Raw genomic sequence first — 111,972 nt, 5'->3', positions numbered from 1 at the left:
CGCCATCAACTCCACGACCACCGTCACTTCCTTGCCGGCCCGCGCCGCGGCCAGCAGGATCTTCATCAGTTCGGAGTCCTCGCCCGTGCGGTAGATGGTCTGCTTGATGGCCATCACGTCGGGGTCCAGCGCCGCGGCGGTCAGGAAGTCGATGACCGGCTGGAATGACTGGTAAGGGTGATGCAGCAGCCGGTCGCGCTCGGCCACCGCCTCGAAAAGCTCGGCAGGCTTGTCGCCCACCTTGTCGAAGGGGGCCGGAACGGGCGCGCGGTACTCGGGAAACAGCAGGTCCGGCCGGGCTGCCGAATTGCAGAGCTGCATCAGCCGCGACAGGTTCACCGGGCCGGGCACGCGGTAGGTGTCGTCCGGCTTGAGCGAGAATTCGCGCTGCAGGAAGTTTTCCAGCTCGACCGGCGTCAGCTTGTCGATTTCCAGCCGCACCGCCGCGCCGAAGTTGCGCTGCGACAATTCCCCCTGCAGCGCGTGGCGCAGGTTGGTGACTTCTTCCTCGTCCACGAAGAGGTCGCTGTTGCGCGTGACGCGCCACTGATAGCACCCCAGCATTTCCAGGCCCGGGAACAGTTCGCCAACGAAGGCCCGCAACAGGGAGGTGAGCAGGATGTAGCCTTCCGGCTGGCCGGAAAGCTCTTGGGGCATCTTGATCAGCCGCGGCAACGCGCGGGGCGCCTGGACGATCGCGATGGAGGCCTGGCGGCCGAAGGCGTCGGCCCCGGACAACGACACGATGAAATTCAGGCTCTTGTTGTAGACCCGGGGAAACGGGTGCGCGGGATCCAGCCCGATCGGGGTCAGGAGCGGCATCACGTCGCGGTGAAAGACCTCGCGCGCCCACTCCTGCTGCTGCGGATTCCACTCGGAAGCATGATGCAGGGTGATCCCCTCGGCATGCATGGCCGGCAGGATCTCGTCGTTGAGCAGGTTGTACTGGCGGCCGACCAGCTCGTGCACGGCCTGCTGCACGCAGTCGAATGCCTGGTCCGGCGTCATGCCGTCCGGGCCGACCAGGTTGGGCGACTGAAGCTGCTGTTCCTTGAGGCTGGAAATCCGGATTTCAAAGAATTCGTCCAGGTTGGAACTGACGATGCACACGTAGCGCAGCCTTTCCAGCAGCGGCGTCTTGGGGTTCTCCGCCATCGCCAGCACCCGTTCATTGAACTTGAGCAGCGACAATTCGCGATTCATGAGCAGAGGCTCGCCAGGCGGGCGTGAGGGCATACCGGATTCCATGGGAAAGAGGAGCGTGCAGTTTTACTGCAAAATCGTGACGCTTCCATGACAATGCAAATCGTTAGCGTACGCCAAATGCGGGACGTATGGCACACCACCGCAATGCTCCCAAACCCTTGTTACGTAAGCGAAAACGCTGAACCGAAGGCGTTGTCACATGGGATCTCTATAATCGGTCCACCTTACAGCCAATATTTACGAGCCGCATGGATCAACTTCTGGCCGCGGTGGACCTCGGGTCCAACAGCTTTCGCCTTTCCATCGGACGCATCGTTCAGCAGGACGGTACGCCCCAGATCTATCAAATCGACCGCCTCAAGGAAACCGTCCGACTCGCCGCCGGCCTGGACGCGGAAAAGCGGCTTGGCGACGACGCCATCGACCGCGCCATCGCCGTCCTGGAGCGGTTCGGCGAACGACTGCGCAGTTTCCATCCCAACCGCGTCCGCGCGGTGGCGACCAACACGTTCCGCGTCGCCCGCAATACGCGCGACTTCCTGCCCCGGGCGGAAGCGGCACTGGGCTTCCCGATCGAAGTCATTGCCGGACGCGAAGAGGCACGCCTGATCTTCACGGGCGTCGTTCACACCCTGCCCCCCTCCCCCAACAAGCGCCTGGTCATCGACATCGGCGGCGGTTCCACCGAAGTCATCATTGGCAAGGGCCATGAACCGGGCCTGATGTCCTCGCTTTACATGGGCTGCGTCAGCTACAGCCGCCAGTTCTTTTCGGACGGCGTGGTGGACGCGCACCAGATGAAGCAGGCCGAACTGGCCGCCCGCCGTGAAATCGAAGTCATCTCCAAGCAGTACCGCAAAACGGGCTGGAAAGAGGCATATGGCTCGTCGGGCACCGCCAAGGCGCTGTTTGCCATCCTGACCGAGGGCGGCTATTCCGACCGCGGCATCACGCGGGCGGGCCTGACCAAGCTGAAGGACCGTATCGTGCGTTCGGGCCGCGTCATTCCGTCCGAACTGCCCGGCATCAAGATCGAGCGGGCTGACGTGCTGCCTGGCGGCCTGGCCATCATGAGCGCGCTCTTTGACGAACTTGGCATCGACGTCATGCATACGGGCGACGGCGCGCTGCGCCTGGGCGTGCTGTACGACCTGCTGGGCCGCGACGACGAACATGACAAGCGCGATGAATCGGTTCGCCAGTTCATGAAGCGCTACCACGTCGATGTGAATCAGGCGCGCCGCGTGCGCAACGCCGCCCTGAACCTGTTCGACGCGATGTTCCCCGAGGGTCCGGAGCGTGCCGAACTGCGGCCCGCGCTGGGCTGGGCGGCCGACCTGCACGAAGTGGGCCTGTCGATCGCCCACAACGCGTATCACAAGCACACCGCCTACGTGCTGGAAAACGCCGACATGCCGGGTTTTTCGCGCGCCGACCAGCAATTGCTGGCCTTGCTGGCGCTGGGACACCAGGGCAAGCTCGGCAAGGTGGAGCCGCTGGTGCGCACGCGCCCGCAATGGAAAGCCATTCTTGCGCTGCGCCTGGCCGTGCTGCTGTTCCGGCGCCGTGGCGAAATCGAGCCCCTGCCGCTGACGGCCTCGGTGCGCGACAACTCCATCGTGGTGCGGGTCAACCGCGAATGGCTGGCCGAACACCCCTTGAGCGACTTCACGCTGCGCGCGGAAGAAGCCGAGTGGAACAAGGTCGGATTTTCGTTCGAACTGCTGGAGTTCTGAAAGGCCGGCGCGGCGCGGCCGCCCGGCCATTCAAAAGGGCGACAGATCGGTTTCGCGATCGAGCCGCCGCAGTTCCATGCGCAGCGGCCTGGTGGCCCGCCGTATCAGTCTGATCGTCATCCGGCGGAATAGGCGGCGCATGGTCTCTGGCTCTAACGCTGGGTATTCACGACGACCGGCTGGTCCAGGCCGAAATGGCGGCGGTAGCGCTCGTCCATGCGCTCCATCTTCAAGAGCACCGGGAAATCCGCGGCATTGAAGTCCGGATCCCATGCCGGTTCGCCGCAGACCTTGGCGCCCAGCTTCAGGTAGCCCTTGATCAAGGGCGGAACCCGCGCCGGCAAGGTGCTGTTGAGCTTTTCGACGGGGTAACGGTGCAAGGGCGTGACGCGCGGATCGTCGCCCTGCGGCATGTACTTGGCCACGGTGCGCCACACTTCGGCCGCCGTGACGCCGTCGTCGCGCAGGCTCACGCTGGCGCAACCGAGCACGTATTCGTGGCCGCCGCGGCGCAGGTATTCGGCCAGGCCGGACCACAGCAACATGATGACCGCGCCCCCGCGGTAGTCCGCGTGGGTGCACGAGCGGCCGACCTCGACGATTTCGTCGCGGATGGCGCCCAGGCCGGAAAGGTCGAACTCGGACTGCGAGTAATAGCCGCCCGCTTCGCGCGCTTTTTCCGGGGTCAGGATCCGGTAGGTGCCGACGACCCGGTCGGTTCCGATTTCCCGGACCATGAGATGTTCGCAAAAGGGATCGAAGCGGTCCTGTTCGATGCCATCGTGCGCGTCCGGGAAGACCGCGCCCATATCCTCGGTGAAGACGTCATAGCGCAGACGTTGTATCTGCTCTATCTCTTCTGTGGTGCGCGCCAGGCCGACCGCCAGGACCTTCGGGGCGCCCCCCGTCCAGGGTTCTGCGGCATTACGGCTCGGGTTGATGCGTGCTAGTTCCAGCATTGCGCGAAGCTCCTAGAGAGTCCAGCCAGTGTGGACGCCCTGTATGTCAAAGACTTGACCGATATGTTACGTGACTATGAAGCTTAGGGCGGACCGGAAATTTTCTAATTCCGCCGACGCAAGCCCGTCTCAACAAACAAATTCTGGACACCGCCAAAAACGAAGGCCACGCATCGTTAACGACGCGTGGCCCACATATTAAAACGAAAACTCAGGGTTTACCCCAGGCTTGCCGCAAGCTTCTCCGCGGAAACGTTCGCCAGGGCCTCATCCTCGGCTTCCACCATGAGGCGCAGCTTGGGTTCGGTGCCCGACGCGCGGATCAGGATCCGGCCCCGGCCATCCAGTTCGGCCTCGACGGACTGGCGCGCGGCGGTCAGCCCGGCGTGGGTCTTCCAGTCCAGGCCCGGCGTCAGCGGCACGTTGATCATCTTCTGCGGATACATGCGCAGGTCGCTGACCCAGTCGGCCAGCTTGACCGAATTGCGGCGCAGCGCCGTCAGCACCTGCAGGGCGGCCACGATGCCGTCGCCGGTGGAGTGGCAGTCCAGGCACAGCAGGTGGCCGGAGCTTTCGCCGCCGTACAGCCAGCCGCGGGATTGCATCTGTTCCAGCACGTAGCGGTCGCCCACGTTGGCGCGGTCAAAACCCACGCCCAGGCGCTTCATTTCGCGCTCGAAGCCGAAATTGGTCATCAGGGTGCCAACCACGCCTTCGACCTTGCCGCGCTGCATGCGCTCGCGCACGATGGCGTACATGAGCTCGTCGCCGTTGTAGATGCGGCCCTCGCCGTCCACCATCTGCAGGCGGTCGGCGTCGCCGTCCAGCGCGATGCCCAACTGGGCACCCCGGGCCTTCACTTCCTTGGCCAGCAGTTCCGGGTGCAGCGCGCCCACGCCCTTGTTGATGTTGAAGCCGTCGGGATGCACGCCGATCGCGTGGACCTCGGCGCCCAGTTCGCGGAAGACGTGCGGGGCGATGTTGTAGGCGGCGCCGTGGGCGGCGTCGACCACGATCGTCATGCCGTTCAGGTCCAGGTCGTTGGGGAACGTGCTCTTGCAGAACTCGATGTAACGGCCCTGGGCGTCGCCCATGCGGCGCGCGCGCCCCAGTCCTTCCGAGCTGACGCAGCCCAGGGGTTCGTCCAGCGCGGCCTCGATGTCGGCCTCGATGTCGTCGGGCAGCTTCATGCCCTGCGCCGAGAAGAACTTAATGCCGTTGTCCTGGTAGGGATTATGCGATGCGCTGATCACGATGCCGGCCACCAGGCGCAGGGCGCGCGTCAGGTACGCCACGGCAGGCGTGGGGATGGGGCCGGCCAGCAGCACGTCGATGCCGGCGGCGGACAGGCCCGCTTCCAGGGCGGATTCCAGCATGTAGCCGGAAATGCGGGTGTCCTTGCCGATGACGACCTGGGGACGGCTCGCGCCACGCACGGCGTGCTCGCGCGCCAGCACGCGGCCAGCCGCGTAGCCTAACCGCAGCGCGAACTCGGCGTTGATCACCGGGCCGCCGACTTCGCCGCGCACGCCATCGGTACCGAAATATTTACGTCGAATCATGAACTGATTGCTCCTTGTTCAGCCGCCTGCCATACCTTAAGCGCATCCACCGTGGCCGCAACATCGTGCACGCGCACGATGGAGGCGCCACGCGCGACGCAGGCAAGCGCGGCGGCAATGCTGCCGGGCAGCCGGTCGCCGACGGGCCGGCCGGTGGCCTGGCCGATCATGTTCTTGCGCGACAGGCCGATCAGCAATGGATAACCGGTGCTGCGCAGGCTGGACAGCCGGCGCAACAGTTGAAAGTTCTGGTCTGCCGTCTTGCCGAACCCGAAGCCCGGGTCCAGCACGATGCGGCGAGGATCGATCCAGGCCGCGCGCAGCTTTTGCGCGCGCGCCCCCAGGAACAGGCCGATTTCACCGATCAGGTCGGTGTACTCGGGCGGCGAGGCCTGCATGGTGCGGGGCTCGCCTTTCATGTGCATGACGCACAGGCCGCAGCGCGATTGCGACACGGCCTCGATGGCGCCGGGCTGCCTGAAGCCGTAGATGTCATTGATCATGTCCGCGCCGGCATCCAGCGTGGCCCGCATGACTTCGGGCTTGAAGGTGTCGATGGACAGCGGCACGCCGCAGTCGCGCAACGCCTCCACGACCGGCAGCAGGCGGTCCAATTCATCGGCGACGGAAACGGGGTCGGCCCCCGGCCGGGTGGATTCGCCCCCCAGATCCAGGATCTGGGCGCCTTCGCTGATCAACTGGCGCGCATGCGCCACGGCGGAATCGGTATCGTCGTGCTGGCCGCCATCGGAAAACGAATCCGGCGTGACATTGACGATACCCATGACAAGCGGGCGCTCGAGTTCGAACTCGAAGCGCCCGCAAAGGAAGTTATTTGCCATAAACCAGAACGACGAACCTCAGACTGCGGCTGCCGTGTTACCACCTGCAGCCAGGCCGGTCGGCGGCGTGTCGGACGTGTCCGACGGGCCTTGCGGCGTCTTCGGAGGACGCGGCGGGCGGCCTTCCATGATGTCGTTGATCTGGTCGGCGTCGATGGTTTCCCATTCGAGCAGCGCGGACGTCATGACTTCGACCTTGTCGCGATTGTCTTCCAGGATCTTGCGCGCAACACCGTACTGCTCATCGATGATGCGGCGGATCTCGGTGTCCACCTTCTGCATGGTGGCTTCGGACATGTGCGTGGTCTTGGTGACGCTGCGGCCCAGGAAGACCTCGCCTTCGTTCTCGGCGTAGACCATGGGGCCCAGTTCGTCGGTCATGCCGTAGCGCGTGACGATGTCGCGGGCGATGGCGGTGGCGCGTTCGAAGTCGTTCGAGGCGCCCGTCGTCATCTGGTCCATGAAGATTTCTTCCGCGATGCGACCGCCGAACAGCACGGCGATCGTGGACAGCAGACGGCCCTTGTCCATGCTGTAGCGGTCGGTTTCCGGCAACTGCATCGTCACGCCCAGCGCGCGGCCGCGCGGGATGATGGTGACCTTGTGGACCGGGTCGGTCTTGGGCAGCATGCGCGCGACGATCGCGTGGCCGGACTCGTGGTACGCGGTGTTCTTGCGTTCTTCTTCGGGCATCACGATGGAGCGGCGTTCCGCGCCCATGATGATCTTGTCCTTCGCCTTTTCGAAGTCGGACATATCCACCGTGCGGCCGTTGCGGCGCGCGGCGAACAGCGCGGCTTCGTTGACCAGGTTGGCGAGGTCAGCGCCGGAGAAGCCCGGGCAACCGCGCGCCAGGATGGTCGCGTCGACGTTGGGCGACAGCGGCACCTTGCGCATGTGGACCTTCAGGATCTGCTCGCGGCCGCGGATATCGGGCAGCGGCACGACCACTTGGCGATCGAAGCGGCCCGGACGCAGCAGCGCCGGATCCAGCACGTCGGGACGGTTGGTCGCGGCGATCACGATGACGCCCTGGCCGGATTCGAAGCCGTCCATTTCAACCAGCATCTGGTTCAGCGTCTGTTCGCGTTCGTCGTTGCCGCCGCCCAGACCGGCGCCGCGCTGGCGGCCGACCGCATCGATTTCGTCGATGAAGATGATGCAGGGGGCGTGCTTCTTGGCGTTTTCGAACATGTCGCGGACACGGGCTGCGCCCACGCCGACGAACATTTCAACGAAATCCGAGCCGGAGATGCTGAAGAACGGCACTTTGGCTTCGCCGGCGATGGCCTTGGCCAGCAGCGTCTTGCCGGTACCGGGCGAACCCACCATCAGCACGCCGCGCGGAATGCGGCCGCCCAGCTTCTGGAACTTGCTGGGGTCGCGCAGGAAGTCGACCAGTTCCTGGACGTCTTCCTTGGCTTCGTCGCAGCCCGCGACGTCGGCGAAGGTGATCTGGTTGGTGTTCTCGTCGAGCATCCGGGCGCGCGACTTGCCGAAGCTGAATGCGCCGCCCCTGCCCCCGCCCTGCATCTGGCGCATGAAGAACACCCAGACGCCGATCAGGAGCAGCATGGGGAACCACGACACGAAGATGCTCATCAGGAGCGACTGCTCTTCACGCGGCTTGCCCGAGACCTGCACGCCGTACTTCAGCAGATCGGAGACCATCCAGAGATCGCCGGGGGAAGTCAGCGTGTAGGCGCGACCCGCGTCAGGCGTGACGTACAGCACGTCGCCCTGGACGTCGACCTTGCGGATACGTCCCGCCTTGGCGTCGTCCATGAACTGGGTGTAGGTCACGCCGTCCTGCGTCTGGGCGCGTCCGTCGAACTGTTTGAAGACGGTGAACAGCACCAGGGCTATCACCATCCAGACAGCGACTTTGGAAAATGAATTGTTCAAGGTCGATCTCCTGCTTTCGATTCCGACCGGCGACTGTGCACCCGCGTATGGCACAGTCACAAGTATGTCAATAGCCCATTCTACCCTGACGGACGAGGTTGCGTCCTGGCAGCCGTGGGGCCCATTTAATTACATTTGATTCTTGAGTTTTCTGGTCGTTGTCTCGGCGGGACGGAGTTTTCTTGGCCGGGGCGCGCGCCCCGGATGTGGAATGCGGATGTCGTTACTTCAGATCGCGCGCCACCAGAAAGGTTTCTGAGGATTTATCCCGAGACGCCTTCGGTTTGCGTTCGACCACCCGCTTGAAGCGCTTCTTGAAGGATTCCACGATCTGCGAAAAGCCGGTGCCATGGAAAGCCTTGACGATCAGCGCCCCGTTGGGCTTCAAATGGGCGCAGGAAAATTCCATTGCCAGTTCGCAAACATGCTGGATGCGCGCGGAATCGGCAATACCCACGCCTGACAAGTTGGGGGCCATGTCGGAAATAACAAGGTCCACCGCGCGGGATCCGACCATGTCTTCCAATTGTTTCAGAACTTCTTCTTCGCGGAAGTCGCCCTGGATGAATTCCACCCCCGCCACCGGCTCCATGGGCAGGATGTCCAGCGCGATGATGCGGCCGTCCACGATGCCGCCTGGCCCCGCGAGCCGTTCGCGCGCCACCTGCGACCAGCTGCCCGGGGCGGACCCCAGGTCGACAACCAGATCCCCCCGACGCATCAGCTTTTCGGTGTCGAGAATCTCGATCAATTTGAAGGCGGCGCGGGCGCGGTAGCCCTTCTGTTGCGCCAGCTTCACATAGGGATCGTTGATGTGCTGGTGAATCCAGTCTTTAGAGAATTTATTCTTGGCCATTACCGTACAATTCCACGCATGCCTATATTAGAACTTACCTCTCGTGAGCGCAGCGACCTGCGGTCCGCCGCTCACCCTCTGCGCCCTGTCGTCCTGATTGGCGACAACGGCCTGACCGACGCCGTGCTCAAGGAAATCGACCTGGCGCTGACTTCGCATGGCCTGATCAAGGTGCGCGCCGGCGGCGACGACCGTGAAGCCCGCGACGCCATGCTGGCGACGATCTGCGACACGCTGTCCTGCGCCCCCGTGCATCACTTGGGCAAGACCCTGATTCTGTTCCGTCCGCTGCCTGGCAACATCAAGCCCGCCGCGCTGGCCGCCCAGGAACCCCAGCCGGCGCCCAAGCGCCGCGCTTCGGAGCCGTACACGCCCAAGAAGCTGGCCGCAGAGGGCCGCACCCTTGCCAAGCGTCCGCGCCGCTCCGAAACCGAAGAGCCCCAGCCCGCCAAGAAGCGTTACGTCCCCCAGGACGAACTCAACAAGAAGGGCAAGCCCATGCGCCCCTCCAACAAGCGCCCCGCTGCCGCAGGCTCCGGCATTCCGCGCCGTACTGGCAGCGCGCTCAGCCTGCGGGCCGGCGCTCGCAGCGGCACCAGCCGCAGGACGCCCAAAAGGTAGATCCAGGCACAAAAACGGGCGCTACGCGCGCCCGGTCCACCATAGCGATCCGCAATGTACCGCGGAATTCAGACGAACGTTGCGTCCGGGCCTAGGTGGTTTGACTTTTTACTGCTAGTGACGTTTGCGTCAGATGTAACGCACGCCCAGGACTTCATATTCGCGCACGCCAGCCGGGGCCATGACCTCGACGACGTCGCCTTCGCTCTTTCCGATCAGTGCGCGAGCCACGGGGCTGGACACGGAAATCAGGTTCGACTTGATATCGGCCTCGACGTCGCCGACGATCTGGTAGGTGACGCGGTCGCCCGAATCCAGGTCTTCGATGTCGACGGTCGCGCCAAACACAGCGCGGCCTTCGGCCTCTAGCGCCGACGGATCGATGATGTGAGCATTGGAAAGCGTGCCTTCAAGCTCGGCAATCCGGCCCTCGATAAAACCCTGGCGCTCGCGAGCTGCGTCGTATTCGGCATTTTCCGACAGATCACCCTGCGCGCGAGCTTCGGCGATTGCGTTAATCACGGCAGGACGTTCCACGGTTTTCAGCCGCTGGAGCTCTTCTTGCAAGCGCTCGGCCCCGCGCACGGTCAAAGGAATGGCAGACATGTCGTTTCCCAAACAAAAGTAGAAAAACGCCCCGAAGGAGCGTTCTCGGTGAAGGTCGCAGGACCGGCGCGCGTGCCGTCTGATACGTGAACAACGGGCAAGCGGCGCGGGCGACCAAAACAAAACCCCGGCTCGGGTCGGAACCGGGGCAATCAAGACCCTATTGTGGTCAAACTCAACGGGAATTGCAAGCCACCGGAGAAAACGGCCTTTTCGGCGGATTTCACCGCTGTAACCCGCGTAAACCCGTTATTTGGTCACGCGAAGGCGAAGCGGCGAAAACCCGGGCTTGCGCGCCGCTACGTCTTGCGGCGCAGGAGCGCGTACAGGATGATGGCGCCAAAGGTGGCGGTGCCGATGCCGCCCAGCGTGAAGTCGCCCAGCTTGACGGTGAAGTCTCCCGCGCCCAGCACCAGGGTGACCGCGGCCACGATGAGGTTGCGGTTGTCGGTGAAATCGACCTGGTTGACCACCCAGATGCGGGCGCCGGCGATGGCGATCAGGCCGAACACGACGACCGACATGCCGCCCAGCACGGGCCCGGGAATCGTCTGGATGAGCGCGCCAAACTTGGGCGAGAAGCCCAGGACGATGGCGATCAGGGCCGCAATCACGAAGACCAGCGTGGAGTAGATGCGCGTGACGGCCATCACGCCGATGTTCTCGGCATACGTGGTGACGCCCGTGCCGCCCACCGCGCCCGAGACCATCGTGGCGACGCCGTCGCCGACGAACGCCCGGCCCAGGTAGCGGTCCAGGTCCTGTCCCGTCATGGCGCTGACGGCTTTGACGTGGCCCAGGTTTTCGGCCACCAGGATGATGGCGACCGGCACGATCAGGCCCATGGCCTCGGCCTTGAACACCGGCGCGGAAAATTTCGGCAGGCCGAACCACGCGGCCGCGGAAACTGCCGAGAAGTCGATGGGCTTGCCCAGACCCAGCCCATTGGCGAGGACCGCGTACACGACGCAGGCGAGGATCAGGCCGACGAGGATCAGCAGGCGTTGCACCATGCCGCGCGTATAGACGGCAATGCCGCCGACGCACACGATCGTCACGATCGCCATGACACTGTCAAAGCCCGAGGCGCCCATGGCGCCCTTGGCGGCGATGGGCGCGAGGTTCAGGCCGATGACGGCGACGACCGCGCCCGTCACGACGGGGGGCATGAGGGTGTCGATCCAGTTGGCGCCGCCGCCCGCGCGGGCGTTGACGATCCAGACGATCACCCCGATCAGCGTGTAGGCCAGGCCGCAGGCGATGATGGCGCCCAGGGCTACCCCGATATTGGCATTCGCCCCCGCGCCGGCATAGCCGGTCACCGCGATGACGCCCCCGATGAACGCGAAGCTGGAACCCAGGTAGCTGGGCACGCGACCGCCGACGAAGAGAAAGAAGATCAGCGTGCCGATGCCCGACATGAGGATCGCGACGTTGGGGTCGAATCCCATGAGCAAGGGCGCCAGGACGGTCGAACCGAACATCGCGACGACGTGCTGGGCGCCCATGGCCACGTTCTTGGGCCAGGAAAGCCGTTCGTCGGGCGCGATGATGACGCCGGGCTCGGCATCATCTGCCAGGCGCCAGCGCGGAAAGTAGGAATTGGACATGGATTCCCCGGGGGATGGTACGGATTAGGGTTTCGGACTGCGAGCGGGCGCCAGTGTAAAGGGGGCCATCGAGACCGGGCAACGTTTAAGTTTCGGGCTCCGATTGCCGTATTAATGGAAAACCCGAAATCCCGACGCAACAGGAGCAGTCATGGCGATCAACAGCATCAGCGGCACGTCCCGGATCGGCAGCCTTGCCGACCTGTGGGCCGAGAAGATCCAGGCCAACAAGGAAGCCAAGAACGCGTCCGGCCAGGACGCCGTGTCCGTGACCGATGAGGGCAAGATCCGCGTCAACAACCCGGGCGCCGCCAAGGTCGCCAACGCGCAGGCGACCGAAGAAACCGACAACGAAGACGAATACACCCGCCAGATCAAGGAGTTGCAGAAGCAGCTCAAACGCATCATGGATCAGATCGCCAAGGTCCAGGCGAGCGGCATGTCGGCCGAGATGAAGGCGCAGCAGGTCATGGCACTCAATGCCCAGGCGGTGCAGATCCAGGGCCAGATCACGAAGGTCCTGGCGCAGCAGGCGCGCGCGGCCCAGGGCGGCGTGTCCGCCACTGCCTGACCGGGACCCGCACGGCGGCGCCATCCCTGATGGCGCGCATCAAAATTTCTGATTGGACGCTGGTGGGACCAGCCGGTACTGTCTCCAGACAAATCTAAAACCACGGAGACAAACCATGCACGCTATGCGCACAGCCCTGGCCGGGGCGCTGCTGGCCGCCTGCACGGCGCCGGCCCTGGCCGGCACCGTCACGGTGATCACGTCGTTCCCCAAGGATCTGACCCAGGCCTACAAGACCGCGTTCGAGAAAGCCAACCCGGGCATCACCCTGGAAATCCTGAACAAGAACACGGTGTCGGGCATCGCCTACGTGCGCGAAACGCCGGCCGGGCAGCGCCCCGAGGTGTTCTGGGCCAGCGCGCCGGATGCGTTCGAAGTGCTGGGCCGCGACAAGCTGCTGGCCAGGTCGGCCGACGTGGCGAACAAGGACGTGCCGGACAAGATCGGCAGCTACCCCATCAACGACCCGGGCGGCATGTACCTGGGCCAGGCGCTGGCGGGCTACGGCATCATCTACAACACCCGCTACATCGCGGCGCACAAGATCCCGGCGCCCGCCGAATGGAAGGATCTGCTGTCGCCAAAGTGGTTCGGCCACGTCGGCATCACATCGCCGTCGCGCTCGGGCACGATGCACCTGACGGTCGAGACCATCCTGCAGGGCGAAGGCTGGGATGAGGGCTGGCGCACGCTGCTGCGCATGTCCGGCAACAGCAGCGCCGTGACCGAGCGGTCTTTCGGCGTGCCCGACGGCGTGAACAATGGCCAGTTCGGCGCGGGCCCGGTGATCGACTTCTTTGGCCTGTCGAGCAAGTATTCCAAGTTCCCGGTCGAGTTCGTCTACCCGTCCGAGACGGCCATCGTCCCGGCCAACATTGCGCTGATCGAGGGCGCGAAGAACACCGAGGAAGGCAAGAAGTTCATTGCCTTCACCCTGAGCCAGGCCGGCCAGGAGCTGCTGCTGGAGCCGAAGATCTCGCGCCTGCCGGTGCTGCCGTATTCGGCGCTGGCCGGCAAGATCCCGCCGGGCTATCCCGATCCGGCGGAAATCGCCAAGCGCAGCAAGGTGCATTTCGATGCCGACCTGTCGCAGTCGCGCTATTACGTCGTGCAGTCCCTGTATGACCAGACCGTCACGTTCCGGCTGAAGGAATTGCAGGCGGCCACCAAGGCCATCTACGATGCCGAGGCCAAGCTGGGCGACAAGGCCAAGACCGGCAAGGCGGCCGAACTGCTGGACCAGGCGCGCAAGCTGGCCTGGGCGCCGCTGATCGACAGCAAGAGGGCGGCCGACCCCGCCTTCCTGGCGATCTTCGCCGGCAACAAGAAGGACGCTGCCGTCAACCAGCAGATCACGCAGCTCGAAGGCGAGTGGAATGGCCGCGCGCGCGCCAACTACGAAGAAGCCGTAAAGCTCGCACGGCAGGCCGCCGCGCTCTGATCGGCTGCGTGGAACGCGGCGGGCGGGCCTGACCTGCCCGCCGCGTTCCGCGCCGCTTTCCTGGCAAACGATTTCGGGAATCTCGATGAATCATTCGGGCCACTCGCGCCTGCCCGCCGGCCCCGTCGTGGCGGCGCTGCTGGTGTTGGGCTTTCTGCTGCTGTTTCTGCTCGTGCCCGTGGGCACGGTGTTTCACAGCGCCTTCGTCAACGCCGACGGCAGTTTCACCACCGGCCACTTCGGGGCTTTCTTCAACCAGCCGCTGATGCGGGAAGCGTTCTTCAACAGCCTGTACGTGGCGGGCTGGTCCGCGCTGCTGGCGTCGCTGATCGCGGTGCCGCTGGCGTACTTCACGGTGCGCTTCGACTTTCGCGGGGCGCTGCTGATCCAGACGCTCGGGGTGCTGCCGCTCATCATGCCGCCCTTCGTCGGCGCGGTGGCGATGCAGCTCATCTTCGGCCGCTCGGGCAGCGTGAACCTGCTGCTCAACGACTGGTTCGGCTTCACGATCCCGTTCATGGAGGGCCTGAACGGCGTGATCTTCGTGGAGGCCATCCACTATTTCCCCTTCATCCTGATGAACCTGGTGGTGGCCTTGCGCAACATCGACGGGGCGATGGAGGAAGCGGCGTTCAACCTGGGCTCGCGCGGGTTCCGGCTGTTCCGCCGCGTGATCTTTCCGCTGGCCCTGCCCGGCTACGTGGCCGGCGCGTCCCTGGTCTTCGTAAAGGTCTTCGACGACCTGGGCACGCCCCTGGTGCTGGGCACGACCAACATGCTGGCCCCGCAGGCGTACCTGCGCATCACGCAGGTCGGGCTGGAGGATCCGCTGGGCTATGTGATCAGCGTGATCATGGTGGGCTTCTCGATCCTTGCGCTGTGGCTGTCGGCGCGGGTGCTCAAGGGGCGCGACTACTCCACCCTGCAAAAGGGCGGCAATTCGATTCAGAAGCGCAAGCTGGGGCCGATGGAAAGCGTGCTGGCGTATGGCTGGATCATCCTGGTGCTGCTGCTGGTGCTGTCGCCGCACATCGGCGTGCTGCTGCTGTCGCTGGCCAGCGTCTGGAGCTATGCCCCGCTGCCCGACGGGTACACGCTGGCGCACTACGCGGCGGTGTTCTCCGAATCGCAGGGCATGATCGCCAACACGCTGCTGTACTGCGGCCTGGCGGCCGGCATCGACGTGATCGTGGGCACCGCCATCGCCTACCTGATGCTGCGCACCCGGTTGCCCGCGCGCCAGTGGCTGGACTTCCTGGCGTCCGCCGCGCTGGCGATACCGGGCATCGTGCTGGCCATCGGCTTTCTGCGCACGTTCCGCGGCATCGAACTGCCGGGCACGGGCACCCTGCTGACCTCGTCGTGGATCATCATCATGCTGGCGTACTCGGTGCGCCGGCTGCCGTATGCGCTGCGCTCGTGCGTGGCGGCGCTGCAGCAGATCCATGTGTCGCTCGAGGAAGCGGCCCAATCCCTGGGCGCCCCGCGCATGAGCACGATACGCCGCGTGGTCGTGCCGCTGATGGCCGGCGGCATGCTGGCGGGGTTTGTGACCAGCTTCGTCACCGCCGCCGTGGAGCTGTCCGCCACCATCATGCTCGTCACCAAAGACAGCCAGGCGCCCATGAGCTACGGCATCTACCTGTACATGCAGAGCGCCGCGGGCCGCGGGCCGGGCGCCGCGCTCGGCGTGCTGGCGGTGGTCGCCGTGGGGATCGGCACGTACATCTCGCACCTGCTGGTGGATCGCGCCTCGGCGCGTCAGCGGCCGGCGCGCAATGAAGGGGAATCCGCATGAAGAAAGTCAGCGTCGAATGCCGCAACATCCAGCTTTCCTACGGCAAGACCGAAGTGCTCAAGGACGTCAGCATCAGCGTCGAGCCGGGCGAGTTCTTTGCGCTGCTCGGGCCGTCCGGATCGGGAAAATCCACGCTCCTGCGGCTGATCGCGGGCTTTAACCGGCACAATGCGGGCCAGTTGCTGGTGGACGGCAAGGACATCAGCGGCACGCCGCCCTGGCATCGCAACATCGGCATGGTGTTCCAGAACTACGCGCTGTGGCCGCACATGACGGTGTGGGACAACGTGGCGTTCGGGCTGGTCGAGCGCAAGCTGCCGCGCGCCGAGATCCGCGCCAAGGTCGAGGCCGCGCTCGATCTGGTGGGGCTGTCGCAGTATGCCAAGCGGCGTCCCAACCAATTGTCGGGCGGGCAGCAGCAGCGCGTGGCGCTGGCGCGCACCATCGTCATCGAACCGCAGGTGCTGCTTCTGGACGAGCCGCTGTCCAACCTGGATAAGAAGCTGCGCGTGCAGATGCGCCAGGATCTGCTGAGCCTGCAACGGCGCCTGGGCATCACGACGATCTTCGTGACGCACGACCAGGAAGAAGCCATGACCACGGCCGACCGCATGGCGGTGCTGGACCACGGTGTGGTGCAACAGATCGGCGCGCCCAGCACGCTGTTCGACTACCCGGTGAACCGCTTCGTGGCGAATTTCGTGGGCACGATGAATGTGCTGGAGGGCAACGTGCGCGAGCGCACCAGCAGCAGCCTGACGCTGGCGGTGGACGGCGTGGGCGACCTGCAGCTGCCGCTGACGGGCGACGCGCCCGCGGCCTCGCGGCTGGCGGCGAGTTTCCGGCCGCACACGGTGCAGATCGAAATGGCGGACGGGCTGGGCGACGCGCGCTACGTGTGGCTGCCGGGCATCGTGGAAAGCAGCGAATTCCTGGGCGAGTTCACGCGCTATCAGGTGCAGGTGGGCGAACAGCGCTTGACGGCGGACCAGGCGCACCTGGCCGGTCTGTCGCCGTTTCCGGCGGGCGCGCCGGTGTCGGTCGGGCTGGAACCCACCCAGGTGCGGCTGCTGGCGGCCTGACCTACACTGCCGGCCATGGAAATCTATCAGATCCGCGCGTTCGTCACGGTCGCCCGGCTGGGCAACCTGACGAAGGCGGCCGAAGCGCTGTCGCTGACACAGCCCGCGGTGACCGCGCAGATCAAGGCGCTGGAGCAGAGCCTGGGCGTGGCGCTGTTCGACCGCAACGGCGGCCGGCTGGCGCTGGCCAAGGCGGGCGAAGTGCTCCTGCCCACGGCCGAATCGTTGCTGGTCCTGGGCGCGCAATTCAAGTCCGAGGCCCGGCAGTTGCAAGGCAATCTGCATGGCGTCGTGGAACTGGGCGTTCCCAGTGAAAAGCCCGATTTCCTGCGATTGGGGGAATTGGCTTCCGCAGTCACGCAGCGCCTGCCGCTGGTGGAATTGAAGACCCAGACGCAGCCCGCCGCGGCGCTGGCCGAACAGGTCAGCACCGGGCGGCTGCCGGCCGCCCTGACCATCGCGGCCAACGCGCCGCGCGGCGTGCTGTGGCAGCCGCTGCGCAGCGTGCGCTACCGCATCGCGATGCCCGCTGAACATGCCGCCGTGCTCAAGCGCGGCGGCTGGCGGGAGGTGGCGCAGTTGCCATGGCTGGACGGACCTTCCGGCAGCCACACCCACCTGTTGCTGCGCGACATGTTCGAACGCCATGGCCTGTCGCCGCGCGTGGTGATGCAGAACGACGACCAGGCCAACCTGGACGCGTTGGTGCGGGCGGGCGCCGGTTGCGCGCTGCTGCGCGAGGAAACCGCGCTGGCGGGCGCGGCCTCCAGCGACTTCATCGTGTGGGGCCAGGCGCGGGTCGACGCCGTGCTGGGCTTCATGCTGCCCTACGAACGCGCTAGCGAGCCCGCGCTGGTCGCGTTAAGCTCGATCATTCAAGCCATCTGGAAGCCGCGTGCGCCCATCGCGTCCGCCCAGGCATGAGGCTCAATCTCCGCAACAAGTATTGCAATGACTGAAATCTGGTTCATCCGCCACGGCGAAACCGACTGGAATCGCCAGCGGCGCCTGCAAGGCTGGCAAGACATCCCCCTGAACGAATTCGGCGTCAACCAGGCCAGCCTGCTGGCCGCGCGCCTGCGCGAAGAGGCCCGGCATACGCCCATCCATGCCATCTACAGCAGCGACCTGCAACGCGCGCATGCGACCGCCGTGCCCGTGTCCGAGCAATTGGGCCTGCGCGTGCGGGTGGAACCCGGCATCCGCGAACGCGGTTTCGGCGTGCTGGAAGGCCTGGACCACGAGCGCATCGACATCCTGGCGCCCGAGGCCGCCGCGGCCTGGAAGAGCCGTGATCCGCTGCGGCCGCTGGACGGCGGCGAGGCGCTGGGCCAGTTCCAGTCGCGCGTGATTTCCACGGTCGACGATATCGCCAGCCGCCACGAAGGCGAGCGGATCCTGTTGTTCACCCACGGCGGCGTGCTCGACATCATCTGGCGCCACGCATCGGGCGTGCCGCTGAACGCGCCGCGCGACGCGGCGCTGCTCAATGTCAGCATCAACCGGGTCGGCGTTGAAGGCCGCAAGTGGGAAGTGCTGGACTGGGGCGACGTGACGCACATTGCCGCTGAAGTGGGCGACGACGTGGTGCCTTGAGGTACTGACCGCGGTCCCGGTGTCTGACACCGGCGGATCTACCCCGTCTTGCGCGGCTTGCGCGGCGCGTTGCGCGCCAGCCGGTCGTAGACGGCGTCGGGCAGCAGGCGCATCAGCTTGGCGACCACGCCCATCTGCCATGGAATCACCGTGTAGCTCGTGCCCCGGTCGATCGCCGCCCGCGCGCGCTGGGCGAAGGCGTCCGCTTCCATCAGGAAGGGCATTGAATACGGGTTGTGGGCCGTCATGGCCGTCTTGATGTAGCCGGGCGCGATCGTCACGACACGGATGCCTTGCGCGGCCAGTTCCAGCCGCAGGCTTTCGCAATAGGTCACCACGGCGGACTTGGAGGCGCTGTAGGCGCCCGCGCCGGGCAGCCCGCGCACGCCCGCCACGCTGGCGATGCCGACGAGCCGGCCCGCGCCCGCCGCGCGCATCGGCGCGATGAAGGGTTCGAAGGTGGACACGGTGGCCAACAGGTTGGTGTCCACGATGGCCTTGAAGACGTCGAAGTCCTCGCCATGGTCCGTGAGCGTGCCCGCGCTGATGCCCGCGCTGGCGATGACCACATCCACCCTGCCCTGACAGAATCCGATGAAGTCCTGCGCAGCGGCATGCAGCGCCTGGCGGTCGCGCACGTCCACGGCATAGCAGCGGTGCGCGCCGGGCAGGCTTGCCGCCAGTTCGCGCAGCGCGTCCTCGCGCCGGCCCAACAGGCCCAGCGTCGCGCCCGAGGCCGCGTACTGCTGCGCCAGGGCGCGTCCCAGGCCGCTGCTGGCCCCGGTGATGAAGACTCTGTCCATGATTGCCCGAAGCGGTTGTGGCGTTGCAAAGAATTAGGGCACGCTCTCGCGTGCCCTAACGTCGACTTGCGGCTTAGCCGTGCAGGGAAGCGTGAAGCTCTTGCAGCGGGTAGACCTGCAGGCCGAGGCCCTGGCGCAGGTATTGCATGCCTTCGACCGCGGCGCGGGCGCCGGCGATGGTGGTGAAGAAGGTCACGCGGGCGGCCAGCGCCTGGGTGCGGATGGTGCGCGAGTCGGCGATGGCGTTGCGGCGCTCTTCGACGGTGTTGATGACCAGCGAGATCTCGCCGTTCTTGACCATGTCGACGATGTGCGGACGGCCTTCGTTGACCTTGTTGACCACCTGCACCGGGATGCCGGCGGCTTCGATCTCAGCGGCCGTGCCGCGCGTGGCGACCAGCTTGAAGCCCAGGGTGTGCAGGCCGCGCGCCACTTCGACGGCGCGGGGCTTGTCCTGGTTCTTCACGCTGATGAACACCGTGCCAGATTCCGGCAGGCGCACGCTGGCGGCCAGCTGCGACTTGACGAAGGCTTCGCCGAAGCTCATGCCCACGCCCATCACTTCGCCGGTCGACTTCATTTCCGGGCCGAGGATGGTGTCCACGCCCGGGAACTTCACGAACGGGAACACGGCTTCTTTGACCGAGAAGTAAGGCGGCACGACTTCCTTCGTGATGCCTTGCGCGGCCAGGGTCTGGCCGGCCATGGCGCGCGCGGCGATCTTGGCCAGTTGCAGGCCGGTGGCCTTGGACACGTAGGGCACCGTGCGCGAGGCGCGCGGGTTCACTTCCAGCACGTAGACGTCGCCGCCCTGGATGGCGAACTGCACGTTCATCAGGCCGCTGACGTTCAGGGCCTTGGCCATCATGGTGGTCTGGCGCTTGATCTCGGCGATGACATCCGCCGACAGCGAGTACGGCGGCAGGCTGCACGCCGAGTCGCCCGAGTGCACGCCGGCCTGCTCGATGTGTTCCATGACGCCGCCGATGAAGACGGTTTCGCCGTCGGACAGGCAGTCCACGTCGACTTCGGTAGCGTTGTTCAGGAAGCGGTCCAGCAGCACGGGCGAGTCATTGCTGACCTTCACGGCCTCGCGCATGTAGCGTTCGAGGTCTTGCTGCTCGTGGACGATTTCCATGGCGCGGCCGCCCAGCACGTAGCTGGGACGCACGACCAGCGGATAGCCGATCTCGGCGGCGTGGGCCAGGGCCTCGCCTTCGGTGCGCGCGGTGCGGTTGGGCGGCTGGCGCAGGCCGAGCTTGTTGAGCAGCTTCTGGAAGCGCTCGCGGTCTTCGGCGACGTCGATGGATTCCGGGCTGGTGCCGATGATGGGCACGCCGTTGGCTTCCAGGGCGCGCGCCAGCTTCAGCGGGGTCTGGCCGCCGTACTGGACGATCATGCCGACCGGGTTTTCCTTGTGGACGATTTCCAGCACGTCTTCGAGCGTCAGCGGCTCGAAGTAGAGACGGTCGGACGTGTCGTAGTCGGTGGAGACGGTTTCCGGGTTGCAGTTGACCATGATGGTCTCGTACCCGTCGTCACGCAGCGCCAGCGCGGCATGCACGCAGCAGTAGTCGAATTCGATGCCCTGGCCAATCCGGTTCGGGCCGCCGCCCAGCACCACGATCTTCTTGCGATCGGTGGGGGCGGCTTCGCACTCTTCTTCGTACGTGGAGTACATGTAGGCGGTGCGGGTGGCGAATTCGGCGGCGCAGGTGTCCACGCGCTTGTAAACCGGACGCACGTTCAACTGGTGACGCAGCTTGCGCACTTCGGATTCCGAGGAATCCAGCAGGAAAGCCAGGCGGCGGTCGGAGAAACCGCGGCGCTTCAGTTCAAACAGCGTGGCGTAGTCCAGGTCGGCCAGCGTCTTTTGCTCGAGCGCCAGTTCGATGTCGACGATTTCCTTGATCTGCGACAGGAACCACGGGTCGATGTGCGTGATGTTGTGCACTTCGTCCAGCGTGAAGCCTTGTGCGAAGGCGTCGCCCACGTACCAGATGCGTTCCGGACCGGGTTCGCCCAGCTCGACCTGCAGCTTTTCGCGGTCGGTGGTCTTCTGGTTCAGGCCGTCGACGCCGACTTCCAGGCCGCGCAGGGCCTTCTGGAACGATTCCTGGAAGGTGCGGCCGATGGCCATGACTTCACCCACGGACTTCATCTGGGTGGTCAGGCGCGCGTCGGCGGTGGGGAATTTTTCGAACGCGAAACGCGGCACCTTGGTGACGACGTAGTCGATCGAGGGTTCGAACGAGGCGGGCGTGGCGCCGCCGGTGATTTCGTTCTTGAGCTCGTCCAGCGTGTAGCCCACGGCCAGGCGCGCGGCGACCTTGGCGATGGGAAAGCCGGTGGCCTTGGATGCCAGCGCCGACGAACGCGACACGCGCGGGTTCATCTCGATGACGATCATGCGGCCGTTCTTGGGATTGACGGCGAACTGCACGTTCGAGCCGCCCGTATCCACGCCGATCTCGCGCAACACCGCGATCGATGCGTTACGCATGATCTGGTATTCCTTGTCGGTCAGCGTTTGCGCCGGCGCCACGGTGATGGAGTCGCCCGTGTGCACGCCCATCGGGTCCAGGTTTTCGATGGAGCAGACGATGATGCAGTTGTCCGCCTTGTCGCGGACCACTTCCATCTCGAATTCCTTCCAGCCCAGGAGCGACTCTTCGATCAGGAGTTCGCTGGTGGGCGAGGCTTCCAGGCCGCGGCGGCAGATGGTTTCGAATTCTTCGGCGTTGTAGGCGATGCCGCCGCCCGAACCGCCCATCGTGAAGCTGGGGCGGATCACGGCGGGGAAGCCGGACGTGCCGACTTCAGCCGCGATGCGGCGCTGGACTTCCCAGGCTTCGTCCATGCTGTGGGCAACGCCCGACTTGGCCGATTCCAGGCCGATGTCGGTCATGGCCTGCTTGAACTTCTGGCGGTCTTCGGCCTTTTCGATGGCGTGCTCGTTGGCGCCGATGAGTTCCACGTTGTGCTTTTTCAGCACGCCGTGGTGGGCCAGGTCCAGCGCGCAGTTCAGCGCGGTCTGGCCGCCCATGGTGGGCAAGAGCGCATCGGGCTTTTCACGCTCGATGATCTTTTCGACGGCTTGCCAGGTGATGGGCTCGATGTAGGTGACGTCGGCCGTTTCCGGGTCCGTCATGATCGTGGCCGGGTTGCTGTTCACCAGGATGGTGCGGAAGCCCTCGGCCTTGAGCGCCTTGCACGCCTGCGCGCCGGAGTAGTCGAATTCGCAGGCCTGCCCGATGATGATGGGGCCGGCGCCGATGATGAGAATGCTTTTTAGGTCTGTACGCTTGGGCATGATGCAATCTTTACTTTTGGCCGGACATCAGGCTGATGAACTTGTCGAACAGCTCCAGGATGTCGTGCGGACCCGGGCTGGCTTCAGGGTGGCCCTGGAAGCAGAAGGCCGGGCGGTCGGTGAGCTCGAAGCCTTGCAGCGTGCCGTCGAACAGCGAGACGTGCGTCACGCGCGCATTGGCAGGCAGGCTGGCTGCGTCGACCGCGAAACCGTGGTTCTGGCTGGTGATGAACACGCGCTTGGACTGCAGGTCCTGCACGGGGTGGTTGGCGCCGTGATGGCCGGTCTTCATCTTGACGGTCTTGCCGCCCACCGCCAGGCCCATGATCTGGTGGCCCAGGCAGATGCCGAACACCGGCAGCTTCTTGTCCAGGAACGCGCGCGTGGCGTCGATGGCGTAGTCGCAGGGCTCGGGGTCGCCGGGGCCGTTGGACAGGAACACGCCATCGGGGTTGAGCTTGAAGACGTCTTCGGCGCTGGTCTGGGCCGGCACCAGCGTGATGCGGCAGCCGCGGTCGGCCAGGAGGCGCAGGATGTTGCTCTTGACGCCATAGTCGTAGGCGACCACGTGGAACTTGGACTGGTCGGGCGACGTGTAGCCTTCTCCGAGTTGCCAGGTGCCTTGGGTCCAGCCGGTGCTTTCCTTGATGGACACGACCTTGGCCAGGTCCTGGCCGGTCATGCCGGGAAAGCCGCGGGCCAGTTCAACGGCGCGCTCGGCGTCGGAACCCACGAAGATGCACGCGCCCTGGGCGCCCTTTTCACGCAGGATGCGCGTGAGCTTGCGGGTGTCGATGCCGGAAATGGCAACGATGCCCTGCTCGGACAGGTACTCGGGCAAGGATTGCGTGGAACGGAAGTTCGACACGCGGGCGGGACAGTCGCGGACCACCAGGCCGGCGGCATAGACGCGGTTCGCTTCCACGTCTTCGGCGTTGACGCCGGTGTTGCCGATGTGCGGATAGGTCAACGTAACGATCTGACCGCTGTAGCTCGGATCGGTGAGAATTTCCTGGTACCCGGTCATCGCGGTGTTGAACACCACTTCGGCAACGGTATGGCCAGGCGCACCGATCGACACGCCTCGAAAAATGGTACCGTCCGCCAGAGCCAGAATTGCAGGAGGGAAGCGGTTGATCCCCTCGGGAAAAAGTTGCGGCAGCACAGTAAACCCCGGTTTTAGAATCGATAATCAAACCTTCGGATTATACCTTGACCGGCCGTTTTTCCCGGGGAACCGCGCCAAATAAGGCCAAAACCGGGATTTTGGCGGTTTCGGCCGCGCCGTTGCGCCCCTTTGTGGCGACGGCCTCGCCCTTGCGGCCGACAGCGTCGTGGCGGCGTCGGTGATACGCTAGCAGCACCTTCAACCCTAGCCAGTTGCGAGTCGTATCAGTCCATGCCCAGCCAACTTGACGCCCTGCGTGACCACACCACCGTTGTCGCCGACACCGGCGACTTCGAAGCCATGAAGGCCTTGCGTCCGACGGACGCCACGACCAACCCGTCCCTTATTCTTAAGGCCGTCCAGCAGGACGCCTATCGTCCGCTTCTGGAAAAGACCGCGCGCGAGCACCGCGGCGCGTCCACCCCCGAACTGATGGACCGCCTGCTGGTCGCCTTCGGCCGCGCGATCCTGGACATCGTGCCGGGCCGCGTGTCGACCGAGGTGGACGCCCGCCTGTCGTTCGACACCCGCGCCACCATCGAGCGCGCCCGCGGCCTGATTGCCCTGTACGAGGCCGCCGGCATCCCGCGCGAACGGGTGCTGATCAAGATTGCCTCCACCTGGGAAGGCATCCAGGCCGCCCGGGCGCTGCAGTCCGAAGGCATCCGCTGCAACCTGACGCTGCTGTTCTCGCTGCCCCAGGCGGTCGCCTGCGCGGATGCGCGCGTGCAGCTCATCTCGCCGTTCGTCGGCCGGATCTACGACTGGTACAAGAAATCGGCCGGCGCGGCCTGGGTGGAAGACGACAATGCCGGCGCGCGGGATCCCGGCGTGCAATCCGTCACCGCGATCTACCGCTACTACAAGCACTTCGACATTCCCACCGAAATCATGGGCGCGAGCTTTCGCAATGTCGGCCAGATCCTTGCGTTGTCGGGCTGCGACCTGCTGACGATCAGTCCGGAACTGCTGAACAAACTGGCCGCCACCGAGGGCGACGCCCCCGCGCAGCTTCGCGCCAGCGACGCCGCGGGCGACGTTGCGCGCCTGGGCGCGGATGAAGTGACGTTCCGCACGCTGCTCAACGATGACGCGATGGCCAGCGAGAAGCTTTCCGAGGGCATCCGCCTCTTCGTGGCCGACGCCATCAAGCTGGACGCGCTGATCGAGGCGCAACGAGGCTGAAGCCGGCCGGCGCGGCGACGCTCGCCGCGCCGCCGGGCCCCGCCGGGCCGCCTGGTCAGCGGCTATCGTGGGAGTGCACCTGCAGCGCTTCCAGAAAGCGCGATACCATGTTGTAGGCCGCCACCGTCGCCGTGAGTTCGACGACCAGTTTTTCCGACCCCATGGCTGCCCGCGCGGCCTCAAACACCGCATCGGGCACTTGCACCTGGCGCGTCATGGCGTCGGTGTAGGCCAGGACCGCCCGCTCGCGTTCGCTGAACAGCCCGGAACCTTCCCAGGCGTCCAGCGCATCGAGCTTTTCCTGAGACACGCCTTCCTTCAGGGCGATCGGCGCATGCTGGTCGGCCTCGTAGGGCGCGCCATTGATGGCCGCCACGCGCATGATCACCAGCTCCCGGAGATCCCCGGGCAGGCTGCTGAGCTGCCGGATGGACGTCAGGTAGTTCAGCCAGCCGCCGGCCACGGCGGGACTGTGCAGCAGCATCTGATACAGGTGCAGCACGCTGCCGCGTTCCGCGACGATGCGATCGACCAGAGGCCGTGCTTCAGGATGAGTCAAATCAGCGTAGGACAGGCGGGCCATGCGAACTCCTGACATATTGAAGGGCAGCAAATGCACACATTCTCACAATATCTTTGACATAATGGCAGCAACCCTGCGCGTCTACGGTACCTCGCACGAATGAATGCGCCGACCACATCCTACCCTCCATTCACTCTCGCGAACTGCGACAGCGAACCGATACATATTCCGGGCGCCATCCAACCGTTGGGGGCGCTGCTCGCATTCGACTCGGATGGCACGCTGCGCTATGCCAGCGAAAACGCCGCACGCATCCTGGACACCTGCCTGACGCTGGATCAACCCTGCCCGCACGAAACGTTGCCGCCGGGCCTGGCCCACTGCCTGTCTTCCTGGGTGGGCAACCCCGACCCCATTTTCGATCCTCTGACCATCACGCAGGACCGCGCGACCTATGACGTGATCGGCCACCGCAACAGCGACGGACTGACCATCGTCGAGCTGGAACGCCGGGGCGACGGCGTCGGCATTGCCGCGCCGGAGCGCATCTACCGCAGCATCGAGCGGGTACGCCGCCAACGCGACATCCCGGGACTGCTGGACAGCATGGTGCGCGAAGTGCAGCGCGCCACGGGCTTTGATCGCGTGATGGCGTATCGCTTCCATCCGGACGACAGCGGCGAGATCGTGGCGGAACAGCGCCGCGACGACCTGGACGACTGGGTGGGCCGGCGCTACCCCGCGGGCGATATTCCCGCGCAGGCGCGCCGCCTGTACACGGTCAACACCCTGCGCCTGATCGCCGACGCCACCTATCAACCGGTGCGCGTCCTGAGCGCGCCCTCGCCCGATCCCCGCCCGCTGGACATGAGCTTTTCCGTCCTGCGCAGCGTGTCCCCCATCCACCTCGAATACATGGCGAACATGGGCGTGCGCGCGTCGATGAGCCTGTCGCTGGTGATCGGGGGCCGACTGTGGGGCATGATCGCCTGTCATCACCACTCGCCGCGGGCCGTTCCCTATCCCGCCCGCCTGGCGTGCGAAGCGATGGCCCAGGTGGTGTCCGCCACCGTGTCCGGCATCGAAGCCAACGAGCGCGCGGAGCAGTCCCGCAAGAGCGCCGCGCTGGTCAGCTACCTTGCCGAACGCGTGTCGTCGACCGAAAACGTGCACCAGGCCCTCTCGCGCGGCGACCAGACCCCGGCATCGCTCGTGCCGAACGACGCCGCGCTCTGTCTGTGGGGCAACAGCGTGACTGTGTTCGGCGGCATCGCGCCGCGCGGCGAACTGGCCGGCATCCTGTGCGCGCTGGATCAAAGCGGCCAGCGCCTGGTCCACACCACCAACATCGCGCGCGATTTCCCCGAGCTGCAGACCGACCTGGTGCCGTACTCGGGCCTGCTGGCCTGCAAGTTCGACCCCATGAACAACGGCTGGCTGATCTGGCTGCGCAAGGAACAGATCGAAACCCTGGTCTGGGGCGGCCGACCCGAGAAGCAATACGCCGTGGGCAGCCTGGGCCCGCGCCTGACGCCGCGCGGCTCGTTCGAGGCGTGGCGCGAAGTGGTGCGCGGGGTCAGCACGTCCTGGCTGCCTTCCGAGCTGGAGGCCGCGGACGGCCTGCGCGACGAGCTTTCCCACATCTCGACCAGCCGCGCCGCCGACGTGGACCGCGCGCGCACCGCCCTCTTGGCCATGCTGGGCCATGACCTGCGGGACCCTCTGCAGTCCATTTCCATGGCCGCCACCCTGCTGTCCAGGACGGACACGGGCGCGCGCATGGGCGAGCGCATCCGCTATTCCAGCGGCCGCATGCAGCGCCTGATTTCGCAGGTGCTGGACCTGTCGCGCCTGCAAGGCGGGCTGGGCCTGGGAATCGAAAAGCGGCCGTGCGATCTGTCGGCCCTGGTGAACGGCCTGATCGAGGAAAAGCGCCAGGCCTACCCGGGACTGCGCATCGAACCCGACCTGCCCGCCGGCCTCACCCTCATGGCCGACACCGACCGCATCGCGCAGGTCGTGACCAACCTCATGAGCAACGCGCGCCAGCATGGCGCGCCGCGCCAGCCCATCCTGGTCAAGGCCGAGGTTTCCGACGACCTCATCACGCTAAGCGTCACGAACTACGGCGAGCCGATCCCCGATGACGTGCTCGCACACCTGTTTTCGCCGTTCAAGCCGGAATCGGTGGGCCAGTCGCGCAACCGCTCCGGCCTGGGGCTTGGCCTGTACATCGCCGAGCAGGTCGTACGCGACCACGGGGGCGACATCGCGGTCGAGTGCCGCGACGGGCTTATCATTTTCACGGTAACGCTGCCGCGCGGCATGCCCGACACCAAACACGCTTGAACCTGGGAGACACAACTTGAACGAAGTGCGCGCCATGCGCGTCCTGCTGGTGGACGACAACGAAATGGGATCGGAACTGCTGGCCGAGTTCCTGGCGCTTTTCAATCTGGAGACGCGGTGCGCCGCCACCGGAGGCGAAGCCCTGGAGCTGGTCGACACGTTCGCGCCCGATGCCGTGCTGCTGGACATCCTGCTGCCCGACATGGACGGCTACGAGCTGGCCAAGCGGCTGCGCGAGCGTCCCAACCCGCCCCGCATCTACGCCCTGAGCGGCCTGGCGCGGCACGAGCGGCAGGACGCCATCAACAACATCTTCACCGGATGGATCGAAAAGCCCGCGGATCCCGACGCGCTGCTGGCCATTCTGCACGAGGCCAACTGACGGTTTTTTCATGACGCAATCCGACACCCTTGGCCTGCTGGCCGTGAAGGGCGTGCAGCTCAAGGTGTTCTGCCAGATCTTTCCCGTGCTGCGCCACGAAGTCCTGGGCCCGCTGTCCAGCGCCTCGCTCGCCGCCGCCATGCTGCGGCAGGCGCCCGAAGGCGCCAGCAATGAAGCCGTCCAGCAACGCTGCGAACGGCTTGCCGGCGATCTTGCCGAGATGCTCGAAGAAAGCGTGGGCGTGGTGCGCGAGCTGGAGGGATGGCTGAGCGACGCCGGCGCCACGACCCCCTGCGGCGATCTGCTGCAGGAATGCCGCAAGCTGATGTTCTCGCATCTGCTGCTGTCACGTCACGGCATCCGCTGGCCCGAGCAGGTCGTCCATGCCGACGTGCCGGTCTTCAGCACCCGGTACCTGGTGCTGGCGTGGCTGCTGTGCCTGTTGCCGATGGTGCCTGCCGACGCGCATCTTGAACTGGATGCGTCGGAGCCCGGCGTATGGCGCGCGCGGCTGCCCGAAGGCGGCGGCGCCGAGCAGCCGATGGCCTTCAACCCCCAGGAGGTCGAGCTTCTTGCCACCGCGGCGGGCTGGCGGCTGGAACGCCAGGACCGCTGCTGGTCCCTGCACTTGCCGGCCGCCTCTTCCGCCTAGCGAGCCGACCGCATGATCTCTCCCGTTCACCAGGTGCTGCGCGAGGGCACCCGCGATCGCCACGAGACGCTGGACCAGGGCCTGGCGCTGGCCGAAAGCCATGTCGACCGCGACGACTACCTGACCTACCTGCGCGCCCTTCTGGGCTGGCTGGAACCGCTGGAACAGCGGCTCTGGCAACTGGACTGGCCCGAAGCCCTGCGCGCATCGGAGCGCGCCGGCAAGAGTGCCTGGCTGTACGAAGATCTGAAGATGGCCGGCGATGTCACGCCCGTCCTGCATTGCGCGCATCCGCCCGCGGTAGCGGCGCCGGATGCCTATGCGCTGGGCGTGGCCTACGTGGTGGAAGGATCGCAACTGGGCGGGCGGTTCCTGGCCAAGCGGCTGCAAGAAGTGGCACCCGACCTGCCCCAGCGCTATCTGCACGGTTATGGCGAGCAGCTCGGACCGTTGTGGAAGGCTTTTTTGCTGCACCTGGACAGCGAGGCGGGCGCGCTGGGCCACGAGCCGCAGGCGCTGCAAGGCGCCCGCGACGCCTTCGACAGTCTGACTGGCTGGCTGCGCAGCCAGCGCGCGCTGCGGGCCTGAGGCCGGCAGCGCGGCGCAAAGTCCGCTACAGCTTTTCGGTTTCGCCCGACTTGGGCTGCCACTTCATCAGGCGCTTTTCGCCCACCCCGACGATGGTGTCCAGGACCAGCGCGAAGGCCGTCAGCACGATGATGCCGGCAAACACGGTATTCACGTCGAACGTGCCTTCCGCCTGCAGGATCAGGTAGCCCACGCCGCTTGCCGACCCCAGGTATTCGCCCACGACCGCGCCCACGAAAGCCAGGCCCACGGACGTGTGCAGGCTGGAAAACACCCAGCTCGTGGCCGATGGCAGGTAGACGTGGCGCAGCAACTGGCGCTTGCGCGCGCCCAGCATGCGGGCGTTGTCCAGCAAGGTGGGGCTGACTTCCCGCACGCCCTGGTAGACGTTGAAGAAGACGATGAAGAACACCAGCGTGACCGCCAGCGCCACCTTGGACCAGATGCCCAGGCCGAACCACATGCCGAAGATGGGCGCCAGGATGACGCGCGGCATCGAATTCGCCGCCTTGATGTAGGGATCGAGGATCGCGCTGGCGCGCGGCGACAGTCCCAGCCACAGCCCGAAGGCCAGTCCCGCGATGGTGCCGATGAAAAACGCCAGCACGGTCTCGGTCAGCGTCACGGCCAGGTGGCCGTAGATATCGGCATTGGTGACGAACCAGGCCCAAATGCGCCCCCAGACCTTCAGCGGTTCGCCGAAGAAGAAGGCAACCTTGGGATCGCGCGACGCGAAATGCCAGACGCCCAGGATGATGACAAGGAGCAGCAATTGCCAGACGCGCAGGCTGCCGGAACCGGATTTGATCAGTTTGGGCATGGCTCAGGCTCGCTTCTGTTGGGCATAGCCCTTGAGCACTTCCTCGCGCAGCACGCCCCAGATGGCGGCGTGCAGTTCGACAAAGCGCGGGTCGATGCGCACTTCGGCCACGTCGCGCGGACGCGGCAGATCGATTGCAAATTCTCCGATGGGATGGGTGCCCGGACCCGCCGACAGCACGATCACGCGGTCGCTCATCGCGATGGCTTCGTCCAGGTCGTGGGTGATGAAAAGCACGGCCTTGCGCTTGGCCATCCACAGGTCCAGGACCTCGTTCTCCATGAGCTGGCGCGTCTGGATGTCCAGCGCGGAGAACGGCTCGTCCATCAGGATGATGTCGGGATCGCGGATCAGCGTCTGCGCCAGCATGGCGCGCTTGCGCATGCCGCCTGACATCTGGTGCGGATAGCGGCCTTCGAAGCCGCCCAGCCCGACGCGGCGCATCCATTCGCGCCCGCGCTCCAGGGCCTCGGCGCGTGGCACGTTGGCGAACTCCAGGCCGGCGATGACGTTGTCCAGCGCGCTGCGCCAAGGCAGCAGCGCCTCGCCCTGGAACATGTAGCCCGCGCGTTCGTTGATGCCGGCCAGGGGCTGGCCGAAGACCTTCACCTGCCCCGAGGACGGCGCCAGGAGGCCTGCGCTGACGTTGAGCAACGTGGACTTGCCGCAACCGGTCGGGCCCACCACCGACACGAACTCCCCTGGCGCGATGGCCAGGGTCGTGTCGCTGACGGCGGTGTAGCGCTGCGAACGGTCATCACGCGAGACAAAGGTGCAACTTATGTTTTCCAGCGACAGTGCAGCTTCAGCCATTGGCGTACTTCTCGTTGGCGCGGCGCGCAAAATCGTTGGTCCACACCTTCGAGGGGTCGACCTTCGAGGCGTTGAATTCAGCCTGGTAGGCCGCCAGCGCCTTGAGCGCGGTCGCGGCGCCGTCTTCGGGGATCATGCCGTCGGGCGACAGGCCTTCCATGCTCTTGGCAAGCGCCGCCTTGTAAACCGCCGGGTCGCCCAGCAGGTAGGCTTCCGGGACGACCTTGGCGATTTCTTCGGGGCCGGCCTTCTGGATCCACTTGTCCGCGCGCACGATGGCGTTGGTCAGCGCCTGCGTGGTGTTGGGGTTGGCGTCGATGAAGGCCTGCGGCGCATACAGGCTGCCCGCCGGCATGTTGCCGCCGAAGATGTCCTGCGTGTCCTTGAGCGTGCGGGTGTCGACGATGATCTGGATCTCGCCGGGCATTTCCAGCATCGAGACCACCGGGTCGGTGTTGGAGATGGCGTCGATCTGGCCGCTGCGCAGCGCGGTGACCGCGCCGGCGCCGGCGCCCACGCCAATGAACGAAACGTCGGAAGCCTTCAGGCCATGCTTGGCCAGGAAGAAGCTGACCACCATGTTGGTGGACGAACCCGGCGCGGTCACGCCGATCTTCTTGCCCTTCAGGTCGGCCGCGCTCTTGTAGCCGGGCAGGTTCTTCTTGGAGACGCCCACGCCGATCATCGGCGCGCGGCCCTGCAGCACGAAGGCGCGATAGGCCTGGCCCTTGGAATGCATGGACAGCGTGTGCTCGAACGCGCCGGACACCACGTCCGCGCTGCCGCCCACGACCGCCTGCAAGGCCTTGGAACCGCCGGCGAAGTCGGCGATGCTGACGTCCAGCCCTTCGTCCTTGAAGTAGCCGCGCACTTCCGCGATAGTGAGCGGAAGGTAATAGATCAGCGGCTTGCCGCCGACGGCGATCTGGACCTTGGTCTTTTCGAGCTTCTGCGCGCGCACGATGGCGGGGGCCATGCCCATGACGCCGGCAGCGCCGGCCATCTTGAGCAGTTCACGGCGGGTGACTGTCATTGGTTTGTCTCCTGGTTGTCGGGTTTGCCGATAGCGCCGGTCTTCGCCAGCTCGTCGATAGCCGCTGAATCATACCCCAGCGATTTCAGGACTTCCTCGGTATGTTCCCCTAATATCGGGCCCACCCAGCGCGTCTGGCCGGGCGTTTCGGACAGCTTGGGCACCACGGCGGGCAGCTTGACGGGGCTGCCATCGGCAAGGCGGTGCTGCTCGATCATGCGGCGCGCAAGGAACTGCGGATCGCTGAACATGTCGGCCACGCTGTAGATCTTGCCCACCGGCACGTCGGCGCGCTTGAGCGCATCCAGCGCCGCATCGATGCCGCGCCCGTCGCACCATTGCTGGATGGCGCCGTCGATCTCGTCGACGCGCCGCGCGCGGCCGTCGTTGCGCACCAGCTCCGGGTCCTTGGCGAGATCGTCGCGGCCGATCGCCCGCATCAGGCGATGGAAGATCGCGTCGCCGTTGCCCGCGATGACGATGTTCTGTCCGTCGCGGGTGGTGTAGGTATTGGAGGGCACGATGCCGGGCAGCGCGCCGCCCGTGCGTTCGCGCACCACGCCGGCCACGTCGTACTCGGGGACCAGGCTTTCCATCATGTTGAACACGGCTTCGTACAGCGCCACGTCCACCATCTGCCCCTGCCCTGCCTGGCAGTCGTCGCCCGTCTTGCCGTTCCAGCGGCCGCCGGTGGCATCGCGATGGCGCAGCGCCATCATCGCGCCAATCACGCCATGCAGGGCCGCGATGGAGTCGCCGATGGAAATGCCGACGCGCAGCGGCGGGCGGTCCGGGTGGCCGGACACGTAGCGCAGGCCGCCCATCGATTCGCCGATGGCGCCAAAGCCTGGCTGGTCCTTCATGGGGCCCGTCTGTCCATAGCCGGACAGGCGCACCATGATGAGGGCGGGGTTGATGGCGCGCAGCTGTTCGTAGCCCAGGCCCCACTTCTCCAGCACGCCGGGCCGGTAGTTTTCGACCACCACGTCGGCGTCCAGCGCCAGCTTGCGGGCGATCTCCTGGGCGCGCGGGTCTTTCAGGTTGAGCGCGATGGATTGCTTGTTGCGGGCCTGCACCGTCCACCACAGGGAATTGCCCTCGTGCAGATGGCGCCAACTGCGGATGGGGTCGCCGCCGCCCGTGCCGTCAGGGCCGTGCGGGGTTTCCACCTTGATGACGTCGGCGCCGAATTCGCCGAAGATGCGCGCGGCGAACGGACCGGCGATGAGCGTGCCGAGTTCCAGGACCTTCAGTCCGGTCAGCGCTGACATGGCTTGTCTTCCTCACATTTCTGGCCCTGGCGATACGTAGCCGCAGGGCGTTCTGATACCGCGAGCGTCAGGTGGTCTTGCGCTCCATCAGGGCCCAGGCGATGGTGCCCGCGTCGACGTATTCCAGTTCGCTGCCGGCGGGCACGCCGCGCGCCAGGCGCGTGACCCGCAGGCCGCGCTCGCCCAGCGCTTCGCCCAGGAAATGGGCCGTGGTCTCACCTTCCGCGGTGAAGTTCGTGGCGAGGATGACCTCCTGCACCACACCGTCGGTCGCGCGCTTGATCACGCGATCGAAATCCAGTTCGCGCGGACCGATGCCTTCCAGCGGCGCCACCCGGCCCATCAGCACGTAGTACAGGCCGCGGTAGCCGTGGCTGGACTCGATCATGTTCTGGTCGGCTGGCGTTTCCACGATGCACAGCAGCGTGGGATCGCGCTTGGCGCTGGAGCAGGTGGCGCAGACCTCGTCTTCCGAGAAGCTGTTGCAGCGCGCGCAGTGCTTGAGGTCCCGCACCGCGCCCGCGAGCGCCCGCCCCAGCATGTCCGCGCCTTGCGGGTCATGCTGCAACAGGTGATAGGCCATGCGTCTGGCCGAGCGCACGCCCACGCCAGGCAGCCGCCGCAGCGCTTCGATCAGCGTGACGAGCGGCTCGGGTTCAGGCAGCAAGGGATCCATCTCAGCCTACGGCAGCGGCAATCAGAAGGGCAGCTTCATGCCCGGGGGCAGCGGCATGCCGGCGGTCACCGAGGCCATCTTTTCCTGGGACGTGGCTTCGGCCTTGCGCAGCGCGTCGTTGAACGCGGCGGCGACCAGGTCTTCCAGCATGTCCTTGTCGTCGGCCAGCAGCGACGGGTCGATCTCGACGCGCTTGACGTCGTGACGGCAGCTCATGGTGACCTTCACCAGGCCGCCGCCCGAGGCGCCTTCCACCTGGATGTCGGCCAGCGCGTCCTGCGCCTTCTTCATGTTTTCCTGCATCTGCTGCGCTTGGCGCATCAGGCCGGCGAGTTGTCCTTTCATCATGATGGGAGCTTCCTTGAACGAGGGGAATGAGGGGGGCCGCCGCCCTAGGCGGCGGCCGGGGAATCTACGTGGCGGATCGAGCCGGGCACGACATGACCGCCGAAATCCGCCAACAGCGCCTGCACGAAGGGATCTTCGGCCACGGCGTTTTCGGCGGCCAACTGGCGCGCCGCGGTCTCGGCCTTGGCCACGGCATGGGCCGTGGCGTCGCCGGTGACGCCGACCTGCACGTCCAGCCGTATGCCTTGCCCGAAATGTTCGCACAGGACGGTTTGCAGGCGCACGCGGCTTTCGCTTTCGGCCAGGGTCTTGACCGCCACGCGCAGCACGATCGCATCGCCCTGCACACCGGCCCATTCGCTCTGGCGCGCCAGTTCGGCGGCCAGGCCGGTCACGGGGAGGCGGGCGGCCAGCTCGGGCCATGACGCCGAATCCATGTCGGACAGGCGGGCGCGCGACGCGCGCTTGCGGCCAGGCGCCGGGCCTGCACGCCGGGGGGCTGGCGCCACCGGCGCCGTCGAGGGCGTGGTGGCCAGCGTTTCGAAATCGTCGTCCGGATCGGAGGTGAAGCCGCCGTCGGGCACGAACCCGCCTTCGGCTTCAAAGGGTATTTCTTCGTCGACCCAGGCCGGCGGACCATCGGCGTCGTCCATGGCCGGCGACGCCGCGATGGCTGCCGCGGCGGACGTCACCGCCAGCGCGGCCGAGCCCTGTGCCTTGGCAGCCGCGGCGCCGGTGGGCGCATCGGAAGCGTCAGCGGGCAAGTCCTCCCATGGGGGAACGCCGTGGTTGCCGGCCGGTTGCGGGCTGGGCGCGGAGGTGGCCGGCGCTTGCGCCTGCGGGACGCCGGCAGGATCGGCCGGTGAACGGGACGCGAGGCTGGCAGCCGCTGGGTCGGGCGCAACGCCGGCAGTGGCCGGGGTGCTGGCGACCTGGGGTTCGGCTGCCGGAGCGGCGGACGCGGGGGCGACGGGCGCGGTTGTGGGTTCGGCTGCGGGTGCGGCGGTAGCTGTGGCTGCGGTAGCTGTGGCTGTGGCTGTGGCTGCGGCTGCGGCTGCGGCTGCGGGCACCATGGGAGCGGACGTGGCCGCATCGGCTCGGGCGTCATGCGCTGCCTCGCCCTCGCTGGGCGCAGCCGCATCGCCTGCTGCAGCCTGGTTGGCCGCCGCATTGCCCGACGCGGCGTGGCTTGGGGCGCCATTGTCCGCGGACGCGTGGGAGGACGGCGCGGCGATTGCCGGGGCGCGCGTTGCCCCATCCGCGTCAGCCCCCGCCTCAGCCCCCGTCGCAGCGTTGGCGTGCGAGGCGGCGGCCACGGCCGGTTCGGCTGCTGCCTGACGGGCGGGCGCGGCGGGCGCTTCCAGCGCGGTCTGCGGCCCGGCATCGCCGTTGAGCGACAGCATGCGCAGGCACGCCATGATGAAGCCTGCGTACTCGTCCGGCGCCAGGGTCAATTCGCCGCGGCTATGCACCGCGACGGAGTAGAACAGTTGCACGGCGTCTGGATGCAACGCCTGCGCGAGACGCGCGATGTCGGCCGCCAGCGGGTCTTCAGCCGCGGTGACGCCAGTCACGCGCTGCTCGATGGCGACGCGCGACAGCAGCACGGCCAGATCCGCCAGCGCGCCGGCATAGGACAACCCGCGGATCGCGAGCTCGTCGGCCACGGCCAGCACGCCCTTGGCGTCGCCCGTTGACAGGGCGTCCAGCAGGCGGACGAGATGGCGCTGGTCGATGGTGCCGAGCATGCCGCGCACGGCGTCCTCGGTCAGGTTGCCCGCGCTGTAGGCGATGGCCTGGTCGGTAAGCGACAAGGCGTCGCGCATCGAACCCGACGCGGCCTGGCCGATCAGGCGCAGGGCCGGCACTTCAAAACCGACCTCTTCCTGGCCCAGCACGGCCTGCAGGTGGCCGACGATGGAGTCGGCCGGCATCTGCTTCAGGTTGAATTGCAGGCAGCGCGACAGGACCGTCACCGGGATCTTCTGCGGGTCGGTGGTGGCCAGGATGAATTTGACGTGCGGCGGCGGCTCTTCCAGCGTCTTGAGCATGGCGTTGAACGCATGCCCGGTCAGCATGTGGACTTCGTCGATCATGTAGACCTTGAAGCGCCCCGCGCCCGGCGCGTAGACCGCCTGCTCCAGGAGCTGGGTCATCTCTTCGACACCGCGGTTGGACGCGGCGTCCAGCTCGAGGTAGTCGACAAAGCGCCCGGCATCGATTTCGGTGCAGGCGCGGCAGACGCCGCAAGGCTTGGAGGTGATGCCGGTTTCGCAGTTGAGCGATTTGGCCAGGATGCGCGAGAGCGTGGTCTTGCCTACGCCCCGGGTGCCGGTGAACAACCAGGCGTGATGCAGGCGTTGCGTGTCGAGCGCATGGGTGAGCGCGCGCACCACGTGATCCTGTCCCACCAGGGTATCGAACGATCGCGGCCGCCACTTGCGGGCCAATACCAGATAAGTCATGGCTGGATTGTAGAGCCTGATTGTTGAACCCGTTGATCGAGCGGGCTGGAATGCAAAGGGGACGGGCTTATTCCCGTGGATTGAATCCTTGGAAAATAACCCCGTCCCCTTTGAAAGCGATGTAGCAAACGCTACCTGCCTTGAAGAATCCGGTTGGCGAGCCTTACTCCGGCACTGACCCTAAACGACTATGGCTGCTTCGTTCCCGACCTGACCAGGTTCACCGTCGAACCATGCGAAGGGGCCCGCCAGTCGAGATTCTAGCAGAGCTGCGCTTCGCGCGCTCGCTCGAATCTCGACTGGCGGGCCCCGAGGGGCAGTATGTGGGCCCCCTCCCCGGCCCTCCCCCCGAGGGGGAGGGGGTGGGGGCTTCGCTTCGCTGGCCCCTTCGGCTCGCTTCGCTTTGCCTGGCTTTGGGGGTGGGCGGCTTGGCTCGGGGAGGGCTTCGCTTCGCTGGCCCGTTTGGCTCGCTTCGCTTTGCCTGGCGTCGGGGACGGGCGGCTTAACTCGGGGAGGGCCTCCCTTCGCTGGCCCATTTGGCTCGCTTCGCTTTGCCTAGCTTTCGGGATGGCGGCTTAGTGCGGGGGCTTGGCTTATTTTGTTTGGCTTAACTCACTTTGGGTTGCTTCACTCATTAGGGCAGATCTATCCATGCTTTTGCGCGGGGGAAGTACAGGGCGGCGCGGGCGCGGCGGCCGTCCAGGGCGGAGACTTGGGTGCAGTAGCGTTGCAGTTGTTCGCCGTGGCGTTGGCGCATGCGGGTGGCGAAGGCGTTGGGGGATTCGCCGGGATGGGGGCGGCCGGTTTTGTAGTCGACGATCAGCCAGCCGTCTTCGGTGCTGAGGGCTAGGTCGATGACCGAGACCTTGCCTGCGGCGTCGATGAGGGGCCATTCACGGCGGGCGCCGGATTGGGACAGGAGCCATAGGCCGCGCTCGTCGGCGAGCGTGGCTTGCAGGGTGTCGAGGACGGCTTCGGCGGCTGCGTCTGCCTGGCTGGCGGGGATGCCTGCGCGGGTGAGCTGGCGGCGCATGGCGGGTAGGCGCGGGGCCAGGGCATCGGCGGGCCATGCCTGGATGCCGTCCTGGCCGATGCGGGCGAGCCAGGCGTGGGCCAGTGTGCCGATGGCGGCGTCGTAGCCCGCTTCGAGTTGCCAGGCGGGATGTTCAGCGGCTTCGCCCCAGGCGCCGCGGGCGGCGGTGGCGAAGCCCGCGCTCATGGTGACCTGGGATTGGCGTTGCAGGTGCGCCAGGCCGGCGCCGTCGATGCGCCGCAGGGGCTCGCCCTGCCATTCGGGGGCATCGTCCTGCGCCTGCGTGGTGTCTTCGTTCAAAGACGGCGGCACGGGCGGCGTCAGGCAGGGCCAGAGGCGGCCGAGCAGGCTGGCTGCGGGCGGTGTCTTGGCCTGGCCGGTGGCGTCGTCGATCGACACGTGGCCCACCAGATGCAGCCGTTTGCGCGCGCGCGTGGCGGCCACGTAGAGCAGGCGGTCGATTTCGTAGGAAGCGCGGCGGGCTTCGCGCGCGCCCAGGTAGCGCGAGACCGGGTCGGCTTCGGTTTCGGCGCGCGGCTTGACGGGACCGAACAGGACGCGGCCGCCGCTTTGTTCGAAGCGCACCAGCGGCGCCTGGTCGCCGCGGGGAGCGCGGTGCAGGCCGTAGAGGATCACGGTTTCGAACTGCAGGCCCTTGGACTTGTGCATGGTCATGATTTCGACCGCGCCTTCATCCTCGTCGGCGGCGTCCGGCGCGGCGAAGAGGCGCGCGATCCCGGCGTCCAGCGCGGATACGTCGATGTTGCCGTGCGGCGCCAAGCGCTCGACGAGCTGGAACAGGCTTTCCGCGTCATTGGCGACCGATAGCCCCGCATACAGGCCGGATCCGCCCAGGCGGCGCCACAGCGACTCGACCCACGCGGCGAACGGGATCGCGCCTGAGGCGTTGCGCTTGTCAAGCAGGACTGCCGCCACCTGGCGCAGGCGGGCGAATTCGTCGGCGCTGAGCAAAGCCTGGGCCGACGGCGCGTCGGGCTCTGCGGCGGGCGCGTCGAACAGCGACCCCTGCGGCGCCGCGGCCGACGCACCTGTCTCCAGGACAGGCTGCGGCGTCATGCGTAGCGCGCGTTCCAGCAGGACCGGCACCGGCGTGACGTGGTCGTCGCCGAACAGGCGTTGCAGCGATGTCAGCGTCAAGCCGCAATACGGCGCGCGCAGCACCGACAGCCACGCCAACCGGTCGGCCGGATGCGACAGGGCGCGCACGAGCTGCACCAGGTCGGCCACCACCGGGCGCAGGGCCAGCGGCACCAGATCCACCGCGCGGCATCGGATGCCTTCCTGTGCCAGCCGGCGGGTCAGATTGCCCAGGTGGCTGCGCGCGCGCACCAGGATCGCCACCGGATGCTTGGCGCCCTTGTGCTCGATCAGGGCCTGGCGCACCAGGCCCACCGCGATATCCTCGGCCTGCGCTTCGGCGGGCGCCGCGCCCTCTCGCGACCAGGCCGGATGAAAGCGCACGGCGGGATCGGGCAAGGCCGGATGGAAGGCGGTGGACGGGCTGTAGGCGATGGCGCCTGCCGCGGCGTCGCTGCGTTGGGGCAGCAGCGACACGAACGACTTGTTCACCCAATCCACGATGCCGGCCTGGGAGCGGAAGTTGTCCGTCAGGTTCAGGAAGTCGGGCTTGACCTCGCCGACGCCCTGGTCCGCCACCTCCAGGAAGAGGCCCACCTCCGCCTTACGGAAGCGGTAGATCGATTGCATGGGATCGCCCACCAGGAACAGGCTGCGGCCGTCGCCGGACTGCCAGCCCGAGGTCAGCGTGCGCAGCAGGTCGAGCTGCGTCTGACTGGTGTCCTGGAACTCGTCGATGAGCAGATGCCGGATCGAGGCGTCCAGCTTGAGCAGCAGTTCGCCAGGATCGTCGGCGCTGCCTAACGCGGCGGCGGCGCGCTGGGCGATTTCGATGAAGTCGACTTCTCCCTGGTCGGCGAACCGCAGCCGCAATTGCGCCACGGCGAGCGCCAGCGTCATGAGCTGGGCGCCCAGCACTTCCCATTGCGCATCCGTGAAATACGGCGCCGGGATATCGCGCACGGCATGCAGGCGTCTCACCCACGCGGCCTGCGCGTCCGCGCCTTCCAGCCATGCCACGAACGGTTCCTTGTGCGCGCACTTGGGCGGAAATCCCAGGTTCTTGGTGACGGTCTTGCGCAGAGACCCCGTGCTGGTCAGCAGCAGATGCGCGACCGCGCGCCACGCGTCCAGCAGCTCGGCGTCTGGCTGCAGGTCTTCGGTCCAGTCCAGCAACGCCGCAAGCTTGTTGTCCCCATCGCCGTCCTGCAGGTGGGCGGCGGCCAGGCGCGCCGGGCCGCAAAGCGCCTCGGACCAGCCGTAGGGCATGGCCGCGCACAGCGCGTCGAGGTCTTCGCCGATGGCTTCGGCCAGCGTGGCCTCCAGGGCCTCGCGATCGGAGCCGTGCCGCAGCAGCGGCAGCCACTGGTCGCGCTGCCCCAGCATGTCGGCGATCGCGTCTTTTGCCGCCTGCACGTCGACATCCAGGTGCCTGAGCAGAATGCGCACGGCCTCGTATTCATCGGCCAGATCCAGCGTGGCGCGGGCGGCGGCCTCGTAGTGGGTACGCGCGTCGTCCGTGATGTCGGGCATGCCGCCCAGCTCGGACAGCCACGGCATGCTGCGCACCAACCCCGCGCAGAACGAGTCGATGGTGCGGATGGCCAGGCGCGCGGGATGCTCGAGCAGATGCCAGCCCAATTCGGCGTTGCGCACCAGCGCCGCGCGGGCCAGGTCCCAGCTCCGGCGTTCGTGCGCGGCCTCGGGCGGCGCGTCCAGCCCGCGCCGCAACTTGCTGAGCACGCGCGCGTGCATCTCGGACGCCGCCTTGCGCGTGAACGTGATGGCGACGATTTCCTCAGGGCGGTTGACGGTAGCGAGCAGCGCCAGGATGCGATCGGTCAGCAGCTCGGTCTTGCCCGACCCCGCGGGGGCCTGGACCAGGAAGGAGCGCGCCGGGTCCAGCGCCGCCGCACGCGCGGCATGATCCTGAGGCTCTCGGTCGGCCTGCTGCGGGCGAACTATTTCGGCCATGGCTTATGCATCCTCGTCGTCAAGATGCAAACGCAGGAACGGCAATGCATCGCAGTATTTCAGGTCGTCACGCCGGTAGGCCATGTTGGCCGCATACCCCGCGACATATTCATCGGCCAGCCCCTCGATCGCCACGCGCCAGCGCTGGCGGATCTCGGGCCATGTCAGGCCGTCGAAGTACTTGCTTTCGCTGGCCAGCGTGACGCCCGGAATGCCCAGGTCTTCGTCGGCCAGGCCTTGCGCAGCGACCTGGCGTGCGTGGATCTGCGCCAGGACCAGGCCCGCCGCTTCGCCGCCCGCGGCATCGGCCAGCACGGACGCGTAGAACGGCAACTGCACATTCACGGGACGGTTGCGCGACCAGTCCGGCTCCGGCTTGGCCGCGGCCACGCCGGTCTTGTAGTCGACAATGACGTTGCGTCCGTCGGGCAGGGTGTCGATGCGGTCCAGCCGCAGCTTCAGGTTGAGCGCGCCGCGCTGCCACTGGTGATTCTTTTCGACCTGCGCCACGGCGAACGGCAGGCGCTGCGCCTCAAGGTCCAGCCAGGACGCCAGCACGCCCTGCGCGCGCTGGCATTCCAGGGCCCGCAGCGCAGGCGCGTACTCCTTGAGTTCTTCGTCGGCGGCCTGCGCCACGGCCTGTTCCAGCAGCGCGGGCAACCGGCCGCAGGCAAGCTGTTCATGCAGCGATTCCTGGTCGGGCATCATGCCCCACACGATTTCCAGCGCCTTGTGCAGGAATTGGCCCCGCACGTTCACGGTGGCCGCATCGGCATAGGGGGCGAGTTCGCGGCCGCCCAGGCGGTGGCGCACAAAAGCCCACAGCGGATTGCGCGCCTGCGTGTCCAGCACGTCCAGACCGCCGCCGCCGCGGCTTCCCGCAGCCAGGGGCGGACCTTGCGCGTCGTCCAACGATTCCTGGGGCAAGGCCGGCTGTGCCGGGGCCTGGGCGGGCGCCCAGTCGGTCAGGTCCAGGGCCGCGATCAGGGGCGACGGGCGCAACTCCCGCTCGCCGTCCATGTGCGCATGGCTGACGATGATCTGCGGCGCGCAGCGGCACAGCGCCGCGTACATGCCTTCGGCCCATTCGCGCTCGCGCTCGGGCGTGGCGCGCGGCGCCCTGGCCTGGCGCAGCACCGCCAGCGGCAATAGCGGATTGGGCTTGGGCGAGGCAGGCAGCACGTCATCGGTCAGCCCGAGCAACCAGAGGCCGTCCCAGGCCCCTCCTTCCGCTTCCAGCAAGCCCAGCACGTCCAGCCGCGCCAGCGGATCGCGCTGCGGCTGGAACGACGAGGAACGCGCCACGCTTTCCAGGAGGTTCACCGCCGCCACGCCGCCCAGGCGGCCAGCGGCCGGCGCCAGCGCCGAAAAACTTCCCAGCGCATCGCCCAGGGCCCCCATGACCTGATAGCCCACGCTATCGAGCGCCGCTTCGCCGGGAAAGCCCAGGGCGGTCAACGCGGCTTTCATGCGCAGCATCCAGACGTCGCACGTGGCCTGGCGGCCGCCCCGCGTCCAGATTTCCATGGCCTGGTCCCACGCCTGCGCCAGTGCGGGAAGATCTGCCAGCAGCCTGCGCCATTCCTGCTGCCCGACATGCAATTGGCCCTGGCGACGCCAACGCGCGTCAAGCGACGCGAGGCGCGCGCGATCGCGCACGTCGCCGGCGCAGTGGCCCGCGAGCAGCGCGGCGCCCAGCACGTCGACGCCGCAACCCTTGCCGGGCGCGCATTCGGCCAACGCGCGCAGCCAGGCCAGCGCGGCGCGCGCCATGGGCCATTCGTCGAGCGGTCGGCCAACCGCGACGTTGAAGGCAAAGGCAGGCGCGCCATCGCGGCCAGCCAACGCCTGCCCCAGCACCCGCCGCGCAAACGGCGATTCCGCTTCCAGTTGCGGCGAGACGATGGCATAGCGGCCGGTGGGATTGGACTTCAATTGCCGGGCCGCCCAGTCGGCGGCGGCGCGCCATTCGGCCCCCTGGTCGGCGGCCTCAAATCGCCGGGGCAATGCCTGCACGCGCAGGGCGTCACGCCATTGCGCGACATCCGTGCCCTGCGCCTGAAACGCCTGCAGCAGACGTTCGAAACGCGGCGAGATGTCCGTGAATCCGGCAAGCACCAATTGCGCGGGGGTGGCCAAGCGGCCTTCCTCGAGCGCGCGCAACACGCGCGCGTAGCCCTGGTTCGCGTCCTCGGCGTCGATACCCGCGAGCGTGCGGCGATAGCGTTCGCGCCACCGCGCGAATCCGCGGTATTCGTCGGTGTCGGCGCCGGACGGCACCTGCAAGGCCCATTCGTCCATCAACAGATCGGCGTCCATGGACAGCCGCGCGGCCTGGCTGGCGTCCAGCAGCACGCGCTCGGCTTCTTCGAGGCGGATCGCTTCCGTCCAGACGAGCTGCGTGGCGAAACTGTCCAGCCGGTAAGCCGGCACGCCTTCGTCGGCCTCGAATGCGAGTTCGTTGGCGGACTCGGCCAGCCAGGCGGACAGCGGCAGGATGCGCGGCAGTTCGCTGACCTGGCGCTCCTGCCGCAGCAGCCCGGCCAGTTCAAGCGTGAGCCGGCGCGACAGGCGGTTGTTCACCGTCAGCACGAGCGTGCCGGCTGCGGGCAGGCTGGCGATTTCGGGCAGAGAAAGATCGGAATAGGAAGGCGATGCGTCCTGCATGGGCACCCACGAGGGCAGCGGTCGGCTGCGCGGAATTAGGGATAAAAAAGCGGAGAAAATCTCCGCCGTAGGATACCGCGAGCCGGACCGCGAATGCAGTGCGTGCGCGCCTATTTGCCACTCAGGGCAAAAGGCGCAATGACATACTTCTGGCCGTGCCGCTCGCAGTCGTCAACCAACTGATGCCAGGCCCGAACACGGGTCACCCGCGCTCCGCCCAGGCCGGGATCCTCGCCGTCGGCGGGGATATCGGCCAAACGCACGCCATCGGTAGTATCCATCAGACTGGCCTCTCGAATTTCCCGGTCCAGGCTGCCGTCCCACTGAACCAGGCTGCCCTCTTCCAGCCAATACAGCCACACCTGCGTATTGCCGTCCCGCCACTTATATCCGACGAGACAAAAATGGTTGGTGCCATCCTGCTTCTTGAAGTACGCCACCCGGTTCTTGATCGCCCTCTCGGGCTGGTGGTAATACGGGTTTGCCGACACCAGAAAGCGCTCGTCCGGAGGCGTGCGGAACGGCTCGTCAGGCAAGCCGTGCGCGCGAGCAAACAAGGGAATCGCAAGAACGAGAACCGCGAACCATGCCTTCATGCGCGTCGCCCTTCACTTGATTTTCAACACGTCGGCCCGGAATTCCGGCGTCAGGGTATAGAAATCCTGCCCCCCTAAGCTTCGGAAATATTTAAAGTTTCTTCCAGGACTTGGCGCACCCTGAGTTTTCCATCCGTACAGCTTGGTCGGGCAGGGATCCGCAATCGGTGGGCTCCCCGCCACCGAAATGGCGTTCTCCAGCAACTCGCGGTAAGCCGGAAAGCGCCCCTGCGTCGCATCATTCGCGAGATCCAGGGTCCTCTTGATGAGTGCCACTTTCTTGTCGGGCAGGTTGGGATATCGAGGGAAGGCCTCCACCTGACCCGGGATCTTAACCACATCGGTCATCGAGGTTACCGCCAGGTTGGCGGCCTCGCTGGGCTTATTCGAAAAATGGTGAGGCCCTGCCTCAAGGCGGTTCCGCAACAGACGAATCATCCATTGCATGGATTGGCGCGCTTCAGCCGCGCCCGCATAATTTGGATGCTCTGGCCCCGCGGTTTCCAGGATCAGCATCCTGGTCAGGATGCCCAACTCGGAATCCTGGGCGGGCAAATGCAGATACGGGAGAATCTTGATTCGGATCCTGGGAGTGCCTGCATCGACCACGCTAGTCCTCCCGTCATTGACATACGCGGTCACCTCGACCACTCGTTCCTGCCGCAAGGCCTTCGCCACGACCGTCAATTTGACGGATTGCTCCAGCTTCCGGTCATCCGGTCGATCCGCATGAACCGACAACAGTTCAGGCGAGCCGGATTTCAGGACCAGATGCTTCTTATTGAATCCCAGCCCCACGACTTTGATAACGAGGACATTGCCTTCGACCATACTGAGATCGGCGGGCAACGTGGAGCGGTCATTGCGGATGAGCTTGGCCATACAGCGTATCGAAACCTCGCAAGAGCGTACGGCGGACATAAGCATCCGCTTTCCCCTGTTTACTTGCGAGACTTGCACCGCGATATAGGGCGCGTCTGAAATCCCGGTTAAAAGCCGCAGAGCGCGGCCAGGTTTTCCCAGTGAATCTGCATCTCAGGCGTGGTGTAGCCCCAGAACGCCAGGCCCAGCACCGCGGCCAGCGCCAGCACGCCCACGGCGCGCCAGCCCTTGCGGCGAGGGGCTTCAGGATGCGGGCGGTGGGTCATCGCGGGGCTCCGGTTTGCCGTGATCAAGCCGTGGCCGGCTGCGCCGGCGTCACCGGTTGTTCGCGCACGGGCAGGCACAACAGTGCGGCGATGACAGCGAGCGCCACGCCCAGCCACCAGACCAGATCGTAGCTGCCTGTCTTGGCGTAGGCATAGCCGCCCAGCCATACGCCGATGAAACTGCCGAGCTGGTGGCCCAGGAACACGATGCCGGACAGCGTGGCCGCATAGCGCAGGCCGTAGATCTGTCCAATCAACCCCTGCGTCAACGGCACCGTGCCCAGCCAGAACAATCCCATCCACGCCGCAAAGGCGTACAGCACCCAGGGCGACAGCGGCATCCAGAGCAGCAGCAGGATGCCGAACGCGCGCATGAAGTACACCACCGCCAACAGGCGCTTCTTGCTGTATTTGCCGCCCAGCTTGCCCGCGTAGAACGAACCCAGCACGTTGAAGAGGCCGATGAGCGCGATCGCCGTGGCGCCCTGCCCTGCCGTCAGCCCGCCATCGGTCACATAGGCCGGCAGGTGCAAGGTGATGAACGCGGTATGAAAGCCGCAGACGAAATAGCTCCAGAACAGGAAGTGGAACGAAGGATGGCGCACGGCCTGCTTGATCGCGGTCGAGAGCGACTGCTGCGGGCCCGCATGGACCTGCGGCCGGCCGCGCAGGTAATACGCCAGCGGCGCGGCGCAGGCCACGAACATCGACAGCACCCACAGCGCGCCCGTCCAGTCCAGGCCGCTGATCAGCAACTGGCCCGTGGGCACGACGGCAAACTGGCCCAGCGAGCCGCCCGCGCTGGCGATGCCCATCGCCGTGCTGCGGTAGGCCGGCGGCACGGAACGCGCGACGACGGGCAGGATCACGGGAAAGGTGGTGCCCGCCTGTCCCAACCCGACCAGCACGCCCGCGGTCAGGTACAGCGTGGCTTCGTCGGTAGCGAAGCGCGTGCCGATCAGTCCCAGCATGTATAGCAGCGCGCCCAGCGCAATGGTGCGGCCCGAACCGTAGCGATCGGCCAGCATGCCCATGAAAATGCAGGCCAGCCCCCACACCAGGTTCTGCAGGGCAAACGCCATGGAAAATACTTCGCGGCTCCAGCCATGCGCCAGGCCCATGGGCTGCATGAACAGGCCGAAAGTGGCGCGCACGCCCATGGCAAGCAGCACGACCAGGGTGCCCAAGACAATGGTGCGTGCGGAAATCGTATCGGTTTGGCTAGACATGAAACCCGTGTCTGGTTGTTTTTGGGGGTTGCGTCCCCTCCTCGGGACGGCCCGGCGCGACGGCGGACGCAACCATCATATACAAAGTCGTCGCGCGGACCGGCGAATAACCCGGTTGGCGCAACGCCCTTCGCGCCTCCCGCCCCAAATCGGACCAAACGCTGCACCGTCAGATTTGGGGCTTGCACCGGCTGCTGATAGACTTGCGTCCTGCTTCGAAGCCCGCGACCGCAGTGCTACACTTTTCGCTCCCGCGATTCGCAGCAATATCAAGGCCTTATGCGCGGACGCGCCCTATCGGCGCGCCCCGCTGCCCGCCAAGTGCGGCGGGCTCGCCTTGCACATCACTCCAGCTCGCCGTAGTTAAATGGATATAACCGGCCCCTCCTAAGGGTCAATTGGTGGTTCGATTCCACCCGGCGAGGCCAGTCCGGCCTCGGCCTGCGCGCCGTCCTCCCCCCCGCAAGTTCCGCTCGTTCAGCCAGATGAGGGTTAATCCGGGCTACGCTCTTGCGCGCCGCACAGTTAGCGTTGCGACTTCCGACATGTGACTAATTGCTGCCACGGTTCGGCCCCCAAGGACATTTTTTTGGGTAAACGTCGTAAATCGCCTTGCGTGACTCTTGAAATTACTGTTTAAATTCGACGCGTAAGCCCATAATTCATCTGGACTTTTCCTGATCCGACGAAACCGCCGGCTTAAGAAATATTTGTTCACAGACCGACAAGCCTGCTCAACCATGGCCTTTTCCTGGACACGTGCAATAGCAAGAGCCCTGGCGCCTGCCGCGCTGGCGGTGTGCGCGCTCCTGCCCCCCGCGGCGCAAGCCGCAAAGAATTCCGACCCTTGCAAGACCAACGCCAAGTCGTCGGCCTGCAAGGCGCAACAAGCAAAGAAAGCCCCGGCGCCCAAGGCGGGCTCGGGCAAGAGCGCCGCGGCCAAGCAGGCCGCGCCCTCCGCCAAGAAGGCGCCGCCCAAATCCTCGTCGGCCAAGAAATCCCCGCCCAAGCGCGGCAGCCAGGTTGCCTCCAAAGGCTCGCCCTCCAAGAAGGCAGGCGCGTCGGGCAAGAATGGCAAGGGCGGCAAGGCCGACAAGGCCGCGCGCGGCCGCCGGGTCGCCGCAGCGGCCGCCGCCAGCGCCGCCATGCCGCCGCCCGCCGCCTCGGCGCGCGCCGAGGCCGCCGCGCTGCGGTCGAGCACCGCTTACGTGCAGGACCTCGAAACGTCCACGGTCATCTTCGCCAAGAACGAAAACGTCGTGCGCCCCATCGCTTCCATCTCGAAGCTGATGACCGCCGTGGTCGTCGTGGACGCCAACCTGCAGATGGACGAGATGCTCGAGATCACCGACGAAGACGTCGACGAACTCAAGCACACGACGTCGCGGTTGCGCGTGGGCACCAAACTGTCGCGCGGCGACATGCTGCATCTGGCGCTGATGTCTTCCGAGAACCGCGCCGCCAATGCGCTGGGACGCAACTATCCGGGCGGCCTGCCCGCTTTCGTGGCTGCCATGAACGCCAAGGCGCAGTCGCTGGGCATGACCAGCACGCGCTTCATCGAGCCCACCGGCCTGTCCAGCAACAACGTGTCATCGCCGCATGACCTGGCGCGCCTGCTGCGCGCCGCGTCGCAGCGTCCGCTGATCCACCGCTACTCCACGGACACGGAATACGAGGTCGAGATCAACAACCGCACGCAGACGTTCCGCAACACCAATCTGCTGGTGCGCAAGCCCGACTGGGACATCAAGGTGTCCAAGACCGGCTACATCAATGAAGCGGGCGAGTGCCTGGTGATGCTGGCGCGCATCAATGGCCGCGATCTGGCCATCGTGCTGCTGGATTCGCAGGGCAAGCTGTCGCGCATCGGCGATGCCGTGCGCATCCGGCGCATCGTGCAAAGCGAAGTGGCCATGGCGTCAACGGGCGCGGGCGGCTGAGGCCGGAATGAATTGTCCGCAGTACCAGATGAAGGGCCCGATCGCATCGGGCCTTTTTTCTTGCTTGGACGCAGCCGGGCCGATCAGGCCGCGCGGCGCTTTGCCGGGACCGGTTGCGCGTCGCACAGAGACGGGGGCAACCCGTCGAGGACGGCTTGCGGGTTGAGCGAGCGGATGGGCACGCTGGCGTCCAGCGGGATCCGGCCCTCGGCCTGCAACAACTGATAGCGCAGGCAGCACACGCGCAGGAAGGACGTGAAGTTGGCGGCCTCGCCGCGGTACGCCACCAGCTCGTCGTACAGCCGTTCGATCAACTGCGTGACGCGCATGCCGTCGCGGCCGGCGAGTTCTTCCAGCACCTGCCAGAACAGGTTTTCGAGCCGCAGGCTGGTCGCCACGCCATGCAGGCGCAGGGATCGGGTTTCGCAGGCGTAGGAATGTTCGCTGGCGCGGATGAATATTTCACACATGGAAAGCTCCTGGGCATGGGCGACACGCCCGCCCGGCCGGCGCGCCTGAGACCGACTGTACGACGACAGGCGCGCCGCGGGCAATACGGCCCCGACGCGCGCGCCGGTGCGCGGCGTCCCTGAAAGCAGTCGGATTCCCATAGACCCTATCCAACGCCGGTTGATATAAATCATGGTCTGGAACGCCGTCGCGTTCGAGCATAGTGAAACTGATCAGACTTCGGAGGTAGTAATGGAAAAGACCATGAAGGCCGCAGTGGCTCGCGCGTTCGGCAAACCCCTGGCAATCGAAGAAGTCGCGGTACCGCGCCCGGGCCCGGGCGAGCTCCTGGTAAAGATCGAAGCCTGCGGCGTCTGCCACACGGACCTGCACGCGGTCGAGGGCGACTGGCCCGTCAAACCCAATCCCCCCTTCATTCCCGGTCACGAGGGCGTCGGTCACGTGGTGGCCGTGGGCGCCGGCGTCACGCATGTCAAGGAAGGCGACCGTGTCGGCATCCCCTGGCTGTACTCGGCCTGCGGACACTGCGAGCACTGCCTGGGCGGTTGGGAAACGCTGTGCGAGCAGCAGCAGAACACGGGTTACTCGGTCAACGGCGGTTTCGCCGAATACGCGCTGGCGGCTGCCGACTACGTGGGCCTGTTGCCCAAGAATGTCGGCTTCATCGACGTGGCTCCCGTGCTGTGCGCGGGCGTCACGGTCTACAAGGGCCTGAAGATGACGGACACCCGGCCCGGCAACTGGGTCGTCATTTCCGGCATCGGCGGGCTGGGCCACATGGCGGTGCAATACGCCAAGGCCATGGGCCTGAACGTGGCCGCCGTGGATATCGACGACGCCAAGCTCGACTTTGCGCGCCGGCTGGGCGCGGAAGTCACCGTCAACGCCTTGAACACCGATCCGGCCGCCTACCTGAAGCGGGAAATCGGCGGTGCGCATGGCGCGCTGATCACCGCGGTATCGCCCAAGGCCTTCGAGCAGGCGCTTGGCATGGTGCGCCGGGGCGGCACGATTTCGCTGAACGGGCTGCCGCCCGGCGACTTCCCGCTGTCGATCTTCGACATGGTGCTCAATGGCGTGACCGTACGCGGCTCCATCGTGGGTTCGCGGCTGGATCTTCAGGAGTCCCTGCAGTTCGCCGAAGAAGGCAAGGTCCACGCCACCGTCGCCACGGAAACCCTGGAAAACATCAACAGCGTGTTTGACCGCATGAAGAAGGGCCAGATCGAAGGCCGCATCGTGCTGGACTTCGCCTGACCCGGCCGCGCAGGGCAAGGCGCCCTGAATAAGACGGACGCCCGGCGCGGCGCTTGCCGCCCCGGGTATTTCCCCGGGGCCTTTGTCACGCCGGTCATCGTTCGGCGAACCGCCTTGCCGAACCGCCTTACGTCAGAGCGTGATCTTCGTGCCCAGCACCGCCAGGAACTGCGCCATCCAGGCGGGGTGGGCCGGCCAGGCGGGCGCCGACACCAGGTTGCCGTCCGTGTAGGCCTGGTCGACCGCGATTTCGGCATAGGTGCCGCCCGCCAGCCGCACTTCCGGCGCGCAGGCGGGATAGGCCGAGCACGTGCGGCCTTTCAGCACGCCCGCCGCGGCCAGGATCTGCGCACCGTGGCAGACCGCGGCGATGGGCTTGTTGGCCTTGTCGAACTCACGCACGATATCCAGCACTTTTTCGTTCAGCCGCAGGTATTCGGGCGCGCGTCCGCCCGGAATCACCAGGCCGTCATAGGACGCGGGTTCGACGCGGTCGAAGTCGTAATTCAGCGTGAAATTGTGGCCGCGCTTTTCCGTGTAGGTCTGCGCGCCCTCGAAATCATGGATCGACGTGGCCACCGTGTCCCCGGCCTTCTTGTCCGGGCATACCGCATGCACCGTGTGCCCCACCGTCAGCAGCGTCTGGAACGGCACCATGGTTTCGTAGTCTTCGGCGTAGTCGCCTACCAGCATCAACAGTCGTTTGCTCATGATTGTCTCCTTGGGATGGGGGTGGAGTCCGGTTGCTTGCCCGCGGTCGGGCTCCGGTTCTTGGTGTTCTTGTCCCATTGTGCCCGCGAGGACGCCGGTCCGGGTGGTAACGGGATACCGCCCTACTCCAGCGCCACCGTCACCGGACGGGCGCCCAGCAGGTCCACCAGCACCTTGGGGTCGATTCCCACCAGATACCCGCGACGGCCGCCATTGATGTAGACCACCGGATATTCCAGCACCTCAGCCTCCACCCACACGGGCATCTTCTTGCGGGTGCCGAAGGGCGACGTGCCGCCCACCTGGTAGCCGGAATGCCGCTGGGCGACGTCGGGCTTGCAGGGTTCGACCTTTTTCAGGCCGGCCTGGCGCGCCAGGTTCTTGGTGGAGACTTCGCGGTCCCCGTGCATGACCACGATCAGCGGCTTGGCCGATTCGTCTTCCATGACCAGCGTCTTGACCACGGCGTGCGGGTCCAGGCCGAGCTGGCGCGCGGCTTCGCCGGCGCCGCCGTGGTCGACGTAGTCATAGGTGTGCTCGGTATAGGGCACTTTGTTCTGCTTGAGAAACTGGGTGGCGGGCGTCTCGGAAACGTGGCGGGCTTTGCTCATGGGGTTGCCGGTTGGAAAAAAGGATGATGGGCGGCAGCTAGCCGCGCGGATGATGGGCCGCGTGCAGCGCCTTCAGGCGCTCGCGCGCCACATGCGTGTAGATCTGCGTGGTGGAAATGTCGGCGTGACCCAGCAGCATTTGCACCACGCGCAAGTCCGCGCCGTGGTTCAGCAGGTGCGTGGCGAAGGCGTGGCGCAGCACGTGGGGCGACAGCGGCGCATGCACGCCGGCGAGCACGGCGTATTTCTTGACCAGTTGCCAGAATGCCTGGCGCGACATCGCCTCGGCGCGCGCGGTGATGAAGAGTGCGTCGCTGACGCGGCCGGCCGCCAGCTCGGGACGGGCCGATCCGAGGTACTGCGCGATCCAGTGCGCGGCTTCGGCGCCCAGGGGCACGAGGCGGTCCTTGCCGCCCTTGCCCTGCACCACCCGCACCACGCCTTCGTTCAGGCTGACGTCCAGGGCGCGCACCCCCACCAGCTCGGACACGCGCAAGCCGGTGGCGTACAGCGTTTCGAGCATGGCGCGGTCGCGCAGGCCGCGCGGCTGGCTCGCGTCCGGCGCGCGCAGCAGCGCGTCCACCTGCTGTTCGGACAGCGTCTTGGGCATGCGAGGCGGCTGCTTGGCTGCGACCAGCGTAAGGCACGGATCGCGCTCGGCGCGGTGCTCGCGCAGCGCCCAGGCATAGAAGCGGCGCAGCGCGGCCAGCCGCCGGTTGGCGGTCGTGGCGCGGATTTCCTCGTGGCGGAACGCGAACCAGGCTTCGATGTCGGCCTTCTGGGCCTCGCAGATCGGCTTGGGCGGGCCCGCCGGCAGGGGCGCCACGCGCGCGTCATCGCCGTGGCGATCGGCCATTTCGCGGGCGTAGGCTTGCGGGTCTTCGAGCCAGCGGGCGAAACCGGTCAGGTCGCGCCGGTAGGCGGCCAGGGTATTGGCGGAAAGTCCGTCTTCGAGCCAGACGGCATCAATGAAGGCGTCGATATCGGCCTGGGAGGCGAGCGGCTGGCGGGCGGTGGACATGGCGGAATTCTACGGCGAGGCGCGGCGGGTGGGGCGCGGCGGGCGGTGTGCCGGCCAGGTGCGGCCCGCTACGCGCGGCCGGCGAGGCGCTCGCCCACGCCGGCGGCCGCGGACTTGAGCCAGGCTTCGAACGCCTTCAAGGCCTCGGACCGTTCGCTGCGCTGCGGATAGCCGAAGTAATACCCCTGGCTGACTGCCAGCGACTGCGGCACCGGCATGGCGAGCGCGCCCTGGTCCAGGGCCGGTTGCGCCAGAAAGCGCGGCATCAGCCCCACGCCCAGCCCGGCCTGCACGGCCGCCATGACCATGGTGAACAGCTCATAGCGCGGCCCGCCGGCCGCCTGAGGCCCGTACAGGTGGCTATTGGCCGCATACCATTGGCGCCAGGCATCCGGGCGCGAGGCCAGGTGCAGATGCGTCATGCCGGACAGGGCGCCGCCCCCTTGCTGCGCCGCCCGCGCGGCCAGCTGCGGCGCGCAGACCGGCACGAGCTCGCGTTCGGGAAACAGCAGCCCGCCCTGCGTGCCGGGCCAGAGTCCGTCCCCGTGATAGAGCGCGCCGTCGAAGGGCTGGTCTTTGAACTGGAACGGCAAGGTGCGCACGGACAGGCTGACGGTGATGTCCCCATGCTCACGCTGGAAATCCGCCAGCCGGGGAATCAGCCACGTCGTCGCCAGCGTGGGCACCACGGCGATGTGGATGCTGCGCCCCATCCCGGTCCGGCTGACGAGGCCAAAGGTGTCTTTCTCGATCTGGTCCAGATGGTGGCGGATGCGGCCGGCGTATTCCGCCCCGTGATCGGTGAGAACGATGCGGCGCCGCACCCGCGTGAACAGCTGCACGCCCAGGCGCGCCTCCAGGCTGGCCACCTGCCGGTAAACCGCGCTGTGCGTCAGCGACAGCTCTTCGGCCGCGCGCGAAAAACTGCCCAGCCGGGCCGATGCCTCGAACGCCTGCAGGGCGCTCAGATTGGGAATGCCGTTTCTCATGGACGGGGGGCGCCTGAATGCCGGCTCGCTCCCGCGCGCCCGCTTGCTGCGGCGCACCAGACGGGACGTGCCGGCGGATCAACAGAATGTGCAATTTTATCAATTGCGTTGTGCGCCCAGGGAACATATGCTCGGGAGTCCTAACCTAGGCTAATCACGACACCACCATGCCTCAGCAAGATTCCCGCCTTGGCGGTCACATTCTGGTCGACCAGCTCGTCGCCCAGGGTGTCAAACATGTATTTTGTGTCCCCGGCGAAAGCTATCTGGCGGTGCTGGACGGCCTGCACGACGCCGACATCAAGGTGACCGTGTGCCGCCAGGAAGGTGGCGCGGCCATGATGGCCGACGCGCACGGCAAGCTGACCGGCGAGCCCGGCATCTGCATGGTGACGCGCGGCCCGGGCGCCTCCAATGCGCTGGCGGGCGTGCATATCGCCAAGCAGGACTCCACGCCGATGATCCTGTTCGTCGGCCAGATCGAGCGCGGCATGCGCGAGCGCGAAGCCTTCCAGGAAATGGACTACCGCGCCGTGTTCGGCACGCAGGCCAAGTGGGTGACCGAGATCGACCAGGTCGAACGCATTCCCGAACTGATCTCGCGCGCCTTCCACATCGCCACCTCGGGCCGTCCCGGCCCGGTCGTGATCGCTCTGCCCGAAGACATGCTGGTCGAAGCCGCCAAGGTGGCCGACGCCCCGCGCTACGAAGTGATCGAATCCGCCCCCACGGCCGGCCAGCTCGCCGACCTGGAAAAGCTGCTGGCTGATGCGAAGAACCCGGTCGCCATCCTGGGCGGCACGCGCTGGGATGCCCGCGCCGTGCAGCAGTTCGCTGATTTCGCCCAGCTGCATGCGCTGCCGACCGCCGTGTCGTTCCGCCGCCAGATGCTGTTCCCCGCGGACCACCCCTGCTTCATCGGCGACGTCGGCCTGGGCATCAATCCGGCCCTGCTCAAACGCGTGGCCGACGCCGACCTGATCCTGCTGGTCGGCGGCCGCATGTCCGAAAACCCCAGCCAAGCCTATACGCTGCTGGACATCCCGGTGCCCAAGCAAAAGCTCGTGCACGTGCATCCCGACACCGCCGAGCTGGGCCGCGTGTACCGCCCCACCCTCGCCATCAACACCTCGCCGTCCGCCTTTGCGGCCTCGCTGGCCGGCCTGAAGGCCCCGGCCAAGCCCGTCTGGGCCGAAGCCACCAAGACGATGCGCGAGTCGTACCTGAAATGGAGCGACCCCGAAACCGTCACCACGCCGGGCGCGCTGCAGCTCGGCCAAGTCATGGCCTATCTGGAAAAGACGCTGCCGGCCGACGCCATCATGACCAACGGCGCCGGCAACTACGCCACCTGGCTGCACCGCTTCCACCGCTTCACGCGCTTTGGCACGCAGTTGGCGCCGACGTCCGGCTCCATGGGCTATGGCCTGCCGGCGGCCGTGGGCGCCAAGCGCGTCTGGCCGGACAAGACCGTCGTGTGTTTCGCGGGCGACGGCTGCTTCCTGATGCACGGCCAGGAATTCGCCACGGCCGTGCAGTACGACCTGCCCATCATCCTGATCCTGGTCGACAACGGCATGTACGGCACGATCCGCATGCACCAGGAAAAGCACTACCCGGGCCGCGTGTCCGCGACCCAGCTCAAGAACCCGGACTTCGCTGACTACGCGCGCGCCTTCGGCGGCCACGGCGAACGGGTGGAGACCACCGAACAGTTCGGTCCGGCCTTCGAGCGGGCGCTGGCCAGCGGCAAGCCGGCCATCCTGCACTGCTTCATCGACCCCGAAACCATCACCCCCTCCACGACCCTCGAAAAGATCCGCGAGGCGGCGCTGAAGGCCCAGCACTGAACCCTGCACGGGCGTCAAGACCGGCGGCGCGCCCAGGCGCACCGCCGTGCAAACCCCGACTTGCCGCCCGAATTATTTTAAGTTTAAACTTTCTAGATTCCGATCACGGAAATCCATAGCGGAGACCCAGCATGTCCTCGAACCCCTCATTCCACTGGCAAGACCCCCTGTTGCTGGACCAGCAACTGACCGAAGAAGAGCGCATGGTGCGCGACGCCGCCTACGCCTATTCGCAGGACAAGCTGGCTCCGCGCGTGCTCAACGCCTTCCGCAACGAGAAGACCGATCCGGAGATCTTCTCCGAAATGGGCGAACTGGGCCTCCTGGGCGCCACGATCCCCGTCGAATACGGCGGCGCTGGCCTGAACTACGTCAGCTACGGCCTGATCGCCCGTGAAGTCGAACGCGTCGACTCCGGCTATCGCTCGATGATGAGCGTGCAGTCCTCGCTGGTGATGGTGCCGATCAACGAATTCGGCAGCGAAGAGCAAAAGAAGAAGTACCTGCCCAAGCTCGCCCGCGGCGAATGGATCGGCTGCTTCGGCCTGACCGAGCCCAACCACGGTTCCGATCCCGGCGGCATGGAAACCCGCGCCGTCAAGACGGCCGACGGCTACAAGCTGACCGGCAACAAGATGTGGATCACCAACTCGCCCATCGCTGACGTGTTCGTGGTCTGGGCCAAGTGCGTGGGCGGCGACTTCGACGGCAAGATTCGCGGCTTCATCCTGGAAAAGGGCATGAAGGGCCTGTCGGCTCCCGCCATCCACGGCAAGGTCGGCCTGCGCGCGTCGATCACCGGCGAAATCGTCATGGACGAAGTGGAAGTGTCGGCTGACCAGATGATGCCCGGCGTTTCCGGCCTGAAGGGTCCGTTCACCTGCCTGAACTCGGCCCGCTACGGCATCGCCTGGGGCGCCGTCGGCGCCGCCGAGGCCTGCTGGCACACCGCCCGCCAGTACACGCTGGACCGCAAGCAATTCGGCCGCCCCCTGGCCGCCAACCAGCTCATCCAGAAGAAGCTGGCCGACATGCAGACCGAAATCACGCTGGCGCTGCAAGGCTGCCTGCGCCTGGGCCGCATGAAGGACGAGGGCACCGCCGCCGTCGAGATCACGTCGATCATGAAGCGCAACTCCTGCGGCAAGGCGCTGGACATCGCCCGCCTGGCCCGCGACATGCTGGGCGGCAACGGCATCTCCGACGAATTCGGCGTGGCCCGCCACCTGGTGAACCTGGAAGTGGTCAACACCTACGAAGGCACCCACGACGTGCACGCCCTGATCCTGGGCCGCGCGCAGACGGGGATCCAGGCGTTCTATTGATCGACTGCGTGATGTAGCTGAATGGGCCGCCCGAAGGGGCGGCCTTTTTCATGCCATGACTCCGGTGTGGCATTTCACCGCGGCATCCGCAATACGCCATACGCCCGATCCCGCAGCGCCGCGCATTGCCGAAAGCCCGACTAGGCGTACGCCTGTACACCTCGTACGCTTTGCGGCATTGGCCAGGCGCTGGTCGGACGAGCGATTGCAGCGTCCTACCGGCCCCGGCTTACCCCCACCAGGAGTCGCGCATGCAAGGCATCACCCCTTTGCGCCTCGCGGCAGGCATCGCCATGGCTTTCATCGGCCATGGCGCTTATGCCGCCACGACGCTCACCATGGCCACCGAATACCCGGCCACCTCCATGCCCGGCCAGGGCGTGTCCACCTTCGCGGAACTGGTGCGCGCCAAATCGGCCGGCAATGTGGTGATCGACACCAGCTTCGACGCGGCCAAGGGCATCAAGTCGGGCGACATGATCGACGCGGTCCAGGCCGGCAAGGTCGACGCGGGCGATGCGTTCGCGGGCGCGCTCGCGGCCAAGTATCCCTTGTTCGGCGTGTCGTCCCTGCCCTTCCTGGCGGACTCGCTGTCCAAGGCGCGCAATCTCAACAAGGCGGCGCGCCCGGCCTACGAGAAGCTGCTCGCCGCGCACGGCCAGAAGCTGCTCTACACCACCCCTTGGCCGGCCTCGGGCATCTGGTCCAAACAGAAGCTGGACAGCGTGGCCGCGTTGAAGCGCCTGAACATCCGCACCTACGACGCGACGTCGCAGGAGGTCATGCGCAGGGCGGGCGCCCAGGCGCAGAACATCTCGTTCGCGGATGCCATGCCGCGCATCGCATCCGGGGAGGTCAACGCCGTGCTGTCTTCCGGCGACGGCGGCGCCGGCCGCAAGCTGTGGGAATACCTGCCCCACTTCGCGGAGATCAACTACGCGATGCCGATTTCGGTGGCGACAATGAACCTGAAGGCGTATGAGGCGTTGGATGCACGCTCGCGCAAGGCCATTGACCAGGCGGCGGCGCAGACGGAGGCCGAGCAATGGAAACGCATCGAGGGCCGCCTGCAGCAGAACTACGCGAACATGCGCAAGAACGGCGTCGCGATCAACACGGCGGTGCCGCCCGCGGTGCTCAAGGCGTTGAAAGACGCCTCGGCCGACGCGATCAATGCCTGGAAAACGGCCGCGGGCCCCGAGGCCGCGGCCATCGTCAAGCAGGCCGGCAAGCGGTAGACACGCAGCCTAGTTATTGCCGGACAGGTCGAACAAGCTGGTCGCGTCCATCTCCAGCACGCTTTCGTCGTGCTGGTTCAATACCGTCCAGGCCCACGTGATGATGCCCAGGTCGGGGCGCGATGACGAATGTCGCGCGCCTTGAACGCGCGCTTCCAGCCGCAGCGTATCTCCGGGCCGCACCGGCGTGCGCCAGCGCACTTCTCCGAGGCCGGGGGAGCCGAAGGATTCGGAATCGTGCAGGGCGGCGTCGACCGCCATGCGCATGGCCAGCGCGCAGGTGTGCCAGCCGCTGGCGATGAGCCCGCCCCAGCGGCCTTCCGCGGCGCGCCGCGGATCGGTGTGGAACCATTGGGGATCGTATTTACGGGCAAACTCCAGGATCTCCGGCTCCGTCACGGTGATCGGTCCCGCCTTGATCACCATGCCGTCCTTGAATTCGGCGAACTTCATGTTTTTTCCCCTGCGACGAAAACGATAACGGCGCGCCCAGGCGCGCCGTTCGTCACGCATCTGTTGTTGGATCAGTACGTCTCGAAATGCAGCCGGCCTTCGCGGCGCAGCGCATCATGCAGGATAGACCAATCCTCGCCCGACTGCACCACCACGTCGCGCAACGCGTCCAGCACGCCGACCTCCATGCCCTTCAGGCCGCAGACATAGATGCAGGTATTGCGGTCCGACAGCAACTGGCGGACAGGCTCGGCCCGTTCGCGGATCAGGTCCTGGACGTAGCGCTTAGGCTGCCCGGGCTCGCGCGAGAGCGCCAGGTTGATGTCGATGAAGTCGCGCGGCAGCTTCATCAAGGGGCCGAAGTAAGGCAGCTCGCGTTCGGTGCGGGCGCCGAAGAACAGCATGAGCTTGCCGACGTCTGCCGCGCCCAGCAGGCGCCGGCTGCGTTCGGTCATGGCGCGCATGGGCGCCGAGCCGGTGCCCGTGCAGATCATGATGAGGTTGGCCCGGGGGTGGTTGGGCATCAGGAAGGTGTGACCGAACGGACCGATCACCTGCACGGTGTCGTTCCTGGCCAGGTCGCACAGGTAGTTGGAGCAGACGCCGTGCGCGGCGGCGCCGCCGTGGTCTTGCGTGACGCGTTTCACGGTCAGCGACAGGTTGTTGTACCCGGCCCGCTCGCCGTCGCGCGGACTGGCCAGCGAATACTGGCGCGCATGATGCGGCCGGCCCTGCGCGTCGGTCCCCGGCGGCAGGATGCCGATGGATTGGCCCTCCAGCACGGGAAACAGCTGCTCGCCGAAGTCGAGCACGATGTGGTGGATGTCGCTTTCGGTGTCGGCGCCCGTGACCCGGTAGTTGCCCACCACCGTCGCGGTGATGGGCGTCTTGTGGGTGTAGAGATTGACGTAGGGATGCGCGGCCGACCACGGCGGAACAGTGGCGCCGGGCGTCGGCGGCGTCACGGGCGGCGCGGGCATCGCGGCCATGCCGGCAGACGCGACCTGCGAAGCGCCTGCGGCGTCAACGGCCGCGGACGAAGCGCCCGCGGCGAGCGGCAGGGACTTCTCCTGCGGCAGTTCTTCCCAGCCGAACTGCTCCTGTACGGTATAGGCTTCGGCGCGCACGACGAGCCGCCAGTTGTCGATGGACCCGGTCGGGCACGGCGGCACGCAGGCCATGCAGCCGTTGCAGACGTCGGGATCCACCACGTAGTTGTTCGCGTCGTGGGTGATCGCGTCGACCGGACAGGTCTCTTCGCAGGTATTGCAGCGGATGCAGATCTCGGGATCGATCAGGTGCTGCTTCAGGACTTCCACCGGTAATGGGGCGTTCATCGCCGTCCTCCCTACGCGCGGGCTTGCGGCCCGCGCGGCCTTTAGTTGAAACGCACGTACTCGAAGTTCACCGGCTGGCGGTTGATGCCCATGACAGGCGGCGCGATCCAGTTGGCGAACTTGCCGGGCTCGGTCACGCGGCCCATCAGCGACGCGACGAAGGCGCGGTCCTCGGGCGTGGGCAGCCACTTGTGCTGGTGGGCCTGCCATTGGGATTCGGACAGGATCTCGCCTTCGGGCGACATGCGGATGCCGGCCAGCGTGCCGATCTGGCGGTTGAAGGCCTTGTGCGGCACCTGCAGGCGAAAGGCCAGCCCGCTCTTTTCAATCACCTTGTTCCAGCGGCCGATGCCGGCCACCGAGTCGCGGATGAAGTCGTCGCGCAGCACTTCGTTCAGGGCGTTGAGCATCGGCACTTCGGTTTCGGTGAGCTTGCCGTTGCTGACGTTCAGCACCCGATAGGTGTCGTTCTTGAGCTGGTGGTCGTCGGTGCGCTTGCTTTCTTCGTAGCGGCCCTTCAGGCCCGAGCCATAGAAGATGGCCGCATTGGACGACTGGTCCGCGCCGAAGAGATCGATGGTGACGCTGTAGTGGAAATTCAGGTAGCGCTGGATGGTGGGCAGGTCGATCACGCCGGCCGCGCGCACGGCGGCCGGGTCGTCGGTCTTGAGTTCCTTCATCACTTCGCAGGTGCGCTGGATGACGCGAGAAATGCCCGATTCCCCGACGAACATGTGGTGCGCTTCCTCGGTCAGCATGAACTTGGTGGTGCGCGCCAGCGGATCGAAGCTGGATTCGGCCAGGGCGCACAACTGGAATTTGCCGTCGCGGTCCGTGAAGTAGGTGAACATGTAGAACGCCAGCCAGTCCGGCGTTTTTTCATTGAAGGCGCCCAGGATGCGCGGATTGTCGGAATCTCCCGAGCTGCGCTGCAGCAGCGCGTCGGCTTCCTCGCGCCCGTCGCGGCCAAAGTAGCGGTGCAGCAGGTAGACCATGGCCCACAGGTGGCGGCCTTCTTCGACGTTGATCTGGAACAGGTTGCGCAGGTCGTACTGCGAGGGCGCCGTCAGGCCCAGGTGGCGCTGCTGCTCGATCGACGCCGGCTCGGTGTCGCCCTGCGTGACGATGATGCGGCGCAGGTTGGCGCGGTGTTCGCCCGGCACGTCCTGCCACACGTCGCGGCCGATGTTTTCGCCGAAGTGGATCTTGCGCTGTCCATCCTGCGGCGCCAGGAAGATGCCCCAGCGGTAATCCGGCATGCGCACGTGGTTGAAGTGCGCCCAGCCGTCGGGTTCGACGCTGACCGCCGTGCGCAGGTAGACGTCAAAGCCGTGCGAGCCGTCCGGCCCCATGTCCTGCCACCATTGCAGGTAGTTCGGCTGCCAGTGTTCCAGCGCGCGCTGCAAGGTGCGGTCGCCGGACAGATTGACGTTGTTGGGGATCTTGTCGGTGTAGTTGATGCCGGACATGTCTCTGCTCCTGTTCCTGTTCCTGGGATGGGCCGCTTGCGATGCGGCGCGTATGTCATGGGGCGCCGGCGGGATCGCAAAGCGTCCCCCGCCGCCCTGTCATCGGGACTGCCCGCTCAGACGCGGTTCCAGTCGAATGCCGCCTGCTCGCCCTTGCCGTACAGCTTGAGCGCGCCCTTGTCGCCGGCCGCGTTGGGACGGTTGAAGATCCAGTTCTGCCAGGCGGTGAGGCGGCCGAAGATGCGGGTCTCCATGGTTTCCTGGCCGCCGAAGCGCAGGTTGGCTTCCAGGCCGGTCAGCGCGTCGGGCGAGAGCGCGCGGCGTTCTTCGAGCGCCATGCGCACCTCGTCGTCCCAGTCGATGCTGTCGGGCGCGTAGGTGACCAGGCCCAGGTCCAGCGCGTCGGTGGCCGACAGGCTGCGTCCGGCCTGCGCGCGCACCGCTTCGAGCGGTTGCGTCTCGCCGTGGAAACGCCGCTGCAGCCGGCTTTGGCCGTTGACCATGGGGTAGACGCCGAAGTTGCGCTCGCCCACCACGATGCGCGGCGGCGCGGGCACGTCCTCGTCGTCCAGCATGTAGCTTCGGTCGGCCGCGAGGGCCAGTTCCAGCAGGGTGCCGGCAAAGCACGAGCCCGGCTCGATCAGCGCGAACAGGCTGCGGGACGTGACGTCCAGGCGCGCGAGCGTGCGGCGCAGCATGCCTGCCGTCTCGCGCACGAACCAGTGGTCGGCGTGGCGTTCCATGGCCGCGTCCGCCGCCAGCACCGCCTGCGCGTCCCCTTCGGTCCGCAGGATCCAGGTGCCGATGTCCAGCTCATTGGTGCGCATCGACAGGATGGCGTCGTCCAGCTCGCGCGCCATCTGCAGCGGCCACCACGCGGCGCCCGCGGCAAGGATGTCGGGCAGCGCCGTTTCGACCTCGGCCCGCGGCCCGTGCACGGTCCAGGTGGCCTGGCGTTTCTCGCGGTCGACCCGCACGTCGACGTAGCGGTAGGACAAACCATCGGCGGTCTCGGTGCGCGACAACGGCGTCAGGGCCACGCCCTGCTCGCCCGCGGGACGGTCGCTGCCCTGCGCCAGCGCCAGCGCGCGGGCGCGGACCGTTTCTTCGAAGCGGGCGGGCTTGACCACATCGTCCACCAGCCGCCAATCCTTGGCCCGCTGGCCGCGCACGCCCTCGACCAGGGTGCAGAAGATATCGGCGTGATCATGGCGCACGCGGCGCTTGTCGGTGACGCGAGTCAGGCCGCCCGTGCCCGGCAGCACGCCGAGCAGGGGCACTTCGGGCAGCGCCACGGAGGACGAACGGTCATCGATCAGCAGGATCTCGTCGCACGCCAGCGCCAGTTCATAGCCGCCGCCCGCGCAGGCGCCGTTCAGGGCGGCGATGAATTTCAGCCCGCCATGGCGGCTGGAATCTTCGATGCCGTTGCGGGTTTCATTGGTGAACTTGCAGAAGTTCACTTTCCAGGCGTGCGTGGACAGCCCCAGCATGAAGATGTTGGCCCCGGAACAGAAGATGCGGTCCTTCATGCTGGTCACGACCACGCTGCGCACCTCGGGATGCTCGAAGCGGATGCGCTGCAGGGCGTCGTGCAGTTCGATGTCCACGCCCAGGTCGTACGAATTGAGCTTGAGCTTGTAACCGGGGCGCAGGCCGCCGTCTTCGGCCACGTCCATGGCCAACGTCGCGACCGGACCGTCGAAGGTCAGGCGCCAGTGCCGGTATTGGGCGGGATCGGTGCGGAAATCGACCCGGTTGATGGGGCTGCTCATTGTGTGTCTCCTCATACCCCTGTTCGCTGACAGGAAAAATACTGCACGACATGAATTATTATGCAGATTAGTGCAGGAGAAAATGAGCGTCAAGCAAAAGATGCACAAAAATGCAGGTCGATGCAGACGCAAGGGGTACGCCCTGCACGCGCGGCGCCTATCGACCGGACAGCAAAAAGGCTGCACCGGGCAGCCTTTTCGCAATCGTGCGCGGGAGCGGCGCGCTGCGTAATCGGGTCTACAGCGGCAGTCCGCAGGCCTTGCGCACCTGCGTGCGCAGGCCGGCGAAGCTTTCGGCGACCTCGAGGTTGCTGGTCACCCAGGTCAGGTCGGCCTTGGCGTAGAAGGCTTCGCGGCCGGCAAGAATGCGCTTGAGGTCGGCCATGGCTTCGTTGTTGCCCGACATGGGGCGGAAATCCCCCTGCGCCATGACGCGCTCCATGTGCTCTTCGGGCGTGGCGCGCAGCCAGACCGTATAGCAATGGGTCAGCAGCAGGTTCAGGGTGGCGGGTTCAGACACCAGCCCGCCGGGCGTGGCCAGCACCATTTCCGGGTAGATCTGCACGGCTTCCTCGAGCGCGCGCCGTTCGTAGCGGCGGTACGCGTTGGGGCCGTAAAGATTGTGGATTTCCAGGATGCCGCAGCCCGCCACGCGTTCGATCTCGCGGTTCAGCTCCACGAAGGGATAGCCCAGATCGTCGGCCAGCATCTGGCCCAGCGTGGACTTGCCCGCGCCGCGCAGGCCGATGAGCGCCACGCGCTGCGTGCGGTTGGGGCGCTGCGCGCCGGCGCCCACCCCGAAGAGCTGGGTCAGCGCCTCGCGCGCGCGCTGCAGGTCGGATTCCGTGCGCCCGCTCAGCAGTTCCCGGATGAGCAGCCAGTCGGGCGATTCCGTCGTCACGTCGCCCACCAGTTCGGCCAGCGCGCAGTTAAAGGCGCGGGCGATCTGCAGCAGCACCAGGATGGACGCATTGCCGACGCCGTGCTCGAGATTGGCCAGGTGGCGTTCGGACACGCCCGTCGCCTGGGACAGGCCCTTGCGTGTCATGCCGCGGATGGCGCGCAGGCGGCGCACGCGCTCGCCCAGGGCCACCAGGAAGGGCTCACGCCGGGGTTCGATGGGCGCCGTGTCTAGCGCTTGATTCATGGTTCAACTGACTCCGCAAAAACCCTGATTACTGCTCTTTTATGCACTATAGTGCTTGACCCACATCAAAGGAAGCACTATTTTTCCATCCAACGAGTCCACAGCCGACCCGGTGCAAAAAAACAGCAGTCCACCTACGGACTGCCGGAGCGCCGACAGTGTAAAGGAGCCGCTTGGTGAGTACGCCAGACCAATTCCATGCCCTGATGCGCGACGTGACGCGCCTGACGGCCGGCCAGCCGCTGGATGCGGCGCTGCAAGCCCGGCTCAATGACGTGGCCGGGCCGCACAGCGCCTTGTTCCAGGACATCTTCGCCACCTGTAGGCAGGGCGTCGCCGACGGCTGGATGTGCGCCCGTGAGGGCGGCGGCATCAAGTACGGCCGCGTGATCAAGCCTGCCGACGACCTGGGCGGCTGTTCCGTGGACGTGGTCGACATGGACGACCTGGCGGGGCCGCACCACGCCCACCCCAACGGCGAGATCGACATGATCATGCCGCTCACCGGCGACGCCCGCTTCGACGGCCATGGCGCGGGCTGGCTGGTCTACGGACCGGGCTCGGCCCACAGCCCCACCGTGACGCAGGGCCGCGCCCTGGTGCTGTACCTGCTGCCCGGCGGGGCCATCGAATTCACGCGCCCCGGCTGACAACCGGTCCGGACATTCGCAAGCCCTGCCGCCACACAACAAACACAGGCAGGGCGTCCGCCCCACGAGGACACCAGGAGACAACCGTGAACCCTTGCCCCGCCGAACTCAATTTCGCCAGCCACCTGGCTGCGCTGAATGCGCCCCGCGCCGCCAAGCCGGCCTACATCGACGACACCCGCCAGCTCACGTATGGCGAACTGGCGCAGCGGGTGGCCCGCATGGCGGGCGCGCTGCGCGGCCTGGGCCTGCGCCGCGAGGAGCGCATCCTGCTGCTGATGCAGGACACCGCCGACTGGCCGGTGGTGTTCCTGGGCGCCCTGCACGCCGGCGTCGTGCCGGTGGCGGTGAACACCCTGCTCACGGCCGACGACTACGCCTACATCATTGCGCATAGCCGCGTGCGCGCCGTGTTCGTGTCGGGCGCCCTGCTGCCCGTCGTGCAGGCGGCGCTGTCCCAGGCGCCGGCCGACGTGGAACACCTGGTCGTCTCGCAGCCGGGAACGGACCTGCCCGACGGCGCCCACGAATTCGAATCCCTGCTGTCCGCGGCGTCGCCCGCGCCGGCCGTGCGCACGCTGTCTGATGAAATTGCGTTCTGGCTGTATTCGTCCGGGTCCACCGGCAAGCCCAAGGGCGTGGTGCACACGCACGGCAACCTCTGGCACACGGCCGAACTCTATGCCAAACCCATCCTGGGCATCCGGGAAAGCGATGTGGTGTTCTCGGCCGCGAAGCTGTTCTTCGCCTATGGCCTGGGCAACGGCCTGACCTTCCCGCTGTCGGTGGGCGCAACCGTTGTGCTGATGGCCGAACGCCCCACGCCGCAGGCCGTGTTCCAGCGCCTGGTCCGGCATCGCCCCACGGTGTTCTACGGCGTGCCCACGCTGTATGCCAGCATGCTGGCCTCGCCCGACCTGCCGCCGCGCGACCAGGTGGCGATGCGGATCTGCACGTCCGCGGGCGAGGCCTTGCCGCGCGACATCGGCGAGCGCTTCACGCGCCACTTCGGCTGCGAGATCCTGGATGGCATCGGGTCCACCGAAATGCTGCACATCTTCCTCTCGAACCGCGCGGGGCAATTGCGCTACGGCACCACGGGCAAGCCCGTGCCGGGCTACGAGGTCCAGCTGCGCGACGACAACGGCGTGCCCGTCGCCCAGGGCGTCATCGGCGACCTCTACATCAAGGGCCCCAGCGCCGCGCTGATGTACTGGAACAACCGCGACAAGACGCGCCAGTGCTTCCTGGGCGACTGGCTGAAAAGCGGCGACAAGTACGTTTGCGATCCGGACGGCTACTACACCTATGCCGGGCGCAGCGACGACATGATCAAGGTCAGCGGACAGTACGTATCGCCGGTGGAGGTCGAGAACATCCTGATCCAGCACGAAGCCGTGCTGGAAGCGGCCGTAATCGGCGTGCCGGACCCCGATGGGCTGGTCAAGACCAAGGCCTATGTCGTGCTGCGCGCCGGCTTCGAGCCCGACGCCCAGACCGGCGCCGCCCTGCAGCACTACGTGAAGCAGCACCTCGCGCCATTCAAGTATCCGCGCCAGATCGACTTCCTGGATGAGCTGCCCAAGACCGCCACAGGCAAGATCCAGCGCTTTCGCCTGCGCGCACTGGAAGAGGCCACGCCATGACCATGACCACGACCGCAGGCGCCGGCACGGTATTCGCCAACCTGCACGCGCGCGGCCGCGACCTGCGGCTGGAATGCCAGTGGATCGCGCCCGAGCGCGCCGACGCGCCGCTCATCGTGTTCCTGCACGAGGGGTTGGGATCGGTGTCGATGTGGAAGGACTGGCCGACGCGCGTATGCGACGAGGCCGGTTGCCGCGGCCTGGTGTATTCGCGCTACGGATACGGGCAGTCGACCGCGCGCCCCCTGAGCGAGGCTTGGGCCCCGGATTTCATGCACCGCGAGGCGCAAGAGGTCCTGCCCGCCCTGCTCGAGGTCCTGGGCGTGGACGCCCGCCGGGACAAGCCCGTGCTGTTCGGCCATAGCGACGGCGGTTCGATCGCGTTGCTCTACGCCGCGGCGTATCCGGACGCCGTGGCCGGCGTCGTGGCCGCCGCGCCGCACCTGTTCGTCGAAGACGTGTCCGTGACCAGCATCGCCCAGGCGCGCACGGCCTACCTGGAATCGGATCTGCGCGCCCGGCTGGCCCGCCATCACCGCGACGTGGACTCCGCGTTCTGGGGCTGGAACGACATCTGGCTGAACCCCGAATTCCGCGCCTGGAACATCGAAGACGCGCTGGAACGCATCGCCTGTCCGGTGCTGGCGATCCAGGGTATCGACGACGAATACGGCACGCTGGAACAGGTGCGCGGCATCCGCCGGCGCGCGCCGCAAACCGAACTGCTGGAGATTCCGGACTGCGGCCATTCGCCGCACCGGGATCAGCCCGCCACCGTTGTCCAGGCCGTCGCACGCTTTGTCGGCGCGCTGGAAAAACCCGGTTGACCCCAAGCCGCGCACCGGCCCCGGCGTCCGCCCATAACAAGCACGGAGACACACCATGAACCACGTCCTGACCCGGGCCGCGCTTGCCGCCGCCCTGACGATCGCCGCAGGCGGCGCGCATGCCGACGACAAGCTCAAGGTCGGCTTCATGCTGCCCTACAGCGGCACCTTCGCCGCGCTCGGCACCGCCATCGAGAACGGCTTCAAGCTGTACGTCGCCGAACAGGGCGGCAAGCTGGGCGGGCGCGAGATCGAATACTTCAAGGTGGACGACGAGTCCAATCCGGCCAAGGCAGCCGAAAATGCCAATCGCCTCATCAAGCGCGACCAGGTGGACGTGCTGATCGGGACGGTGCATTCGGGGGTGGCGATGGCGCTGGCCAAGGCGGCCAAGGACGCCGACACGACGCTCATCGTCACCAACGCCGGCGCCAACGCGATCACCGGGCCGCTGTGCGGCCCCGGCATCTTCCGCACCTCGTTTACCAACTGGCAGCCGGCCTACGCGATGGGCCCCGTGGCCTATGCCAAGGGCCACAAGACCGCCGTCACCATCACCTGGAAGTACGCGGCGGGCGACGAAGCCATCGGCGGCTTCAAGGAAGGCTTCGAGAAGGCCGGCGGCAAGGTCGTCCGCGAACTGAGCCTGCCCTTCCCCAACGTGGAATTCCAGCCGCTGCTCACGGAGATCGCCGCGCTCAAGCCCGACATGGTCTTCACCTTTTTCGCGGGCGGCGGCGCCGTGAAATTCGTGCAGGACTATCACGCGGCCGGCCTGGACAAGACCATTCCGCTGTATGGCTCGGGCTTCCTGACGGACGGCACGCTGCAGGCGCAGGGCGCTTCCGCGCAGGGGCTGCTGACCACGCTGCACTATGCCGACGGCCTGAACACCCCGCGCGACAACGCCTTCCGCGCCGACTATTCCAAGACCTACAAGGCGCAGCCGGACGTGTACGCCGTGCAGGGCTATGACGCCGCGCAGCTCATGCAGTCGGGGCTGGCCGCCGTAAAGGGCGACTTCTCGAAGAAAGACGCCTTCCGCAGCGCCATGCGCACGGCGACCGTGGACAGCCCGCGCGGCACGTTCACGCTGTCCAAGGCCGGCAACCCGGTGCAGGACATCTACCTGCGCCGCGTGGACGGCCTGGAAAACAAGGTGGTCGAGGTCGCGGTGCAGAAGCTGGCCGATCCCGCCCGCGGCTGCAAGCTGTAGCCGCGGCGCCCCGAACGCGTCCGCCACGGGAGGCCCCATGGACATCAGCATCCTGCTCATTCAAAGCCTGAACGCATTCCAGTACGGCTTGCTGCTGTTCCTGGTGGCCAGCGGCCTCACGCTGATCTTCGGGATCATGGGCATCATCAATCTGGCCCACGGCAGTTTCTACATGATCGGCGCCTACATGGCGTTTGCGCTCGGGCCGCTGGTCGACCGCTGGCTGGGCGGCGGGTTCCTCGCGACGCTGGCCGTGTGCGTGCTGGCGGCCGGCGTGCTGGGGTATCTGCTGGAAGCGGCGTTCTTCAGCTACCTGTACAAACGCAACCACCTGCAGCAGGTGCTGATGACCTACGGCCTGATCCTGGTGTTCGAGGAGCTGCGCAGCATCCTGGTCGGCAACGACGTGCACGGGGTGCCGCTGCCGGCGTGGCTGCAGGGCAGCATCCCGCTGGGCGGCGTGATGACCTACCCCGTTTACCGTCTCTTCATTTCGGGCGTGGGCATCGCCGTCGCGCTGCTGCTGTATTGGGTGATCTCGCGCACGCGGCTGGGCATGATGCTGCGCGCCGGCGCCAGCAACCGCGAGATGATCGGCTCGCTCGGCATCGACATCAACAAACTCTACCGCGTCGTCTTCGCGGCCGGCGTGGCGCTGGCGGCGCTGGCCGGCAGCATCGCCGCGCCCGTCTCGTCGGTCTATCCGGGCATGGGCAATGGCGTGCTCATCATCTGCTTCGTGGTCGTGGTGATCGGCGGCATCGGGTCCATCCGCGGCGCCTTCCTGGCCGCGATGCTGGTCGGCTTTGCCGAAACCTTCGGGCAGGTGCTGTTCCCGTCGGCGGCCGGCGTGCTCGTCTATCTGCTGATGGCCTTCATTCTTCTTTGCAAGCCCGAAGGGCTGTTCAAACAGGGCTAGGTCCTGTCGACACATCAAAAGGACCCTCGCATGCGCACGCCGCTGATGAACCGACTCCTGCCCCTTGCCGCGCTGCTGGCGCTGGCCGCCTTTTGGTTCAGCGGCAGCGACTACTACACCGGCCTGGCGGTCAAGATCATGATCTACGCCATCTTCGCGCTCAGCCTGCAGTTGCTGGTGGGCGGGGCGGGACTGGTGAGCCTGGGACACGCCGCCTTCTTCGGCATCGGCGCCTACGTGGCGGCGCTGCTGTCGCCCGAGTCGGAAGCGGCCGGCCTGTGGTGGCTGCTGCCCGCCGCCCTGCTCGCCGCGGGCGCCTATGCGCTGGTCACGGGCTCGCTCGCGCTGCGCACGCGCGGCGTGTACTTCATCATGGTCACGCTGGCGTTTTCGCAGATGGCCTATTACGTCTTTCACGACACCAAGATCGGCGGCGGCAGCGACGGCATCTATCTGTACTTCCGGCCCGACCTGTCGCTGGGCGGGTGGACGCCCGTGGACCTGAGCGACCCGGCCACGTTCTATTTCTTCGTCCTGGCCGGCCTGGCGCTGACCTGGGGCTTTCTTGCGCTGCTGCGGCGCTCGCCGTTCGGCACGGCCCTGAACGGCATCCGCATCAACGAACAGCGCATGCGCGCGGCCGGCTACTCGACCTATCGCTACAAGCTGGCCGCCTACGTCGTGGGCGCCATGCTGGCCGGCCTGGCGGGATTCCTGTTTGCCCTGAAGGACGGGTTCGTGACGCCCGAACTGCTGGCGTGGGAGCAATCGGGGCTGGTGCTGCTGATGGTCATCCTGGGCGGCATGGGCAGCCTGGGCGGCGCGGTGCTGGGCACGGTGACGATGGTGCTGTTGCAGGAACTGTTCCAGTCGCAGGAATTGTTCGGCGACTATGCGCGCCACTGGCATCTGCCGCTGGGCATCGCCATCATCGTACTGGTGGCATTGCTGCCCAACGGGCTGGCCGGGCTGCCCGCTCAATGGCGCGAACGCCGGCAGGCGCGCGAGGTGGATGACGCGCGTGCGGCAGGCGCGACCAGCCCCCGAAACGACGCCGGCAGCGCGCCGCGCGCCGAGGCCATGCCCGCCGCGCCGCGCCTGCCCCTCCAGGGAGAACGCCATGTCTGATCTTTTGCTGGCCGCGAACGCGGTCACCCGCCGCTTCGGGGGCCTCACCGCGGTGAACGGCGTATCGCTCGGCCTGCTGCGCGGCCAGGTGCATGCCGTGATCGGCACCAACGGCGCGGGCAAGTCCACGCTCATCAACATCCTGTCGGGCGAGCTGGCGGCCAGCAGCGGCCAGGTCATGCTGCGCGGCCGCGACATCACCGCCTGGCCGCAACCCGAGCGGGCCCGCGCCGGGCTGGGCCGCAGCTACCAACGATCCACGATCTTTCCCGAACTCAGCGTCTTCGAAAACTGCCGGCTGGCCGCGCAGGCAAGCCGGCAGCGATTCTGGCACTGGTGGCGCGATGCCGCCGCCTGCCGGCGCAGCGCCGAGCTGGCGGGCGCCGCGCTGGACCGCACGGGACTTTCCGGCGACGCCCGCCAGCCCGCCGGCCTGCTCCCGCACGGCCGCAAGCGCCAGCTCGAGATCGCGATGTGTCTGGCGGGCGAACCGCAGGTGCTGCTGCTGGACGAACCGCTGGCCGGCATGGGCCCCGAGGAAACCGACCGCATCCTCGACCTGCTGCAGACGTTGAAGGCCGGGCACGCGATTCTGCTGGTCGAACACGACATGGACGCCGTGTTCCGCATCGCCGACACCATCACCGTCATGGTCAACGGCGCGGCCATCGCCAGCGGCGCCCCGGCGCAGATCCGCGCCAACCCCGAGGTGCGCACCGCCTACCTGGGCGAAGACGAAGGAGCGCACGCATGAGCGCGCTGATCGAAGCTGGCGGACTGCATGTGTACTACGGCGCCAGCCACGTCCTGCGGGGCGTGGACATGCACATCGCCCCCGGCGAATCCGTGGGACTGGTGGGCCGCAACGGCATGGGCAAGACGACGCTCATCCGCAGCCTGATGGGCCATGTGAGAAGCGCGCGCGGCAATGTGCGGGTGCGAGGCAGCGATTGCACGCACGCGCAGCCGCATGCGATTGCGCGCATGGGCGTGGCCTACGTGCCCGAGGGGCGCGGCATCTTTCCCAACCTGAACGTGCGCGAGAACCTGCAGGTGGCGGCGCGGCCGGGCAGGCGCGCGGGCCAGGACTGGACGTATGCGCGGGTGCTGGACACCTTTCCGCGCCTGCGCGAGCGCCTGGGCCATGGCGGCCAGCAATTGTCGGGCGGCGAGCAGCAGATGCTGGCCATCGGCCGCGCGCTGATGACCAATCCGGACCTGCTGATCCTGGACGAAGCCACCGAAGGCCTCGCGCCGCTCATCGTGGCCGAGATCTGGCGCATCATCCGCGAGATCCGCGCGACCGGGATGTCCACGCTGATCGTGGACCGCAACTACCGGGCGGTGCTGGAACACACCGACCGGTGCCTGGTCATGGAGAAGGGGCTGATCGTGCAGGACGGCGACAGCGCGTCGCTCGCCCGGCAGCCCGAACAATTGACGCGCTATCTGGGGGTGTAGGCCTGGATGGCGCGCCTGGCGCTCAGATCAACGCTTCGATCAGGAAGGGACCGCGCCGCTTGAGACCATCGGCCAGCGCGCGCGCGAAGCCTTCGATCGTATCCACGCTGACCGCTTCGACGCCCATGCCGCGGGCCAGATGCGTCCAGTCCAGGTGCGGATCCTGCAGGTCCAGCATGCGGCGCGCGTTGCGGCCCGGCTCCAGCACGCCCACGTTTTTCATTTCGCCGTGCAGCGTGGCGTAGGAACGGTTGGCCAGGATGATGGTGAGGCAGTCGAGGTTCTCGCGCGCCTGCGTCCACAGCGCCTGCAGGGTGTACATGCCGCTGCCGTCCGCCTGCAGGGTCACGACCTTGCGGTCGGGGCAGGCCACCGCCGCGCCGGTCGCCAGGGGCAGGCCGATGCCGATGGCGCCGCCGGTCAGCATCAACCAGTCGTGCGGCGCGCTGCTGACGCTGTAAAGGGGGAATTCACGGCCCTGCGTGATGGACTCGTCGCAGACGATGGCCTGTTCGGGCAGGTGGTGCGCGACCAGGATGTTCACCGCGGCGCCGGTCAGCTTGCCCGAGGCGGGCACCTCGTAGGTGGCGGCGGGCGCCGCAAGGCGCGGCGCGTCGGCAGCGATGCCCAGCTCGTCGGCCAGCCATTCCAGCGCGTGCGGCAGATCCTGCTCGGCCGTCGCCAGCACGATCTGGTTGCTGTCTTGCGGCGCCAGCAGGCTGGGCTTGCCGGGATAGGCAAAGAACCCGACCGGCGCCTTCGCGCCTGCCAGCACCAGGTGCTTCACGTCCTTCAGCTTGGCCACGGCCAGGTCGATCGGATACGGCAGGCGATCCACCGGGGTGCGCGCGCCGCCGCGCTCGATGCGGCGGTTCGACGTTTCGGACACCAGGCGCACGCCGGTGGCGCGCGCGATGCGGCCGGCTGCGTTCAAGCCGCGCTCGCGCAGCGCGGCGCCGCCCAGCATCAGCACGGTGACTTCGCCCGAGCGGATGGCGTCGGCCGCCGCGCGCACGGCGTCGGCGGTGGTCTGCGCCAGCGCCTCATCCTTGGCCACGATGGGCGCGGGCGCGTTGTCGGGCAGTTCGGTCCAGGCCGTGTCGGCCGGCAGGATCAGGGTGGCGATGTTGCCCGGCGAGCGCCGCGCCACGGCAACCGCTTCGGCGGCGTCCGCGGACAGGGCCGAGGCCGTCGTCGTGCGCTTGACCCAGTGCGACATGGGCCGCGCCACGCCCTCCACGTCGCTGGTCAGCGGGGCGTCGTACTGGACGTGATAGGTGGCGTGATCGCCCACGATGTTGACCATGGGCGTGCGCGCGCGCTTGGCGTTGTGCAGGTTGGCCAGGCCGTTGCCCAGGCCCGGGCCCAGGTGCAGCAGGGTGGCCGCGGGCTTGTCGGCCATGCGCGCGTAACCGTCGGCCGCGCCCGTCACCACGCCTTCGAACAGGCCCAGCACGCAGCGCATCTTGGGCTTGCGATCCAGGGCCGCCACAAAGTGCATCTCGGATGTGCCCGGGTTCGCAAAGCAAACGTCCACATCATTGGCAAGCAAGGTGTCGCAGAGGCTGTCGGCGCCGTTCATCGTGTTTCCCTGGTAGTTATCAATGGCAATGCGGGTGGCATCGCCACCCGCGCACCGGACATGATAGGGAGCCTGGCGGATTCGCGATAGAGCCATTTCAGGCCGCCCACATGGAACCATTCCCGCTGTATTCCGCCTGCCGGAACAAAGACGGCGATTTTCCGGGGGACCGGCCTGCGCCCCCGGTCCCGGGATCGCGGCGGACCGCGCGGCGGCCAGCGCAATACCTGGCTTGATGTCGGCGAACAGGTTGGTGTTGCGCTTGTTCAGGTAATTCCAGTCGCCGACCAGAGCCGTCTTCCGCGACATCGGGTAGAACGACCCGTCGGCCCGTGTGGGCAGGCCCGACCTGTCATACCCCTGGTTGCGGTCCTTCTGGTAACTGAAAGCCCGTCGTCACCGTGGTCGCCGGAGCGACATCCGCTTCCAGGATGCCGTAGAAAAGCTGGTTCTCCTTGCCCGCCTTTTCCTTGAAGCTGCCCGAGTCGGTGTACGCCATTACGGCGCGGCCGCGCAGGGTCGTGGCCTCGTTCAGGGGAGACGACACATCCGGCATGGTGCGGTAGCCGTCCCAGAATCCGGCGGACACGGACAGCACGCCCTCGGCAAGGCCTCCCGAAGGAGGCCTTGAAATGCCTGCCGAACCGCGGGATTGCGGTCCGCTACGGCTGCCGATGTATCAGCGCATCAGCCCATCAGAGGTTCAGCGGATCGGCCACGGATACATCGCGCCGCCCTGATTCCACAGCGCATTCGTGCCGCGCTGCAGGCCCAGCTTGCTGTCCTTGCCCACGTTGCGCTCGAACACTTCGCTGTAGTTGCCGACCGCCTTGATCGCGTTATAGGCCCACTTTTCATCCAGGCCCATGTTCTTGCCGGCCCCCGGCGTCACGCCCAGGATGCGCAGGACGTTGGGATTCTTGCTCTTGAGCATGTCATCCACGTTCTTCTGCGTGATGCCGTATTCCTCGGCTTCCAGCAGCGCGAAGAGCGTCCAGCGCACGATGCCCAGCCAGTTCTCGTCGCCCTGGCGCACCATGGGGCCCAGCGGCTCCTTGGAGAATCGCTCCGGCAGGATCTCGTAGTCGTCCGGGTTGGCGACCTGGGTGGCGCGCACGGCGGCCAGTTGCGAGGAGTCGTCCGTGAAGGCGTCGCAGCGGCCGGATTCGAAGGCCCGCACGACCTCGGTCACCTTGTCGATCACGACCGGCTTGAACTCGATGTTGTTGGCGCGGAACCAGTCGGCCAGGTTCAGTTCGGTGGTGGTGCCGGGCTGCACGCAGACCGTGGCGCCGTTGAGTTCCTTCGCGCTCTTGACGCCCAGCTTCTTGCTGACCAGGATGCCCTGGCCGTCATAGAAGCTGGCGGCGACCGCGGACAGGCCCAGCGACGTGTCGCGCGTCTGGGTCAGCGTCACGGTGCGCAGCAGCACGTCGACCTCGCCCGACTGCAGCGCCGTAAAGCGTTGCTGGGTGGAAAGCGCGGTGCCCTTGAACTTGGAGGCATCGCCGAACACGGCCGCCGCCACGGCGCGGCAGATGTCCACGTCCATGCCTTCCCATTCGCCCTTGCTGTTCGTCGCGGAAAAGCCGGACACGCCGTCCGTCAGGCCGCATTGCACGAATCCCTTCTTTTTCACCGCATCCAGCGTGGGACCGGCCACTGCCGCCGAAGACGCGCAGGCCAGGGCGAGCGTGCTGGCTGCAACCATCAAAATCCGCTTCATGATGCTTCTCCTGAGATAGGTGTCCGCCATCGGCTCGTAGCCGGCGACCGCTGAAACCAGGCCCCGCCTTACTGGGCCGGCCGCCAGATTAAGGCATGTCCACCCTGTGAACAACGCGCGCCTTCCTAGTGAAAACCCGCAGCGACGAGGCGCCCCCTGCGAATCGGCAGGCGTCCGGTGATCGAACTTTATCGGCGCCTCGGCGGCCCGTCGCGGCCACCCCCGCGTGCCATACTTTTTTTGCGACTTTGTCCGATAGGCAGCAAAGCCGCAGTCCAGGAAACACCGGTCGCGTCCCATAAAAACCCGGACGCGCATCGCCATTCGCCCGATTCATGGAGGAGACAAGTCCATGGCACATGTATGCACATCGCAGCCCCATCGCCCGGCGGCGGCCACTGACCGCCGCCACGCTCTCAGGAACCTGCTGTTCGCCGCCCTGGCGGCAACCGGGCTGGCCGCCGGCCCCGCCCAGGCCGACGATTGGCCCAGCAAGCCCATCAAGATCATCGTGCCGTACACGCCTGGCGGTTCCACCGACACCGTCACACGCATCGTCATGGAAAAGCTCGGGCCGCGCCTGAACCAGACCATCGTGGTCGAGAACCGGCCGGGCGCCAACAGCAGCCTGGGGTCCGCCCTGGTCGCCAAGGCAGAGCCCGACGGCTATACGTTTCTGTCGATGCTGCCCGCCTACATCATCAATTTCCACCTCTACAAGCTGGGCTACAAACCCGCGGACCTGACGCCCGTGGTGCAGATGGCGGACCTGCCGCTGTTCCTGTTCGTCTCGCAGGAATTGCCCGTGAACAACGTGAGCGAACTGGTCGCGTACGCCCGCAAGAATCCGGACAAGCTCACCTATGCCTCCAGCGGCAACGGATCCAGCGCGCACCTGACCGGCGCCGACTTCGCGCTGCAGAGCAAGATCACGATGACGCATGTGGCCTACAAGGGCAGCGCGCCGATCCTCACCGACCTGCTGGGCAACCGCGTGTCGATGGTGTTCGACCCCATCCTGGTCCCGATGCAGTACGTGAAGCAGAACCGCCTGAAGGCGCTGGCGTTCACCGGCAAGGAACGCTGGCCGACGGAGCCCGGCATTCCCACGATGGAAGAAGCGGGCCTGCCGGGCTTCGTGACCGGATCGTGGGCGGGGCTGATGGCGCCGGCCAATACGCCCAGGCCGATCATCGAACGCATGGCGCGCGAGATCAGCGAGATCGTCAAGGAGCCGGACGTGCGGCAGAAGTTCGTGGATGCGGGCTTTCTGCCCGTGGGCGGCACGCCGGCGCAGTTCGCCGAGCTGATGAAAAAGGACTCGGCGCGCTACGCCGAAATCATCAAGCAGGCGAACATCACCGTGAACTGAGCGCGGCCGGGCGCCCTGGGCGCCCGCCCTCCACCGGAGCTCCCATGATCGACAAGTTCATCGACACCCCCGCGGCGGCCGTCGTGGACATCCATGACGGCGCCACCGTGCTGATCAGCGGGTTCGGCGGCGCCGGCATGCCCACCGAACTGATCCACGCGCTCATCGACCAGGGGGCGCGCGACCTGACCGTGGTCAGCAACAACGCCGGCAATCGCGACACCGGCCTGGCGGCGCTGATCAAGGCCGGACGCGTGCGCAAGGTCATCTGCTCGTTTCCCAAGGCGTCCCATTCCTGGGTCTTCGACGCGTTCTACCGCGAGGGCCGCATCGACCTGGAATGCGTGCCCCAGGGCACCATCGCCGAACGGCTGCGCGCGGCCGGCGCGGGACTGGGCGGCTTCTTCACCCCCACCGCCTATGGCACGGACCTCGCCCGCGGCAAGGAGACCCGCATCATCAACGGCCGCGGCCACGTGTTCGAGGAGCCCCTGCATGGCGACTTCGCGCTGGTCAAGGCGGACCGCGGCGATCGCTGGGGCAATCTCACCTACAACATGAGCGCGCGCAACTTCGGGCCCATCATGTGCATGGCGGCCAAGACCACCATCGTGCAGGTGCGCGCCAAGGCCGAACTGGGCGAGTTGCCCCCCGAGGCGGTGGTGACGCCTGGCATCTTCGTCAAGCGCGTCACGGAAGTGCCCAACGCCGCCTTTTCCAGCTAACGCCACCCCGCGTAAAGGAACCCGCATGTTTCGTCCCCTGACCCGCGAAGCCATGGCGCGCCGCCTGGCCCTGGACATCCCCGACGGCAGCTACGTGAACCTGGGCATCGGCATGCCGGTGCTGGTGGCGGCCCATCTGCCCGACGATCGCGAGATCGTGCTGCACAGCGAAAACGGCATCCTGGGCATGGGCCCGCCCCCGGCCGAGGCCGACATCAACCTGGACCTCATCAATGCCGGCAAGCAGCCCGTGACGCTGCTGCGGGGCGGATCGTACTTTCATCACGCGGACTCGTTCGCGATGATGCGCGGCGGCCACCTGGACATCTGCGTCATGGGCGGCATGCAGGTCGCCGAGAACGGCGATCTGGCGAACTGGTCGCTCGACAAGCCGGGCGAAGCGCCGGCCGTCGGCGGCGCGATGGACCTGGCCGTGGGCGCGCGCAGCGTGTTCATCATGATGGAACACAACAGCAAGAACGGCGATCCCAAGATCGTCCAGCGCTGCAACTATCCGCTCACCGGCGCCGGCGTGGTGGACCGGATCTACACGGACCTCGCCGTCATCGACGTCACGCCGGACGGGCTGGTGGTCCGGGATATGATCGACGGCATGACTCTGACCGAACTGCAGGCGCGCACCGGCGCGCCGCTGCGCGCAGGCTGATGCTGCCCAACCTCCCTCCTCCCGGCTACGCGGCGCCGCCCGCGGCCGAAGACCATCCCGACCAGTTGCGCGGCGATCCGGACTACATGCTGACGCTGGCCCGCGGGCTGCATGTGATCCGCGCCTTCGGCACGCGCCGCCATCCGCAGACCGCCGCCGAGCTGAGCCGGCGTGCCGGCCTGCCGCGCGCCGTGGTGCAGCGCTGCCTGCACACGCTGATCCTGCTGGGCATGGCCGAACAGCACGGCCGGCTCTACGTGCTGACGCCGCGCATCCTGGGACTGGGCTACGCCTACTTTTCCTCGACGCCGTTCGTGTCGCTGGCGCAGCCCGTGCTGGAAGAGTTGAGCGCCACGGTGAACGAAACCTGCGCGCTGGCCATCATGGAGGGGCACGAGATGCTGTATCTCGCGCGCTCGGAAGTGAACCGCCTGCTGGCGACCTCGATGGGCCTGGGCAGCCGCCTGCCGGCGTATTGCACGTCCATCGGGCGCGTGCTGCTGGCGGAATTGCCCGAGCCGGCGCTGGCCCGGTATTTCGCGACGACCGACCTGCAGCCCTACACGGAATTCACGCTGACCAGCGAGGCCCGCCTGCGCGCGGAGCTCGCCCGCATCCGCGAGCAGGGCTATGCGGTGGTCGACCAGGAACTGGAACTGAACGTGCGCGCAATTTCAGTGGCCGTGCGCTCGGCCAGCGGCAAGGCTTGCGGGGCCGTGAACGTCAGCGTCAAGGCCGCGCGCGTGCCGCTCGATCGGCTGAAAGACGAATTCCTGCCGCCCTTGCGGCAGGCCGTCGAACGGATCGGGGAATTCCTGGCCGCGTGATCGGCCAGGCCATGCCGGGCCAGGCTACAGGCCGGTCGTATCCAGCGTGAAGGCCGCGGCCGCGCGGCCGATGCGGTCATTGACCGCGTGCCAATCATCGGTGGCGGGCGGCGCCTGCACGATGATGCGCGCATAGCCCTGTCCGTCCAGATCGCGCAGCAGGCCGTACAGCGCCTGCGCATACCGCGCCGGGTCCGCCGGCACCGGCTGCCATTGCACGCGGGCATCGACCGCGGCGGGCGGCGGGCCATAGGCCACCAGCACCACGCGGCCTTCGGGCAGGTTGCGCCCCTGCAGCACGTCCTGCATGCGCGCGTCGCTGGCCAGTTCCAGCGGCGTGCGCGGCGCGTAGTGCGCCTTCAGCGTGCCCGAGGCGCGCGGCGCCGCGGCGTCCGGCGCGAAAACCTGCACGCCCAGCACGGCTTCGATCTGCGCGGCGCTGATGTGGCCGGGCCGCAGCAGCACGGGGCCGGCGCCGCGATCCAGGCGCGACAGATCCAGGATGGTGGACTCGATGCCCACTTCCGATGCGCCGCCTTCCAGCACGGGCATGCCGGCCGCGACTTCGTCGGGAAACTCATTGCGCACGTGCTCGGCGCGGGTGGGCGAGACCTGGCCGAACTTGTTGGCGGACGGCGCGGCCACGCCGCCCTGCCCGTTCGGCTTGCCGGCCGCGAACGCCGCCAGCAGCGCCTGCGCCACCGGATGCGACGGACAGCGGATACCGATGCTGTCCTGGCCGCCGCTCACGGTGTCGACGATGTGCGGCGCGCGCTTGAGGATCAGGGTCAGCGGACCGGGCCAGAACGCGTCGATCAGCAGCCGCGCTTCGGGCGGCACCTGCGCGGCCCAGTACGACACGTCGCCCTGCGGGGCGATGTGCACGATGACGGGGTGATTGGAGGGCCGGCCCTTGGCCGCGTAGATCTTGGCGACCGCTTGCGGGTTTTCGGCATCCGCGCCCAGGCCGTACACGGTCTCGGTCGGAAAGGCGGCCAGCTCGCCGTCCAGCATGCGCTGGGCGGCGTGGGCGATTTCCGCGGCGCTGGCGGAGTCGGGTGTGGGTCGGGACATCGGATCGGCGCGGGTTACTCGGGCGCCTGCATGCCCAGCGCGGCCGCCACGCGGGCGGCATCGGCGCGGGCCGCTTGCAGGGTGGCCGCCACGATGGTGACGTGGCCCATCTTGCGGCCGCGGCGCGCCTCGCGCTTGCCGTACAGGTGCAGCTTGGCCGACGGCACCGCCAGCGCCGCCGCCCAATCGGGCTCGCGCTGCGCGGTGTCGGTGTCGTTGGCGTACCAGATGTCGCCCAGGATGTTCAGCATGACGGCGGGCGCCAGCAGGTCCGTGCCGCCCAGCGGCAGGCCGGCCATGGCGCGCGCCTGCTGCTCGAACTGGCTGGTGACGCAGGCGTCGATCGTGTAGTGGCCGCTGTTGTGCGGCCTCGGCGCGATCTCGTTGACGATGAGGCTGCCGTCCTTGAGCACGAAAAACTCCACGCACAGCACCCCGTGGTAGCCCAGGCCCTGCGCGATGGCCTGCGCCGCCTCGGTGGCGCGCGCCTGGCGTTCGGCGTGGGCGGCGTCCTGCTGCACGGGCGCGGCGGTGGACACGGCCAGGATGCCGTCGCGATGCACGTTGCGGGCCACGGGAAACACCACGCTCGCGCCGTCGAAGCCGCGCGCAAGCACGACCGAGATTTCATAGTCCAGCGGCATCAGCGCTTCCAGCACGCAGGCCACACCGCCGAATTCGGCGAAAGCGGCCAGCGCTTCTTCGCGCGTGTCGATGCGGGCCTGGCCCTTGCCGTCATAGCCCAGGCGGGCGACCTTCAGGATGCCGGGAAAGAGCGCGTCGGACGCGGCATGCAGATCGGCTTCGCTGCGGATGGCGGCGTGCGGCGCGACCGGAATGCCTTGCGCGGCGATGAAGGTCTTCTCGGCGATGCGGTCCTGCACGATGGCCACGGCGTCGCCCGCCGGGCTGACGCGGCAGCGGGTCGCCAGCGCGCGCAGGCTGTCCGCGGGGACGTTCTCGAATTCGGTGGTGACGGCCTGGCAGGTCTGCGCCAACTGCGCGAGGCCGGCCTCGTCGTCATAGGCTGCCTGGATGTGCAGGTCCGCGACCATGCCCGCGGGGCACTCGGCCGCCGGGTCCAGCACCGCGACCTTGTAGCCCAGGCTTTGCGCCGCGTGGCAGAACATGCGGCCCAACTGGCCGCCGCCCAGCATGCCCAGCCAGCCGCCGGGCGCGATCATGAAAGGAGTCGATTGAGTCATTCGCATCAGGCCTCGGGCGGAACCTTCATATCGCGCGCGGCCTGCGTCTGGCGGGCGCGGAACGCCACCAGCTTTTCGTGCAGTCCCGCGTCGGTGCCCGCCAGCGTGGCGATCACGTGCAGCGCGGCATTGGCCGCGCCCGCTTCGCCGATGGCGAAGGTGGCCACCGGCACGCCCTTGGGCATCTGCACGATGGACAGCAGCGAATCTTCGCCGCGCAGGTACTTGGAGGGCACCGGCACGCCGAACACCGGCACTTCGGTCAGGGCCGCCATCATGCCCGGCAGGTGCGCCGCGCCGCCGGCGCCGGCGATGATGCCGCGCAGGCCGCGCTGATGCGCCGCGGCGCCGTATTCGGCCATGTCCTGCGGCATACGGTGCGCGGAGATCACGCGCGCCTCGTAGGCCACGCCGAACTCCTCCAGCATCGTCACCGCGTGCTTCATGACCTCCCAATCGCTGGAAGATCCCATAATCACGCCCACCACGGGGGTGGCCTGCGCCGCTGCGGAAGTCTGGTCTGTCATAACCGGTGTCTAGAAGTTGAACCGCGGCGCGCGCGCCGCGACATGTCAGGAAAGCGCGGAACCCGCCCGCGAAACCCGCTATTTTACCCGGCGTCTGCGGACCGCTACTGCGCGGCCGCCCTGTCCAGCCAAAGATAGCTGACCGGATCGTCCGGGCAAGGCCCGAAGCCGCACTGCAGCGTGGTGCTGCCGGCGTTGGCCAGGACCACGACAAAAAACAGGGCCATGACCACCATGCCCAGCGCCGATACCGGCTTTTTCAGCATGCTGTCGCCCCATTTCCGGTCGACGCACAACATGACGACGCAGAACGCGATGATGCCCGCAAAGGCGATGAAGGCCCACGTATAGAAATGCAGGCCGAGCAACGGCGTGCCGTAGCCCGGATCGCCGGGCGCGATGTGCAGCAGGACCTGGCGCCCCGAGGCGACCATGCCGCCCATCGCCCCCGCGATGCTCATCGCATAGTGCATGGGCGAGGGCCCCAGCCGCAGGTTGAGCAGGAACCCGACGCCGGCCAGCATCAGCGCCACGCGTTGCAGCAGGCAGAGCGGGCACGGCAGTTCGTCATACGCGAACTGCCAGACGAAGGCCATGCAGAGGATGGCGCTGACGCCCAGGAGGGCCAGCGCGTTCAGGATGCGCGAGCCGCGCGCGGGGTTGAGGGAAAAGATCATCGTCCGCGCGTCACAGGGAGAGCGCCAGCGGACTGGTCATGTGGTATTGGCACCAGGCGGCAAAAAGCGCCAGGGTGAGCAGCCAGAACGTCACGCAGGGACGGCGCCTGCCCGTCAACCCGAACCACACCGCCAGCGTCCCAGTCACAAAAGGCAACATCATCACCATGCGGCGCTCCTTATCACGGATGTCCCGAACCAAGCGCGGACGAGTATAGCGTAACAATCCGAAATAATTGGCATTCCAAGCCCCGGGTTTCCCCTTGCCGCGACGGGGATCAGGCAAAAAAAACCCGCTCTGGATGCAGAGCGGGTTTCATCGAGCGCGATCGGTCGGGCGACCGATCAGGCAAACATCAGGCAAACATCAAGCGATCAGGCGGTCCAGCGCTTCGCGGTACTTGGCCGCCGTCTTGTCCAGCACGTCCTTGGGCAGGCGCGGCGCGGGCGGCGTCTTGTCCCAGGTCTGGGTCTCGAGCCAGTCGCGCACGAACTGCTTGTCGAACGACGGCGGGCTGATGCCCACGCGATAGCCGTCCGCCGGCCAGAAGCGCGACGAATCGGGCGTCAGGACTTCGTCCATCAGGTGCAGCGTGCCGTCATCGTCCAGGCCGAACTCGAACTTGGTGTCGGCGATGATGATGCCCTTGGTCGCCGCGAAGGCTGCGGCCTCGGCGTAGAGCTTGAGCGTGACGTCGCGGATGCGCTCGGCCATTTCCTGGCCGACTTCCTTGACCACATGCGCGAAATCCACGTTTTCGTCGTGCATGCCGAACTCGGCCTTGGCCGCCGGCGTGAAAATCGGTTCGGGCAGCTTGCTGGCCTGCTGCAGCCCGGCCGGCAGCTTGATGCCGCACACGGCGCCGGTGGCCTGGTAATCCTTCCAGCCGGAACCGATCAGGTAGCCGCGGGCGACCGCTTCCACCAGGATGGGCTTCAGGCGCTTGACCACCACGGCACGGCCGCGCACCTGGTCCACCTCATCGGGCGCCACGACGTCCTCGGGCTTCACGCCGGTGGAGTGGTTGGGCAGGATATGGGCCAGCTTCTGCAACCAGAACTCGGTCAACTCGGTCAGCACCTGTCCCTTGCCGGGAATGGGGTCGTCAAGGATCACATCGAAGGCGGAGATACGATCCGACGCGACGATCAGCAATTTGTCGTCGCCGACGGCGTACATATCGCGCACCTTACCGCGGCCCAGCAGCGGCAAGGACTTGATGCTGGATTCATGCAAAGCAGAAGTCACGGGAATGGCCTATGGCAAAAATGAACATTCCCGCCGCGGGCGGGCGCCAGGGCGGGAAGTAGAACGAAATCGGACACTGTGCGGGAGCGGCGCCGGATGGCGGCCGGGAACGGTCCCCGCAAAGCGCATAGATTACTGCAAATAAGTTCGCCTTGCCGCTGGCCGAGGGCCGGGTTAGGCTTTATTCCCACCCATTATTCGCGCCGGCCGCCCCAGGCGTCACGGCGCAACCCACCGCCCGGAGACAAAGCCGTATGCAGGATGCTTCCCCCAAGCGCATGCCCCACGCCGACGCGCAGGTACACATGACAGGCGGCTGCCAATGCGGCGCCATCCGCTACGCCCTCACCGACGAACCCATCACGGCCGCCACCTGTCATTGCCGGGACTGCCAATATTCCAGCGGCGGCGCCCCGGCCCATGCGCTGATCTTTCCGGCGGGCACGGTGACGCTGCTGCGCGGCCAGCCCAAGGAGCACCGCTACCAGGGCGACTCCGGCCACTCGGTCATGCGCAGTTTCTGCCCCGCCTGTGGGACGCCGCTGTTCGGCGGCTCGGAGGGCATGGGCTATGAAGTCGTGCGCGCGGGGTCGCTGGACGATCCGGAAGCGTTCCACGCCAAGGTCAGCCTGTGGACGGATTCGGCGCCTTCGTGGCATCACGTGGATCGCACGGTGCCGCATTTTCCGAGGAATGCGCCGCAATAGCGCCATCGGCTGCTGCCGCGCAAAAAAAAGCTGGTCCCTCGGGACCAGCCTTTTCCGCATGCTCCGCCCGCAGGCGGAGCACTGGCAAGACACTTACTGAACCACCTGAGCCAGCTTGCCCGACGCGTATTGCGCGGCGACTTCGGTCAGCGGCAGCGGCTTGATCTTGCTGGCGTTGCCGGCGGTGCCGAATTCCGTGTAGCGAGCGACACAGATCGCCTTGGCGGCGGCGCGGGCCGGCTTGAGGTATTCGCGCGGGTCGAACTTTTCGGGGTTCTCGGCGAAGAAGCGGCGGATGGCGCCGGTCATGGCCAGACGGATATCGGTGTCGATATTGATCTTGCGCACGCCGTACTTGATGGCTTCCTGGATTTCCTCGACGGGCACGCCGTAGGTTTCCTTCATGTTGCCACCGAATTCGCGGATCTCGGCCAGCAGTTCCTGCGGCACGCTGGAGCTGCCGTGCATCACCAGGTGGGTGTTGGGCAGGCGGGCGTGGATTTCCTTGATGCGGGAGATCGACAGGATGTCGCCGGTGGGCTTGCGCGTGAACTTGTAGGCGCCGTGGCTGGTGCCGATGGCGATGGCCAGGGCGTCGAGCTGGGTGCGGCGCACGAAGTCGGCGGCCTGCTCCGGATCGGTCAGCAGCTGGTCCATGGTCAGCTTGCCGTCGGCGCCGTGGCCGTCTTCCTTGTCGCCTTCCATGGTTTCCAGGGAACCCAGGCAGCCCAGTTCGCCTTCGACGGTCACGCCCAGCTTGTGCGCGATGTCCACGACCTTCTTGGTGACTTCGACGTTGTAGTCGTAGTCGGCGATGGTCTTGCCGTCTTCCTTGAGCGAACCGTCCATCATGACGCTGGAGAAGCCCAGGTCGATGGCGCCTTGGCAGACCTTGGGCGACTGGCCGTGGTCCTGGTGCATGACCACGGGAATGTGCGGGTAGGACTCAACGGCGGCCTGGATCAGATACTTCAGGAAGCCTTCGCCCGCGTATTTGCGCGCGCCGGCCGAAGCCTGCATGATCACCGGGCTATCGGTCTCCGCCGCGGCTTCCATGATGGCCTGGACCTGTTCCAGGTTGTTGACGTTGAAAGCCGGAATGCCGTAGCCGTGCTCGGCGGCGTGGTCGAGCAACTGGCGCATGGAGACTAGGGCCATGAGTGGTCCTCCTTAGGTACTGTCTATTGAGAGATGATTGAAGTCCTGCTGAATGGGGTGATTTTACGGGGGAATCGAAGAAAGGTCTTGCAACGGCCGGTATCCTATCCATTCAGACGATGCCGAACGACGTAGGGCCGGTTGGCGACCTCCGTTGTGCGGCCGATGCGGGCGGGGCCGAACAGCCTGCGCCCCGCCGCCGCGGCCTTCAGGCCGCCCTGGGAACGGCGACCCGCCCCGCCCAGGGCTGGGCCGCTTCCAGTTGGGCCGACAGCGCCAGCACCAGGTCTTCACGGCCGTAGCGGCCGACCACCTGCACGCCCACCGGAAGGCCGGCCTCGGTCCAGACCAGCGGCAGGCTGGCCGCGGGCTGCCCGGACGCATTGAATGCCGCCGAGAACGTGCCGTAGGTGGCGACCTTGCGGCGGAAGTCCAGGAACGAGCCCTTGGCGGTCGAGAGCTCGCCAAGCTTCAGGGGAAGCTGCGTGAGCGACGGGGACAGGATGGCGTCGTAGCCCTGCATGTAGCCGTCAAGGATGCGGCCGATGGCGTGGAACCGGTTCACGCTGGCGATGTAGTGCGCCGCCGGCAGCGTCTTGCCGTATTCATATCCCTCGCGCAGGACGGGTTCCAGGTCACCGTCGCGCAGCGGCTGGCCGGTCAGCCCCAGGCGCGTGTCGACCGACAGCACGATATTGCCGGCCAGCACGTTGGCGTGGGCCAGCACGAACGCCTCGTATTCGATGTCCGGCGGCGCGCTGTCCACCACCTCGTGTCCGAGCTCGCGGCACAGCACGGCCGCCCGCTCCACTGCCGCGACGCATTCGGGCGCCACCGGAATGCCGTTCCAGGCGTCGCTCCACAGGGCGATGCGCAGCTTGCGCGGCGATTCGGCCAGGACCTTCAGGTACGAAGCCGGGCCGGCAGGCGCCGTGTAGGGCGCGCCCGGTTCGGGGTCGGCTATGGCGTCCAGCGCCGCGGCCGTGTCGCGCACCGACCGCGACAGCACGCCGTCGGTCGCCAGGCCGCCCCAGCCTTCGCCGCGGAACGGCCCCATCGGCACGCGCCCGCGCGAGACCTTCAAGCCATAGACGCCACAGGCGGCCGCCGGGATCCGGATCGAGCCGCCGCCGTCGCTGCCATGGGCCAGGGGCACGATCCCCGCGGCCACCGCCGCCGCCGCGCCGCCGCTGGATCCGCCGGACGAGCGGGTCGGATCCCAGGGATTGCGGGTGGGGCCGCCGTTGCGCGCCGCCTCGGTGGTGGGCGCCATGCAGAATTCCGGCACGGTCGTGCGCGCAAACGGAATCAGGCCGGCGGCCTCGAACCGGTCGGCCAGCGTGGCATTGCGCGCATAGGCCGTGTCGTTGAGCAGGCGCGAACCCAGGCTGGACGGAAAGCGCGTGTGCGCCAGGCCGGAATCCTTCAGCAGGAAGGGGATGGCGCCGAACGCCCCCCGCGGCTGCCAATCCCGCGCCACGTCCAGCGATTCCTCATAGCGCTCGTAGCACAGCGCGTTCATCGCCGGCGCGCGTTCCCGCGCCAGCTTGATGGCGCAGGCCATCAGGTCTTCGGCGCGGACTTCGCGCCGGGCCAGCAGGCCGGCCAGCGCCAGCCCGTCCAGCAACTGATACTCGGTGTCACGCATACTGCTTGCTCCTGGTCGAGGGATCCGACAGCGCATCCAGATCGGGCTTGTTCCAGGCCTTGCCCGGCACCGAATCGATCAGGCGGCGCGTGTATTCATGTTGGGGGTGATAGAAAATCGTGGCGGCGCGATCCAGCTCCACCAGTTGCCCTTGGCGCATCACCGCGATGCGGTCGCAGATCTGGGCGGCGACGCGCAGGTCATGGGTGATGAACAGCACCGACAGGTCGAACTGCCCGCTCACGGTCTTGAGCAGGTCCAGCACCTGGGCCTGGATCGACACATCCAGCGCCGACACCGCCTCGTCGGCCACCAGCAGCCGCGGCTTGAGCGCCAGCGCGCGCGCGATGCCCACCCGCTGACGCTGCCCACCCGAGAACTGGTGCGGATACCGGTCGCCGGCATCGCCGCCCAGGCCCACCAATTCCAGCAGTTCGCGCGCCTCGCGCAGTGCGGTCTTGCGGTTTTCGCCGAAGGCGATCGGCCCCTGCGCCACGGCCTCGATGACGCGATGGCGCGGATTGAGCGACGCGTAGGGATCCTGGAACACCATCTGGATCTGGCGGCGGTACGGACGGAAATCGCGCGGCTTCATGCCCACGAGCTCCTGGCCCTCCATGCGCACGCTGCCGCTGTCGGGCGCGATCAGCCCGATCAGCGTGCGGCCCAGCGTGGACTTGCCCGAACCGGACTCCCCGACGAGCCCCAGCGTTTCCCCCTGGCGGATCTCCAGCGAAATGTCGCGCAGCGCATCGACGCGCCGCCCGCCCGTGGCGAAAGTCTTGCACAGATTTTTCACCATCATCAGCGGCTGCGCCGCCGCGGCCTCATCCTTGCCTTCGGGCTTGTGCGGCACCGCCGCGATGAGCTGGCGCGTGTAGGGATGCTGCGGACGGTTGAGGATGTCTTCGGCCGCGCCCGACTCCACCACCGTCCCCTTGCGCATCACCACGATGCGGTGGGCAATATCGGCCACCACGCCGAAATCGTGGGTGATGAAGATGACGCCGATGCCCATGCGCCGCTGGATATCCTTGATCAGGTCCAGGATCTGCGCCTGCGTGGTGACGTCCAGCGCGGTCGTGGGCTCGTCGGCGATCAGCACGTCCGGCTCCAGGGCCAGGGCCATCGCAATCACCACCCGCTGGCGCTGGCCGCCCGAGAGCTGGAACGGATAGGCGTCGTACATGGCCTGCGGATCGGGCAGCAACACCTGGCCGAACAGGTCCAGCACGCGCTGCTTGCGGGCGGCGGCGCCCAGGTTGGTGTGGCGCTCGAGCACCTCGTCGACCTGGCGGCCCACCCGCATGATGGGGTTGAGCGCCGTCATGGGTTCCTGGAAGACCATGCCGAAGGACCGGCCCCGCAGGCCGTACCAGTCGGTGGGCGACAGGTGGACCAGGTCGTGCCCGCCATACAGGATCTGCCCTTGCGTGACGCTCAGCTGGTCAGCCGGCAGCAGTCCCATGATGGCGTGCGCGGTGACCGATTTGCCCGAGCCGGACTCGCCCACCACGCACAGGATCTCGTTGCGGTTCACGGTGTAGGACACGCCCTGCACCACCGTCGGACCGCCATGGGCGGCCGTTACGCTGAGATCACGGATTTCCAGCAGCGCGCTCATCACGTCGTCCTCCTGCGGGCCAGTTTGGGGTTGAGCGCATCGTTGAGCGCTTCGCCGATCAGGTTGAGCGCCAGCACCGTCATCAGGATCGCCACGCCGGGAAACACGCTCATCCACCAGGCGTCGCGCAGCACGCTGCGCGAGGCGCCGATGATGTAGCCCCAGGTCATGGCGTTGGGGTCGCCCAGGCCCAGGAAGCTCAGCGCCGATTCCAGCAGGATCGAGCTGGCGATCATCAGGGAGCCCGACACGATCACGGGCGACAGGCTGTTGGGCAGGATCTGCGTGAGGATGATGCGCAGGTTCGACTGCCCGGACAGCATCGCCGCCTGGACGAACTCGCGATTCTTCAGGCTCATGAATTCGGCGCGGACCAGCCGCGCCAGCGGCGGCCAGGACACCACGGCGATGGCGAAGATCACCGTGGCCATGTTGGGCGTCAGGATCGCCACCAGCACCACCGCGAGGAAAAAGCTGGGGATGGTCTGGAACAGTTCGATGAACCCCACGATGGCCTGGTCCACGCGTCCGCCGTAGAACCCGGCCAGCGCACCGACGGTGATGCCCAGCAGGATCGACACCGCCGTGGACACGGCGGCCAGCACCAGCGTGACGCGCGAGCCATAGGCGATGCCCGAGGCGATGTCGCGCCCCAGCGTGTCGGTGCCGAGCAATGCGCCTTCGGACAGCGGCGGCATGAATGGGCCGTTGATGATGTCCCAGGGACTGTCGGGGAAGATCCAGCTCGCGGTGATGGCCACCAGCGCAACCAGCGCGACCACGATCAGGCCCATGACGCCGCCCTTGTTGCGGCAGAACGATTGCATGAACGCTTTCATTTGAGTTCGATCCTGGGATCCGCCACCGTGTAAAGAATGTCGGTGATGAGGTTGACCACGACCACGATCAGCGAGGCCACGAAGAACACGCCGAGCAGCACGCTGTAGTCGCGCTGGATCAGCGCGTCGAACGCCAGCCGGCCGATACCCGGCCACGCAAAGACCGTTTCCACCAGGAGCGACCCGCCGATCAGCCCGCCCGCCTGGATGCCGGCATAGGTAATGACGGGCAGCAGCGCGTTGCGCAGCACGTGGCGCACGATCACCGTGCGTTCGGACAGGCCCTTGGCGCGCGCCGTCTTCACGAAGTCCAGCTGGCTGATTTCCAGGATGGACGCGCGGGTCAGCCGGGCGTAGACCGCCATGTAGAACATGCCCAGTGTGAGCGCCGGCAGCAGCAGATGCTTGGCCACGTCGGCCAGGCGCGCCAGCCCGGTCAGGTTGGCGCCGACACTTTCATAGCCGAAGGCCGGCAGCCATTCCAGGTTCACGGAAAAGAGCAGCACCAGCATCAGCCCCACCCAGAACAGCGGCGTGGCGTAGGCCAGCATCGACAGGGTCGTGATGACGGTATCGCCCCACTTCCCGACGCGCAGCGCGGCCTGCGTGCCCAGGCTTACCCCCGCCAGCAGCGCAAAGGCGAATGCCGACAGGGTCAGCAGCAAGGTGGCCGGCAGGTGCTCCAGGATCAGGCTGGATACCGGCGCCTGCTGGCGATAGGAATACCCCAAGTCGAATGTGGCGACGTTCTTGAGGTATTGGCCCAACTGCACCGCGATCGGCTTGTCCAGACCAAACTCCTGCCGCAGCTTGGCGATGAATTCGGCGTCCACCGCCCCGGACTGGCCGGCCAGGATTTCGGCCGGGTCGCCCGGCGCCGCCCGCACCAGGAAGAAGTTGAAGAGCGCGATCATCAGCAGAACCAGGACGCTCTTGACCACCCGGTTCGCCAGGAACGTGGCGATCTTCTTCATTCTTTGGACAGCCAGGTGTCGCTCTGCGTGTCGACGACGCCCAGCGCGGTCGTCACGGCGTCATGCACGCGCTTGTTCAGCAGGGTCGAATAGTTGGTGTCGGCGATCCACAGCACGGGCACGTCTTCCACCAGGATGCGCTGCACCTCGCTGTACAGCTTCTGGCGTTCTTCATCGGTGGCGGCGGTGGCCGCGGCGTTGAACAGCGCATCGACCTTGGGGTTGTTGTACTGAGACGTATTGGTGAACATCAGTCCCTTCTTGATGTTGCTGCCCAGGTATGTGCGCGACACGCCGATCGCCGGATCGCCGTACTGGAACACGCCGTTGGAGCCCATGTCGTAGTCCCAGTTGCCCACGCGGCTGGTCCAGCCGCCCACGTCGGTGTTCTCCAGCGTCACCGCCACGCCGATCTTGGCCAGGTTCTGCTTGACGTATTCGGCCACGCGGCGCTGCATCTCGCCGTAAGGCAGCGGAATCAGGCCGACCGAGGCGCGCACGCCCTTGGCGTCGGGCTTCAGGCCCATTTCATCCAGCAGCGCGATGGCCTTCTTGGGATCGTAGGGATAGGACTTGACGTTGGAATCGTAGAAGCGCGTGTTGTGATGGATGGGGCCGGTGGCGACCGTGCCCGTGCCGAACATGATCTTGTCGACGATGAACTGGCGGTTGATGCCGTACATCAGCGCCTGGCGGAAGCGCTTGTCCGAGAATGGCTGGCGGCCGCCGTTCAGTTCGATCCACTGCATCGTCGACCAGTATTCGTAGCCCTTTTGGGTCTGCGCGATGCTGGGCAGCTTGGCCACACGCGCCACGTCCACGGGCTCGATATCCTGCAGCCAGGCCTGCAGCACCGTGCCCTGCTCCAAGGCCACGCGGCGCGATGCGGAATCGGGAATCACGCGGTAGGTAATCCCGTCCAGGTAGGGCCGGCCTTCCTTCCAGTAGTGCTCGTTCTTGACCAGTTCGATGTAGGAGCCGCGCTCCCAGCGCTTGAACTTGAACGGCCCGGTGCCGACCGGCGCGTTGTTGTTCGGGTTCTGGCCGATCGGCGTGTCGACGTCGTACAGGTGCTTGGGCAGGATCGCGCCGCCGCCGATGTCGAAGGCATAAAGAAAGGCGGAGTACGGCTGCTTCAGCTTGAAGACCACTGTCTGCGCATCCGGCGCCGAGATTTCCTGCACGTTCGCCATCAGCGTGCGCGTGCGGGGCGTGTTGGCGAGGATCTTGGTATAGGTGAACACGACATCGTCGGACGAGAACGGCTTGCCGTCATGCCACTGCACCTTGGGCTGCAGGTGGAAGGTGTAGGTCAGGCGGTCCGCCGAAACCTCCCAGGACTTGGCCAGGCCAGGCTGCGGCTTCAGGTCGAAGGAATAGGTCAGCAGGCTTTCAAAGATCTTGCCGGCCACCAGTTGAGTGCTGGCCACCTGTTGCACGGCCACGTTCAGCGTGGGCGGCTCCGGATTGACGATGGCGGTCAGGATCCCGCCATATTGCGGGGTTTCGGCGGCGTGCGAGGGGGAGACGGCGAAAGGCAGCAAGCTGGCGGCGGCCAGCATGCAGCGCGCCAGGGCGCGGCGGGCACTGAAGGCATTCATGGCAGGACTTCCCAAGGAAAAGTGAGGATCGCGGATGGACTCAGGCTTGCAGCGGTTCGACGCCGCACCAGTCATGGATGAAGAGCGCCAGCGAGGTCGCCACGCGCACCATGCTGTCCACCGACACGCATTCGTTGAAACCGTGCACGTTCTGCACCTTCGGGCCGTAGCAGGTCACGGGCACGTCCATCATCAGCCGGAAATGGCGGCCGTCCGTGGTGGCGGTCAACGCTGTGGGCTGCGGCAGTTCGCCCGCTACGCGGCGGTGCGCGTCCGCCAGCAACTGCATGGCGGGAACGTCCAGGTCGTACTCGCAGCCTGGCGCGTGAAAGCCTTCGTAGCGGATATCGATACGCACGTCGCTGTCGGTCAGGCCCGCCTCGACGGCGCGGATGCGCGCTTCGACCCGTCGTTTGGCCTCATCGATGGTCATGTCCGGATAGCAGGCGACACGCATGCCCAGCGTGCACACGCTGGGCACGGATGAATTCCAGTCGCCGGCGTGGATCTGGCCCAGGTTGAAGTTGATGGGATGCGCGTGCTCACGGTAGGCCGGATGTCGGTTCTCGGGCAGGTTCCATTCGTGCTCCAACTGCTTCATGGCGTCGACGATGCGCAGGCCGGTTTCGACCGGATTGACGCCCGTGGTCATATAGGCGGCATGCGCCGGCCGGCCCACGATGTCCACGTACATCCAGTACACGCCAAGCTGCGCGCTCATCATGCGCTCGTGCGTGGGTTCGGGAATGACCACCGCGTCGAACGCGCTGAGCTTGGCGGCGGCGATGGCGCTTTGCAGCGCGGACACCGTAGCCAGCGTGCCGTTGCCGGTGTTTTCCTCTTCCAGCACGCCATTGAAGCCGACGGCGCCCGCGGGCTGCACGCCCAGATCCTGCAGGGCCTTGAACGCCGCCAGGGCGCAGATGATGCCCGCCTTCATGTCGCCTGCGCCGCGGCCATAGAGCCAGCCGTCGCGCAGTTCGCCGTCGAACGGCGCGGGATCCCACAATTCGTGCGGGCCGGTGGGCACCACGTCCAGGTGGCCGTTGAACAGCACGGCCCGGCCGCCGGCGCTGCGGGGTTCGTGCCGCGCCAGCACGTTGTAGCGGCCGCCGTCGGGGCAGCAGGCGGGGGAATACAGCGGCAGGTTCTTGAGTTCTTCGGTGCGCAGCACGATGCGCTCGGACGTGAGGCCCAAGTCGGCCAGCGCGCCCTCCAGAAATTCGGCGGCGGACGTTTCCTGACCGGGCAGGCTGCGGCACTGCACGAAACCCGTGAGCGCGTCGGTCATGTACTGGCGAAGTCCGGCCACGGCTTCGGCGATTCGGGCCTGGTCCAGGCTGGCTGCTGCGACGGCGGTCATTGCATTCCCCTTTTCGAGTATGAAATCGCTCAAATATAAGTATCAATAATTGATACTTAGATATCTATATTTGGCATGATAGAGTTCGAACAAGCGCGCAGCAATACGACATCCATGGGTAATTTCCCTAGGACCTGTCGGAAAATGCTTGCCGCTACAGTGCGTATCCGCGCGCTGTAGCAACGGGGCTTGCAAGGCCGCACATAACAAGACGAACGGAGAAATCAACATGGCCACAACCGAGACCCGGTTCAACCAATCCCTGGCGAAAGGCTTCGGCATCCTGGAGGCTTTTTCCAATCACCCCGGCCCACTCAGCCTCAACGAGCTGACGGAACTGTCGGGGCTGGACCGCAGTTCCACGCAGCGCATGCTGCATACGCTTGTGGCGCTGGGATACCTGGAACGCGGCAGCAACCAGCGCGGCTATGTGCTGGGCAAGAAGATCCTGGACCGGACCTTTGATTTCCTGCGCAGCCATCCCCTGCTGGAACGCGCCACGCCCATCCTGGAACAGCTCCAGCAGGAATGCGGGGAACGCGTGGACCTGAGCCTGTTCGACGACCTGACCATCGTCTATGCGCTGCGCCGCCAGACCAAGCGCCAGACCTTCTACGCCACGCTGGTGGGCCGGCGCATGCCCACGTTTTCGTCGTCCGGCGGGCGCGCCATGATGGCGCACCTGACCGACGCCGAGGTGGACGACATCCTGGCGCGTAGCGACATGCGGCCGCTGACGCCCAAGACCATCACCGATCCCGACGTGATCCGCCAACGCGTGCAGGAGGCCCGGATGCAGGGCTATGCCCTCTGCCTGGAGGAAAGCATGGTTGGGGAGATCGTGCTGGGCAGCGCCGTGGTCGACCACAGCGGGCGGCCCCTGGCGGCCATCCACATCTCCGGGCTCCTGGCCGAATGGACGCCTGACTCCTTCACCCAGCGCTTCAGCTCGCTGGCGATCTCGGCGGCGCGCGCCCTGAGCGGGCGCCCCAATCGCAACTGAGCCCGCAAGCCGGCCGCCTTTCACGGGAAATCCCTAGCGCCGGCCGCCTTGCGCGGCCCGGCGCGCTGCTGCACCATAGTCCACTTGGATTCTTGAGTATCAATATTTGATACTTAAGATTTGACGCAGCAGCGGCCTTCGGCATCGCGGGGCCGCCACCCGAGGAGATTCGCCTTGAAGTGCAATAACGTCCGCCGCGCCCTGATGCAGGGGCTGCTGGCCGCCGCCGCCTTTGCCGCCGTTCCCGCCGCCAGCGCCGCCGATCCCCAGCCGCAATACGGCGGCGTGCTTACCGCCATCCTCAACCCCGAGCCGCCCAACCTGAACGTCGCGATGCAGCAGGTGGGCACCACGCAGATGGTGGCCGGGAAAATCTACGAAAGCCTGCTGACGTATTCCTTCGACCTGAAACCGCTGCCGAGCCTGGCCCGGTCATGGGAGGTGTCCGACGATCAGTTGACCTATACCTTCCACCTGCAGCCCAAGGCGCAATGGCACGACGGCAAGCCATTCACGTCGGCGGACGTGCTGTTCTCGTACAAGCAGATCCTGGCCAACACGCCGCGCACGCGCTCGCTGATGCGCTACATCCAGGACATCACCGCGCCGGACGAGCACACGGTGGTGTTCCATCTGAAAGAGCGCTACTCGGCCTTCCTGTATGCGTTCGATATCGGCGGCGGCGTGATCCTGCCCAAGCACCTGTACGACGTGGACACGCCGCTGGCGCAGAACCCGCACAACAACGCGCCCATCGGCACAGGGCCATTCAAGTTCAAGCGCTGGGAACGCGGCTCTTACATCGAACTGGTCAGGAATGACCACTACTGGAAGGAAGGACGTCCCTACCTGGACGGCATCACCTACCGCGTGATTCCCGACGCGGCATCGCGCCGCCTGGCCCTGGAGCAGCGGACCGTGCAGCAGGCTTGGCTGCAGGACATCGAGCCCTTCGACATGCCCCGTGTGGCCAAGCTGGCGCACATCAACGTCACGCAGAAGGGCTACGAGTACTGGTCCACGCTGCACTGGATCGAAATGAACGAAGCGCGCAAGCCGATGGATGACAAGCGCTTCCGGCAAGCGGTCATGTACGCCATCGACCGCGAATTCATCGCCAAGCGCATCATGTTCGGGATGGGCACGGTGTCCACCGGCCCGTTTCACCGCAACACACGGTTCCACGATCCCAACGTCAGGCAATACCCGTACGATCCCAAGAAGGCCATCGCGCTGCTGGACGAGATGGGCCTGAAGCCCGACGCCAATGGCGTGCGCGTCAAGCTTGGCCTGATCCCCAATCCCTATGGGGAAATGCAGCGCCGCATCGCCGAATACACCAAGCAGAGCCTGGGCAAGGTGGGCATCGCCATCGAAATCGAAAGCACCGACGTGGGCGGCTGGACCACGCGCATGGGCAACTGGGATTTCGACATGGCCTACAACGGCGTGTTCCAGTATGGCGATCCCGCCATCGGCGTGTCGCGCACGTACGTCAGCAGCAACATCAAGAAGGGCCTGGCGTTCACCAATACCTCGCAGTACCGCAATCCCAAGGTCGATGAACTGTTCGACCAGGCCGCCACCGCGCCGACGGACCAGGAACGCCAGCGGCTGTACACGGAAGTGCAGAAGATCCTGGCCGAAGATGTGCCGCTCGCGTGGATCGACGACACCAACTACTCCACCTTCCTGGACAAGCGCGTGCACGGCGCCATCACGACGGGACTGGGCGCCGTGGATAGCTACGCAGACGCGTGGCTGGCGCCCAAGTAGGCACGGCCCGGGCCGCTGCGCCCCGGCCCGCGGGCGGCCTCAGGGCCGCCCAGCGTGCGGCACGTCCACGCGGGTCGCCAGGATGCGCGCCTGGGGCTTGGCCCGGCGGTTGGCCTCGATGAAGTCCGGCGCGGCCGCCATGAACAGGGTCCGGCCATCCGGGCCGCCCAGGGCAGCCGCGAAGATGCCGAATTCCCCCGTGTCGATCTGTTCGAGGATCCGGCCGCCGCGTTCGACGCGCACGATGCGCTTGCCGATGGCGTCCGCGACCCACAGGGCGCCCTCCTCGTCCAGCGCGCCGCCGTCAGGGGCGATGGCGGAGGCGGCGATCAGCGTGGACAGGTCATCGGTGTCGGGCAGCTCGCCAAAGTTGGCCCAGTCCCGGCGCGGACCCAGCACGCCGTTGGGCTGGATGTCGAATTCCGAAATGCGATTGGCAAAGGTCTCGTTGACGATCAGGGTCTTGCCGTCGGGCGTGATGAACGACCCGTTGGGAAAGCACAGGTCGTCCGCCACGACCTGCGCGACACCGTCCGGATCGACGCGCACCAGCGTCGTGGTGCGGACCGGCTCGCCCGCCATGATGTCGAAGCCGAAGTTGCCGACATAAGCCCTGCCCTGCGCGTCCACCACCATGTCATTGATGTGGCCGCCGGTCAGGGCGGACAGATCGGCATGGACCGACAAGGTGCCGTCGGCCTCGCGGCGCAGCAGCTTGCGGTCTTTCATGGACGAGATCAGCAGGCGGCCGTCGGGCAGCCAGCCCAGGCCGGACGGCTGCTGCGGGACCAGACAGACGCGGTCGACAGCGCCTTGCTCCGTCACGGTGATGACCTGCCCGGTGTAGAAATCCGACGCCCACAGACGGTTGTCGTGCCAGCGCAATCCTTCCAGATAGGTGTAGCCGGAGGCCAGTACGGACAGCTCGCGATTCGGCATTGCTTTGTCTCCTTTATCGCCCCGCTCGGGGCCGGTTCCCTGGGTGGCGCGCAGCCTTCGTCGTCGAGGCCGGCGCGGTCATTCTGGCATGATTGATCCGTCCCCAAACTGACAACTGGCTGTCAGCTTCACGGCGTTAACATCGCGCCCCAAGGGTTAACCCGTGCTTTCCCCGGGCCCTGGCATGTCCGTCATCGGACCGCCCTGCACCGCCCCCATGCCGGCGGGCCTGGCCCTTCGGGCCGAGCGGCGGCTCCCCGTTATCCCGTTTTGAACATGAACACAAAGAAGCTGACGCGTTATATCGGCATCGCCATGGTGCTGGGCATCGTGGTGGGCTACTTCTGCAACAAGTTCGCGCAGAACCAGCAGGAGGCGGCGCACATCGCCTCGTACTTCAGCCTCGTCACCGACATCTTCCTGCGCATGATCAAGATGATCATTGCGCCCCTCGTGTTCGCCACCCTGGTGACCGGACTGGCCAGCATGAGCGATGCCAGCGCCGTGGGCCGCATCGGCATGCGCGCCATGATCTGGTTCATCGCCGCCTCCGCGATCTCCCTGTTGCTGGGCCTGGCGCTGGTCAACATCTTCCAGCCCGGCGCGCACATGAACCTGGCGATCCCCGACGCGGGCCTGACCTCGGGACTGAAGACGGGCGATTTCACGCTCAAGGCCTTCATCGCGCACGTGTTTCCCAAGAGCATCGCCGAAGCCATGGCGAACAACGAGATCCTGCAGATCCTGGTGTTCTCGCTGTTCTTCGGCGCGGCGCTCTCCTTCATCCGCGGCAAGGGCCACAACACGATCTACAACATGATCGACGAGCTGGCCAAGATCATGTTCCGCGTGACTGACTATGTGATGCGCTTCGCGCCGCTGGGCGTATTCGCCGCCATGGCCGCCGCCATCACCACCGAAGGCCTGGGCGTGCTGGTCAGCTACGGCAAGCTGATCGGGGAGTTCTACCTGGGCCTGGCCCTGCTGTGGGCGGTCCTGTTCGGCGTCGGCTACCTGTTCCTGGGCAAGTCCACCTTCCGCCTAGGCGGCCTGATCAAGGAACCGACCCTGCTGGCGTTCTCGACCGCGAGCAGCGAATCGGCGTATCCCAAGACCATCGAGGCGCTGGCGCGTTTCGGGGTGTCCAAGCGCATTTCGGGATTCGTGCTGCCGCTGGGCTACTCGTTCAACCTGGACGGCTCGATGATGTACCAGTCCTTCGCGGTGCTGTTCATCGCCCAGGCCTACAACATCGAGATGAGCTTCACGCAGCAGCTCACCCTGCTGCTGGTGCTGATGGTGACCAGCAAAGGCATGGCCGGCGTGGCGCGCGCGTCGCTGGTCGTGGTGGCGGCGACGCTGCCGATGTTCCATCTGCCGGAAGCCGGCCTGCTGCTGATCATGGGCATCGACCAGTTCTTCGACATGGGCCGCACCGCCACGAACGTGGTCGGCAACAGCCTGGCCACGGCCGTGATCGCCAAGCTTGAAGGCAATGAGGAGGACCTGCCCGCGCAGGCCGCCGAAGACGCCCCGCAGACGGGCGCGGCCGCCACCCAGAACGCATGAAAAATCGGGCCACAAGGGCCCGATTTTTCATGGTGCGCGCCAGCTTGACCCGGCGCGGGGAGCGGGCGCAACATAAAGGCCCCTTCCGACAAGTACCGGCGCGGCGCGCATGGGCGCCACGCCCGGCCCGCACGCCATGAACCTACCGCCCTTTCGCACCGCGGCGGCCGCCGCCGCGCTTGCCGGCGGCGTCTTTGCCGCCATGCCTGCCGCGCACGCATGGACACTCGTCTCCTGCGACCTGCACGGCACCGTCGCCACCCTGCCCACCACCTTCCGGCAATTCCGCACCGATGGCTCGGAACTGGTCCAGGTGTTGTTCAAGCTGAAAGTGAAAGCCGCCGAGATCCCGGACGGCGAGCGCGCCGACACCGACTGCTCGCAGTTCGTGGGCAAGGATGTCGATGTGGCGCTGGAGAACGTGCCGGCCCGCAGGATCCAGCGAGGCAAGCCGCTGAACGTGCGCTACCGGTATGACGAATCGCTGGGGCAGGCGATGTCGACAAAGTACGAGCTGACGCCCTGACGCCTTGCCGACGTCGCGGCCGCTAGTCGTTGACCGAGCACGACACGGGCGAACCGTCCTCGAACTCAACGTCGTAGGTGTGCACCGGATCCCAGGGCAGCGTGAACCAGAGTTCATAGCCGTCGCCGTCTTCATCGAACAGCCACAGGGCGCGCAGCACGGCCTTTTCCGCCATGGCTTCGGCGGTTTCCTCGGCCAGGAGCTGGTCGTCTTCGATGCCCAGCTTCTTGTAGTGCTCATACGAATAGTTGTCGAGCAGGAATTCGGCGGCGGCCAGGATCTGTTCGTCCAGGTCGTCGATGATGGCCTTGACCACCTTGGAGGCGTCGCCGCCGGGCTCTTCGCCATCGGTCTGGATCATGACGTGGATGGGCGGCCGGCCCTCTCCTGCGGGGACGTTTTCCGCCGCCCACAGATCGGGTTCTTCGAGGTCCTGGGTGAAATTGAATCGTGCCATCTGGGGCTCCGTGATTTGTCATGGCGAGCCGGAAAAGGCCATGGCTCGCCCTAGGCCGTCTGGCCTTTCAGCCATTTAACCAGATGCAGGCTCCCGCGTCTTTGGGGGCACGCGACGTTTTTGCGCCTAGGACATGCGCAGGTCGCGCCAGGCGGGCGCCCGCCTCACGGTGCGCCCGCCTCGCCCTGGCGCCAGGGCGCGGCCGCGTCGCCGCAAAGACCCAGCAGAATCTCCGAAAACCGCTCCTCTGCCGCCAGGGCCTGGTCCCGCCTGCGCCGGATCAGGTTGATCGGCGGCAGCTCCCAGCCGAAATCCCAGGGCACCATGCCCAGCCTGCCGCGCTGGCACAGCTCGCGCGCGATGTCTTCGGGCACCACCGAAATCAGCGTGTCGTTCATGGTGAGGATCCCTTCGATCACGTCCGTCGAATAGGCTTCCAGCACCGGCGACGGCGGTTGCAGCTCCGCGCGGATGAAATGCTCCACGATCAGTTGCCGCGTCGGCGTATTGGCCGCGGGCAACACCCAGTCCATGGCGGCCACGGCGGCCCAGTCCGGCTGGCGCCGGGCCAGCCGCTGGGCCAGGCGGCCATGCGCGATCAGGCGCGGGCGCTGGCGATACAGCACGCGATGGATCAGATCCTCGTGCGTCACCGTGGATGTGGCCCGGCTGATGATGCAGTCCAGCTCATGGTGGCGCAGCATCGGCACCAGGTGATCCGTGGTGGCGCGGTGCAGGCTCAGGGTCACGCCATGACGCTGATGCAGGCTGCTGATGGCGGCGGTCAGCAAGGCACTGGACACGTAGGGCACCACGCCTACCTGCAGGTGGGCGGAATGGCCGGCATGCAGCGCCTCGACCTCGCGCGCCCACAGGTCCAGGTCGCTGAGCAGGTGCCTTGCCCGCACCAGCGCCAGGTTCCCGAGCAAAGTGGGCTGCAGGCCGCTGCCGGTGCGCTGGAACAGGGGCGCGCCAAAGATGTCCTCCAGCTCGGCGAGCGCCTTGGTCACCGCCGGCTGGCTGATGCCGGTTGCGGCCGCCACGCGCGTCAGCGATCGGTGGCGGTCGATGTTGACCAGCAGCGTCAGATGCCGGGGCTTCAGGCGGTTGACGAGCCGGACTGCGTCCCAGGTCATGGCATGCTCCGAATAACCATTCAGTTATCGGATTATGCCAATAAAGATAAAACCAGTTATTTCAGGATCCTATACTGCAGGCATCTCCCCGCCGTCCGGATACGCCCGATGACTCCCTCATTTACCACCCGACCCGAAATTCGCGGCACCTACGGCGTGGTCTCGTCCACGCACTGGCTGGCGTCGCAAGTGGCCATGAGCGTGCTTGAGCGCGGCGGCAATGCCTACGATGCCGCCGTGGCCGGCGGCTTCGTGCTGCAGATCGTGGAACCGCACCTGAACGGACCCGGCGGCGAAGTGCCCATCCTGTTCTGGAGCGAGCGCGAACAGCGCATGCGCGCGCTGTGCGGACAGGGCCCGGCGCCCGCGCTGGCGACGCCCGATTACTTCCGCGGGCTGGGACTGGATCTGGTGCCCGGGATCGGCCTGCTGCCCGCCACCGTGCCTGGCGCGTTCGGCGCCTGGCTGACCCTGCTGCGCGACTATGGCACGTGGGAGCTGGCCGACGTGCTGCGGCCGGCCATCGACTACGCGCGCAACGGCTTTCCGCTGGTGCCGCGCATTTCGCAGGCCATTCTTGCCGTGCAGGCGCTGTTCCGCGACGAGTGGACGAGTTCGGGCCAGGTCTGGCTGCCCGGCGGGCGCGTGCCCGCCCCGGACGCGTTGTTCCGCACGCCGGCCATCGCGGCCACCTACGCCCGCATCCTGGACGAGGCGCACGCCGCCGGCACCGACCGGCGCGGCCGCATCGATGCGGCGCTGGACGTCTGGTATCGCGGCTTCGTCGCCGATGCGATCGACGACTACTACACGAACCAGGCCGTGCTGGACACGACCGGGCAGCGCAATCGCGGCCTGCTGCGCAAATCCGATCTTGCCGATTGGCGCGCCGCCTACGACGAACCGCTCACCACCCAATATGGCCGCTACACCGTCGCCAAATGCGGCGTGTGGTCGCAAGGTCCGGTGCACCTGCAACAGCTCGCGCTGCTGCGCCACCTGGACGTCGGCGGGCTGGATCCGCTGTCCCCGCAGTTCGTGCATCGCGTGGCCGAGGCGGCCAAGCTGGCCTTCGCGGACCGCACCGCGTGGTACGGCGACCCGGATTTCGTGCAGGTGCCGATCGAGGCCCTGCTCAGCGACACGTATGCGCGGGCGCGCGCCGCCAGCATCGGAGAGCGCGCCTCGGCCGCGCTGCAGCCCGGCAGCCCGGGTGGCCTGACGCCGCGCCTGCCCGACCTGGACGCGGCGATCCGCACCCTGGCCGCCTCCGATACCCGCTACGGCGTGGGCGAGCCGACCTTCGCCGCGTTGCCGCCCGTGACCGAATGGGCCGCGCGCGAGCTGTTCGTGGGCGACACCTGCCAGATCGACGTCATCGACCGCGACGGCAACATGGTGGCGGCCACACCTTCGGGCGGCTGGCTGTCGTCCAGTCCGGTGGTGCCCGCGCTGGGCTTTTCGCTCACGACCCGGCTGCAGATGACCTGGCTGGACGAGGACGTCCCCGGACGCCTGCAGCCCGGCAAGCGGCCCTGCACGACGCTGTCGCCCGGCCTGGCGCTGCGCGACGGGCTGCCCTACATGGCCTTCGGCACGCCCGGCGGCGACCAGCAGGACCAATGGACCGTCGCGTTCTTCCTGCGCCACGCAATGGGCATGAACCTGCAGGAGGCGATCGACGCGCCTTCCTGGCACATCGATCACTTCCCGGGTTCGTTCTGGCCGCGCTCGCAGACGCTGAACCGCCTGACCGTGGAGTCGCGCATGCCCGCCGCCACCCTGGACGCGCTGCGCGCCGCCGGCCACGACGTCAAGGTCGGACCGGATTGGTCCGAAGGCCGCATCAGCGCCTGTACCCGCGAGCCGGCCGAGGGCGGCGGGCTGCTGCTGCGCGCGGCGGCCAATCCGCGCGGGATGCAGGGATATGCCGTCGGCCGCTGAATCGATTTCCATCCGACCGGCTCTGAGAAGCCGGACACTACGCAAGGGGTAACCGCACCATGAAACTGCAATTCAAACGACTGCTGCGCACGTTCGCGCTGGGACTGGCCATGGCCGCGCCCGCGATCTCCCACGCCGCCTGGCCCGAAAAGCCCATTACGCTGGTCGTGCCGTGGGCCGCGGGCGGCTCCACCGACATCCTGGCGCGCGTCCTGTCGGAAGGCCTGACCCAATCGCTGGGCCAGCCGGTCATCGTGGAAAACCGCTCGGGCGCGTCCGGCAACATCGGCACGGCGTTCGTCGCGCGCGCCAAGCCGGACGGCTACACGCTGCTGGTCGGGTCGATGAGCACGCACACGATGAACCAGGCGCTCTACCCCAACATGCCGTTCGACGGCGTGAAGGATTTCACGCCCATCGCCGAGCTGGCCCTCGTCACCAACACCATGGTGGTGCACCCGTCGGTACCAGCCTCGAACGTGAAGGAATTCATCGCCTACGTAAAGGCCAATCCCGACACGGTGGCCTACGCCTCGGCGGGCCAGGGCTCGACCAATCACCTGAGCGCGGTGCTGTTTGAAAAGGCCGCTGGGGTGAAGATGATGCACATCCCCTACCGCGGCGGCGCGCCCGCGGTGCTGGACACGGTGGCTGGCCGCACGCAGGTGTTGTTCAGCGCCGGGACGCAGACGCTGCCGCACGTGCAGTCCGACAAGCTCAAGCTGCTGGCCGTCACCGAAGACAAGCGCTCGCCGCTGCTGCCCAACGTGCCCACCGTGGCCGAAACCCTCCCCGGCTATGAACTGTCGGTCTGGTATGGCGCGTTCGGCCCGGCCGGCATGCCGCCTGAATTGACCGCCCGTCTGAACCGCGAGATCAATCTGATCCTGAAGCGGCCCGAGGTGGTCAAGAAAATGGGGGACATGGGCGTGCTGCTGACCGAAACCACGCCGGATCAGTTTGGCCAGATCCTGGCGCGCGATGCGGACAAGTACGGCAAGCTGATCAAAGAACTGGGAATCACGGCGGAATGACGAATGCTTCCCCCAGCGCGGAGCTGGCCGGCGTACAGGCCATCTCCCGCGCCTACGCGACTGGCGATCCCGAGGCCGCCTTGCAGGCCATCGACGACTACATCCGCCTGCGCCTCGCGCACACCCTGTGCACCGTCAACCGCTACGATGCCCAGGCCATGCGCGTGGTCCGCCTGTACAGCTCGAACCCGCAAGCCTATCCGCCTGGGGGCAGCAAGGACAAGACGGGCACGGCATGGGGCCGGCACGTCCTGCTGGAGCAGCAGGTCTTCGTCGGGCAGGGCGAGGACGCGATCCGCGAATTCTTCGACGATCACGACGCGATTCGGAAATTGGGGTTGCAGTCGGTGATCAACGTGCCGGTGGTGGATGGCGGCCGGTGCCTGGGCACCGTCAACTTCCTGATGCCGCGGCCGGCCGTGTCGGATGCCGACATCCACGCCGCGCGGCTGGCGGGGCTGCTGGCATTGCCGGCATTCCAGGGGCTGCAGCGGCCCGATTGAGGCGGCGCGCGGGTATATTGGACTTATTGCCCACTTACCCGACGCCCATCATGATCAAAGGTTCCTGCCTGTGCGGCCGCGTTGCCTACGAGATCACCGGCCCGCTCACCCACGCACTCAACTGCCATTGCATCATGTGCCGCAAGTCGCACGGCGCGGCTTTCCGCAGCCGCGCGACGGTGCAGGCCAAGGACTTCGCCTGGACGCGGGGCGAGAACCACATCACCTGGTACGCCTCGTCGCCCGGTTGCTACCGCGGCTTCTGCGAGGCCTGCGGCTCGCCCTTGCTCAGCCGGTTCGACCAGACCCCGGATATCTACGGCCTGCCGCTGGGGGCCCTGGACGACGACCCGGGCGTCAAACCCGAAGCGCACTATCACGTGTCGAGCAAAGCGCCGTGGTACGACATCACCGACGCGCTGCCCCAGCACGAGGGCGCCATGGAAAGCGCGCCGGACCACGACCCGCAAATCCCGCCCCTGACCTTTTCGCACGGCAGGTAAGACCCGCGTTGGGCGGCGGACTTCACAGGAGATCGACATGAACGACTATGGCGTCGTACTGGATCCGACCACATTGCGTTTCACGCGCCGGCTGCCCGCCAGCGCGCAGGAGGTGTGGGCCTGGCTGACGGAATCCGACAAACGCGGCCGGTGGCTGGCATCCGGGGACATGGAGCTGATCGAGGGCGGCGGCGTGACCCTGCGGTTCCTGCATGCAGACCTGTCTTCCGTGCGCGAACCGACGCCCGAGGCCTACAAGCCCTTTGAAGAAGGGCTCACGACCCAGGGCCTGATCACGCGCTGCGAACCGCCCCACCTGCTGGGCTACACCTGGGGCGGATCGGCCGGATCGCCGTCCGAAGTGATTTTCGAGGTCTCGCAGGAGGACGACGGCGCGCTGCTGGTGCTGACCCATCGCAAGCTGGCCAGCCGCGACGACATGGTGGACGTCGCTGGCGGCTGGCATACCCATCTGAACGTGCTGGCCGCCCGGCTGGCCGGACGCGAGCCCGGCCCCTTCTGGTCCGCCAACGCGGCCTGGGAGGCCGACTACCAGCGCCGCATACCGCACCGCTAGAGTCGTTCAAGCACAACTATCATGGCCGAACCAAGCATAAAAACTGGCTAAATGGCCAGCTTTGCAGTAACATAAGTCCGTGATTTTTCCGCAAAAACCGGACTTCGGTCATTCTGCGTGCCAACCTGTAGCGCCCACACAAGGGCGCTATTGAATGAGCGTCAGCGCCGCAGACTGCATCCGGTTTTTCCTTTGGGCGACCCCCGTCACAGCCCAACGCGCCGCCGCAATCCGCGTGGCGCCAAGCATTGCCGCAGACGCTGCAACCCCGCTTCTTCCGGCAAAGGTGCCCGCAGCACCAACGCCGCGACCTACGCGCGCATCGCGCGCACTTACCTCGGGGCGCGAGTATCCGCCATTTCAGACATCCACCCGGATGCCGTGGCCATACCCACGCTTGCCCGGACGTTTTTTACGTTCAAACCGCTGGACCGGTTTATCCGAGTCCGACGCGCTTGCCGCCTTGGGCGGCGGGTCATGCCGCAGGCATGGCTGCGCGTTTTGATCAAGGAGTAGAGCATGGCTAAAGAAGAACTCATCGAATTGGATGGCATCGTTGACGAAGTGCTGCCCGATAGCCGCTACCGCGTCAAACTGGACAACGGCATCGAAGTCGGCGCCTACGCGTCGGGCCGCATCCGCAAGCACCGCATCCGCATCCTGGCGGGCGACCGCGTCACCCTGGAAATGTCGCCGTATGACCTGACCAAGGGCCGCATCAACTTCCGCCACAAGGACGAACGCGCTCCCGCGCCGCACCGTCCCCAGCAGTACCGCCGCTGATCCGGCTGCCCGGGCCGGCTTCACGCCGGCGCCCGGCTCTCTTTTCCGCGAGTCATTAAGCCCGGCTCGCGAACTGCCGTAATGCGTGGAACGCGCGTTCATGAAAGAATGGCGCTCCCCGCCTGGCGCAACGCCGGGTCGGATACGCACGAAGCACGATGGACCTGAAAGAAGAATTGCAAGCCGCCGCAGACCAGCTTGCCCTGGCGCGCAGACGTTTCGCGAAGGGCGAGGAAGGCCTGCGCCTGCTGCGCCAATCGCGCGAGGCATTCATCAACAGCCTGCGCAATACCGGCCTGACCTACGCCGACGCCAAGACCAAGTACGACAATTGCCTGGATGACCAGGAAGCCGAGCAGCGCAACGTGCGGCAGCAGATGGAGTATGCCGAGCGCATGCACCAGTACGTGCTGAACCGCATTGCGATGCAGGCCAAACAGGCCAATCAAGCCAACCAGGCCTGACGCGCCCATCCTGTCCGACCCGTCCGGCCTCTGTCCTGCCTGCCCGTCAGGGCTTGAACGCGCCGATGAAGATCGCCGGATCGATGCGCGCATCGTTCAGGCTGACATTCCAGTGCAGATGCGGGCCGGTCGCCCGCCCGGTCGCGCCCACCTTGCCCACCACCCCGCCGCGCGGCACCTCGTCGCCCACCTTCACGTCGATGGCCGACATGTGGCAGAACATGCTGACCAGGCCCTGGCCATGATCCAGGAACACGGTCTTGCCGTTGAAGAAATAATCCCCCACCAGCACGACCACGCCGGCCGCCGGCGCCTTGATCGGCGTGCCCGCGGGCACGGCGAAATCCAGCCCTGAATGCGGGTTGCGCTCCTGGCCATTGAAAAAGCGGCGCAGGCCGAAGGGGCTGGACAGCCGCCCGCCGTCGACCGGACGGTCCAGCAGCAGGTTGCTCGGCGTGACGCCCGCGCGATAGCGGGCGTAGGCGGCGAGCTGCTCGGCCAGTTCACGCTCGATGCGCTTCAGATCGTCGGGATTCGGGTCGACCTGGCGGCGGTTCTTCAGGGTGATGTGCTGCGCCACGTATTCCTTGGCGCCCACCGTGAAGGCCACCTTGCGCTGGCCGGCGGCATCCTTGACCTGGATGTGCTCCTGGCCCGGCTTCACGCTGAGCGGGATGCCGACCACGGCGATCCACTGTTTGCCTTCTTCCCGCACCACCAGCACGCGCCGGTCCAGATACGTGACCTCTGGCGCGCTTTCGGCGTCGCCCAGGCCCAGCACCGCCACGCCGCCGGGCACGCGCGCGTCGAGCTTGCGGCTGATGTAGCCCGCGGCCGCCTGCCCCCGTGCGGGCCACCCCAGGCACAGGGCTGCCGCCGCCAGGCCGGTGCGCAGGAGGTCGCGCCGGTGGATGATGGCGCTCAACGGCACAGGTTGGCCGGTTCGATGATGGACTGGTCGCGGCGCGCGATGCGCGTGGACAGACGCGCCTCGGTCTTGCCCTTCCAGTGCGTGGTCGTCAGGACGGCTTCGACGCCCAGGCTGCCGTGCAGGATGAGCTCGTAGCCGTTGCGCACCGGCTTCTGCTCGAAGTCCACGCCCAGGCCCTTCCAGGCTTGCGCCACGCATTGCGTGTAATCCTCGGGAGTGCGCTGGGTGGAACCGTAGAAGACGGGCTCGCGGTCGCGCACGTCCTTGACGTTGGCGCAGGCCGACAGGGCGGCCAGGGCGGCGAGGGACAGAATGGTACGAACCTTCATGACGATGGGAACTCTTGGTCAATAGGGGTTGATCGGGGCGGCCAACTATACCGCACGGTCCTTGCCGCCCCCGGGCGGGGACCGGCCGCCGGCGCGGGGTTCAAGCCGGGGTTCACGCCTTTTCAGGGCGGCGGGCGGACTTCGGACGGAAGGCCGCGATGACCTCGGGACGGGTCTCGGCGTAGGGACCGCCGATGAGGTCGATGCAATAGGGAATGGCGGCGAAGATGCCCGGCACCAGCACGGCGCCGTCGTCCCCTTTCAGCCCTTCGAGGGTCTCGCGAATGGACTTGGGCTGGCCGGGAAGGTTCACGATCAGGGCCGCATGGCCGTCCGTTTCGCGGATGACGGCCACCTGCCGCGACAGGATGGCCGTGGGCACGAAGCGCAGGCTGATCTGGCGCATCTGCTCGCCAAAGCCCGGCATTTCCTTGGTGCCGACGGCCAGGGTCGCCTCGGGCGTGACGTCGCGCCGGGCCGGGCCGGTGCCGCCGGTGGTCAGGACGAGATCGCAGCCGCAGCGGTCGACCAGTTCGATCAGGGTGTCGGAGATGCGCGCGGGCTCGTCGGGAATCAGCCGGTCCACCGCCTGCCAGGGCGAGACCAGCGCGCCGCCCAGCCACTCGCGCAGCGCGGGCAGTCCCTGATCCTGGTAGGCGCCGGTGGAGGCGCGATCGGAAATGGACACCAGGCCGACGATCAGTTCATCGGGATGGCTGCGGACGATACGGGCAATGTCGGTCATGGCGAAAGAATGAGGTTCTGGCGATGAAACGCCGCGGCGGCGGCGGCGGGCGGCGCGGTCGGTCGTGGGATACCTGCCTGGATGCCCTGCCGGGCACCGGGCGGGCGCGCGACATCGATGCTATCGCATTCCTTGACCGGGCACGTCCGCCCTTCCCCCCTGCCGGGTGTGGCAAAAAGGGGAATCGGCGCGCCGCCGAGGGTTTCCCGCGCTTGTTCGGGCCGGGGACGCTGGATAACATCCGCTAACAATCCCGCCCCGTTCGTGGCGCGGCGCACTATCGGATTTCCCATGTTCAAACGCACTCTCGGGCAGCATGCGCTCGCCGCGGCGCTGGCCCTGTCCGTTGCCGCGGCCGCCGGCTGGGCGGCCGTGCACCTGCTGGCCCTGAAGACAGAGGCGGTGCCCGCCGCCGCGCCAGGCATCTATATCCCCAATCTGGGCAACACGCTGGACGAGCAGACCCGCAACCTGTCGCGCCTGAGCCAGGCGCTGCGCACGGGCGACCGTCTCGTGATCCTGGGGTCGTCCGAACTCACCAGCAACGATCTGCGCTTCGTGCCGTACCGCTACCTGGCCGACGAACTGCAAATGCCCGTGCTGGCCTACGGCCATTCGGGTTTTCAGTCCCTGGGCATGCAGTTCGTGCTGGCCGCGCTGGCCGATGACCTGTCGCCGGCGTCGCGCGTGGTCGTGATGCTGTCGCCCGGTTGGTTCGACGGCGTCGGCGGGCTGGGACCGGACGAGTTCAAGGAGCATGCCAACCCGCTGCTGCCGCGCCTGATGCGCCAGCCGGAAGGCCGGGCTGAAGTCCTGCGATGGCTGGATGCGAAGGCCGACGCCGGGGTCTTCTGGTCCATGGCGGCCGAGCAGGCGTATGTGTTTCGCCAACGGCTTGCAAGCCTGTGGGCGCCGGCCCACGCCGCGCCCGCCCCCGAACCGGAGCGCGAGGGCCCGCCGGCCGCCGCCCGCGTGGTGGACTGGGACGCGCTGGCGGGCGAGGCGCAGGCGGCCGAACAGGCGCTCATGCAGGACAACCGCTATGCGGTGCGCGACGAGTTCTTCAACAAGTACCTGCGCGCCATCCCCGAGGGCGGCAAGACCGCCTACCAGCCCCAGCCGCTGACCGGCCGCGATGAGCTTCGCGAGCTCGCCGCCCTGATGGCGCTGCTGCACCAGCACGGGGTCGAGGCGCTCTTCGTGATGCAGCCGCTGCATCCCATGGTGTTCAAGGATCTGGACCGCTTCGAGCCCATCCAGCGACAGGTGGCCGACCTGTGCCAGCGCTACGCCATGCGCTGCATGGACATGTACGACGCCCCCTTCGAGGTGGGCACGCTGCGCGACGTCCAGCACCTGGGCGAACTGGGCTGGCTGCGCGTCAACCAGAGGATCGCCGAGGAGTTCCGCCCATGAAAAGAACGCTCTGGCTCTGCCTGCTGTATCTGGGCCTGCTGGCCGTGATGATGATCCAGGCGGACACCTCCGCCAATCTGGGTAAGCCCATGGAGATCGAATTCCAGTATTCGAAGTTCTGAATAAGGGCCTGGTCATTCAGGGACAGGTCACAAATCTGCAATAATCGGGGCCTCTCGCCGGAACCTCGCCCCCTTCCCCATGTTCGACCTCTTCCATGGCCTAGACCTTTGGGTCGGCCTCAGCCTCGTGCTGGCCCTGACCTTCGTCCTGGCCTTCGAATTCATCAACGGCTTTCACGACACGGCAAACGCCGTCGCAACCGTCATCTATACCAAGGCCATGCCGCCGCACCTTGCGGTGGTCCTGTCCGGAATCTTCAACTTCCTGGGCGTGCTGCTGGGCGGCGTGGGCGTCGCCTACGCCATCGTCCATCTGCTCCCCGTCGAATTGCTGATCAACGTGGATACCGGCCGCGGCCTGGCCATGGTGTTCGCCATGCTGGCCGCCGCCATCGCCTGGAATCTCGGCACCTGGTATTTCGGCATCCCGGCATCCAGCTCGCACACCTTGATCGGATCGATCCTGGGCGTGGGCCTGGCCAACGCGCTCATTACCGATCTGCCCCTGGGGGACGGAGTGAACTGGGGCAAGGCCATCGACATCGGCCTGTCGCTGGTGGCCTCGCCCATCGCCGGCTTCATGGTGGCGGGCGTGCTCCTGCTGGCGCTCAAGCGCTGGCTGCCCCTGTCCAAGATGCACAAGACGCCCGAGCAGCGCCGCGCCATCGACAACAAAAAGCATCCGCCGTTCTGGAACCGCCTGGTGCTGGTGCTGTCGGCCATGGGCGTGAGCTTCGTGCACGGCTCCAACGACGGCCAGAAGGGTATCGGCCTGATCATGCTGGTGCTGATCGGGATCGTGCCGGCCAACTTCGTGCTGGACACCCACAGCACCACCTACCAGATCGAACGCACCCGCGACGCCGCCAACCACCTGCTGGTGTTCTATCAGCGCAATGAAGCGCTGCTGGGCGATTACCTGGCACTGCGCCGCGTCGACATACAGGAAGACCTGCCCGCCAATTTCCGCTGCGATCCGACCCTGACGGTGCCGACCATCATGGCGCTGCAGAACGACCTGCACGGCGTGGCCAACTACGCCGACCTGTCGGCCCAGAAGCGCATCGACGTGCGCCGCTACCTGCTGTGCCTGGACGATACGGCCAAGAAGGTGGCTCGCCTGGAGGGCCTGCCCGCGCGCGAAGCCGCCGACCTGCAGCGCCTGCGCGCGGACCTGACCGCCACCACGGAATACGCACCGTTCTGGGTGATCGTGGCCGTGGCGCTGGCGCTGGGCGCGGGCACCATGGTGGGCTGGCGCCGCGTCGTCCTGACCGTGGGCGAAAAGATCGGCAAGCAGGGCATGACCTACGCGCAGGGCATGTCGGCGCAATTGACCGCCGTGGGCGCCATCGGACTGGCCAACGTCTTCAGCCTGCCGGTATCGACCACGCACGTGCTGTCCTCGGGCGTGGCGGGCACCATGATCGCCAATAAAACCGGCCTGCAGGGCAACACCGTGCGCAACATCCTGCTGGCCTGGGTGCTGACCCTGCCCGCGTCCATGCTGCTGGCCGCCGGCCTGTTCTGGATCGGCGTGCAGATCGCAGGCTGATCGCCCGGCCGTGCAGGCAATCTGCACGGCCGCTGCAACACTCTGGGTATCGCGCCGGCCTATGCGCCCGCGCCGGGCGCCGTCTACCATGGCGCCATGACGACCTCTCTTCCCACTCTGCATTATGTTTTTGATCCGCTCTGCGG

103 protein-coding genes, 1 tRNA gene and 1 other RNA gene (2 of these 105 cut by a window edge) are annotated in these 111,972 nt (G+C 66.7%); 47 read left to right on the top strand and 58 right to left on the bottom strand.

All coding sequences use genetic code 11. From position 1 onward, the window contains the following. Positions 1–1,236: the 5' portion of a polyphosphate kinase 1 gene (gene ppk1 / locus BMW75_RS09540; RefSeq protein WP_092578854.1), read on the bottom strand. 840 nt of this gene lie to the left of the window's left edge; 1,236 of the gene's 2,076 nt are visible here — the first part of the coding sequence; the start codon lies at positions 1,234–1,236; its stop codon lies beyond the left edge, outside the window. A 218-nt stretch (positions 1,237–1,454) separates the two neighbouring features. On the opposite strand from ppk1, the gene ppx reads away from it, so the two are divergent. Then, on the top strand, positions 1,455–2,942 hold the full coding sequence (gene ppx / locus BMW75_RS09535) for an exopolyphosphatase (protein ID WP_092578852.1): 1,488 nt from the start codon (positions 1,455–1,457) through the stop codon (positions 2,940–2,942). A 152-nt stretch (positions 2,943–3,094) separates the two neighbouring features. Here ppx and BMW75_RS09530 read toward each other — a convergent pair whose 3' ends face one another. The 5 genes from BMW75_RS09530 to BMW75_RS09510 form a co-directional block, all read right to left on the bottom strand. Further along, on the bottom strand, positions 3,095–3,901 hold the full coding sequence (locus BMW75_RS09530; protein ID WP_092578850.1) for a GNAT family N-acetyltransferase: 807 nt from the start codon (positions 3,899–3,901) through the stop codon (positions 3,095–3,097). Positions 3,902–4,119: 218 nt separating this feature from the next. Beyond that, positions 4,120–5,463 carry a phosphoglucosamine mutase gene (gene glmM / locus BMW75_RS09525; protein WP_076515836.1) on the bottom strand — a complete coding sequence of 448 codons (1,344 nt, stop codon included), beginning with the start codon at positions 5,461–5,463 and terminating at the stop codon, positions 4,120–4,122. Next, a complete protein-coding gene (gene folP / locus BMW75_RS09520; protein ID WP_076515838.1) occupies positions 5,460–6,305 on the bottom strand; it encodes a dihydropteroate synthase in 846 nt (281 codons plus the stop codon). The genes glmM and folP overlap by 4 nt, the downstream gene beginning before the upstream one ends. Positions 6,306–6,323: 18 nt before the next feature. Then, positions 6,324–8,210 carry an ATP-dependent zinc metalloprotease FtsH gene (gene ftsH / locus BMW75_RS09515; protein WP_076515839.1) on the bottom strand — a complete coding sequence of 629 codons (1,887 nt, stop codon included), beginning with the start codon at positions 8,208–8,210 and terminating at the stop codon, positions 6,324–6,326. A 223-nt stretch (positions 8,211–8,433) separates the two neighbouring features. Further along, complete coding sequence (locus tag BMW75_RS09510) at positions 8,434–9,066, bottom strand: RlmE family RNA methyltransferase (RefSeq protein ID WP_092578848.1); 633 nt, start codon at positions 9,064–9,066, stop codon at positions 8,434–8,436. An 18-nt stretch (positions 9,067–9,084) separates the two neighbouring features. Here BMW75_RS09510 and BMW75_RS09505 point away from each other — a divergent pair, with 18 nt between their 5' ends. Then, complete coding sequence (locus tag BMW75_RS09505; protein ID WP_076515843.1) at positions 9,085–9,687, top strand: YhbY family RNA-binding protein; 603 nt, start codon at positions 9,085–9,087, stop codon at positions 9,685–9,687. A gap of 129 nt (positions 9,688–9,816) precedes the next feature. Here the strand turns inward: BMW75_RS09505 and greA are convergent, their stop codons facing one another. Both greA and BMW75_RS09495 read right to left on the bottom strand, forming a co-directional pair. Continuing rightward, positions 9,817–10,293 carry a transcription elongation factor GreA gene (gene greA / locus BMW75_RS09500; protein WP_076515845.1) on the bottom strand — a complete coding sequence of 159 codons (477 nt, stop codon included), beginning with the start codon at positions 10,291–10,293 and terminating at the stop codon, positions 9,817–9,819. A gap of 299 nt (positions 10,294–10,592) precedes the next feature. Beyond that, entirely contained in the window at positions 10,593–11,903 is a 1,311-nt protein-coding gene (locus BMW75_RS09495; protein ID WP_076515847.1) for a solute carrier family 23 protein, read from the bottom strand. Positions 11,904–12,054: 151 nt separating this feature from the next. On the opposite strand from BMW75_RS09495, the gene BMW75_RS09490 reads away from it, so the two are divergent. The 6 genes from BMW75_RS09490 to BMW75_RS09465 all read left to right on the top strand — a co-directional run bounded on the left by BMW75_RS09490 (position 12,055) and on the right by BMW75_RS09465 (position 18,391). Then, positions 12,055–12,474 (top strand): FlxA-like family protein, encoded by a 420-nt coding sequence (locus tag BMW75_RS09490; protein ID WP_076515849.1) that lies wholly within the window; start codon positions 12,055–12,057, stop codon positions 12,472–12,474. Between the two features lie 115 nt (positions 12,475–12,589). Next, a complete protein-coding gene (locus BMW75_RS09485; RefSeq protein ID WP_092578846.1) occupies positions 12,590–13,915 on the top strand; it encodes an ABC transporter substrate-binding protein in 1,326 nt (441 codons plus the stop codon). A gap of 85 nt (positions 13,916–14,000) precedes the next feature. After that, positions 14,001–15,713 carry an ABC transporter permease gene (locus BMW75_RS09480; protein WP_092578844.1) on the top strand — a complete coding sequence of 571 codons (1,713 nt, stop codon included), beginning with the start codon at positions 14,001–14,003 and terminating at the stop codon, positions 15,711–15,713. Continuing rightward, positions 15,710–16,795, top strand: a complete 1,086-nt coding sequence (locus BMW75_RS09475; RefSeq protein WP_076515855.1) for an ABC transporter ATP-binding protein — start codon at positions 15,710–15,712, stop codon at positions 16,793–16,795. Before BMW75_RS09480 ends, BMW75_RS09475 begins: the two co-directional genes overlap by 4 nt. A 15-nt stretch (positions 16,796–16,810) precedes the next feature. Beyond that, a complete protein-coding gene (locus BMW75_RS09470; protein WP_092578843.1) occupies positions 16,811–17,719 on the top strand; it encodes a LysR family transcriptional regulator in 909 nt (302 codons plus the stop codon). 27 nt (positions 17,720–17,746) lie between these two features. After that, complete coding sequence (locus BMW75_RS09465; protein ID WP_092578841.1) at positions 17,747–18,391, top strand: histidine phosphatase family protein; 645 nt, start codon at positions 17,747–17,749, stop codon at positions 18,389–18,391. A 38-nt stretch (positions 18,392–18,429) separates the two neighbouring features. Here the strand turns inward: BMW75_RS09465 and BMW75_RS09460 are convergent, their stop codons facing one another. The 3 genes from BMW75_RS09460 to carA form a co-directional block, all read right to left on the bottom strand. Continuing rightward, on the bottom strand, positions 18,430–19,194 hold the full coding sequence (locus BMW75_RS09460; RefSeq protein WP_092578839.1) for an SDR family oxidoreductase: 765 nt from the start codon (positions 19,192–19,194) through the stop codon (positions 18,430–18,432). Between the two features lie 73 nt (positions 19,195–19,267). Then, positions 19,268–22,507, bottom strand: coding sequence for a carbamoyl-phosphate synthase large subunit (gene carB, locus BMW75_RS09455; protein WP_076515863.1), 3,240 nt, complete (start codon positions 22,505–22,507; stop codon positions 19,268–19,270). A gap of 10 nt (positions 22,508–22,517) precedes the next feature. After that, positions 22,518–23,672 (bottom strand): glutamine-hydrolyzing carbamoyl-phosphate synthase small subunit, encoded by a 1,155-nt coding sequence (gene carA / locus BMW75_RS09450; protein ID WP_076515865.1) that lies wholly within the window; start codon positions 23,670–23,672, stop codon positions 22,518–22,520. 234 nt (positions 23,673–23,906) lie between these two features. Here carA and tal point away from each other — a divergent pair, with 234 nt between their 5' ends. Next, complete coding sequence (tal, locus tag BMW75_RS09445; RefSeq protein ID WP_092578837.1) at positions 23,907–24,860, top strand: transaldolase; 954 nt, start codon at positions 23,907–23,909, stop codon at positions 24,858–24,860. Between the two features lie 55 nt (positions 24,861–24,915). On the opposite strand, the gene BMW75_RS09440 is transcribed toward tal, so the two are convergent. Beyond that, on the bottom strand, positions 24,916–25,443 hold the full coding sequence (locus BMW75_RS09440; RefSeq protein ID WP_076515869.1) for a carboxymuconolactone decarboxylase family protein: 528 nt from the start codon (positions 25,441–25,443) through the stop codon (positions 24,916–24,918). A 99-nt stretch (positions 25,444–25,542) separates the two neighbouring features. Here BMW75_RS09440 and BMW75_RS09435 point away from each other — a divergent pair, with 99 nt between their 5' ends. The 4 genes from BMW75_RS09435 to BMW75_RS09420 are packed head-to-tail and all read left to right on the top strand — an operon-like array spanning position 25,543 to position 29,354. Further along, on the top strand, positions 25,543–27,732 hold the full coding sequence (locus tag BMW75_RS09435; RefSeq protein WP_092578835.1) for an ATP-binding protein: 2,190 nt from the start codon (positions 25,543–25,545) through the stop codon (positions 27,730–27,732). A 25-nt stretch (positions 27,733–27,757) separates the two neighbouring features. Continuing rightward, positions 27,758–28,114: a response regulator gene (locus BMW75_RS09430; RefSeq protein ID WP_254791985.1), complete on the top strand. Its 357-nt coding sequence runs from the start codon at positions 27,758–27,760 to the stop codon at positions 28,112–28,114. A gap of 10 nt (positions 28,115–28,124) precedes the next feature. After that, entirely contained in the window at positions 28,125–28,766 is a 642-nt protein-coding gene (locus BMW75_RS09425; protein ID WP_076515876.1) for a hypothetical protein, read from the top strand. Positions 28,767–28,778: 12 nt separating this feature from the next. Beyond that, complete coding sequence (locus BMW75_RS09420) at positions 28,779–29,354, top strand: biliverdin-producing heme oxygenase (RefSeq protein ID WP_092578832.1); 576 nt, start codon at positions 28,779–28,781, stop codon at positions 29,352–29,354. A gap of 25 nt (positions 29,355–29,379) precedes the next feature. Here the strand turns inward: BMW75_RS09420 and BMW75_RS09415 are convergent, their stop codons facing one another. The 14 genes from BMW75_RS09415 to BMW75_RS09350 all read right to left on the bottom strand — a co-directional run bounded on the left by BMW75_RS09415 (position 29,380) and on the right by BMW75_RS09350 (position 46,525). Continuing rightward, positions 29,380–30,174, bottom strand: coding sequence for an ABC transporter permease (locus tag BMW75_RS09415; protein WP_092578830.1), 795 nt, complete (start codon positions 30,172–30,174; stop codon positions 29,380–29,382). A 3-nt stretch (positions 30,175–30,177) separates the two neighbouring features. Beyond that, complete coding sequence (locus BMW75_RS09410; protein WP_092578828.1) at positions 30,178–30,987, bottom strand: ABC transporter ATP-binding protein; 810 nt, start codon at positions 30,985–30,987, stop codon at positions 30,178–30,180. Next, positions 30,980–32,020 (bottom strand): ABC transporter substrate-binding protein, encoded by a 1,041-nt coding sequence (locus BMW75_RS09405; RefSeq protein WP_092578826.1) that lies wholly within the window; start codon positions 32,018–32,020, stop codon positions 30,980–30,982. The genes BMW75_RS09410 and BMW75_RS09405 overlap by 8 nt, the downstream gene beginning before the upstream one ends. Beyond that, on the bottom strand, positions 32,017–33,291 hold the full coding sequence (locus tag BMW75_RS09400) for a CaiB/BaiF CoA transferase family protein (protein WP_092578824.1): 1,275 nt from the start codon (positions 33,289–33,291) through the stop codon (positions 32,017–32,019). The genes BMW75_RS09405 and BMW75_RS09400 overlap by 4 nt, the downstream gene beginning before the upstream one ends. A 67-nt stretch (positions 33,292–33,358) precedes the next feature. Beyond that, complete coding sequence (gene recR, locus BMW75_RS09395; RefSeq protein ID WP_092578822.1) at positions 33,359–33,967, bottom strand: recombination mediator RecR; 609 nt, start codon at positions 33,965–33,967, stop codon at positions 33,359–33,361. A 21-nt stretch (positions 33,968–33,988) separates the two neighbouring features. Next, positions 33,989–34,315: a YbaB/EbfC family nucleoid-associated protein gene (locus BMW75_RS09390; protein WP_076515890.1), complete on the bottom strand. Its 327-nt coding sequence runs from the start codon at positions 34,313–34,315 to the stop codon at positions 33,989–33,991. A 44-nt stretch (positions 34,316–34,359) separates the two neighbouring features. Continuing rightward, positions 34,360–36,780, bottom strand: coding sequence for a DNA polymerase III subunit gamma/tau (gene dnaX, locus BMW75_RS09380; protein ID WP_175493130.1), 2,421 nt, complete (start codon positions 36,778–36,780; stop codon positions 34,360–34,362). Between the two features lie 152 nt (positions 36,781–36,932). Beyond that, positions 36,933–37,030, bottom strand: an RNA gene (ffs, locus tag BMW75_RS09375) — signal recognition particle sRNA small type. Between the two features lie 384 nt (positions 37,031–37,414). Continuing rightward, positions 37,415–40,885 carry a UvrD-helicase domain-containing protein gene (locus BMW75_RS09370; protein ID WP_092578820.1) on the bottom strand — a complete coding sequence of 1,157 codons (3,471 nt, stop codon included), beginning with the start codon at positions 40,883–40,885 and terminating at the stop codon, positions 37,415–37,417. A 3-nt stretch (positions 40,886–40,888) separates the two neighbouring features. Next, entirely contained in the window at positions 40,889–43,552 is a 2,664-nt protein-coding gene (locus BMW75_RS09365; RefSeq protein ID WP_092578818.1) for a PD-(D/E)XK nuclease family protein, read from the bottom strand. A 110-nt stretch (positions 43,553–43,662) separates the two neighbouring features. Next, positions 43,663–44,148: a hypothetical protein gene (locus tag BMW75_RS09360; protein WP_092578816.1), complete on the bottom strand. Its 486-nt coding sequence runs from the start codon at positions 44,146–44,148 to the stop codon at positions 43,663–43,665. A 12-nt stretch (positions 44,149–44,160) separates the two neighbouring features. After that, positions 44,161–45,030: a hypothetical protein gene (locus BMW75_RS09355; RefSeq protein ID WP_139208509.1), complete on the bottom strand. Its 870-nt coding sequence runs from the start codon at positions 45,028–45,030 to the stop codon at positions 44,161–44,163. A 107-nt stretch (positions 45,031–45,137) separates the two neighbouring features. Then, the gene (locus BMW75_RS29430) at positions 45,138–45,296 is read right to left on the bottom strand and encodes a hypothetical protein (protein WP_175493129.1); all 159 of its coding nucleotides are present in this window, start codon (positions 45,294–45,296) and stop codon (positions 45,138–45,140) included. 23 nt (positions 45,297–45,319) lie between these two features. Continuing rightward, positions 45,320–46,525 carry an MFS transporter gene (locus BMW75_RS09350; protein ID WP_092578812.1) on the bottom strand — a complete coding sequence of 402 codons (1,206 nt, stop codon included), beginning with the start codon at positions 46,523–46,525 and terminating at the stop codon, positions 45,320–45,322. A 353-nt stretch (positions 46,526–46,878) separates the two neighbouring features. On the opposite strand from BMW75_RS09350, the gene BMW75_RS09345 reads away from it, so the two are divergent. Continuing rightward, a tRNA-Arg gene (locus BMW75_RS09345) sits at positions 46,879–46,953 on the top strand. 312 nt (positions 46,954–47,265) lie between these two features. Then, on the top strand, positions 47,266–48,468 hold the full coding sequence (gene pbpG, locus BMW75_RS09335; RefSeq protein WP_254791974.1) for a D-alanyl-D-alanine endopeptidase: 1,203 nt from the start codon (positions 47,266–47,268) through the stop codon (positions 48,466–48,468). 83 nt (positions 48,469–48,551) lie between these two features. Here pbpG and BMW75_RS09330 read toward each other — a convergent pair whose 3' ends face one another. Next, on the bottom strand, positions 48,552–48,938 hold the full coding sequence (locus BMW75_RS09330) for a ribbon-helix-helix domain-containing protein (RefSeq protein WP_076515902.1): 387 nt from the start codon (positions 48,936–48,938) through the stop codon (positions 48,552–48,554). 232 nt (positions 48,939–49,170) lie between these two features. Here BMW75_RS09330 and adhP point away from each other — a divergent pair, with 232 nt between their 5' ends. Then, entirely contained in the window at positions 49,171–50,196 is a 1,026-nt protein-coding gene (gene adhP, locus BMW75_RS09325; RefSeq protein ID WP_092578808.1) for an alcohol dehydrogenase AdhP, read from the top strand. 132 nt (positions 50,197–50,328) lie between these two features. Here the strand turns inward: adhP and BMW75_RS09320 are convergent, their stop codons facing one another. The 4 genes from BMW75_RS09320 to BMW75_RS09305 all read right to left on the bottom strand — a co-directional run bounded on the left by BMW75_RS09320 (position 50,329) and on the right by BMW75_RS09305 (position 53,528). Continuing rightward, positions 50,329–50,907 carry a DJ-1/PfpI family protein gene (locus BMW75_RS09320; RefSeq protein ID WP_076515906.1) on the bottom strand — a complete coding sequence of 193 codons (579 nt, stop codon included), beginning with the start codon at positions 50,905–50,907 and terminating at the stop codon, positions 50,329–50,331. A gap of 122 nt (positions 50,908–51,029) precedes the next feature. Further along, positions 51,030–51,518 (bottom strand): Cys-tRNA(Pro) deacylase, encoded by a 489-nt coding sequence (ybaK, locus tag BMW75_RS09315; RefSeq protein WP_092578806.1) that lies wholly within the window; start codon positions 51,516–51,518, stop codon positions 51,030–51,032. A gap of 37 nt (positions 51,519–51,555) precedes the next feature. Further along, positions 51,556–52,539, bottom strand: coding sequence for a site-specific tyrosine recombinase XerD (xerD, locus tag BMW75_RS09310; protein WP_092578804.1), 984 nt, complete (start codon positions 52,537–52,539; stop codon positions 51,556–51,558). Positions 52,540–52,607: 68 nt separating this feature from the next. Beyond that, a complete protein-coding gene (locus BMW75_RS09305; RefSeq protein WP_076515912.1) occupies positions 52,608–53,528 on the bottom strand; it encodes a LysR substrate-binding domain-containing protein in 921 nt (306 codons plus the stop codon). A 167-nt stretch (positions 53,529–53,695) separates the two neighbouring features. Here BMW75_RS09305 and BMW75_RS09300 point away from each other — a divergent pair, with 167 nt between their 5' ends. The 3 genes from BMW75_RS09300 to BMW75_RS09290 all read left to right on the top strand — a co-directional run bounded on the left by BMW75_RS09300 (position 53,696) and on the right by BMW75_RS09290 (position 57,941). Further along, entirely contained in the window at positions 53,696–55,378 is a 1,683-nt protein-coding gene (locus tag BMW75_RS09300) for a thiamine pyrophosphate-binding protein (RefSeq protein WP_092578802.1), read from the top strand. A 131-nt stretch (positions 55,379–55,509) separates the two neighbouring features. Beyond that, complete coding sequence (locus BMW75_RS09295; RefSeq protein WP_076515918.1) at positions 55,510–56,703, top strand: acyl-CoA dehydrogenase; 1,194 nt, start codon at positions 55,510–55,512, stop codon at positions 56,701–56,703. 251 nt (positions 56,704–56,954) lie between these two features. Then, positions 56,955–57,941 (top strand): TRAP transporter substrate-binding protein, encoded by a 987-nt coding sequence (locus BMW75_RS09290; RefSeq protein WP_092578800.1) that lies wholly within the window; start codon positions 56,955–56,957, stop codon positions 57,939–57,941. A 9-nt stretch (positions 57,942–57,950) separates the two neighbouring features. On the opposite strand, the gene BMW75_RS09285 is transcribed toward BMW75_RS09290, so the two are convergent. From BMW75_RS09285 to BMW75_RS09265, 5 genes are all read right to left on the bottom strand, one after another. After that, on the bottom strand, positions 57,951–58,394 hold the full coding sequence (locus BMW75_RS09285; RefSeq protein WP_076515928.1) for a MaoC family dehydratase: 444 nt from the start codon (positions 58,392–58,394) through the stop codon (positions 57,951–57,953). 71 nt (positions 58,395–58,465) lie between these two features. Further along, a complete protein-coding gene (gene boxA / locus BMW75_RS09280) occupies positions 58,466–59,731 on the bottom strand; it encodes a benzoyl-CoA 2,3-epoxidase subunit BoxA (protein WP_092578798.1) in 1,266 nt (421 codons plus the stop codon). Between the two features lie 41 nt (positions 59,732–59,772). Beyond that, a complete protein-coding gene (boxB, locus tag BMW75_RS09275) occupies positions 59,773–61,200 on the bottom strand; it encodes a benzoyl-CoA 2,3-epoxidase subunit BoxB (RefSeq protein WP_092578796.1) in 1,428 nt (475 codons plus the stop codon). 116 nt (positions 61,201–61,316) lie between these two features. Then, the gene (gene boxC, locus BMW75_RS09270; RefSeq protein ID WP_092578794.1) at positions 61,317–62,975 is read right to left on the bottom strand and encodes a 2,3-epoxybenzoyl-CoA dihydrolase; all 1,659 of its coding nucleotides are present in this window, start codon (positions 62,973–62,975) and stop codon (positions 61,317–61,319) included. Between the two features lie 238 nt (positions 62,976–63,213). Beyond that, a complete protein-coding gene (locus BMW75_RS09265) occupies positions 63,214–64,122 on the bottom strand; it encodes a helix-turn-helix transcriptional regulator (protein ID WP_092578792.1) in 909 nt (302 codons plus the stop codon). A 176-nt stretch (positions 64,123–64,298) separates the two neighbouring features. Here BMW75_RS09265 and BMW75_RS09260 point away from each other — a divergent pair, with 176 nt between their 5' ends. The 8 genes from BMW75_RS09260 (at position 64,299) to BMW75_RS09225 (ending at position 71,969) form a co-directional block, all read left to right on the top strand. Continuing rightward, the gene (locus BMW75_RS09260; protein WP_076521755.1) at positions 64,299–64,772 is read left to right on the top strand and encodes a DUF4863 family protein; all 474 of its coding nucleotides are present in this window, start codon (positions 64,299–64,301) and stop codon (positions 64,770–64,772) included. Positions 64,773–64,858: 86 nt separating this feature from the next. After that, positions 64,859–66,418: a benzoate-CoA ligase family protein gene (locus tag BMW75_RS09255; RefSeq protein ID WP_092578790.1), complete on the top strand. Its 1,560-nt coding sequence runs from the start codon at positions 64,859–64,861 to the stop codon at positions 66,416–66,418. Between the two features lie 2 nt (positions 66,419–66,420). Next, complete coding sequence (locus BMW75_RS09250) at positions 66,421–67,245, top strand: alpha/beta fold hydrolase (protein WP_371466907.1); 825 nt, start codon at positions 66,421–66,423, stop codon at positions 67,243–67,245. A gap of 55 nt (positions 67,246–67,300) precedes the next feature. Next, positions 67,301–68,461: an ABC transporter substrate-binding protein gene (locus BMW75_RS09245; protein WP_092578786.1), complete on the top strand. Its 1,161-nt coding sequence runs from the start codon at positions 67,301–67,303 to the stop codon at positions 68,459–68,461. A 37-nt stretch (positions 68,462–68,498) separates the two neighbouring features. Then, positions 68,499–69,380, top strand: coding sequence for a branched-chain amino acid ABC transporter permease (locus tag BMW75_RS09240; protein ID WP_092578784.1), 882 nt, complete (start codon positions 68,499–68,501; stop codon positions 69,378–69,380). Between the two features lie 45 nt (positions 69,381–69,425). Next, positions 69,426–70,508 (top strand): branched-chain amino acid ABC transporter permease, encoded by a 1,083-nt coding sequence (locus tag BMW75_RS09235; RefSeq protein WP_092579109.1) that lies wholly within the window; start codon positions 69,426–69,428, stop codon positions 70,506–70,508. Beyond that, positions 70,501–71,262: an ABC transporter ATP-binding protein gene (locus tag BMW75_RS09230; protein WP_092578782.1), complete on the top strand. Its 762-nt coding sequence runs from the start codon at positions 70,501–70,503 to the stop codon at positions 71,260–71,262. Before BMW75_RS09235 ends, BMW75_RS09230 begins: the two co-directional genes overlap by 8 nt. Next, positions 71,259–71,969 (top strand): ABC transporter ATP-binding protein, encoded by a 711-nt coding sequence (locus tag BMW75_RS09225; RefSeq protein WP_076515944.1) that lies wholly within the window; start codon positions 71,259–71,261, stop codon positions 71,967–71,969. Before BMW75_RS09230 ends, BMW75_RS09225 begins: the two co-directional genes overlap by 4 nt. 22 nt (positions 71,970–71,991) lie before the next feature. Here BMW75_RS09225 and BMW75_RS09220 read toward each other — a convergent pair whose 3' ends face one another. The 3 genes from BMW75_RS09220 to BMW75_RS09210 all read right to left on the bottom strand — a co-directional run bounded on the left by BMW75_RS09220 (position 71,992) and on the right by BMW75_RS09210 (position 75,277). Beyond that, positions 71,992–73,551, bottom strand: coding sequence for an acetolactate synthase large subunit (locus BMW75_RS09220; protein WP_092579108.1), 1,560 nt, complete (start codon positions 73,549–73,551; stop codon positions 71,992–71,994). Between the two features lie 352 nt (positions 73,552–73,903). Next, complete coding sequence (locus BMW75_RS09215; RefSeq protein ID WP_254791973.1) at positions 73,904–74,149, bottom strand: hypothetical protein; 246 nt, start codon at positions 74,147–74,149, stop codon at positions 73,904–73,906. Between the two features lie 105 nt (positions 74,150–74,254). Continuing rightward, positions 74,255–75,277, bottom strand: a complete 1,023-nt coding sequence (locus BMW75_RS09210; RefSeq protein ID WP_092578780.1) for an amino acid ABC transporter substrate-binding protein — start codon at positions 75,275–75,277, stop codon at positions 74,255–74,257. A 352-nt stretch (positions 75,278–75,629) separates the two neighbouring features. Here BMW75_RS09210 and BMW75_RS09205 point away from each other — a divergent pair, with 352 nt between their 5' ends. From BMW75_RS09205 to BMW75_RS09190, 4 genes are read left to right on the top strand one after another with little or no spacing between them, the layout of a single operon-like run. Then, entirely contained in the window at positions 75,630–76,649 is a 1,020-nt protein-coding gene (locus BMW75_RS09205; protein ID WP_092578778.1) for a Bug family tripartite tricarboxylate transporter substrate binding protein, read from the top strand. Positions 76,650–76,693: 44 nt separating this feature from the next. Beyond that, positions 76,694–77,374, top strand: coding sequence for a 3-oxoacid CoA-transferase subunit A (locus BMW75_RS09200; RefSeq protein ID WP_092578776.1), 681 nt, complete (start codon positions 76,694–76,696; stop codon positions 77,372–77,374). A 25-nt stretch (positions 77,375–77,399) separates the two neighbouring features. Next, entirely contained in the window at positions 77,400–78,041 is a 642-nt protein-coding gene (locus BMW75_RS09195) for a 3-oxoacid CoA-transferase subunit B (protein WP_092578774.1), read from the top strand. Then, entirely contained in the window at positions 78,041–78,868 is an 828-nt protein-coding gene (locus BMW75_RS09190; RefSeq protein ID WP_092578772.1) for an IclR family transcriptional regulator domain-containing protein, read from the top strand. The genes BMW75_RS09195 and BMW75_RS09190 overlap by 1 nt, the downstream gene beginning before the upstream one ends. Positions 78,869–78,892: 24 nt before the next feature. On the opposite strand, the gene BMW75_RS09185 is transcribed toward BMW75_RS09190, so the two are convergent. The 6 genes from BMW75_RS09185 to BMW75_RS09165 all read right to left on the bottom strand — a co-directional run bounded on the left by BMW75_RS09185 (position 78,893) and on the right by BMW75_RS09165 (position 83,600). Continuing rightward, positions 78,893–79,942: an L-threonylcarbamoyladenylate synthase gene (locus BMW75_RS09185; RefSeq protein ID WP_092578770.1), complete on the bottom strand. Its 1,050-nt coding sequence runs from the start codon at positions 79,940–79,942 to the stop codon at positions 78,893–78,895. A gap of 14 nt (positions 79,943–79,956) precedes the next feature. Then, positions 79,957–81,147, bottom strand: a complete 1,191-nt coding sequence (locus BMW75_RS09180) for a 5-(carboxyamino)imidazole ribonucleotide synthase (RefSeq protein WP_092578768.1) — start codon at positions 81,145–81,147, stop codon at positions 79,957–79,959. A 5-nt stretch (positions 81,148–81,152) separates the two neighbouring features. Then, entirely contained in the window at positions 81,153–81,674 is a 522-nt protein-coding gene (purE, locus tag BMW75_RS09175) for a 5-(carboxyamino)imidazole ribonucleotide mutase (protein WP_076515963.1), read from the bottom strand. A gap of 104 nt (positions 81,675–81,778) precedes the next feature. Further along, positions 81,779–82,351 carry a disulfide bond formation protein B gene (locus BMW75_RS09170; protein ID WP_092578766.1) on the bottom strand — a complete coding sequence of 191 codons (573 nt, stop codon included), beginning with the start codon at positions 82,349–82,351 and terminating at the stop codon, positions 81,779–81,781. A 10-nt stretch (positions 82,352–82,361) separates the two neighbouring features. Then, the gene (locus tag BMW75_RS29425; RefSeq protein ID WP_369825592.1) at positions 82,362–82,520 is read right to left on the bottom strand and encodes a DUF5993 family protein; all 159 of its coding nucleotides are present in this window, start codon (positions 82,518–82,520) and stop codon (positions 82,362–82,364) included. Positions 82,521–82,718: 198 nt separating this feature from the next. Next, on the bottom strand, positions 82,719–83,600 hold the full coding sequence (locus BMW75_RS09165) for a phosphoribosylaminoimidazolesuccinocarboxamide synthase (RefSeq protein ID WP_092578764.1): 882 nt from the start codon (positions 83,598–83,600) through the stop codon (positions 82,719–82,721). Between the two features lie 254 nt (positions 83,601–83,854). On the opposite strand from BMW75_RS09165, the gene BMW75_RS09160 reads away from it, so the two are divergent. Next, a complete protein-coding gene (locus tag BMW75_RS09160) occupies positions 83,855–84,307 on the top strand; it encodes a GFA family protein (RefSeq protein ID WP_092578762.1) in 453 nt (150 codons plus the stop codon). Positions 84,308–84,400: 93 nt separating this feature from the next. Here the strand turns inward: BMW75_RS09160 and fba are convergent, their stop codons facing one another. The 7 genes from fba to BMW75_RS09125 all read right to left on the bottom strand — a co-directional run bounded on the left by fba (position 84,401) and on the right by BMW75_RS09125 (position 93,514). Then, positions 84,401–85,465 carry a class II fructose-bisphosphate aldolase gene (gene fba / locus BMW75_RS09155; RefSeq protein WP_076515979.1) on the bottom strand — a complete coding sequence of 355 codons (1,065 nt, stop codon included), beginning with the start codon at positions 85,463–85,465 and terminating at the stop codon, positions 84,401–84,403. 208 nt (positions 85,466–85,673) lie between these two features. Then, positions 85,674–87,113 carry an amidase gene (locus BMW75_RS09150; protein WP_092578760.1) on the bottom strand — a complete coding sequence of 480 codons (1,440 nt, stop codon included), beginning with the start codon at positions 87,111–87,113 and terminating at the stop codon, positions 85,674–85,676. After that, complete coding sequence (locus BMW75_RS09145) at positions 87,106–88,737, bottom strand: ABC transporter ATP-binding protein (RefSeq protein ID WP_092578758.1); 1,632 nt, start codon at positions 88,735–88,737, stop codon at positions 87,106–87,108. The genes BMW75_RS09150 and BMW75_RS09145 overlap by 8 nt, the downstream gene beginning before the upstream one ends. Next, positions 88,737–89,576: an ABC transporter permease gene (locus BMW75_RS09140; protein WP_076515986.1), complete on the bottom strand. Its 840-nt coding sequence runs from the start codon at positions 89,574–89,576 to the stop codon at positions 88,737–88,739. Before BMW75_RS09140 ends, BMW75_RS09145 begins: the two co-directional genes overlap by 1 nt. Continuing rightward, positions 89,573–90,550 carry an ABC transporter permease gene (locus tag BMW75_RS09135; protein ID WP_092578756.1) on the bottom strand — a complete coding sequence of 326 codons (978 nt, stop codon included), beginning with the start codon at positions 90,548–90,550 and terminating at the stop codon, positions 89,573–89,575. The genes BMW75_RS09140 and BMW75_RS09135 overlap by 4 nt, the downstream gene beginning before the upstream one ends. Further along, a complete protein-coding gene (locus tag BMW75_RS09130) occupies positions 90,547–92,151 on the bottom strand; it encodes an ABC transporter substrate-binding protein (protein ID WP_092578754.1) in 1,605 nt (534 codons plus the stop codon). Before BMW75_RS09130 ends, BMW75_RS09135 begins: the two co-directional genes overlap by 4 nt. 40 nt (positions 92,152–92,191) lie before the next feature. Continuing rightward, a complete protein-coding gene (locus BMW75_RS09125) occupies positions 92,192–93,514 on the bottom strand; it encodes an ArgE/DapE family deacylase (RefSeq protein ID WP_092578752.1) in 1,323 nt (440 codons plus the stop codon). Positions 93,515–93,743: 229 nt separating this feature from the next. Between BMW75_RS09125 and BMW75_RS09120 the strand changes: the two genes are divergently transcribed. Both BMW75_RS09120 and BMW75_RS09115 read left to right on the top strand, forming a co-directional pair. Continuing rightward, positions 93,744–94,517 carry an IclR family transcriptional regulator gene (locus tag BMW75_RS09120; RefSeq protein ID WP_092578750.1) on the top strand — a complete coding sequence of 258 codons (774 nt, stop codon included), beginning with the start codon at positions 93,744–93,746 and terminating at the stop codon, positions 94,515–94,517. Between the two features lie 174 nt (positions 94,518–94,691). After that, positions 94,692–96,293, top strand: coding sequence for an ABC transporter substrate-binding protein (locus tag BMW75_RS09115; RefSeq protein WP_092578748.1), 1,602 nt, complete (start codon positions 94,692–94,694; stop codon positions 96,291–96,293). A gap of 39 nt (positions 96,294–96,332) precedes the next feature. On the opposite strand, the gene BMW75_RS09110 is transcribed toward BMW75_RS09115, so the two are convergent. Further along, a complete protein-coding gene (locus tag BMW75_RS09110; RefSeq protein WP_092578746.1) occupies positions 96,333–97,232 on the bottom strand; it encodes an SMP-30/gluconolactonase/LRE family protein in 900 nt (299 codons plus the stop codon). 276 nt (positions 97,233–97,508) lie between these two features. Between BMW75_RS09110 and BMW75_RS09105 the strand changes: the two genes are divergently transcribed. Together BMW75_RS09105 and BMW75_RS09100 are read left to right on the top strand one after the other, a co-directional pair. After that, positions 97,509–98,801 carry a dicarboxylate/amino acid:cation symporter gene (locus BMW75_RS09105; RefSeq protein WP_092578744.1) on the top strand — a complete coding sequence of 431 codons (1,293 nt, stop codon included), beginning with the start codon at positions 97,509–97,511 and terminating at the stop codon, positions 98,799–98,801. Positions 98,802–98,937: 136 nt separating this feature from the next. Continuing rightward, positions 98,938–99,327 (top strand): hypothetical protein, encoded by a 390-nt coding sequence (locus BMW75_RS09100; protein ID WP_076521761.1) that lies wholly within the window; start codon positions 98,938–98,940, stop codon positions 99,325–99,327. Positions 99,328–99,349: 22 nt separating this feature from the next. Here BMW75_RS09100 and BMW75_RS09095 read toward each other — a convergent pair whose 3' ends face one another. After that, complete coding sequence (locus BMW75_RS09095; protein ID WP_076515999.1) at positions 99,350–99,784, bottom strand: hypothetical protein; 435 nt, start codon at positions 99,782–99,784, stop codon at positions 99,350–99,352. Positions 99,785–99,948: 164 nt separating this feature from the next. After that, positions 99,949–100,920 (bottom strand): LysR family transcriptional regulator, encoded by a 972-nt coding sequence (locus BMW75_RS09090; RefSeq protein WP_076516001.1) that lies wholly within the window; start codon positions 100,918–100,920, stop codon positions 99,949–99,951. Between the two features lie 108 nt (positions 100,921–101,028). On the opposite strand from BMW75_RS09090, the gene BMW75_RS09085 reads away from it, so the two are divergent. The 7 genes from BMW75_RS09085 (at position 101,029) to BMW75_RS09055 (ending at position 106,728) form a co-directional block, all read left to right on the top strand. Continuing rightward, positions 101,029–102,864: a gamma-glutamyltransferase family protein gene (locus BMW75_RS09085; protein WP_092578742.1), complete on the top strand. Its 1,836-nt coding sequence runs from the start codon at positions 101,029–101,031 to the stop codon at positions 102,862–102,864. A gap of 59 nt (positions 102,865–102,923) precedes the next feature. After that, on the top strand, positions 102,924–103,898 hold the full coding sequence (locus BMW75_RS09080; RefSeq protein WP_076516005.1) for a Bug family tripartite tricarboxylate transporter substrate binding protein: 975 nt from the start codon (positions 102,924–102,926) through the stop codon (positions 103,896–103,898). Beyond that, positions 103,895–104,401, top strand: coding sequence for a GAF domain-containing protein (locus BMW75_RS09075; RefSeq protein ID WP_092578740.1), 507 nt, complete (start codon positions 103,895–103,897; stop codon positions 104,399–104,401). The genes BMW75_RS09080 and BMW75_RS09075 overlap by 4 nt, the downstream gene beginning before the upstream one ends. A gap of 50 nt (positions 104,402–104,451) precedes the next feature. Then, positions 104,452–104,904, top strand: coding sequence for a GFA family protein (locus tag BMW75_RS09070; RefSeq protein ID WP_092578738.1), 453 nt, complete (start codon positions 104,452–104,454; stop codon positions 104,902–104,904). 37 nt (positions 104,905–104,941) lie between these two features. Continuing rightward, positions 104,942–105,481 (top strand): SRPBCC family protein, encoded by a 540-nt coding sequence (locus BMW75_RS09065; RefSeq protein WP_092578736.1) that lies wholly within the window; start codon positions 104,942–104,944, stop codon positions 105,479–105,481. 519 nt (positions 105,482–106,000) lie between these two features. Next, on the top strand, positions 106,001–106,264 hold the full coding sequence (gene infA, locus BMW75_RS09060) for a translation initiation factor IF-1 (protein ID WP_006221179.1): 264 nt from the start codon (positions 106,001–106,003) through the stop codon (positions 106,262–106,264). A 158-nt stretch (positions 106,265–106,422) separates the two neighbouring features. Next, positions 106,423–106,728: a hypothetical protein gene (locus BMW75_RS09055; RefSeq protein WP_092578734.1), complete on the top strand. Its 306-nt coding sequence runs from the start codon at positions 106,423–106,425 to the stop codon at positions 106,726–106,728. 46 nt (positions 106,729–106,774) lie between these two features. Here the strand turns inward: BMW75_RS09055 and BMW75_RS09050 are convergent, their stop codons facing one another. The 3 genes from BMW75_RS09050 to mog form a co-directional block, all read right to left on the bottom strand. Next, positions 106,775–107,611, bottom strand: a complete 837-nt coding sequence (locus BMW75_RS09050) for a peptidoglycan DD-metalloendopeptidase family protein (RefSeq protein WP_254791984.1) — start codon at positions 107,609–107,611, stop codon at positions 106,775–106,777. A gap of 38 nt (positions 107,612–107,649) precedes the next feature. Next, positions 107,650–107,988 carry a hypothetical protein gene (locus BMW75_RS09045; protein WP_092578732.1) on the bottom strand — a complete coding sequence of 113 codons (339 nt, stop codon included), beginning with the start codon at positions 107,986–107,988 and terminating at the stop codon, positions 107,650–107,652. 112 nt (positions 107,989–108,100) lie between these two features. Further along, on the bottom strand, positions 108,101–108,733 hold the full coding sequence (mog, locus tag BMW75_RS09040) for a molybdopterin adenylyltransferase (protein WP_092578730.1): 633 nt from the start codon (positions 108,731–108,733) through the stop codon (positions 108,101–108,103). A gap of 291 nt (positions 108,734–109,024) precedes the next feature. Between mog and BMW75_RS09035 the strand changes: the two genes are divergently transcribed. The 4 genes from BMW75_RS09035 to BMW75_RS09025 all read left to right on the top strand — a co-directional run. Next, positions 109,025–110,149, top strand: coding sequence for a D-alanyl-lipoteichoic acid biosynthesis protein DltD (locus BMW75_RS09035; RefSeq protein WP_092578728.1), 1,125 nt, complete (start codon positions 109,025–109,027; stop codon positions 110,147–110,149). After that, the gene (locus BMW75_RS29850; RefSeq protein WP_256381719.1) at positions 110,146–110,271 is read left to right on the top strand and encodes a hypothetical protein; all 126 of its coding nucleotides are present in this window, start codon (positions 110,146–110,148) and stop codon (positions 110,269–110,271) included. Before BMW75_RS09035 ends, BMW75_RS29850 begins: the two co-directional genes overlap by 4 nt. A gap of 79 nt (positions 110,272–110,350) precedes the next feature. Continuing rightward, positions 110,351–111,826, top strand: coding sequence for an inorganic phosphate transporter (locus BMW75_RS09030; RefSeq protein WP_092578726.1), 1,476 nt, complete (start codon positions 110,351–110,353; stop codon positions 111,824–111,826). Positions 111,827–111,922: 96 nt separating this feature from the next. Next, positions 111,923–111,972 carry the start of a DsbA family protein gene (locus BMW75_RS09025; protein WP_092578724.1) on the top strand. Its footprint extends 607 nt past the window's final position, so 50 of the gene's 657 nt are visible here — the first part of the coding sequence; it begins with the start codon at positions 111,923–111,925; the stop codon falls past the right edge of the window.

Source organism: Achromobacter sp. NFACC18-2, assembly GCF_900108985.1.
GTDB lineage: Bacteria > Pseudomonadota > Gammaproteobacteria > Burkholderiales > Burkholderiaceae_B > Achromobacter.
Note: the sequence above shows the minus strand (reverse complement) of the source record. Positions and strands in the feature narration are given on the sequence as shown.

What these genes read in the sequence shown, in the direction of transcription:
- ppx (WP_092578852.1), top strand. Translation starts at nt 1,455, where the DNA reads ATGGATCAACTTCTGGCCGCGGTGGACCTCGGGTCCAACAGCTTTCGC.
- BMW75_RS09530 (WP_092578850.1), bottom strand. Translation starts at nt 3,901, where the DNA reads ATGCTGGAACTAGCACGCATCAACCCGAGCCGTAATGCCGCAGAACCC.
- glmM (WP_076515836.1), bottom strand. Translation starts at nt 5,463, where the DNA reads ATGATTCGACGTAAATATTTCGGTACCGATGGCGTGCGCGGCGAAGTC.
- folP (WP_076515838.1), bottom strand. Translation starts at nt 6,305, where the DNA reads ATGGCAAATAACTTCCTTTGCGGGCGCTTCGAGTTCGAACTCGAGCGC.
- BMW75_RS09510 (WP_092578848.1), bottom strand. Translation starts at nt 9,066, where the DNA reads ATGGCCAAGAATAAATTCTCTAAAGACTGGATTCACCAGCACATCAAC.
- BMW75_RS09505 (WP_076515843.1), top strand. Translation starts at nt 9,085, where the DNA reads ATGCCTATATTAGAACTTACCTCTCGTGAGCGCAGCGACCTGCGGTCC.
- greA (WP_076515845.1), bottom strand. Translation starts at nt 10,293, where the DNA reads ATGTCTGCCATTCCTTTGACCGTGCGCGGGGCCGAGCGCTTGCAAGAA.
- BMW75_RS09495 (WP_076515847.1), bottom strand. Translation starts at nt 11,903, where the DNA reads ATGTCCAATTCCTACTTTCCGCGCTGGCGCCTGGCAGATGATGCCGAG.
- BMW75_RS09490 (WP_076515849.1), top strand. Translation starts at nt 12,055, where the DNA reads ATGGCGATCAACAGCATCAGCGGCACGTCCCGGATCGGCAGCCTTGCC.
- BMW75_RS09485 (WP_092578846.1), top strand. Translation starts at nt 12,590, where the DNA reads ATGCACGCTATGCGCACAGCCCTGGCCGGGGCGCTGCTGGCCGCCTGC.
- BMW75_RS09480 (WP_092578844.1), top strand. Translation starts at nt 14,001, where the DNA reads ATGAATCATTCGGGCCACTCGCGCCTGCCCGCCGGCCCCGTCGTGGCG.
- BMW75_RS09475 (WP_076515855.1), top strand. Translation starts at nt 15,710, where the DNA reads ATGAAGAAAGTCAGCGTCGAATGCCGCAACATCCAGCTTTCCTACGGC.
- BMW75_RS09470 (WP_092578843.1), top strand. Translation starts at nt 16,811, where the DNA reads ATGGAAATCTATCAGATCCGCGCGTTCGTCACGGTCGCCCGGCTGGGC.
- BMW75_RS09465 (WP_092578841.1), top strand. Translation starts at nt 17,747, where the DNA reads ATGACTGAAATCTGGTTCATCCGCCACGGCGAAACCGACTGGAATCGC.
- BMW75_RS09460 (WP_092578839.1), bottom strand. Translation starts at nt 19,194, where the DNA reads ATGGACAGAGTCTTCATCACCGGGGCCAGCAGCGGCCTGGGACGCGCC.
- carB (WP_076515863.1), bottom strand. Translation starts at nt 22,507, where the DNA reads ATGCCCAAGCGTACAGACCTAAAAAGCATTCTCATCATCGGCGCCGGC.
- tal (WP_092578837.1), top strand. Translation starts at nt 23,907, where the DNA reads ATGCCCAGCCAACTTGACGCCCTGCGTGACCACACCACCGTTGTCGCC.
- BMW75_RS09440 (WP_076515869.1), bottom strand. Translation starts at nt 25,443, where the DNA reads ATGGCCCGCCTGTCCTACGCTGATTTGACTCATCCTGAAGCACGGCCT.
- BMW75_RS09435 (WP_092578835.1), top strand. Translation starts at nt 25,543, where the DNA reads ATGAATGCGCCGACCACATCCTACCCTCCATTCACTCTCGCGAACTGC.
- BMW75_RS09425 (WP_076515876.1), top strand. Translation starts at nt 28,125, where the DNA reads ATGACGCAATCCGACACCCTTGGCCTGCTGGCCGTGAAGGGCGTGCAG.
- BMW75_RS09420 (WP_092578832.1), top strand. Translation starts at nt 28,779, where the DNA reads ATGATCTCTCCCGTTCACCAGGTGCTGCGCGAGGGCACCCGCGATCGC.
- BMW75_RS09415 (WP_092578830.1), bottom strand. Translation starts at nt 30,174, where the DNA reads ATGCCCAAACTGATCAAATCCGGTTCCGGCAGCCTGCGCGTCTGGCAA.
- BMW75_RS09410 (WP_092578828.1), bottom strand. Translation starts at nt 30,987, where the DNA reads ATGGCTGAAGCTGCACTGTCGCTGGAAAACATAAGTTGCACCTTTGTC.
- BMW75_RS09405 (WP_092578826.1), bottom strand. Translation starts at nt 32,020, where the DNA reads ATGACAGTCACCCGCCGTGAACTGCTCAAGATGGCCGGCGCTGCCGGC.
- BMW75_RS09400 (WP_092578824.1), bottom strand. Translation starts at nt 33,291, where the DNA reads ATGTCAGCGCTGACCGGACTGAAGGTCCTGGAACTCGGCACGCTCATC.
- recR (WP_092578822.1), bottom strand. Translation starts at nt 33,967, where the DNA reads ATGGATCCCTTGCTGCCTGAACCCGAGCCGCTCGTCACGCTGATCGAA.
- BMW75_RS09390 (WP_076515890.1), bottom strand. Translation starts at nt 34,315, where the DNA reads ATGATGAAAGGACAACTCGCCGGCCTGATGCGCCAAGCGCAGCAGATG.
- dnaX (WP_175493130.1), bottom strand. Translation starts at nt 36,780, where the DNA reads ATGACTTATCTGGTATTGGCCCGCAAGTGGCGGCCGCGATCGTTCGAT.
- BMW75_RS09370 (WP_092578820.1), bottom strand. Translation starts at nt 40,885, where the DNA reads ATGGCCGAAATAGTTCGCCCGCAGCAGGCCGACCGAGAGCCTCAGGAT.
- BMW75_RS09365 (WP_092578818.1), bottom strand. Translation starts at nt 43,552, where the DNA reads ATGCAGGACGCATCGCCTTCCTATTCCGATCTTTCTCTGCCCGAAATC.
- BMW75_RS09360 (WP_092578816.1), bottom strand. Translation starts at nt 44,148, where the DNA reads ATGAAGGCATGGTTCGCGGTTCTCGTTCTTGCGATTCCCTTGTTTGCT.
- BMW75_RS09355 (WP_139208509.1), bottom strand. Translation starts at nt 45,030, where the DNA reads ATGGCCAAGCTCATCCGCAATGACCGCTCCACGTTGCCCGCCGATCTC.
- BMW75_RS29430 (WP_175493129.1), bottom strand. Translation starts at nt 45,296, where the DNA reads ATGACCCACCGCCCGCATCCTGAAGCCCCTCGCCGCAAGGGCTGGCGC.
- BMW75_RS09350 (WP_092578812.1), bottom strand. Translation starts at nt 46,525, where the DNA reads ATGTCTAGCCAAACCGATACGATTTCCGCACGCACCATTGTCTTGGGC.
- pbpG (WP_254791974.1), top strand. Translation starts at nt 47,266, where the DNA reads ATGGCCTTTTCCTGGACACGTGCAATAGCAAGAGCCCTGGCGCCTGCC.
- BMW75_RS09330 (WP_076515902.1), bottom strand. Translation starts at nt 48,938, where the DNA reads ATGTGTGAAATATTCATCCGCGCCAGCGAACATTCCTACGCCTGCGAA.
- adhP (WP_092578808.1), top strand. Translation starts at nt 49,171, where the DNA reads ATGGAAAAGACCATGAAGGCCGCAGTGGCTCGCGCGTTCGGCAAACCC.
- BMW75_RS09320 (WP_076515906.1), bottom strand. Translation starts at nt 50,907, where the DNA reads ATGAGCAAACGACTGTTGATGCTGGTAGGCGACTACGCCGAAGACTAC.
- ybaK (WP_092578806.1), bottom strand. Translation starts at nt 51,518, where the DNA reads ATGAGCAAAGCCCGCCACGTTTCCGAGACGCCCGCCACCCAGTTTCTC.
- xerD (WP_092578804.1), bottom strand. Translation starts at nt 52,539, where the DNA reads ATGTCCACCGCCCGCCAGCCGCTCGCCTCCCAGGCCGATATCGACGCC.
- BMW75_RS09305 (WP_076515912.1), bottom strand. Translation starts at nt 53,528, where the DNA reads ATGAGAAACGGCATTCCCAATCTGAGCGCCCTGCAGGCGTTCGAGGCA.
- BMW75_RS09300 (WP_092578802.1), top strand. Translation starts at nt 53,696, where the DNA reads ATGCCTCAGCAAGATTCCCGCCTTGGCGGTCACATTCTGGTCGACCAG.
- BMW75_RS09295 (WP_076515918.1), top strand. Translation starts at nt 55,510, where the DNA reads ATGTCCTCGAACCCCTCATTCCACTGGCAAGACCCCCTGTTGCTGGAC.
- BMW75_RS09290 (WP_092578800.1), top strand. Translation starts at nt 56,955, where the DNA reads ATGCAAGGCATCACCCCTTTGCGCCTCGCGGCAGGCATCGCCATGGCT.
- BMW75_RS09285 (WP_076515928.1), bottom strand. Translation starts at nt 58,394, where the DNA reads ATGAAGTTCGCCGAATTCAAGGACGGCATGGTGATCAAGGCGGGACCG.
- boxA (WP_092578798.1), bottom strand. Translation starts at nt 59,731, where the DNA reads ATGAACGCCCCATTACCGGTGGAAGTCCTGAAGCAGCACCTGATCGAT.
- boxB (WP_092578796.1), bottom strand. Translation starts at nt 61,200, where the DNA reads ATGTCCGGCATCAACTACACCGACAAGATCCCCAACAACGTCAATCTG.
- boxC (WP_092578794.1), bottom strand. Translation starts at nt 62,975, where the DNA reads ATGAGCAGCCCCATCAACCGGGTCGATTTCCGCACCGATCCCGCCCAA.
- BMW75_RS09265 (WP_092578792.1), bottom strand. Translation starts at nt 64,122, where the DNA reads ATGAATCAAGCGCTAGACACGGCGCCCATCGAACCCCGGCGTGAGCCC.
- BMW75_RS09250 (WP_371466907.1), top strand. Translation starts at nt 66,421, where the DNA reads ATGACCACGACCGCAGGCGCCGGCACGGTATTCGCCAACCTGCACGCG.
- BMW75_RS09245 (WP_092578786.1), top strand. Translation starts at nt 67,301, where the DNA reads ATGAACCACGTCCTGACCCGGGCCGCGCTTGCCGCCGCCCTGACGATC.
- BMW75_RS09240 (WP_092578784.1), top strand. Translation starts at nt 68,499, where the DNA reads ATGGACATCAGCATCCTGCTCATTCAAAGCCTGAACGCATTCCAGTAC.
- BMW75_RS09235 (WP_092579109.1), top strand. Translation starts at nt 69,426, where the DNA reads ATGAACCGACTCCTGCCCCTTGCCGCGCTGCTGGCGCTGGCCGCCTTT.
- BMW75_RS09230 (WP_092578782.1), top strand. Translation starts at nt 70,501, where the DNA reads ATGTCTGATCTTTTGCTGGCCGCGAACGCGGTCACCCGCCGCTTCGGG.
- BMW75_RS09225 (WP_076515944.1), top strand. Translation starts at nt 71,259, where the DNA reads ATGAGCGCGCTGATCGAAGCTGGCGGACTGCATGTGTACTACGGCGCC.
- BMW75_RS09220 (WP_092579108.1), bottom strand. Translation starts at nt 73,551, where the DNA reads ATGAACGGCGCCGACAGCCTCTGCGACACCTTGCTTGCCAATGATGTG.
- BMW75_RS09210 (WP_092578780.1), bottom strand. Translation starts at nt 75,277, where the DNA reads ATGAAGCGGATTTTGATGGTTGCAGCCAGCACGCTCGCCCTGGCCTGC.
- BMW75_RS09205 (WP_092578778.1), top strand. Translation starts at nt 75,630, where the DNA reads ATGGCACATGTATGCACATCGCAGCCCCATCGCCCGGCGGCGGCCACT.
- BMW75_RS09200 (WP_092578776.1), top strand. Translation starts at nt 76,694, where the DNA reads ATGATCGACAAGTTCATCGACACCCCCGCGGCGGCCGTCGTGGACATC.
- BMW75_RS09195 (WP_092578774.1), top strand. Translation starts at nt 77,400, where the DNA reads ATGTTTCGTCCCCTGACCCGCGAAGCCATGGCGCGCCGCCTGGCCCTG.
- BMW75_RS09190 (WP_092578772.1), top strand. Translation starts at nt 78,041, where the DNA reads ATGCTGCCCAACCTCCCTCCTCCCGGCTACGCGGCGCCGCCCGCGGCC.
- BMW75_RS09185 (WP_092578770.1), bottom strand. Translation starts at nt 79,942, where the DNA reads ATGTCCCGACCCACACCCGACTCCGCCAGCGCCGCGGAAATCGCCCAC.
- BMW75_RS09180 (WP_092578768.1), bottom strand. Translation starts at nt 81,147, where the DNA reads ATGACTCAATCGACTCCTTTCATGATCGCGCCCGGCGGCTGGCTGGGC.
- purE (WP_076515963.1), bottom strand. Translation starts at nt 81,674, where the DNA reads ATGACAGACCAGACTTCCGCAGCGGCGCAGGCCACCCCCGTGGTGGGC.
- BMW75_RS09170 (WP_092578766.1), bottom strand. Translation starts at nt 82,351, where the DNA reads ATGATCTTTTCCCTCAACCCCGCGCGCGGCTCGCGCATCCTGAACGCG.
- BMW75_RS29425 (WP_369825592.1), bottom strand. Translation starts at nt 82,520, where the DNA reads ATGGTGATGATGTTGCCTTTTGTGACTGGGACGCTGGCGGTGTGGTTC.
- BMW75_RS09160 (WP_092578762.1), top strand. Translation starts at nt 83,855, where the DNA reads ATGCAGGATGCTTCCCCCAAGCGCATGCCCCACGCCGACGCGCAGGTA.
- fba (WP_076515979.1), bottom strand. Translation starts at nt 85,465, where the DNA reads ATGGCCCTAGTCTCCATGCGCCAGTTGCTCGACCACGCCGCCGAGCAC.
- BMW75_RS09150 (WP_092578760.1), bottom strand. Translation starts at nt 87,113, where the DNA reads ATGCGTGACACCGAGTATCAGTTGCTGGACGGGCTGGCGCTGGCCGGC.
- BMW75_RS09145 (WP_092578758.1), bottom strand. Translation starts at nt 88,737, where the DNA reads ATGAGCGCGCTGCTGGAAATCCGTGATCTCAGCGTAACGGCCGCCCAT.
- BMW75_RS09140 (WP_076515986.1), bottom strand. Translation starts at nt 89,576, where the DNA reads ATGAAAGCGTTCATGCAATCGTTCTGCCGCAACAAGGGCGGCGTCATG.
- BMW75_RS09135 (WP_092578756.1), bottom strand. Translation starts at nt 90,550, where the DNA reads ATGAAGAAGATCGCCACGTTCCTGGCGAACCGGGTGGTCAAGAGCGTC.
- BMW75_RS09130 (WP_092578754.1), bottom strand. Translation starts at nt 92,151, where the DNA reads ATGAATGCCTTCAGTGCCCGCCGCGCCCTGGCGCGCTGCATGCTGGCC.
- BMW75_RS09125 (WP_092578752.1), bottom strand. Translation starts at nt 93,514, where the DNA reads ATGACCGCCGTCGCAGCAGCCAGCCTGGACCAGGCCCGAATCGCCGAA.
- BMW75_RS09120 (WP_092578750.1), top strand. Translation starts at nt 93,744, where the DNA reads ATGGCCACAACCGAGACCCGGTTCAACCAATCCCTGGCGAAAGGCTTC.
- BMW75_RS09110 (WP_092578746.1), bottom strand. Translation starts at nt 97,232, where the DNA reads ATGCCGAATCGCGAGCTGTCCGTACTGGCCTCCGGCTACACCTATCTG.
- BMW75_RS09105 (WP_092578744.1), top strand. Translation starts at nt 97,509, where the DNA reads ATGAACACAAAGAAGCTGACGCGTTATATCGGCATCGCCATGGTGCTG.
- BMW75_RS09100 (WP_076521761.1), top strand. Translation starts at nt 98,938, where the DNA reads ATGAACCTACCGCCCTTTCGCACCGCGGCGGCCGCCGCCGCGCTTGCC.
- BMW75_RS09095 (WP_076515999.1), bottom strand. Translation starts at nt 99,784, where the DNA reads ATGGCACGATTCAATTTCACCCAGGACCTCGAAGAACCCGATCTGTGG.
- BMW75_RS09090 (WP_076516001.1), bottom strand. Translation starts at nt 100,920, where the DNA reads ATGACCTGGGACGCAGTCCGGCTCGTCAACCGCCTGAAGCCCCGGCAT.
- BMW75_RS09085 (WP_092578742.1), top strand. Translation starts at nt 101,029, where the DNA reads ATGACTCCCTCATTTACCACCCGACCCGAAATTCGCGGCACCTACGGC.
- BMW75_RS09080 (WP_076516005.1), top strand. Translation starts at nt 102,924, where the DNA reads ATGAAACTGCAATTCAAACGACTGCTGCGCACGTTCGCGCTGGGACTG.
- BMW75_RS09075 (WP_092578740.1), top strand. Translation starts at nt 103,895, where the DNA reads ATGACGAATGCTTCCCCCAGCGCGGAGCTGGCCGGCGTACAGGCCATC.
- BMW75_RS09070 (WP_092578738.1), top strand. Translation starts at nt 104,452, where the DNA reads ATGATCAAAGGTTCCTGCCTGTGCGGCCGCGTTGCCTACGAGATCACC.
- BMW75_RS09065 (WP_092578736.1), top strand. Translation starts at nt 104,942, where the DNA reads ATGAACGACTATGGCGTCGTACTGGATCCGACCACATTGCGTTTCACG.
- infA (WP_006221179.1), top strand. Translation starts at nt 106,001, where the DNA reads ATGGCTAAAGAAGAACTCATCGAATTGGATGGCATCGTTGACGAAGTG.
- BMW75_RS09055 (WP_092578734.1), top strand. Translation starts at nt 106,423, where the DNA reads ATGGACCTGAAAGAAGAATTGCAAGCCGCCGCAGACCAGCTTGCCCTG.
- BMW75_RS09045 (WP_092578732.1), bottom strand. Translation starts at nt 107,988, where the DNA reads ATGAAGGTTCGTACCATTCTGTCCCTCGCCGCCCTGGCCGCCCTGTCG.
- mog (WP_092578730.1), bottom strand. Translation starts at nt 108,733, where the DNA reads ATGACCGACATTGCCCGTATCGTCCGCAGCCATCCCGATGAACTGATC.
- BMW75_RS09035 (WP_092578728.1), top strand. Translation starts at nt 109,025, where the DNA reads ATGTTCAAACGCACTCTCGGGCAGCATGCGCTCGCCGCGGCGCTGGCC.
- BMW75_RS29850 (WP_256381719.1), top strand. Translation starts at nt 110,146, where the DNA reads ATGAAAAGAACGCTCTGGCTCTGCCTGCTGTATCTGGGCCTGCTGGCC.
- BMW75_RS09030 (WP_092578726.1), top strand. Translation starts at nt 110,351, where the DNA reads ATGTTCGACCTCTTCCATGGCCTAGACCTTTGGGTCGGCCTCAGCCTC.